A 110,278-nucleotide genomic window follows, 5' to 3' on the forward strand; every position below is an offset into this window, starting at 1 on the left:
TCGCGACGCCGCGCCCGGCCCGTCCGACGCCGGCCCCGGCGCAGCCGACGCCCGCTCCGGTCACGGCTCCGCCGCCGGTGATCGTGACCCAGCCCCTGCCGGAGCCCGCGCCCGCCACGCCGCCGCCGACCGCGGCCGAGCGCCCGGCGGCCGATCCCGACGCGCCGATCACGACGCGGCCTCAACGACTGGATTGATCCGTCAGGCGGGACCTAGCGCAGGGTGATGTAGCCCCGCTCGACCATCCGGCGCAGGCCTTCATAGACCTCGGCCAGCTCTTCATAGGCCGTGCGCGCGGCGGTCAGCCGGGCGACTTGGTCGACGGTGGAGGGCGCGCCGGACTCGGACTGACGCAGCCCTTCGGACACCCATTTGCCACGCGCCGTGGCGGTCAGCACCGCCAGCCGCTGGAAGGCCGGAGCGTCCAGCCCCGGAACCATCTGGCCGATGACCTCGCGGTTGGCGACGAAGGCCGAATAGTCGATCTGTTCCAGCAGGCCGCGCAGCCGGCGCTGTTCCTGGGGATCGGCGTCCTGCGGCTCGAAATGGTCCCGCTGGCGACGGTAGCTGCCGGTCTGCATGGTCGACATGGCGCCTCTCCCAACAACACACGAGGGACCCGAACCCTGCGCCGCGCCGATTAACGGGGCGTTGCGATGCCGACGCCGCGCGCTTGCAATTGCGGCCGCGCCATAATACTTAAGTGAATGCTTCAGTATCAGGAACCGCTCGATCTCGCCTTCCAGGCCCTGTCGGACCCGACCCGGCGGCGCATGGTCGAGCGCCTGTCCGCCGGACCGGTCTCGGTCAGCGACCTGGCCGAGCCGCTGCCCATGTCGATGTCGGCGGTGATGCAGCACCTGAAGGTTCTGGAGGCGGCGGGCCTGGTCCGCTCGGAGAAGGTGGGCCGCGTGCGCACCTGCCGGGTCGAGCCGACGGCCCTGAGCGCCGCCGAACGCTGGCTCAATGACCGGCGCCGGTCCGTCGAACGCAGTCTCGACCGGCTGGGCGCCTTCCTGGACGAAACCAAACCAGAGACGGAGACCTGACCATGACGACCTCGGACAAGCCGGTCCTCGCCCACGGGACCTTCACGATCAAGCGCCGGTATGACGCCTCGCCCGAAAGGGTGTTCCGCGCCTACGCCGACCCCGCCGCCTTCCGCCGCTGGTTCGTCGACGGCGAGGGCTGGACCATCCATGACTGGTCCCATGACTTCCGCGTGGGCGGCAGCGCCGGCGGCAGTTTCCGGTTCGGCGATGAGACCAACGACACCTGGTTCAACGACACCGAATACCTCGACATCGTCGAGAACAGCCGGATCATCACCAGCTATGTGATGGGACGCCTGGTGGGCGGGGAGAAGGAGCGCGCCTCCGCCTCCCTGGCCACGATCGAACTGGTCGCCGATGGCTCCGGCACCGGCCTGGTCTACACCGAGCAGGGCGCCTTCTTCGGCCCGGACGGCGCGGATCACATCCCGCTGCGCGAGCACGGCTGTGGCGAGATGCTGGATGCGCTCGGCCGCGAACTGAAGGCGCAAGGGTGATGGCCGGCAAGGTTCGCGTCAGCAGCTTCGCAATCTCCGCCGACGGGTTCGGCGCGGGTCCGGACCAGAGCCTGCAGGCGCCGCTGGGCGTCGGCGGCGAGCGGCTGCACGAGTGGTTCTTCCCGACCAGGACCTTCCAGGCGATGTACGGCGACGGCAAGGGCGCGGACGGGATCGACAACGGCTTCGCCGAGCGCGGCATGGCCGGCCTTGGGGCCTGGATCCTGGGCCGCAACATGTTCGCCCACTCGCGCGGCCCCTGGGTCGATGACGGGTGGGAGGGCTGGTGGGGCGAAGAGCCGCCGTACCGCTGTCCCGTCTACGTCCTGACCCACCATCCGCGGGCCTCGCTCGAGATGAAGGGCGGCACGGTCTTCCATTTCGAGACCGGCGGGATCGAGGCGGCGCTGGAGAAGGCGCGCGCCGCCGCCGGCGACAAGGACATCCGGATCGGCGGCGGGACCGAGACCGTACGCCAGTACCTACAGGCCGGGCTGATCGACGTGCTGCACATCGCCGTCTCGCCGGTGCTGCTGGGCCGAGGCGAGCCGTTCTGGGACGGACTGGACCTGCCCGCCCTCGGTTACGAGATCGGCGCCTCGACCGCGGGTGAGCGGGCGACGCATCTGGAGATCGTGCGCGCCGGCCGGGGAGGCGGGGTGTGACCGACGACCGTCTCGTCTTCGGCGCCTTCACGATTGAGCGCCGCTACGACGCCCGCCCGGAACGGGTCTTTCGCGCCTTCACCGACCGCGAGATCAAGCAGCGCTGGATGGGCTGTGAGCATGTCGCCTCGCCGGTGATCGAACAGCTCGACTTCCATATCGGCGGTAAGGAGGTCAGCCGGGGCGGCGGCGAGGACGGCGAGCACCTGTTCGAGGGGACCTATCTCGACATCGTCGAGGGCCGCCGCTTCATCTTCGCCTTCGTCATGACGGTGGGCGGCCGCAAGCTGTCGGCCTCCATCGCCTCGGTCGAGATCCTGGCCGACGGGAACGGGGCGAGGCTGATCTTCAACGAGCAGGGCGTCTATTTCGGCCAGGACGGCTGGGCCGAGCGCGAGGAAGGCACGGCCGTCGGTATGCAACAGATGGCCGACTGGCTGGCCGCGAACAAGGAGACTGTCTGATGACCCTGCTGCTGTGGTCCCACCCCTACGCCGGATACGGGCAGAAGACCGCGGTCGCCCTGTATGAGCTGGGCCTGCCGTTCGAGCTGAAGCTGGTCGACGGTTCGCCGGAGGCCATGGACGGCTTCATGGCCGTTTCGCCCTTCGCCAAGATGCCCGCGCTGGTGGACAAGGCGGCGGGCCGGACGGTGATCGAATCCAGCATCGTCATCGAATATCTGGACCGGCTGGCGGGCGGCGGGCGTCTGATCCCGGCCGATCCGGAGGCGGCGCTGGAGGCGCGCTTCATCGATCGCATCCTGGACACCTATGTCGGGGGCAACATGAACCGCATCGTGTTCAACCGGCTGGGCCGCGCGGGCACGCCGAACGAGACGGCCATGGCGCTGGACGCGAAGGAACTGGAAACCGCCTGGGACCTGCTCGAGGCGCGGCTGGGCGACGGCCGGACCTGGGGCGCGGGCGAGACCTTCACCCTGGCCGATTGCGGGGCCGCGCCGCTGATGACCTACGCCCGGCGGCTGGTTCCATTCGGCGACAGGCCCCGGCTGAGGGCCTGGCATGCGCGGCTGATGGCGCGGCCATCCTTCGTGCGCGCACTGGAAGACGCGGCGCCGTTCGGAAATCTGATGCCCGCCCCGCTACCTGAGGATTAGGTCCGCGGCTGAAGCACCATCAGGGTCGACAGACCGTGGGCCAGCAGACGGCCTGCCTCGTCCTTCACCGTCGCCTCGGCGGTGATGATCTGGCGTCCGGCGTTGATCACCCGGCCTTCGCAGCGAACCCGGCCGGCGTCGGCGGTGATCGGCCGGGTGAAATTGGCCTGGGTCGACAGGGTCGAATAGCTGACGCCCGCCGGCAGCAGGGAATGGGCCGCGCAGCCCGTGGCGCTGTCGATCAGCGTCAGGGCCCAGCCGCCGTGGACCGTGCCCTGCGGGTTGAGGATGTGCGGCCCGGTCCGCCCCTCGAACACGGCGAAGCCCTCGCCGACCTCGACCAGGTCAAAGTCCAGGGTGGTGCTGATGGTGGCGGGCGGCAATTTCCCGTCCAGGACGGCCTGCAAGACTTCGATGCCGGGCAGGCGTCCGACGGCTTCGGCGGTGGTCTTGGGCGTGTCGGTCATGGCGTCACAGTTAGGGGGTCGGCGCCCTGGCGCAAGCGCGCGGCGGATCGCCGCGCGGGGGTGGCCGTTCCACCGTCCCGCACGTAGCTGTGGGGAAACCACCGGAGGAAACCCCGATGCCGCTTCTGATGTGCCCGAACGACAACGCCGCGATGCAGACGCTGGAACGCGGCGGCGTCCAGTTCGACATGTGCCCGAATTGCCGGGGTGTCTGGCTGGACCGCGGCGAGCTGGAAAAGCTGATGGAGTCCGCGACCGCCGAAGGCCGCGCCTCGGCTCCGCAGGCCGCTCCGGCGCCCCAACCCCAGGCCCCCTATCCGCCGCAGCAGGCGCAGCAGCCGTGGGGCGGGCAGCCGCAGGGTTATCGCGACGACCATCGCCGGGACGACCGCTACCGTCACGACGACGACTACAAATACAAAAAGAAGAAGCGCGACAGCATCTTCGACATTTTCGACTGACCCCTAGGCGGCCAGACCGGCCGCCTTCATCAGGGTCTTCAGCGGGGCCAGAACCTCGGGCTGCGCGGCCAGCGCGGCCCGGGCCTCGGGTGCGCGGAACAGCTTGATCGCCTCGGCCTTGGCCCGGTCGGCCGCGGGCCCCAGCGGAGCCGTCTCGCCCGCCGCCAGCCGCAACAGCACCGCCAGCTTCTGCGGCGCCGGGGCCGGCGAGCGGGACAGCATGACCACGATCCGCGCCTCGGCCTCGACGACGCCGCCGACCTTGCCGATCGCTTCGATGATGTCGGCCTCGTCCTTGTCCGACAGGCCGCAGGAGCGCACCGCCCGCTGCAGAACGGCCAGAACGCCCAGCTTCTGCGCCGCCGTCTGCCCGCCCGCCTGCCGCATCTCGGTTTCAAAGCGCAGCGAACCGACGCAGGCCGACAGCCAGCGCGCGGCGGACCGTTTGTTGGCCACGCCGGTGACGTTCTCGCACAGCCGGGTCAGGGCCTCGGCCTCGCACAGGATCGTGCGGCAGGTCTTGACGTAGGTGGCGACGAAGTCGGCGGTGACCAGGGCCTTGGACCGCTCGTTGAAGGCGTTCTGGACCTCTTCCAGGGTCAGCAGCCGTCCGGCGGTGGCGGTCAGGCTGGTGGCTAGCGCCCGCAGGATGTCGATCTCGCCGGCGGCGTCGTTGGGCCGCAGGCGGCGCGGGCTCATCAGTTCGCGCAGCACCATGCGGGCCAGGGCGGCCGACAGCAGGGGAAACTCAGCGGTCTCGATGCGCGCGCCCAGCCGGGCGGCGGGGCCTTCGACGGCGGGAACCTGCAGGGCCATGCGCGGATCCTGCCGAACCAGGATGCCCACCTCGCGCGGGGCCACCATGCGGACCACGGCCGCCATGGCCGCGCCCTGGTCCAGAGACGGTCCCAGGATGTCGGCCAGGCCGGCGCGCGACCCCAGCATCTCGCACAGGATCTGTTCGATCGGAACCAGCACCATGGCGCGGGCCTGCCCGTCGATCGGCGCGCGGTCGGCCAGGTCCATCAGCCGGTCCAGACGCGTCCGGCCGTCCTTCAGTCCCGCCAGGGCTCCGGCGACGACGCCGCCCATGATGAAGGCGCGCTCGGCCTGGCCTTCCAGCCGGTGCGCCAGGTCGGCGAGCGAATGATGCTCAAGGCTGGGGAAGCGGTTCTTGCGGCCCGCCAGGACCAGCCGTTCGATCGTCGCGTCCGACAGCTTCTGATAGTGGCGCACCAGATCGTGGACCGGCTTTCCGTCCGCCTGACTTTCGGGAACGGCGACCTTCTGGATCGCATGCTGAAGTTCGACGCCTGACGCGTCCAGCCTCTCCGCCAGGTCGGGCCGGTGCAGAAGCTCGAAGGCGGTCACGCCCTGCCGCTGCAACCAGTCCTCCAGAACGCGACCGATCTGTTCGCGGGCCATGGGCGCGTAAAGATCATAGGGCGTGCTGCAGCGCGGGCCCGAGACCTCCTCCACCGTCACCCGCTTGGCCTTCATCTCCGGAACGCCGCGGGTCAGCACCGTCACGCTGTTGAATTCCATGGTGTCGGGGTCGAGGGTTTCCTTGGTCACCCGCACCGCCGCCGCATAGCCGTCGCGCAGCAGGTCCTCGGCCGTATCGATCGCGTGGGCGCGATGCTCGGTCGCGATCTGGAGGGTCCAGGACGACGGCGCGGTCTTGCGGATATAGACTTCGTAGTGGATCGGGCCGGCCATGAAACGCTCGTACAGTTCGCCCCGATCATGGGACTGAGACTTTAAGGGCGGGTTTCGTTGCGGATTTGGCCGACGCGGCCCATCTTTCGCGCCGTAAAGTAACCGCGATGACGTAGAACGGTTACGCTTGCCGTGCGTTCATTGCGCGGACGATGAGCCTGCAAGGAGAAGCCGACTTGGCCAATATCACCCTGGTGGACGACGACGAGAACATCGTGGCGTCGGTTTCGCTGGCGCTGGAAAGCCATGGCCACAAGATCACGGCCTACCATGACGGCGCCGCCGGACTGGAAGCCCTGGAGGCGTCGCCGCCGGATCTGGCCATTCTCGATGTGAAGATGCCCCGCATGGACGGCATGGAAGTGCTGCGCCGCCTGCGCCAGACCTCCCAGATTCCGGTCATCATGCTGACCTCGAAGGACGAGGAGATCGATGAGATCCTCGGCTTCAACCTCGGCGCCGACGACTATATCCACAAGCCGTTCAGCCAGCGCCTGCTGATCGAGCGGGTGAAGGCCCTGCTGCGCCGGACCGGCGCCGATGGCGGCGAGCCCGAGCCCAGCGCCGAGAACTCGAACAAGGCCATCAAGCGCGGCAAGCTGACGATGGACCCGGCGCGCCACGAAAGCACCTGGGACGGCCGTCCGGTGAAGCTGACGGTCACCGAATTCCTGCTGTTGCAGGCCCTGGCCCAGCGCCCCGGCTTCGTGAAGAGCCGCGACAACCTGATGGACGCCGCCTACGACGATCAGGTCTATGTCGATGACCGCACCATCGACAGCCACGTGAAGCGCATGCGCAAGAAGTTCAGGGTCGTCGATCCCGAGTTCGACGCGATCGAGACCCTGTATGGCGTCGGATACCGTTACCGCGAAAGCTGATCCGGCGCGGGCCGGAGACAGCCGGCCCCGCCGACCCAAGCGGTTCGGCGGGTCGCGTCTCGGCGGGCTGATTCTCGCGCTCAACCTGCTCAGCCTGCTGATCCTGTTCGTCGGGGCCCTGCTCCTGAATGAATGGCAGCGGGGGCTGATCGAGTCCCGGCAGGAGACGCTGGCGGCCCAGGCCGAACTTCTGGTGCGGGTGCTGGGCGAGCCCCAGATCGGGGTCACGCGCGGCGAGCCGATCCCGACGCTGGACCCGATCGAGGCCAGCCGCTGGCTGCGCGACAACTTCATTCCCGCCGGCCAGCGCGCGCGCCTGTTCGACGTGGACGGCATTCTGGTGGCCGACAGCTACTGGGTGACCGAGGCCATCCCCGGCGAACCCCTGCCCGACGCCCGGCCCGCGGGTTCGCCGGTGGCCCACGTCGAAGCCGGAGACGCGCGCAACATCGAACGGGCCCGCCTGGCCCTGGTGGCCGAGGTCGAGGGCGCCCTGGAAGGGCAGCCCCAGGCGGAACTGCGCATGTCCGAGAGCGGCGACCGCGTGGTGTCCGTCTCCATTCCCGTTCGTCACGTCCAGATGGTGCTCGGCGTCCTGACGCTGGAGGCTGGCGACGTCGACGAGACCATCGGCGCCCAGCGCCGCGCCCTCATGCCCTTCGCCCTCGTGGCCCTGTTTGTCTCCCTGCTGTCGTCCCTGCTACTGCACCTGTTCGTCGCCCGGCCGGTGATGCGCCTGTCCGCCGCCGCCGACGAGGTCCGCCTGCAGCGCGCTCGCGCCATCTCCCTGCCCGATCTGGAAGGCCGCAAGGACGAGATCGGCGACCTGGCCCGCTCGCTGGAATCGATGACCGAGACCCTGTCGGCCCGGATGGACGCCATCGAGGCCTTCGCCGCCGATGTCAGCCACGAGATCAAGAACCCCCTGACCTCCATCCGCTCGGCGCTGGAGACCCTGCCGCTGGTCAAGACCGAGGCCCAGCGCGAAAGGTTGACCGCCCTACTGCAGCAGGATGTGCGCCGTCTTGATCGGCTGATCACCGACATCTCCAACGCCTCGCGCCTGGACGCCGAGCTGAACCGTGACCGGCCCCGGACCATCGACCTGACCGCCCTGCTGGTCGATATCGTCAGCGTCTACGAGGCGGGGCGCAAACCCGGAGAGGCGCGCGTGACCTTCACCCCGCCTGCCGGCGAGCACACCCTGATCGTCGGCCGCGACGGCCCGCTGGGACAGGTGTTCCGCAACCTGATCGACAACGCCCGCTCGTTCAGCCCGCCCGACGGCGAGGTGCGCCTGACCCTGCTGCGCGACGACATCGACGAGCGCGCGGTCCACGTCCGGGTCGATGACGAGGGCCCCGGCATTCCGGTCGAAAACCTGGAGACGGTGTTCGAGCGCTTCTACACCTCGCGTCCGCGCGGCACGGCCTTCGGCGCCAACTCCGGGCTCGGCCTGTCGATCGTGCGCCAGATCGTCGAAGCCCACGGCGGGACGGTGCGGGCGGAGAACCGGCCCGGCGACGACGGCCCTGACGGAGCCCGCTTCGAGGTGGCCCTGCCCGCCGCCCCGATGGCCCGCCGCCCATGACCCAGCCGGTTCACGCCACCGTCGTCGCCCAATGGGCCCCGGGCCGGGGTTGGCGCGCCGCCGCCCTGTTCGGACCGCCGGGCGCGGGCAAGAGCGACCTGGCCCTGCGGCTGATCGGCGCCGGCTGGCGGCTGGCGGCCGACGACTACGCCCATCTGTTCGCGGCCTCGGGCAGCCTCTACGCCCGGGCCCCGCGCACCATCGCGGGCAAGATCGAGGTGCGGGGCATCGGCGTCGTGCCCGCCTGCGCCCTGGATCTGGCCCGCGTCGTGCTGGCGGTGGAATTGGGTCGGGAGCCCGTGGAACGCCTGCCGGAACCGGCGATCCGGCGCGTCGAGGGGGTGGATCTGCCCCTGTTGCGGCTGGATCCGCGGGAGGCCTCGGCGGGTGAAAAGGTCGCGGCGGCCATCGCCCGGCTTTAACCCGACGCGGAGTTGGGCTATTCCGCGCGGCTTGCGGTCAGCTCAGGGAGCGATCGGAACGCGGGGGCGCAAGTCTTGGTGAAGCCTTCATGATCGGGCTGGTGATCGTCACCCACGGGGGTCTGGCCTCCGAATTCCTTTCGGCCATGGAGCACGTCGTGGGCCCCCAGCGCGGGGTCGCGGCCATCTGCATCGGCCCGGAAGACGATATGGAGCGCCGCCGGCGCGACATCGTCGACGCCGCGCGCGCCGTCGATGACGGCGACGGCGTGATCCTGCTGACCGACATGTTCGGCGGCACCCCCTCCAATCTCGCCATCTCGGTGATGGAGGAGACCCATGCCGAGGTCATCGCCGGCCTGAACCTGCCCATGCTGATCAAGCTGGCCAGCGTGCGCGGGCGCGAGCCGCTGGAAGCCTGCGTCGCCCACGCCCAGGACGCGGGTCGCAAATACATCTCCGTGGCCAGCTGGGTGCTGCAGGGCGAGAAATGACCGATCCCGTCGCCGCGACCGTCGGCATTTGCAATCAGCGTGGCCTGCACGCCCGCGCCTCGGCCAAGTTCGTGAAGCTGGCCTCGACCTTCGACAGCGAAATCCGCGTCACCCGGGACGGCGTGACGGTCAACGCCCTGTCGATCATGGGCCTGTTGATGCTGGGCGCCGGCAACGGCTGCGACGTCCACATCGAAGCCGAGGGACCGGACGCCGCCGAGGCCGTCGAAGCCCTGTCCGATCTGGTCAACCGCAAGTTCGACGAGGACCAGTAGGTCTCAGGCCTTGGAGCGATCCGGCAGGACCGCGCCGACGTGGTCGATGCCCAATTGTTCGGCGATCTCCATCTGGCGCGCCCGTTCCGCATAGCGCTCGCGCTGTTCGGTCGTGCGGCTGTCGTGGCAGCGTTCGCAGCAGATCCCCTCGACGTATAGCGGCGAGGCCCGGCCCGCTTCGCTGACCGGCATGCGGCAGCCCCGGCACAGGGTGTGGCTGCCGTCGGACAGGCCGTGGCCGACGGCGACCCGCTCGTCGAAGACGAAGCACTCGCCCCGCCACAGGCTTTCCGGCTCCGGCACGGTCTCCAGATAGCGCAGGACCCCGCCCTCCAGGTGGAAGACCTCCGGCACGCCCTCGGCCTTCAGGAAGGCCGTCGCCTTCTCGCAGCGAATGCCGCCGGTGCAGTACATGGCCACCTTGGGCGGGTTCGGGCGGTCCAGCAACGCGCGGCCCTCGGTGCGGAACCACGCCGCAAAGTCGCGGAAGCTGCGGGTGTTGGGCTGCACCGCGCCCGCGAAGGCCCCGACCGCGGCCTCGTAGTCGTTGCGGGTGTCGATGACGACGGTGTTGGGGTCCGCGATCAGGGCGTTCCACTCGGCGGGCGAAACATAGGTTCCGGCGTCCGTCATCGGATCCAGATCGGGTTCGTCCATGGTGACGATCTCGGCCTTGATCCGCACTTTCATGCGCCGGAAGGGCGCGGTGGCGGCGTCGGCGAATTTCACGTCCAGCCCGGCGAAGCCGGGCAGGGCCCGGATGCCGTCCAGCACCCGGTCGACGGCGTCGGCCGGACCGGCGATGGTCCCGTTCAGCCCCTCATGCGCCACCAGCAGGATGCCCCGCACATCCGGCGCGCACAGCTGCTCCAGTCGGGCCCGCACGGCCTCGCGATCCCCGATCCGCGCGAAACGGTACAGGGCGGCGACGCGAAAGGCGGGAGGGGGCGAGGCGGGCGACATCATGGACATGCGGACCTGGGAGCCCTGCTCCGCCTGTTTGATCCACACTGCAAAGCCGGATGGTGGAGCCGAGGGGAAGCCCCACCAAGTGCACAAATCCTTGCGGGATATCAGGGCCTGACACCGGATTGAGCAGCGATTTGGAGGTTATGCGTAACAGGTGCACATAACAAGACTGCCATTTAGCCATGAACCCTTGGCCTGCTCGTTGGGGTTCAGAATGCCTATGGCGCTTTCGAGCGCGCCTGTTATCCCTCCCTGGTGGAGGTGGCATTTGCGGTACATCGATAGTGGCGGTCGTGATCCGGGACATGCAGTGGCGACATGGCTTCATGCCGTGCTTCAGCCCGACCTCGCAGAAGTCCGCATCCAGTCGGGGTTCTACAGCCGCGAGGTTCTCCCACCGTTTATCGGCCCCTTCACCGCGCTTGCCGCTCCGGATGCTCTGGTGCGGGTCGTGGTGGGCTCCAACGATGGGGGAACTCTTGCGTCCCATCTCGACGAACTAGTGGCTGCTCTGCATCTACCCCGGGCGAACGCCCACCTCGGAGTGGTTTATTTCGCAGGCGGGTTTTTCCACCCGAAGACGTACCACTTCCGCAGAACAGACGGCTCGCAGGCGGCCTACGTGGGGTCCGCGAACTTCACGTTGCCCGGCATCGCCAAGCATGTTGAGGCGGGAATAACCCTCGACACGCGCGATGGCGATCCGCCGCATATCCTTGACGAGATCGCGACTGCAACGGACGCCTGGTTCAACCCGGGCCGAGCTGGCCTCGAAGTCGTAAACGACCTTGCGGACGTTCAGAGGTTGTTGGCGGACGGCATCGTTCGAGCGAATCCAGCCCCTCGACCACCCCGACCCACTGGCCAAGGGGGACAAGCACCGCAACGTCCCGGCCTCGCGCCCTTGGTCGTCATCAATCCCCCTGCCAATGCACCAGTGGCACCGGCTGTCGCGGGAGCAGGCCCCGCATGGACCGCTCTACCGACAGAACAGCGCACGCCACCATATCCGCCTTACGTTTGGTTCGCCCAGGGTGCGACAGGGCCTACGAGGGGGCCGGATGCAATAACCGAAACAGGGCTTGGTGATGCTACGGGGCTGATTATTCGGCTCAGCCGCGACAACGACCGGCATTGGAGAGATGCGTCCGGGACCGCAAATATCAGCATCCCCGTATCTACCGCCCCGACCCTCCGATTCGGTGTGTACGGTGACCGAAACCGGCCACGAGCCGAGTTCGACTTCCTCGCCCGCTATGTGGACGACGGCTCCGATCTGCGTGCCCCCCCGGCTGAAACAAACATCATGTCTTTCGGGTTCACACCCGGAGACGTCGGTCATGCCGACCTCAGACTGGTTGTTCCCAAGCCACCGATCGCTGATTTGCGAGGTCAGCTGATTGCCCGAGGCGCCGCGCTGCCTCAAGCTCTCGACCTAGCAGTGCTCGAATGGCCGACGCCAGCCGTCCCTAGCTTCCGTTTGACATTTGCCGATCCGGCGTCCCGGCTGGGAGCATCGATCACAACCATCTGGCAGAATGCAGTCGCTACCAATCAGCTCGCCAGTCGTGGAGCATGTTGGTTGCCGGTCGGGATTTCACCGGCTTGGTGAGGCAGCGCGAACGATGAGCAGGGTTTCGGCTTTGACAGCATTCGAAGCGTGTAAGCCGTAGCGTTGATAGGCTTGGAGGGCGGTTACTTCGGACACTGACCAACCTGCACCTTCGGCCAAGGACGCCAGATGTTTTGGGGTGTCGATGTCGAATCGCCTGCCATCTAGGACCGTGTGGTTGTGACCAACGATCAGGGCGAAGGGTGCGTCTGGTTTGAGACGGGTCGAAACGGCCCGGAACGTCTGGGCCATCTGGTCAAAATACCGATAGAGCAAAAGCGGGACTGCTTGGCGACGAAACCCGTCGTTGGCAGACAGGGCGTTCTGGAGTTCCAAGCAGAAGGCGGCCTCCGCTTCAGGCAAACCCGCCTTGTTTGTTTGGAGGGCCTCGATCCCGTCGCGCTTGGCTTTAGTTCCCATTTCACGGCTTCCAGTCAGCTCGGCGTCGACCTTGGCGATCTGATCTGGCGCAATCAAGCTCAGCCAAACTAGGGACAGCCGCTGCGTGTCGATGTAGGGCAGCGCCGTCGCATAGGGCGGACTGGTGATCGCTGCGTCCGCCTTGTCGGGCATTTCGACATCAGTGAGAGAGCGGTTGTCCTGCAAATACGCGCGACCGGGGCGGAGGTCCGTCCCAACCACCGCTTGAGCAGACGCGAGCTTCCTGATCGCCTCGCGGGCGGACTGAGCGAACGACTCAGCAAATGGCTTGATCACATTCGCGCTGGTGCGCCGCCTGATCCGAAGGTCTGCTGGCTCTTGAAGCGAAAACTCACGCAGGAGATTGCTCGCGACGACGAGGAAGAAGGTTCCGACGTTCGACTCTTCCGTCTCGATGGCGACCCTCATCCTTTCGATTTGAGTGAGGATGGCTGGCTCGAACCAAGCCTCCAGGTAGGATCGACGTGGGCTCTCACTTTCGTCGACACTCATCCTGCCTTCCCGCCCCGTAATCCGGTCCACGGCTGCGCTGAGTTCAGCGGCTGGGGTGATGAGGGCCTGAAGCTTGGCGTTCGCGATGAACACCGCGAGGGGGTTGAGGTCTGTACCTATTCCCCGCACCCCGCGATGGGCCGCCTCCACCAGCGTGGTGCCGCTTCCGCAGAAGGGATCGAGCAGGACGCCCCCATCTGAAACACCCAAGATATTGACGAGAGCCCGACAGACCTGAGGATTGAACTTTCCACGATACTCGTGAAGTCCATGAACGGAATATCTGGTCGATTGGCGGCGTCTGGTCGTTGATGCCGACTGTTCTAGCTGGCTCTGGAGCGTAGCTGCCCGCGTTCCGCCAGCATCCACCGATGCGAAGTAGGTGAGCATTTTGGCTGCGGCCAAGTTGGCTTCTTCGGAACGGACATCCCCCGACGCAGACATATGGACGCCGGACCCGATCAAGGCTGAAGCTTCCCGAAGCGCCAGCTCGCGCTCATATGGGAAGTGTTTATAGGGACCCCAATCTAGCTTCACGAAACAGCCTTTCGGAGCACTACGATAGATTCCTGCTTGATGTTGGCGTGCGAGAGATTGAACGACTTTCTCGAGCCCAAAACGTTGCGGATACCTCGATAGACGGGCTCAAACCCCACCGCCCGCCCGGCATCTTCAACTATCATTGCATTGTCGATGACCTCGCCGTGGATGACAGATCGGCCAACTACAAAGCAGACCCATCCTCCGGGCATCAATACATTCTCGAAGCGTGAAAAAGCCTCGCGCATTTGATGGATAAATGTCTCCGACGTGTGGCGGTTTTTCTTGAAGAAATGAGCCCTCGCACCGATCTCTTTCTCTTTGACGTCAAGGGGATCGTGACCGAGCCACCACATCCTGTACTTGTGATACAGCCAGTACTCATAGGCGTTGGGGTAAGGCGGTGAGGTCACGATCATCCCCACTTTCCCCGCATATTGGTCGAGATTGAGTTTGAGCAGATCACCTTCCACTACGGACGCGGAAACCAACGGGTAGGATCGGGCTACCAGCGCGGCATGGAGCTTGTCGCAAGACTTCCGGAATGCGTCTCTTACGTCGTTCGCGTCCACGCTCTTTTGGATGGCTGCGTAACGCGTATCACTCTCTTGGTTGGACACGCGGACAATGATGCTCGACGCCGCCAAGCGAAGGAAATCGCGGTGCTCTTGAGGGGCCAAATCTATTGCTTGGGTCAACCGAGCGAGAGCGACTTGAATGGGTGCCTTGAACCAATGCGCGAGGTTCGGAATCAGAGGGATGTGAACCGCCCGGTCATCATTCATCTGCTGGACGACAAAATCCGCTGACTGAAGGACATTCGCCGGAAGGGCAGAGGTCTTCACGCGAGCCATTAGGCAGGCGATCGGATTCAGGTCTACCCCGAGCGTCTCCTGGCCTCTTCTTTGCGCCTCCGCCAAGGTTGTCCCACTTCCACAGAACGGGTCCATGACAAGGGCGCCCGCCGGAATGGGAAGCACATCCAAAAAGGCTCCCGGAAGATCGGCGATAAACTTGGCGGGATAGGGATGAACCCCCTCGATCTCATGCTGGACGACGCGAACCTTGAAATCCCAATCTACCGAAGCCAACCGCGCTGCAAGAGCGAGGTTCTGGGCTTTCGAGGAACCTGCTGGCTCGGCATATGGGATTGTTTCCGCTGCGCTAACAGGCATCTCGGTCTCCGTGTGGGATTACGTCCCGACGCCTCATTGAATCGTGCGCCGAAGGGCGACGCAATGGGCGTTTGGTCAATCCTCATCGTTGGGAAAAAACTTTCTTCTCACTGCACAGTCAAGTTAGCATGTTCTCATTTTGTTCGCATCGTGTTTGTTGGTCAGAAGCGTTGGCATTTGACCGGTTCGCAAAAGCGCTCCGGGCCTAGAGGGGCGCCATCCGGATGAAAATGGCCGACTTTGGGGGCCTAAAAGCTAGACGTGAGAGAGACGCTTCTCGGCGCGCTGAATAGCGGCCTTCGTCACGCCGAACTCCTTCGCGAGCGCCCCCAACGAAACGCCTTCAGCCCGTTTAGACCGGACCTCATGTTGCTGCGCAAGCGACAGAATAGCAGGCCGTCCCAGCGTTTTGCCCTCACTCTTGGCGCGCTTAAGACCAGGTTGGGTCCGCTCGATCAGCAAATCTCGCTCGAACTCGGTTACCGCTGCAATAACACCCATTGTCATCTTGCCTGCGGGGCTGGTGAGGTCGACGCCGCCGAGCGCGAGGCAATGAACCCGGACGCCCGCCTTCGCCAATCGCTCTACGGATGCCCTGACATCCATCGCGTTCCGCCCAAGTCGGTCGAGTTTGGTCACTAGCAGAACGTCGCCGTCCTCCAGGCGGTCCACCAGCCGAGCGAACTGTGGTCGATCCATTGCCGCCACCGAGCCAGAGATCGTCTCCTGAATGATGCGCCGGGAGGCAACTGCGAAGCCGGCGGCCTCGATCTCTTTCACCTGATTGTCCGTCGTCTGGTCAGCGGTGCTGACGCGACAGTACGCGAATGTCCGGCTCACTTGGGGTCCTCGTATCGAAAATCTACATCGATATAGGGGCCGTATCGGAAATGTGGCTAAAGTATTTTTCGATACGGCCTGCTAGGTCGGATCGAAATCGGTCGATTTCGATACGCCCGATCCTGTTGGACCGGGAAACGGGCTCCCAAAATGTCTGGTGAGGGTCACACCCTCGAACAGCACGTCCATCAAGGCCGAGCGCGCTCGTGAGTGCTCTTGGGAAATGTTCACCGTAAACGATGTCAAGCAATGTCCTATTATGGGCTGCAATAATAAACCATTTGACAGGCATCAATCGTCTATCTAAGTCCCATTTATCGCCGCATTTAGGGGCATCGAGGAGGGGAATGCAGATGGAGAATGTAGTTTCGGTGCTGACGTATAAGTCAGCCGGGCACATTGTCGGGAATGGTGGCTCTCAAGCATGGCGGGCGGATCGCTCCCGCCTCCGTAAGGCGAAGTATGTCGTTGCCGCACGTCACGCTCATAGTCCGTTCAAAGCCGAAGGCCCTGAACCCCACCGACACGCCTTTCTCGTCGGGGTGATTTCCGACGTGGTGGACGCGGACCGGGACTTCGAGGCGGAGCACCACCCGGAAACCAAGCCGCGAAACAAGATTGTGTTCTCACGGTACGCGCTGATCGATGGGCCGGAGCTTCCGCTCGCGGGGCAGAATCCGGTCCAGTATTGGGCCAACCTCGCGGCGTTGAAAATCGACGAAGAGGCTCTGGAATGGATCGACACCCCGGAGCCGGTGACGATTTCACCAATGGATCGCGCCAAGGCCATCATCGCCGAGGCTCACGGTGTGACCCCTGATCGCGTGGAGATCACGATCCGCTTTTGATCGTCAAATCGCTCAAGTTATAAAGCCTTTGCGGGACGCCGCGAGGGCTTTGCTTTGTCGGGAATGCTGCGGCGTCTCGGCCTTACGGTCGGTCATTTCGGGCGGTTTTGAACATGGTCCCACGGTGACGAGCTGTGCCATACTCTCGGCCCAACGTAGGAGCGCGCAGTGGTCGAAACGGTCCAGGACCTTATGGTGGCAGTCGCCGACACTCACGGGATGATCGCGAAAGCCGATATCCTCCTCAGGCGCATCCCCGCTGGAAGCGCCGGACCCTTGAGCCACCTCATCGAACCAACACTGAAGCTCAGGGACAATCTTGGGCGTGACCTTGAGGCGCTAGAGATGGAACTTGAGAAGCATGGTCTTTGACACGGCCCAGCCGTAGCGTGAGATGTGCCCGGGCGGAGTGAGGTGCTTCCGCCTTCGAGCTACGGCTCGCTTATGGATAGATCACCAAGCTATCGGCGCGGGCCGCTCGATATGCAGCCCGTGCGGCGACCCGGAAGGTTTGGGAAGCGGCAATCAGCACCTTCCGGCTCGTAAGCAGGTCAACGTCCACAACACCTTCGTTCTCGACGAGCCGGCGATGGGTGCCGAAGAGCCGCTTGGTGGAATAGGCTACCCATTTGATCTGGTTCTTCTTGGGAGAGAAGTGGACCTGTCGGACAGGTTCCGCCTGTCCAATCACCACCAGCGGCCAACAGTGCCTTCCGGATGCCCGGTTCCTGGCCTTCTTCGATGAGGATCGCGCCATGTAGGTGGGCCTGCTCGCCGAAGCCCTGTTCGATGGCAAACCAGAATGTCGGGGCGCTGTTTGGAAACCGAGTTCGCAGGTGCCTGGCTATTCGGTCTTGAAGGTAACGGCTTGGTCCAACGCGGCTTCGCCTAGCGGCGTCGATAACCTCCCCGGATACCCGCAAGGTGAAGGGAGTAGCCCCATGTTCCGCGCAGCCACCTCCGCGAGAACCGCATATCCTGACTCCGATGGCATTAACGCCGAGGCGGTTAGGATTTGTCAGCTAGCGTCCGGGCCATCCCTGATGACGATGTTGTCGCCTGTTCAAGCTACGCCAACATTCCCAGCACCGGCCCCAAGGGCATAAGGTTGGAGCTTTCCAGCAGGCGCGCCATCTGTACAGGATTCATACCACTCCCGTTAGGTGCTCGGCCAGATCGAGGTCCTCCTCGACCCAATCGACGAATGACCTGACGGCAATCTCGTAATCGCGCCTGCGTTTGGCGCTTACTCCTTCAGTGCGTGTAGCTTGCGGGATGAAGCTCCGCGCACCTTCGCTGAGCTACGCGCCAATCTTTCTGCGGGGACGTACGGTCGGGGCATGGGCCGTCGGAGCTGTGCTGCGCTGTGTTGGTCGCCAGTTGGTTTCGGCCCGCTCGCGCACTTCCCGCGCCAGCTCCGCGCGCGCTTTGAGCATCGCCATGCAGGCGTCGAAAAACGCGTCGCTCTCCGGGTGGAGCTGTAAACCTTTGCTCTCCAGAAGCGCGGAAACGTCGGCTTCCACCAGACCGATATCCCGGCGGCGTAGCGCCTCGTCGGACCCCAACAGTCTCATCCATTGCCGGTGATCGTGCGGATAGGCGCGACTGACATTGGTGACGAAAGCTTCGTCGGCGACGAGGGGCACGTTCGGGAGCGGCGCCAGCCCACCGGGATAGTCCTTGGGGTCTGGAATCTCGTGCGGCTCCAGCCCCCGAACGAACTCTCGCTCAAAGGGAGAGCCCCGGACGATAGCGTACCGGAACGGTCGGCGGCTGAGCCCCTCTCTCGCCTGAGTATCCTCTTCGAGGTTCTGCCTTAGCCATTCATCGATGAGGGCATTGATCACTTCAACGGACATTGCGCGGTCCCGAGCCGACCAAAGCTTTTCAGTCAATGCCATCAGCGAATCCGCTCGCAGTCGAGCGGTGGAAGGGTCGGATGTCGGAAGGCTTCGCCAAAGCTCGCGGGGTCGAACCTTCGTGAGAAGGCGCTTCGGAGCTCGGACCCGGAAGTAGTAGTAACCACCGCGACGAACGACGGTCGTAACCAGCGACATTCGACCTCTGCGTAACAGCTGTGCGTAACAGCGCTGCGCAATCCGGCGTAAGGCCTTGATTGAAAACGCCTGGTGGAGCCGAGGGGAGTCGAACCCCTGACCTCGTCATTGCGAACGACGCGCTCTACCAACTGAGCTACGGCCCCCCAAACCCCACTGAATAGTCGGGTGCAGGCGAGCGGGCGACATACGAGCGGGGGACCGGTGGTGTCAACCGGTCGCGGCGCGATCGTCGCGGATCGTCGCGAATCCTTGGACAGCGACCGGCGACGCGTTAAAGGCAGAACTTCAACGCGGGAGACGCCCCTTGGGTTACGCCATCGTCTGGCTGGTCAACACCATCCTGTCGCTCATGACCTGGGCGATCATCATTTCGGCCATCCTGAGCTGGCTGTTCGCCTTTGACGTCATCAACAACCGCAACCGGTTCGTGAACCAGTTCGCGATGTTCCTCGATGCCGTCACCGGGCCGATCCTGGCGCCGTTCCGCCGGTTCATTCCGCCGCTGGGCGGCATCGACATCTCGCCGGTGGTGGCGATCCTGACGCTGCAGTTCCTCGGCATCCTGTTCAACCGGATGAGCGCCCCGTTCCTGATCGCCCTGCTGGGCTGACCAGCGCGGCGCGGAGGTCACGCCGGGCCGCCTTCGGGCGGTTCAGCCCAGTTCCGCGCTTGCGCCGTCCGGTCACCGTCCTAAGGTGCCCGCCGACGGGGCCGCAGGGCCTGAAAGACATCCGGACTCCATGACCACGATCAAATCAGTCGCCATCATCGGCGCGGGCCAGATGGGCGCGGGTATCGCCCAGACGGTGGCGGCGGGCGGCTATGACGTGAAACTGTACGACGCCGCCGGCGATCGCGTGCCCCAGGCCATGGGCGCCATCGCGGCCAGCCTGGCGCGTCAGGTGGCCCGCGGACTGAGCACCCAGGCCGACGCCGACGCCGCCCTGTCGCGCATCACCGCCGCCGCCTCGCTGGCCGACGCCGGCAAGGCCGACCTGGTGATCGAAGCCGCCGTCGAGGACGAAGCGGTCAAGAAGGCCATCCTCGCCGACCTGGCGCCGCACCTGGCCGCCCACACCCTGCTGGCGTCCAACACCTCGTCCATCTCGATCACCCGGCTGGCCTCGACCACGGACCGGCCCGAGCGGTTCATCGGCCTGCACTTCATGAAGCCGGCGCCGGTGATGAAGCTGGTGGAGATCATCCGCGGCATCGCCACTTCGGCCGAGACCTATGAGATCGCGGTCGCCTTCGCCGAGTCGCTGGGCAAGACGACCACCAATTCCGAGGACTTCCCCGCCTTCATCGTCAACCGCATCCTGGTGCCGATGATCAATGAGGCGATCTACACCCTGTACGAGGGCGTCGGAAACGTCGCCTCGATCGACAAGGCGTTGAAGCTGGGCGCCAACCATCCGATGGGCCCGCTGGAACTGGCCGACTTCATGGGGCTGGACGTCGTCCTGGCCATCATGAACGTGCTGTACGACGGCCTGGCCGACAGCAAATACCGGCCCTGTCCGCTGCTGGTGAAATACGTCGAGGCCGGTTGGCTGGGCCGCAAGTCGGGCCGCGGCTTCTACGACTATTCCGGCGATACGCCGGCGCCGACGCGATGATCCCCCGTCTCGAGCGGCCCGAGGACTTCCCGGGCCAGCAGCGCGTCGCCTGGCGACGCGAGCCGCAGCGGACGGTGCTGGCCGTCGTGCTGGCCGTGCTGTGGCCGCCGCTGTGGGTGACGCTGGCGATCTGGCCGCCCCGCAACTGGGTGCCCGGGCTGGAGATGGACTGGCGCCTGAAGGCGATCGCCCTGGGTCTGCTCGCCGTTCCGGCCATCCTGTGGCTGCTGGCGCGCGAGATCGGGCGTTCGGGCCGTCCCGCGACCCGGCTGGGCGTGGTCTGGCGCTTCATGTTCTACGGCGGCCTGCTGGCGGTCATCCTGGCGGCGCTGTTCGCCCTGGGTCAGGTGATCCAGCAGTGGATGAACGCGGCCAATCTCGGCGAAGGCGTCGGCGGCAGCGAGACGACCCTGCTGATTTACGGTGTCGGCGGCCTGCCGTTCGCGGTCGTCATCGGGGTCGCCTACGCCCTGTGGGCCGGCCTGTGCGTGGCCTTCGTCGCCTTCTCGCCCCAACCCGAGGTGCGCGACCGCCTCGGCGTCATGGGCCGCGACGGCCAGGCCTGAGACCTTTCCGCGAATTGGTTTGACGCCGGGCGCCGGCGCGGCAATCTGCCTCCCCTGACCCGGGGGGAGATCACCATGGCCGCTACCGACGCCCTGACGGGCGAGACGCCGACGCCTGCCGCCCGGCTGGCGCCCGTCGCGCCCGGCGATCGCATCTTCACCCTGGACATGCTGCGGGGCTTCGCGATCCTCGGCATCCTGGCGGTCAACGCCTTGGCCTTCGCCTGGCCGATGGAACTGCAGACGGGCGCCGATGTCGCGCCGCCCTGGCCGCACGACCAGGCCAATATTCTCGGCCACTGGGTCACCGAGGTCTTCTTCCACAACAAGGCGCGGTCGCTGTTCTCCATGCTGTTCGGGGTGTCGATCTTCCTGATCGGCGGCGAACGGCGGGACGAGGCGAGGGGCGCCCTCCTGTGGCGGCGCCTGCTGTGGCTGGCCGTGTTCGGCCTGATCCACGGCGCCGCCTTCTGGTACGGCGATATCCTGCTGCACTACGCCTACACGGGTGTTCTGGTGATGCTGGCGCGGTCGTGGTCGGCCAAGCGGCTGATCTGGACCGGGGCCCTGCTGAACCTGCTGTTCGGCCTGCTGTCGGCGGCCGCCTTCGCCGCCCAGGCCTTCATGCCCGAGGGCGCCGCGGCCGGCGGCGGCGGACCCTTCGCGGTGACGCCCGAAAGCCTGGCGGCGACCATCCAGGCCTATCAGTCGGGCTGGCCCGCGGCGCTGATCGAAAACCTGAAGGCCGAGGCGATCCTGCAGGCCATGAGCATCACCCTGATCCCGATCACGGGGGCGCTGATGCTGCTGGGCATGGGCCTGTTCAAGGCCGGGTTCCTGAGCGGCCGGTCGCCGACCTGGGTCTATGTGCTGATGCTGCTGATCGGCGGCGCCAATCTGGCCGCGCTGGGCTGGTACGAATGGTTCAAGGCCGCGGCGCCGCACGGCGCTCCGGATCCGACCAAGGGGATGGCCGATATTGCGGCCAGCTTCGCGCCCCTGATCACCCTGGCCTACGTCAGCCTGCTGATCCTGATGACGCGGTTCGGACTGAAGATCGTGACGGGCGTGCTGGCGCCGGTCGGGCGGATGGCCTTCACCAACTACCTGACCCAGACCCTGATCATGACGACCCTGTTCTACATGCCGTGGGGCTTCCACTGGTTCGGCGATCCGGCCTGGGGTCCGGGACAGCTCTGGCTCGCGGTCGGCGGCATCTGGATCGCCCAGCTGATCTGGTCGCCGATCTGGCTGTCGGTGTTCAGCATGGGGCCGCTGGAGTGGCTGTGGCGCTGCCTGATCTACGGACGGCTGGTGCCCATTCGCAAACCGGCCGTCGCCTGATCGTTGCCCGCGCGCGGCCTTTGGCTTAAGCGCGCGGCATGACCGACGCTGCTCCCGCCCGCCCTGAAGCCCGCGCCCCCCGGGGGTTCGCCGACCGCCGCGGCCGTGACCTGGTGGCTGAGCGCCGCCTCGTCCAGCGCGTGTCCGAGGTCTATGAGCGCTGGGGCTTCGAGCCGCTGGACACGGGGGCGTTCGAGTACGCCGACGCCCTGGGCAAATTCCTGCCCGACGCCGATCGTCCGAACGAGGGCGTCTTCGCCCTGCAGGACGACGACGATCAATGGATGGCCCTGCGCTACGACCTGACCGCGCCGCTGGCCCGGTTCGCGGCCCAGTCGTGGGAGACCCTGCCCAAGCCGTTCCGCCGCTATGCCTTCGGGCCGGTGTGGCGCAACGAGAAGCCGGGCCCGGGCCGGTTCCGCGAATTCGTGCAGTGCGACGCCGACACGGTCGGCTCCGATCGCCCGGAGGCCGACGCCGAGATCATCGCCATGGCCTGCGAAGGCCTGCAGGCCGCCGGCCTGGCGCCGGGACAGGCGGTGATCCGCGTCTCGAACCGCAAGCTGTTCGACGGCCTGTTCGAGGCCGGCGGCGTGGTCGATCCGATCCAGAAGCTGACCGCCCTGCGCGCCATCGACAAGTTCGACCGGCTGGGCTGGGAGGGTGTGTCGGCCCTGCTGGGCGAAGGCCGTCTGGATGAGTCGGGCGACTACACCAAGGGCGCGCAGTTGCCGCTGGGCGTGGCCGCGACCATCGAGGCCTTCCTCGCCTCGGCGGGAGACGCGGCCCTGAGTCGGGCGGAGACGCTGGAGGCGGTGGCCCGCGCGGGCGGGCTGGGCGCCATCGGCGAGGCGGCTCTGGAAGAGCTGGCGGCCATCGACCGGGCGCTGAATGCGATGAAGGTCGGGCAGGACGCGGTCCGCTTCGATCCGACCATCGTGCGCGGGCTGGAATACTACACCGGCGCCGTGTTCGAGGCCGAGCTGCTGCTGGAAACCACCGACGAGAAGGGCCGCGCCGTGCGCTTCGGCTCCATCGGCGGCGGCGGGCGCTACGATGATCTGGTGGCCCGCTTCACAGGCGAGCGCCTGCCCGCGACCGGCTTCTCCTTCGGCGTCTCGCGGCTGGCCTCGGCCCTGCGCGCGGCGGGCCGCGGCGACGAGGACGCGGTGCGCGGCCCGGTGGTCGTGATCGTCTTCTCGGACGCCGACATGCAGCACTACCTCGACGCCGTGTCCGAGCTGCGCAACGCCGGGATCGCCGCCGAACTCTATCTCGGCCGGGCGGGCATGAAGGCGCAGATGAAGTACGCCGACCGGCGCGGCGCGCCCGCCGCCGTCATCCTGGGTGGAGACGAGATCGCGGCCGGTCAGGTGACCATCAAGGACCTCGACGCGGGCCGCGCCGCCGCCGCCGGCGTCACGGACAATGAGGCCTGGAAGGCCGAGCGTCCGGGGCAGCAGGTCGTGCCTCGCGCCCAGCTTGTGGCGACGATCCGGGGTATCATCGGTTCCTGACGCACAGCTCCGTGAGTTATCGTTGATAACAAAGGAAAAGCCCCTGTCTGCGTCAGGGTCTTGATTGACTTGAAGCGGGAATTGTCGTCTTTCTGACGTACTCGGGAAGCGCAGCGTTTCGACGCAGCAGCGGCCCGGAGGCGTTTCGGGGAGGAAACGTCCGCTCCATGAGAGCGAAAGAAAGCCCGCTGCGATGTATCCCCCGCAGCGGGCTTTTTTGCGCCTGGAGTCATGATGTTGGCGCTATCACTCGCCGCGCGGCGGCTCGCTGCTTGAGCGCAGGTCGTGCGCTGTCGCGTTCCGCGCGACGCCCCGCTCCCTGTTGAAGACGAGCCTGCGCGAAGCGCCGGGCCGCGTCGGGTCGAAAAGGCGGAGCCTTTTGACCGCGGCCCAACAAAAAAGGCCGGAGCATGAGCTCCGGCCTTCTTCGTTCGGTATGGCGATCCGCTTACCAGATGCGGACGCGGTCTTCCGGCGCGAGGTAGTATTTCGTGCCCGGCTGGACGTTGAAGGCTTCGTACCAGGCGTCGACGTTGCGCACCGGGCCGATGACCCGGAACTCGGCCGGGCTGTGCGAGTCGGTGTCGATCTGCTGCTTCAGCGCGGCTTCGCGATACTTGGACTGCCAGACCTGGGCCCAGCCGTAGAAGAAGCGCTGGTCGCCGGTCGTGCCGTCCAGGACCGGAGCCGGCTGGCCGTTCAGCGACAGGTGATAGGCCTCCAGGCCCACCGCCACGCCGGCGGCGTCGCCGATGTTCTCGCCCATCGTCAGCCCGGGGCGGACGTGGAAGCCGGCGATCGGCTCGAACTGGCCGTACTGGGCGCCGAGGCGAGCGGTCAGGGCTTCGAAATTGGCCTTGTCCTCGGGAGTCCACCAGTTGCGCAGCACGCCGTCGCCGTCGGACTTGGAGCCCTGGTCGTCGAAGCCGTGGCCGATCTCGTGGCCGATGACGCCGCCGATGCCGCCGTAGTTGACGGCCGGGTCCGCGTCCGGATCGAAGAAGGGAGCCTGCAGGATGGCCGCCGGGAAGACGATCTCGTTATTGGCCGAGTTGTAGTAGGCGTTCACGGTCTGCGGGGTCATGCCCCACTCGTCCTTGTCGACCGGCTGGTTCAGGCGGTTCAGCTGGTAGTTCCACTGGAACAGGCCGGCGCGCTCGCCATTGCCGAACAGGTCGTCCGGGCGGATCTCCAGGGCCGAATAGTCACGCCACTTGTTCGGATAGCCGATCTTGACGGTGAACTTGTTCAGCTTCTCCTCGGCCGCGGCGCGGGTGGCGGCGCTCATCCAGGTGTAGTTGCGGATGCGGTTGCCCAGCGCGGTGCGCAGGTTGGCGACCAGCTGCTCCATCTTGGCCTTGGACTCGGCCGGGAAGTAGTCGGCCACGTACTGGCGGCCGACGGCCTCGCCCAGCATGCCTTCGGCGAAGCTGATGCCGCGCTTGTCGCGGGGGCGCTGCATGGGCTGACCCTGCAGATCGCGCGACCGGAATTCCCACTGGGCGTCCGCGAAGCGGCGCGACAGCCGGCCGGCGGCGTCGTCGGTCGTGTGGAAGGCCTGCCAGGCCTGGATCGTCGCGATCGGGGTCTCGGCGTAGAGCGCCGCGATCTTCGGCATGGCCGTGTCCTGGCGGACGATCAGGCGCGGCACTTCACCCACGCCGACGGCGGTGTAATAGGCCTGCCACGGGAAGCCGGGAGCCTCCGAGGCCAGCTGCGAGATGGTGTACTCGTTGTAGGTCTCGTCGCGGTTGCGGTTCTGCTCCGGCGTCCAGTGCGCCTCGGCGATCTTGGTCTCGAAGGCGACGATGTCAGCCGCGGCCTGTTCCGGATTGGCCCAGCCGATCATGCCCAGCATGCGGGCGACATAGGCCTGGTACAGGACCTTCTTGTCGGCCCAGCGCTGCTCCAGATAGTAGTCGCGGTTCGGCAGGCCCAGGCCCGACTGGCCGGTCGAGACGACGTAGCGGGTCGGCGCCTTCTGGTCGATCGTGACGCCGGTGCCGAAGATCGAGCCGCCGATGCGGCCCTGGGTCTGGCCCATGTAGACCGCGGCCTTGTCATGGGTGTCGGCAGCGCGGATGGCGGCCAGGTAGGGGGCCAGCGGCTGGGCGTCCAGCGCCTCGATCCGGGCTTCGTCCATGTAGGAGCGGTAGGCGTCGGCGATCTTCTGCTCGTCCGAGCCGGCGGTCAGATCGGTACGGGCCACCAGGCCTTCGATCATCACCTTGACGCGGTTGTCCGACAGTTCGCGCAGCAGGTTGAACGAGCCGTAGGAGGTGCGGTCCGACGGGATCTGCAGGCGGTCCAGCGCCGCGCCGTTGGCGTAGCGCATGAAGCTGTCGCCCGGATTCACCGAGGTGTCGCGACCGTTCAGGTCGAAGCCCCACGTCCCGTATTTGGGTGCGTTGGTGCCTTGCCAGCCGGCGACGGCGGCACCCTGGGCGGGAGCCTGGAACAGTTCGACGACCGTGCAGGATTCGTCGACGCAGGCGTGTTCATCAGCATCGGTCCAGCTCTGCGCCTGGGCGGCGGCGGGCAGGAGCAAAGCGCCGAGGGCGGCGCCGATAAGCAGCTTCTTCATAGGAGTTTCCCCGACTTCTCTTCACCAACTTGGAAGGGTCGGCGCGGACCCTACGCCCGCCTCGGAGACTGTCGCCTGAATTTTTTGTCATGAATCGACGGAAAGCCAGACGCGGCGGCGTTTCAGCCTGTAGGCTGAACCGTACGGAGGGCGAATGACTCACGGCGGCGGCGGCGGCGAATATAAGGACCTTGTGGTCTTCCTGGCGGCGGCCGGGGTGGTGGTTCCCCTATTCAATCGGCTGAAGATCAGCCCGGTTCTCGGCTTTCTTGCGGCAGGCGTCCTTCTGGGGCCCGACGGTCTGGCCCGATTCGCCGACACCGTACCCTGGCTGGCGTGGCTGACCATTTCCGACGCCAACCAGTTGCGGGCCCTGTCCGAGCTGGGCGTGGCCTTCCTGCTGTTCATGATCGGACTTGAACTGTCGTGGGAGCGGCTCAAGGCGATGCGCCGGCTGGTCTTCGGCCTGGGGCTGACCCAGGTCCTGGTCTGCACGGTCGGACTGGCCGCCCTGTTCATGGTGATGGGCCAGACCCTGGTGTCGTCCGCCGTGCTGGGCCTGGGGCTGGCGCTGTCGTCGACCGCCGTGGTCATGCCGGTGATGGCCGAGCGCGGCCGTCTGGGCGGCGCGGCGGGGCGCACCATCTTCTCGGTGCTTCTGGCCCAAGACCTGGCCGTGGCGCCGATCCTGATCACCGTCACCGTGCTGGCGGCGCTGGCGCAGGGCGGGGTGACCGCCGGCGGAGACTTCGATCCCGCGGTGCTGGGCACGGCGCTGTTCACCCTTATCCCGGCCGCCATCGGCCTGGCCCTGCTGGTGGTGCTCGGCCGTCTGGTGCTGCGACCGCTGTTCCGGTCGGTGGCCAAGGCCCAGGCCAAGGGGCAGGGGCAGGAGATGTTCGTCGCCGCCTGCCTGCTGGTCGTCGTCGGCGCCGGGCTGGGGGCCCAGGCCGCCGGCCTGTCGATGAGCCTGGGCGCGCTGGTGGCGGGTCTGCTGCTGGCCGAGACCGAGTTCCGGCGGGCGGTCGAGGTGTCGATCGAGCCCTTCAAGGGCCTGCTGCTCGGCGTCTTCTTCGTCGGGGTCGGCATCGGGCTGGATGTGGATGCGGTGGCCGCCGATCCGGTGGCCGTGTTCGGGCTGGCGATCGGGCTGACCCTGTTCAAGGCTCTGCTGATCTACGGCGCGGCGCGGCTGTGGGGCGTGAAGAACAAGACCGCCATCGAGACGGCGCTGGTCCTGGGCCCCGCGGGAGAGTTCGCCTTCGTCATCCTGGGAGCAGGTTTGGTGGAAGGAATCGCATCGCCTGACTTCACCCGTACAGTCATGCTTGCGGCTACGATAAGTATTTTTACTGTACCGTTGATGGCGATGTTCGCCGATCGACTGACGCGACAGGACGCCGCAGTCTTGCCTGATCTTCCCGCCGAGGCGCTGGAACCTCCGTCGGTCGAGGGCCAGGTGCTGATCGTCGGCTTCGGTCGGGTGGGTCGGCTGGTCGGGGAAATGCTCACTGAGCATGGACAGAGTTTCGTGGCCGTCGACGCCAACGCCTCCACCGTCGCCAAGGGACGCGGCGAGGGCTCGAACGTCTTCTACGGCGACGCCGGCCAGGCTGATCTGCTGGCGCGCTGCGGCATCGAAAAAGCGCGGGCCATGGTCGTCACCATGGACGCCCCGGCCAAGGTCGACGAGGTGGTCATCGCGGCCCGCTCGTTGAGGCCTGACCTGATTTTGATCGCCCGGGCGCGGGATTCCCGGCACGCCGAACGCCTGTACCGGCTGGGCGTCACCGACGCCGTTCCGGAGACCACGGAGGCCAGCCTTCAACTGGCGGAAAACACCTTGGTCGACCTCGGCGTGCCGATGGGTCTGGTGCTCGCTTCGATCCACGAGCGGCGCGACCGTTTCCGCAAATTGTTCCAGGACGCCATGCCCGACGGAGAGGCGGCGCGGCGCCCCCGCGCGCTGAGATCGACCCTCAAAAGATAGGCCGCGACGGACTTCGGGAGCTGCGCCGTTAACCCAGCAACTAACGCTGCTGTTAATCTGTACACCCCAATTTGGTCATCGTTGCGTGATGAGTGCCGCTGTTCGCCGGGCCTTCAGGTCGGGCCTGAGGTGCTTTCCGGAGCGCCCGAAACCCTGCCGTTATGGCGCTGTTTTCCTGCCGGTGGTCCTCCCCGCCGCTTAGTCGAGTAGCCGTTTTACATGCGAGACATCGCCCTTAGCTCCGCCCAGACCGCCTCTGAATCCGAGGCTGACGCCCCCCGCCTGAACCGTCGTCAGGCCGCCAAGGTGCGGACCCGTCAGAAGGTTCTGGACGCCGCGCGCACCCTCTTCGCGGAGCGCGGGTATGAGCCCGCCACCATCCGCGACATCGCCAAGGGCGCGGGCATGTCGACCGGCGCGGTCTTCGCCAACTTCCAGGACAAGGCCGAACTGTTCGAGGCCGTCCTGGCCGAGGACCTGGCCCGTCTGGCGGAATCGCTGAAGGCCGCCGTCGCCGCCGAAAGCTCGCTGCGCGGACGCCTGGTGGCCGCCCTGACCGCCGCCTACCACGAATCCCTGGAGCATCTGCCGCTGGTGCAGGCCGTCGTCGCCCGCTCGTGGTTCCAGCCGGTCGCCGCCGAAATGCGCAGCCGCGCCGCCGCCCGTCCGGTCTCCGTCATCGTCTCGGACGCCCTGCAGGCCGGCGTGCGCGAAGGCGAATTGCGCCAGGACGCGGACATCCGCCTGCTGGGCGAGCTGATCTACGGCGCCTTCATCGCCAACTATCGCCACGCCGCCTACGACGGCTGGGGCATCGAGCAGCTGACGACCCAGATCTCCAAGCAGATCGACATCGTCCTGGCGGGCGCGCTGTCGCGGCAATAAGCGGGGCGCTCCGCGCATCCTGAACAGATCAAAGGCCGCAGCATCCGCTGCGGCCTTTCTCTTTGCGCTCAAGCAGCGAGCCGCCGCGCGGCGAGCGGTAGCGCAAAACATGCGCTCAAGCAGCGAGCGACCGCGTCGCGAGCGGTAGCGCCCTTCAGAAGACCCTCAGCTCTTCCAGCGCAGCGTCGCCGGCTTCACCGGGTTGGCGAACGGCCGACCCTCGGCGCGGGACTTGATCCATTCGCGCTTCAGCTGCTGGTACCACTTGGCCTGTTTGTCGGCGTCGTCGATCCAGATCAGGGCCGGGTCGTAGCGCAGGCCCTCGTTCTGCAGGTTCACCATGCCGCCGTCCTGCTTGAGGAAGGCGACCACGCCCATGCGCAGGAAGGGCTTGGCCAGGTCGAAGATCCAGTGATCCGACCAGAAGATCTGGGTGATCCGGGTCTTGGTGTCGGTGATCGGCGTCAGGCAGGTCAGGGCCAGCACCTGTTTGGGACCGACCTGGATGTGCTCCCAGCGGTAGCCGGGCAGGCGGAAGGTGATCTCGGTCGCCGGGGCGCCGCCCAGGATCTTGTAGGCCCGGCTGTTCGACGATGGCGCGTGGCGCACCATGGCGAAGCCCTGCTCGGTCGGCTCGAAGGCCTTGGCCTTCTCGTGCATCGAATGCTCGGAGCGCCACCACCACTGCTGATGGACATAGGGGCCGTGGGCGGGGTCCATCAGGCCGACGACGGCGTGGTCGATATGGCTGTCGAAATCCATCCACTCGACCAGTTTGGCCCCGCCGCCGACCACGCCAGGGAACTGGGGCGGCTCGTGGTCGGGCTCGCCAGCGCCGCGCGGGTCCGAACTCATCCAGACGAAGACCATCCCCTGGCTTTCGCGCACCGGATAGGACCGCACCTTGATGCGGTCGGCCTCGAAGGGCTGGGACTCGACCAGCGAGGGAATGGCCGCGCAGACGCCGTCGGTGCGGAACCGCCAGCCGTGATAGGGACACTCGACCGTCTCGCCCTCGCCCGGCTTGTTCACCATCCGCCCGGCCGACAGCGGCGCGGCGCGGTGGGGGCAGATGTCGCGCATGGCGAAGACCTGCCCGGCCTTGGTCCGCCCGATCAGGACCGGTTCGTTGAGCAGTTCGTAGCGCTTCAGCGACTCGGGCTTCACGTCGCGCGCCAGGGCGACGAAATACCAGGCGTCCAGGACGAAACCCTTGCCGAAGGCGGTCGGCGGAGCCTTGGCTTCTGGGGCGTTGGAGGAAACCGGAGCGGAATCTGCGGGCGTCATGACGGCACTTTAGCGTCGCTGGCGCGGGAAGTCTTGACCGCCCGCATCCAATCGCGCCCCCTGCGGCGACTACGGACTGATGCGGGCGAACGGTCCGCGCACGGGGAACCGCCATGAAGACCATGACCGCCGCCGCCGCCTTCGCCGCCTGCCTGTCGCTGGGGCTCGCCGCCCCGGCCCTGGCCCAGGAACACGGCTCGCACGCCCAAGCCGCAGATCACGGCCACCGCCACGCCGATTTCCAGTCGGGTCGGTTCCATGTCCGCATCGACGGACCGGAGCATCCGGTCGGCGACGTCATCCTGATCCCCGGCCTGACCTCGTCGCCCGAGGTCTGGGACGGCCTGACCGATCAGCTCAAGGGCCGCTACCGCGTCCACCGCGTCCACATCCAGGGTTTCGCGGGCGCGCCGGCCGAGGATAACGCCACCGGCCCCGTCTCCGCCCCGGTCGCCGAGGATTTGGCCCGCTACATCGCCGAACAGCACCTGAACAAGCCGGTCGTCATCGGGCATTCGATGGGCGGCACCATCGCCATGATGCTGGCCGCCCGCCATCCCGACAGCGTCGGCAAGCTGATGGTCGTGGACATGGTGCCCTTCATGGGCGCGATGTTCGGCGCCCCGGGCGCGACCGCCGAGAGCGTCACCCCGATCGCCAACCAGATCTACACCAGCATGTCGACCGGCACGCGCGAGGCCTACAACGCCCAGGCCACGGCCTCGATCACCTCGATGATCAAGACCGAGGCCCTGCGCGCCGGTCCGATCCACGACATGGAGACCAGCGACCAGCAGGTCGCCGCCTCGTCCTTCCGCGAGTTGATCGTCACCGACCTGCGGCCCGAGCTGTCGCGGATCACCGCCCCGACCGAGGTGCTGTACGTCCTCTTCGGGGGCCAGACCCCTGAGTTCACCGATATGGTCTATCGCATGTCGTACCAGGGCCTGCCGGGCGCCGAGCTGAAGCGGATCGACGACAGCGCCCACTTCATCATGCTGGATCAGCCGGCGGTCTTCGCCGCTGAGGTGAACGCGTTTTTAGAATAGGGCCCTCAAAGGTCATCCTTTCGGCGGAAAGCGCCTTCACGGTCCTGTGATGATCGTGGGGGCGTTTCCGTGCACCGTCCGATGGGCTAAGGCCGTCAGGCGGGTTGGGTGAGGTTTTAGATGGCCGGTGGCTTCAGCTTCGGACGTGGCGGCAACGGCGGCGACAAGCCCGCGCGGACGCCGTTGCAGCGCGTACTCTACTGGGGCGCGGTGCTGGGCGTGTGGGGCGTCATCTTCCTGGTCGTCTTCTTCGCGGTGTTCGCCCGCGACCTGCCCGACACCTCGACCCTGTACAATGTCGATCGCCAGCCCTCGATCACCTATCTGGACCGCAACGGCGCCCTGATCGCGGTGCGCGGCACCCAGCAGGCCCCGCCCGCCGATCTGGACGCCCTGCCCGACTACGTCCCGGCGGCCTTCATCGCCATCGAGGACCGGCGCTTCTATCACCACCCCGGCTTCGACCCGATCGGCATGAGCCGGGCGATGGTCTCCAACATGCGCGCCGGCCGCGTGGTGCAGGGCGGCTCGACCCTGACCCAGCAGCTGGCCAAGAACCTGTTCCTGTCTCCGGACCAGAACATGAAGCGCAAGGTCCAGGAGCTGATGCTGGCGGTCTGGCTGGAGATGAAATTCTCCAAGAAGGAGATCCTGGCCCTCTATCTGAACCGCGTCTATTTCGGCGCCGGCGCCTACGGCATCGAAGCGGCGTCGCAACGCTATTTCGACAAGAGCGCCAAGCAGTTGACGGTCGGCGAGGCGGCGCTGCTGGCCGGCCTGCTGAAGGCCCCGTCGCGCTATTCGCCGGTGTCGGAGAGCGAACGGGCCGCCACGCGCGCCACCGTCGTGCTCAATGAGATGGTCGACGCCGGCGTGATCACGCCCGAACAGCGCGCCCAGGCGGTGACCGAGCCGGTGCGCGTGTCGCGCACCCTGGCCACCCAGCACGCCCAGTACTTCATCGACTGGCTGGACAAGCAGATCCGCGAACTGGTCGGCGAGCCGACCGAGGACATGATCGTCGAGACGACGCTGGACCTGACCCTGCAGACCCAGGCCGAACGTTCGGTGCGCCGTATCCTGGACCGCGACAAGTCCAGGGGCGTGGAGCAGGCGGCCCTGGTCGCGCTGGACGGCGAGGGCCGGGTCCGCGCCATGATCGGCGGCAACTCCTACGCCGACAGCCAGTTCAACCGCGCCACGGACGCCCGGCGTCAGGCGGGTTCGGCCTTCAAGCCCTTCGTCTATCTGACGGCGCTGGAGAGCGGCTACACGCCCGAGACCCGGGTCAACGACGCCCCGATCCGGATCGGCAACTGGTCGCCGCGCAACTACTCCGGGACCTTCTCGGGCGAGATGACCCTGGCGAACGCCGTGGCCCAGTCGACCAACACCGTCGCCGCCGGCGTCGCGGACCAGGTCGGCCGGGACAATGTCGCCCGCACCGCCCGCCGCCTGGGCATCAGCAGCCGCATCGGGCTGGAGCCCGCCATGGCGCTGGGCGCCGTGGAGGTCTCGCCGCTGGAAATGGCTCAGGCCTTCGACGCCTTCTCCAACGGCGGCAAGCGCGTGCAGGCCTATGGCATCAGCCGCATCCGCACCCCGCAGGGCCGGGTCATCTATCAGCGCGCCGGCCGCGCCGAGGGGGCCGCGCAGGCGATCACCAACCCCTATCTCTATTATCTGAACTCGATGCTGCGGGGCGTGATGACCTCGGGCACCGGGCGGTCGGCGGCGATCAACGGCCGCGACCTGGCCGGCAAGACCGGCACCACCTCGGACTACAAGGACGCCTGGTTCGTCGGCTACACCGGCGGCTTCGTCACCGCGGTCTGGGTCGGCAAGGACGACAACACCCCGATGCGCGGCGTGACCGGCGGCTCGTCGCCCGCCGCCATCTGGCGCAGCTTCATGGAGGCGGCCCTGCCGCGCCTGAACGCCCCGGCCATTCCGAACGGTCCGGCCATGCCCGAGGGCTGGCAGCCGCCGAACCAGGTGGAGGGCCTGATCGGCCAGATCGGCGACCTGTTCGGCGACAATCCGCCAGCTGAGGAGGGCACGCCCTACGTCGAACCGGCCCAGCCCGAGCCCCGCCCGACGCCGCCCAGCCGCCAGGACTCGCAACCGGTCATCCGGCCGACCCAGCCGCAGCCCCAGCGCGAGGAGCCCCGGCCGGAGCCGGAGAAGAAGGCCGACCCGCTGTTCTTCTAGCGCCCCACGGCGTGTAGGCCCGCGCCGTGGTCCCGCAGCCATTTGCGGAACGGGCGGTGGTCGCCGACCAGCCGCTGCACCACCGACCAGTAGGCCGGGCTGTGGTCCGCATGGACCAGGTGCGCGACCTCGTGCGCGGCCAGATAGTCGGCCACGGCGGGCGGGGCCATGATCACCCGCCAGCTGTAGCGGATCGACCGGTTGTGCGGGCTGCACGAGCCCCAGCGCGACTTGGTGTCGGCGATGGACACCTTCACGGGGCGCTGGCCGAGGGTGCGCAGGTGATGCTCGGTGCGCTCGACCAGCACCTGCCGCGCCAGCCGCTTGAACAGGTTCTCCACCCGCCGGGCGAAGGCCTCGCCCTCGCCGCCGGACTGGACGAAGGGACCGTCGGGTCCGTCGATCAGGCGCGCCGCGCCCGCGCCGCCGACAGAGACCAGCCGGGTGGGGCGTCCGTAAAGGGGAACGACCGCGCCGGGCTCCAGCGGGGCGCCGTCCGGCCGCTCGGCCAGCCGTTCGCGCATCCATGACGCCTTGGTACGGGCGAAGGCGACGACCTCGGCCAGCTTGCGTTCGGAGGGGGCGACCAGCACGGCCTCGCCGGCGCGGCCGTCGATGCGGATCGACAGCCGGCGCGCGCGCGGATTCACCGACAGTCTGGCGGGGACCCCGACCGCCTCAGGCGGCAGCCGCTGGCCGTTGCGGTATTGCACAGAGGGCCTCGTTGGCCGCGATGAAGTCGCGGACGCGGGGATAGATCTCGTCGCGGAAGCGACGACCGTTGAAGACGCCGTAGTGGCCGACCTCGGGCTGGACGTACAGCACGCGGCGCTCGTCCGTCAGGCTGGTGCACAGCTCGTGCGCGGCCTGGGTCTGACCGACGCCGGAGATGTCGTCCTTCTCGCCCTCGACCGTCATCAGGCCGATGTCGGTGATCTTGGTCAGATCGACCTTGCGCCCGCGGTGCTCCAGCAGGCCGCGCGGCAGCAGGTGCTGCTGGAAGACGATGTCGATGGTCTGGAGATAGAACTCCTCCGACAGGTCCAGCACCGACAGGTACTCGTCGTAGAATTCCTCGTGTTTCTGCGCGCCGTCGCCGTCGCCCGACACCAGGTCCTGGAAATAGCGCCAGTGGGCGTCGGTGTGCTTCTCCTCGTTCATCGACATGAAGCTGTAGAGCTGCACGAAGCCCGGATAGACCCGGCGTCCGAAGCCCGGATAGGGCCAGGGCACGGTGTGGATCATGTTCGAGCGGAACCAGGTGAAGGGCTTTTCCTCGGCCAGCTGGTTGGTGACCGTCGGCGACAGGCGCGCGTCGATGGGCGAGCCCATGAAGGTCATGGAGGCGGGGCGGTTGGGATCCTCGTCCTCGGCCATCAGCGCGCAGGCGGCCAGCACCGGCGGCCCCGGCTGGCAGACGCCGACGACGTGGGCGCGCGGGCCGATCACGCCCAGCATGGTGCGGACGTGGTCGATGTAGTCGAAGAAGTCGAAGCGGCCTTCCAGCATCGGCACCTGGCGGGCGTTCGACCAGTCGGTGACGTAGACGTCGTGGTCCTGCAGGAAGCCCTCGACCGTGCCGCGCAGCAGGGTGGCGTAGTGGCCGGACAGCGGGGCCACGATCATCACCGCCGGGGCGACGGTCGGCTTGCCGGCGCGCTTCAGGTCGCCGATGTGGCGCGCGAAGCGGACCAGGCGGCACCAGGGCGAGGACCAGACCACCTGTTCGGTGACGCGCACCGGGCGGTTGTCGATGGTGACGACGTCCAGGCCCCACGACGGCTTGCCGTAGCGGCGCGTGACGCTCTCGAACAGCTCGGCCGAGGCGAAGGCCGTGCGCCCGATGGCGGTGTCGGCGGCCGGATTGAACGGCGATGTCCAGAAGTCCCGGGCCAGCTGGGCCCCGATCCGGTAGGGAGCGGCCGAGGCGTAGGCCAGCTCATGAAGCGTGTACAGCATGCGTGTCCTGAGACGGCCCCCGCCGTGAGTGCGGCAAGGCAACATAGAATGCTTCGCACTGCAAAAAGATTATCGGCGATCACCGAAATCGTGAACGCCGGCCGGGCAGGCGGGCGAAATGAACGACCGGAAATTTTTTTGAGTGCACTTTAGTGCACTTTCCGGCGGCGGAGGCGGGGTGGAGGGACGGCCATGGCGGCACCCTACAGCCCCGCTACGTCACTATCGGACGTATGCTGTCATCAGCCCCGCGCCATGTTCCGTTCAATCACCTGGGCGCCGCGCACCGGCCCGATATCGTGCGCCAGGGACCCGCGGAACCGTCCGTCCGGCCCCATCAGATAGATCGTGAGCGAGTGGTTCATGGTGTAGCCCTCGCCCTCGCCGACCTTGCTGTACATGGCGCGATAGGCGTCGGCGGCGGCGCGGACCTGCTGCGGCGTGCCGGTCAGGCCGATGACGCCTTCCGGGAAACCGTCCGCGGACAGGTAGTCCTTCAGGGCCTGGGGCGTGTCGCGTTCCGGATCGACCGAGATGAAGAGGATCTGCAGGTCCTTGGCCTTGTCGCCCAGCTGGGCCTTGGTCGCCTCCAGCATGGTCAGGGTCGTGGGGCAGTAGTCAGGGCAGTAGGTGAAGCCGAAGAAGACCAGGGTCCATTTGCCGTTCAGGATGGTCTGATCGACCGGCTGGCCGTCCTGGTTGACCAGCTGGAACGGACCGCCGACCTGGGCCTGGCCGGTCGAGCCGATTTCGACCGACTGAGGGGGGGGCGCCTGGCGGCCTACGACCACCATGGTGACGACCGCGAGCGCCGCGGCGATGGCGACGCAGGCGCCGGCGAAGACGAGGATGGAGCGGCGCGGCATCGCGACCCTTTCGAAAAGGCCCCGAATGAGCCGAACGCGTCTATAGAAGAGCCGTGAGCGCTACAGAAGATCATCCAACGCCGCAGTTCGCCGACGCGCCCGAGGGCGGCGGCCGTTTCGCCAACTGGCGCAACCTGCCGCGGCGCAGCCGGGGGCTGTCGCTGCGGACCCTGGTCATCCTGCGCTGGATGGCCATCGTCGGGCAGACCGCGACCATCTTCACCGCCACCGCCTGGTTCCATTTCGACCTGCCGCTCTGGGGGTGCCTGGCCGCCATCGCCGCCAGCGTGGCGATGAACCTGAACGCCACCGCCCGGTTGAAGCGCAGCGACGGTTCGACGCCGGACGGCGCCCTGACGGCGGCGCACCTGGGCTTCGACATCCTGCAGATCTCGACCCTGCTGGGGCTGACCGGCGGGCTGCAGAATCCCTTCTGCCTGCTGCTGGTCGCGCCGGTGACGGTGGCGGCGGCCTCCCTGCCGGGGCGGCAGGCGGTGCTGATGGGGCTGCTGGTGCTGCTGGCCACGGTCTGCCTGTTCTTCTTCTCCCTGCCCCTGCCGTGGCAGGCGGGGACTGAGCTGAACCTGCCGACCCTGTACAAGATCGGCATCGGCATGGCCCTGACGACGGGGGTGGTGTTCACCTCCGCCTACGCCTGGCGGGTCGCGGCGGACGCCGAGAAGCTGGAGCTGGCCCTGGCCACGACCCAGGACGTGTTGCAGCGGGAACAGCGGATGGCCGCGCTGGGCGGCCTGGCCGCCGCCGCCGCGCACGAGCTGGGCACGCCGCTGGCGACCATCCAGGTCGTGGCCAAGGAACTGCTGCGCGCCTCGGCCAAGGATGGCCCGGCGGCCGAGGACGCCGCCCTGATCCTGCAGCAGGCCGAGCGCTGCCGCGACATCCTGAAACGCCTGTCGCAGCAGCCGGAGGAGGGCGGCATCGCCTTCGCCGAGGTCGGGCTGAAGGCGCTGCTGGAAGAGGTGGTCGAGCCGCACCGGGGGTTCGACCTGACCTTCGAGGTGTCGGTGCGCACCGCCTCGGGCGAGAAGCCGCCGCGCGTGCGCCGCCTGCCCGAGGTCATCCATGGCCTGTCGACCCTGGTGGAGAACGCCGCCGACTTCGCCGCCGACAAGGTGCGGGTGCGGGCCCTGGTCGATGCGGGCTTCATCGAGATCGAGGTGGTCGACGACGGCCCGGGCTTCCCGGCCGACATCCTGCCCCGGCTGGGCGAGCCCTATGTGACCAGCCGGCCGCAGGGCAAGGCGCGCCGCGCCCTGGCCGCCCAGATCGCCGCCTCGGTCGCCGCCGCCGCGCCGGGCCGCAAGTCGAAGAAGACCGCCGCCGCGCCCGCGCCTGAAGAGATCGCTCCCAGCCAGGGCGGCATGGGTCTGGGCTTCTTCATCGCCCGCACCCTGCTGGAGCGGACCGGCGGAAAGGTCAGCGTCGGCGCCGGCGACGGCGGCAAGGGCCAGCCCAAGGGCGCCCGCGTGGTGGTGCGCTGGGCGCGTCCAGCGCTGGAGGTGGCCTCGTGAGCCGTGGTGTCGCACCCCCCGTCTGAACCTTGACCGCAGGCCAGCCGTTACCGACTTCAGCGGCAGGAGAAATACGAAGATGTCCGAGACCGAAGCCCGTATCGCCGCACTGGAGGACAAGACCCTCCTGCTGCTGGATGACGACAACGCCCTGCGCACCCGGTTGGGCCGCGCGCTGGAAAGCCGCGGCTTCGTGGTGACCACGGCCGGATCGGTGGCCGAGGCGACCGACGCCCTGCGCGCCTCGGTTCCCGCCTTCGCCGTGCTGGACATGCGGCTGGAGGACGGCAACGGCCTGAAGGTGGTGGAGATGATCCGCGACCGTCGCGAGGACGCCCGCATCGTCATGCTGACCGGCTACGGCGCCATCGCCACGGCGGTGGCGGCGGTGAAGGCCGGCGCGGTCGACTATCTGCAGAAGCCCGCCGACGCCGATGACGTGGTCAAGGCCCTGCTGATGACCGGCGAGGCGCCCGAGCCGCCGGACAATCCGATGAGCGCCGACCGGGTCCGCTGGGAGCATATCCAGCGCGTCTACGAGCTGTGCGATCACAATGTCTCCGAGACGGCCCGCCGCCTCGGCATGCACCGCCGCACCCTGCAGCGCATCCTGGCCAAGCGCGCGCCGCGCTGACACGCGCCGACCTTCGGCGCGACCTAGCGCCCAGGCCGCGTCGGGTCGGGAGGTCCGCGTAGCGGCCGACGGTCCGCGGCCAACGGGAAGTGTCCATTCGCGTTTCGCGAATGGACACCCGTGATCATTCGCGAAGTCGGGGCGTCCGCTCCTGCAAACGGCGTGGCGGCCCATGAAGGCGGTCGGCACGGTCGGGTCATCGGAGGCCCGGTGGTCGGGTCTCTTCCTGAGGACCCCGACATGATCCGCATCGCCACCCTGGCCGCCGCCGCGCTTCTGGCCCTGACCGCCGTCCCCGCCCAGGCCGAGGACGCCACCGTCACCCTGACCTTCGAGACCGGCGCGCGCACCGGCAAGGTGATGGTCGCCCTGTTCAACTCCGAGGCCTCGTACCAGGCGAACCAGCCGGTCGCGGCGAAACAGATCGACGCCTCCGGCGCGGTGGTGGCGGTCTTCGGCGACCTGCCCGCCGGCGAGTACGCGATGAAGGCGTTCCACGACGTCAACGGCGACGGCCAGATGAACACCAACCCCTTCGGCATCCCCAGCGAACCCTACGCCTTCTCGAACAACGCCCCGGCCAACATGGGTCCGGCCAGCTGGAGCCGCGCGCGCTTCACCGTCTCGGGCGACACCGCCCAGACGATCAGCATTCGCTAAGGGGAACAGCGGTCATGCTCGCCTCCCGCCGCCACTTCCTGATGGGCGCCGCCGCCCTGTCCGCCGCCGTCGCCACCCCGGAAACGGTCCGCGCCATGGCGGCGATGCAGGCCTCGGCCGACTGGGCCCTGGCCACCGCCGACCTCGAGGGCGACATCGCGCCCCGGGCGATGCGGCTGGTCCGGGGTCGGGCCCCCGCCGGGCTGGAGGGCGCCCTGTTCCGCAATGGACCGGGCAAGTTCCGGCGGCCTGGCGGGTCGGCGACCCATTGGTTCGACGGCGACGGCCTGATGCGGGCCTTCCGCGTTCGCGACGGGCAGGCCACGCTGGAGGCCCGCTTCGCGGACACGCCCAAGCGGCGCTGGGAGAGCGAGATCGACGCCGTGGTCACGCCGGGCTTCGGCACCCCCGGAGACGACCGCGCCCGCGTCGGCTCGCCCGACGAGGCCAACGCCGCCAACACCGCGATCATGATGGCGGGCGGCGATGTTTGGGCCCTGTGGGAAGCCGGCTCGCCCCTGGCGATGAACGCGTCGGACCTGTCGACCAAGGGGTTCGTCACCCTGCGCGACGACCTGAAGGGCATGCCCTTCCAGGCCCACCCCCGCTACGACCCCGACGGCACGATCTGGAACATCGGCCTGTGGGGCGACCGGATGGTCGTCTGGCGGCTGAACGCCGACCGCAGCCTGCACACCGCCCAGATCGTCGAGCTGCCGCGCGCCTGCTACATGCACGACTTCACCGCCACGGCCCGGCATCTGGTGATCGTGATGCAGCCCTGGGTCTTCGATCACGATACCATGCCCTTCGCGGCGCGGTTCGCCTGGAAGCCCGAACTGGGCACCAAGGTCATGGTCATCGACAAAGCCGACCTGACCCGCAGCCGGATCTTCGAACTGCCGGCCTTCAGCTATTTCCACCTGGGCGACGCCTGGGAGGACGGCTCCGGGACGATCCGGTTCGACGTGGCCGCGGGCAAGGACGTGCAGTTCGCCATGGAGGGCGCGCGGGTCCTGGTCGAGGGGCGGGGAACGGTGCCGGGCGAGCCCGCCCACCTCTCGCTGGTGGCGCTGCATACTGATGGACGCGCGGAGATGACGTCCTCCGGCGTCACCGCCGAGTTCCCGCGCAGCGATCCGCGCCGGGCCGGTCTGGCCCGCCGCTACACCGCCCACGTCGCGGGCGAGCGGGGCGGGCGGCCCCTGCCGACGGGGCTGGCGGTCCATGACTGGGAGACCGGGCGTTCGGACGGCTTCGATTTCGGCGACGGGGTGATCATGGAAGAGGCGGTCTGGGTGCCCAAACCCGGCCGCTCGGGCGAGATCGATGCCTGGCTGGTCGCACCGGCGATCAACCTGCGGCGGGGCGTGACCGAGCTGCACGCCTTCGACGCCGCGCGGGTGTCGGACGGGCCGGTCTCCAGCTGGCGGGCGGACATCGCCCTGCCCGCGGGCTTCCACGGGTTGTGGAACGGCTAGGCCAAAGCGGCCTCAAGCAGCGCGACGCGCGGTAGGCCAAGAGAAAGAAACTCAGTACCAGCCTGTCTCGCGCAGGGCCCTGGCGTAACGCCGGCTGACCGGGGCCTCCAGGCCGCCGTCCAGCGTCAGGGTGGCCCGGCCCTCGCCCCGGCTGACCTCGCGCACCGCGTCGCGCGCGACCCACCAGCTGCGATGCGTCTGGGCGCCTTCCAGCCCTTCCAGTTCGGCCAGGGCGTCGGACAGCCGCATCAGGATCAGATCCGAACCGCGGTCGGTATGGATGCGCAGATAGTGGTCCTCGGACTCCACCGCCCGGATCGCCGCGCCGCGCAGCTTGGGCGGCAGGCGGTCGAGGAAGCGGGCCGGGGCGCCGCCGACGGGCGTCGCGTGGGTCTGCACCGGCGTGCGTTGCAGGAAGATGTTCAGCACGCTCATCACGCCGGTCACGACCGTCACCGGAAGGAAGAAGTAGATCAGCCGTCCGACCGCCGGGTGCCGGCCGTGTTCGAACAGGAAGACCGTGTACCCCCACACGACGAAGGTCAGCGGCACGGACATGGCGGCGGTCAGGACCAGGGCGCCGAGCCAGGGCTTGCGGTCGAAGTCGATCCAGCGCTCGACGATCTGCGAACAGACGTGTCCCCAGGCGGCTCCGCCGATCATGAGCGGCAACCAGTAGATCAACCGGTGCAGGAAGGGCGCGCCAGTCATGCCGAAGGCGCCGGTGAAGGCCAACACGACCCCGGCGGCGGACGAGATGGCCAATCCCTTCACCAGACTGCGGTCCAGCGTCAGCGACAGACGAAACGGCGCGTCCGTCACTCGGGCCTCGGCGTACAGACGGCGCGGAAGCCGGCGGCGGCGAAACGCACCATATAGTCGGCGGCGCTCTCCAGATCGCCGGAGCGGCACAGGCCGCCGGACAGCCGGTCCAGGCGGCCGGTCTCGCCCAGCGTCAGGGTCAGGGCCCCCGACAGGTTGTGATAGGCCCAGTACAGATCGACGTCGCGCGCCTCGGGCAGGACCTGTTTGATCAGCTCGATCAGCCGGCGGATGGCGGGGTCGAAATAGCGGGCCATGGTCTCGCCCCCGAAGGTCGGGTTGGCGTTGGTCTGGGCCACCAGGGCCGAATAGTGCTTCCAGCCGGGCCCGCCCTTCAGCGACCACTGGAACGGCGGGCGCAGGAAGGCTTCCAGCAGCCCCTCCAGCGTCATCGTCTCCCCGACCTCGCGGGCGTAGCGATTGATGGCGTCGACCCGTTCGTTGTTCCAGACCTCGGCCCGGCGCAGGAAGACCGCGTCGAACAGGCCGCGCTTGGCCCCGAAATAATAGTGGACCAGGGCCGTATCGACCCCGGCCTCGCGCGCCACCTCGCGGATGGTGACGCCGTAGAAGCCGTGTTTCGAGAACAGGTCCTCGGCCGCGTCGAGAATGGATTCCCGGGTGTCGCTGCCGCCGGCGGCCCGCGTTTTCGGCGGCCGGCCCCGCCGCGCGGGGCGGACCTCGAGATCTGGAGCGGGCGCATCAAGCTTCGTCATGGATCCCACGCTAGGCCGTGGGACCCCGGCAGTGCAACGGCGCCACAGGTTTCCGCCACCCTTCCGTCGTGGAAGCGCCACGGTTTGACAGAGGAGGGAAAACGGTTACCTTCCCGGAAAATCATTGAACGCTGAATAAAAGCGTCCGTACCGGAAACATCAGGGATTGGGGCTGCAAATGAACAGACTCGTGAAAACCGCCTTGCTCGCGGGGGCCGCCTGGAGCGCGCTCTCCACCATGGCCATGGCGCAGGACGCCGCCTCGGCCGCGCCGGCCGCCGATGCGCAGGACGTGACGGAGATCGGCGACGTCGTGATTACGGCCCGCCGCCGCGCCGAGAGCCTGCAGGACGTGCCGATCGCCGTCACCGCCTTCACCTCCGAGGCCCTTGCGAACAAGGGTTCGGCCGACATCACCGAACTGGCGCGCTCGACCCCCAGCCTGACGCTGAACTCGGCGCGGGGCTCCAATTCGACGTTGATCTCCTTCATCCGCGGCGTCGGCCAGCAGGATCCGCTCTGGGGCTTCGACCCGGGTGTGGGCCTGTACATCGACGACGTTTACGTGGCCCGTCCGCAGGCGGCCGTGCTGGACATCTTCGACGTTGAGCGCATCGAGGTCCTGCGCGGTCCGCAAGGCACTCTGTACGGTCGCAACACCATCGGCGGCGCCATCAAATACGTGACGCGCCGCATCGGCGACGAGCAGAACATCTCGCTGCAGGGCGCCTACGGCAGCTATAACCAGTTCGACGCGATCGCCAGCGTTTCGGGCCCGGTCAGCGACAACGTCGGCATTTCGTTCGGGTTCGCCCGCTACCTGCGCGACGGCTTCGGCGAGAACCTCAACACCGGCACCGAACACTACAACAAGGACGTGACCGCCGGCCGCGCCAGCATCGAATGGACGCCCAGCGACTCGCTCTTCTTCCGCCTTTCGGCCGACTACGTGAAGGACAGCTCCAACGCCCGTCACGGCCACCGCGAATTCGCGCCGATCCCGGCCGATGAGTACGACACCTTCGCCGGAGCGGGAGACAAGAACGAGGTCGAGACGCGAGGCATCTCGCTGACCGGCGAATGGACCGTCAACGACTGGCTGACGCTGAAGTCGATCACCGCCTACCGTGACGGCTCGACGCGCGGCAACATCGATTTCGACAACCTCGCCGCACCGATCCTGGATATCCCGGCGCAGTACGACGACGAGCAGTTCAGCCAGGAATTCCAGGCGCTGTTCGAAGCCGACCGCTGGTCCGGCGTCGCCGGCGTCTTCTTCCTGGACGCCACGGCGTCGGGGGCGTTCGACACCGTCGTGGGCCTGGCCAATCTGACCACCCTCACCTCGGGCAGCGTCGACACCAAGAGCTGGTCCGTGTTCGGGGACCTGACCTATAAATTGACCGACCAGCTGTCGATCTCGGCGGGGGGGCGTTTCACCCACGATGAGAAGACCGGCACGGTCTTCCGCCAGCAATACCTCGGCATCCGCAGCCCGTTCTTCGGCAACGCCTCCGCCACGCCGCTCGGCGCGCCGCGGACCAACTACACCGACACGCGCGATTTCGAAGAGTTCACTCCCCGCGTCAGCGTCTCGTACGAAATCTCTCCGGACCTGACGACCTATGCGTCGTGGGGCCGCGGGTTCAAGTCGGGCGGCTTCGACATGCGCGGCGACGCCGTCCTGTATCCGAACACCGTCAAGGGCTACGATCCGGAGACGGTCGAGACCATCGAAATCGGCCTGAAGGGTCGCCTGTTCGACCGCTTCAGCTTCGCCACCGCGATCTTCGACTCCTCCTATGAGGACCAGCAGATCACGACCCAGTATCCGGCGGGCGCCACCGTGGCGTCGGTGGTCGACAATGTCGGCTCGTCCTCGATCCGGGGTTGGGAATTCGAGGGCTCGCTGCGCGCCAGCGAGAACCTCGTGATCAACGGCATGCTGAGCTACATCGACGCCCAGTTCGACGAGTTCCTCGCCTACATCCCGACCGGTCCGCTGAATGCGACCTGTCCGACCCTGGTGGGCTGCTTCGTCAACGTGTCGAACCAGCGGGACTTCCAGAACACGCCGGAATGGACGGGTTCGGTCAGCGCGACCTACACCCACTGGTTCAGCGACGGCAGCGAACTGGCCTTCACCCCGTCGGTCGCCTATCGCGGCGAGTACCAGCAGTTCGAGACCCCGGCGCCCCTGCTCGATCAGGAAGCCTACTGGATGTACGACGCCAGCGTGGTCTGGACCTCGGCCAGCGATCGCTGGACCGTCGGCCTGCACGGCAAGAACCTGTCGGACGAACGCTACAAGACGGGCGGCTACACCTTCCCGGGCGCCCTGACCGGCGACTCGATCATCGCCTTCTACGGCGCGCCGCGGACCGTCACGGCCCGGCTGGGCGTGAAGTTCTGATCTCCTGAAGTCTGATCGGTTCTGATCAAGGGGGCGGCGGTTCTGAGGAGCCGCCGCCCTTTTCTTCTGGCGCCCGCCAACGGCGCCGCTACGGTTCGTTCAAAGAAAAATACAAGTCGAGGGAAACGCCATGACCGCCACCGACGCCCCGGTCCCAGAGCAGCCGGCCGCCCAGCCGCCGGCCAAGGGGGGCTACCGCTACTATGTGCTGGCGGTCCTGATCCTCGTCTACATGCTGAACTTCCTGGACCGGCAGATCATCGGCATCCTGGCCGCGCCGCTGAAGGCGCATTTCGCGATGTCGGACACCCAGTTCGGCCTGCTGGGCGGCATCGCCTTCGCCTCGGTCTATTCGACCCTGGCCATTCCGCTGGCCTGGCTGGCCGACCGGTTCAGCCGCGTCTGGATCATGACCGGCGCCCTGGCGGTGTGGTCAGGCTTCACCGCCCTGTGCGGCGTCGCCGGCTCCTTCACCCAGCTGTTCCTGTTCCGCATGGGCGTGGGCGTGGGCGAGGCGGGCGGCGTGGCCCCGGCCTATTCCCTGATCGCCGACTACTTCCCGCCGCACCAGCGCGCCCGCGCGCTGGCGGCCTTCGCCTTCGGCATTCCGCTGGGCACCGCGGCCGGCACCCTGATCGGCGGCCTGGTGGCCGTGGCCTATGGCTGGCAGACCGCCTTCATCGCCGTGGGCCTGCTGGGCCTGATCGTGGCGCCGGTGCTGTTGCTGACCGTGCGCAATCCGAAGCGCGGCGCCACCGACGTCGCCAAGGCCGTGGATCCGCTGGCTGACGCCACGCCCGCCGCGCCGGGCTCCGCTCGCGCCGGGATGCGCGCCGCGCAGATCATGCTGGCCCTCGGCGTGGCCGCCCTGGTCGCGGCCGCGATCTCGCACTTCACCGGCGGAGCCTCGACCCTGCTGTTCGCCTTCGGCGGCCTGCTGGCGATCGCCATCGGCGCCTCGCTGTACGTCGCCCGCTCGACCGCCTCGGTCCTGATCCGCAAGCGCAGCTTCTGGCTGCTGGCGCTGGGCGCGGCCTCGTCCTCGGTCTGCGGCTACGGCGTCGCCGGCTGGCTGCCGCTGTTCATGATGCGCAGCTTCGGCCTGACCCTGGGCCAGACCAGCTGGTACTACTCCGGCGTCGCCCTCATCGGCGGCCTGCTGGGCATCTGGGGCGGCGGCATGATCGCCGACAAGCTGGGCAAGCGCGGCAAGGGCGCCTATCCGCTGGTTCCCGCGATCGCCTTCCTGATCTCCGCGCCCTGTTTCGTGCTGGCCATGAATTCGCCGTGGCTGATCAGCCAGTTCATTCCCAACGGCGGCACCCAGGTCCAGCAGCTGACCCTGGCCTTCTTCATCTTCCTGATCCCGACCGGCCTGAATCTGGCCTGGCTGGGTCCGATCACGGCGGCGGTCCAGCATCTGGCCCCGGCCCCGATGCGGTCGACCGCCTCGGCCCTGTTCCTGCTGATCAACAACCTGCTCGGCCTGGCCGTCGGCTTCTTCTACTTCGGCTGGATGAGCGACCTGCTGCGCCCGCAGTTCGGCGACGAGAGCCTGCGCTGGGCGATCTACACCGGCATGGGCTTCTACATCCTGGCGGCCTTCCTGCTGATCGGCGCGTCCCGGACCCTGAAGAAGGACTGGGTGGACTAGGACTCCGCCCGGTTTCTGGCCCGTTTGACGGCTGACGCGGCGTGACGGTTGCACCTGCGAACGCGGGGGCCCTATAAGCGCCCCACGTTTTCCAGGCAGCGGTCCTCCCCATGAACATTCACGAGTATCAGGCCAAACAGGTCCTGAAGGGCTTCGGCGCACCGGTCGCGGCCGGCGTCGCCATCACCAGCGCCGATGAGGCCGAGGCCGCGGCGCGGCAGTTGCCGGGTCCGCTCTATGTCGTGAAGAGCCAGATCCACGCCGGTGGGCGCGGCAAGGGCAAGTTCAAGGAACTGGGCCCCGACGCCAAGGGCGGCGTCCGCCTGGCCCGCTCGATCGAAGAGGTCGTGGCCAACGCCAAGGAAATGCTCGGCAACACCCTGGTGACCGCCCAGACGGGCGACGCGGGCAAGCAGGTCAACCGCCTCTACATCGAGGACGGCGCCGACATCGATCGCGAGCTGTATCTGTCGATCCTGGTCGATCGCGACCACGGCCGCATCGCCTTCGTCGTCTCGACCGAGGGCGGCATGGACATCGAGGCCGTCGCCCACGACACGCCGGAAAAGATCGTCACCCTGGTCATCGATCCGAACACCGGCGTCATCGACGCCGATGTGACCAAGATCAACGCCGCCTACGGCCTGACCGGCGCCGCTGCTGAGGACGGCAAGTCGCTGTTCCCGATCCTCTACAAGGCCTTCGTCGAGACCGACATGGCCATGCTGGAGGTCAACCCGCTGATCGTCATGACCGACGGCCACCTGCGGGTGCTGGACGCCAAGGTCAGCTTCGACGGCAACGCCCTGTTCCGCCACGAGGACATCAAGGCGCTGCGCGACGAGACCGAGGAAGACGCCAAGGAGATCGAGGCGTCCAAGTATGACCTCGCCTACGTCGCCCTGGACGGCGACATCGGCTGCATGGTCAACGGCGCCGGTCTGGCCATGGCGACGATGGACATCATCAAGCTGTACGGCAAGGAGCCGGCCAACTTCCTGGACGTCGGCGGCGGCGCCTCGAAGGAGAAGGTCACCGCGGCCTTCAAGATCATCACGGCCGACCCGAACGTGAAGGGCATCCTGGTCAACATCTTCGGCGGCATCATGCGCTGCGACGTCATCGCCGAGGGCGTTGTCGCGGCGGTGAAGGAAGTGGGCCTGAAGGTGCCGCTGGTCGTTCGCCTGGAAGGCACCAACGTCAACGAGGGCAAGAAAATCCTCAATGAATCGGGCCTGGCCATCACCGCGGCCGACGACCTGGACGACGCCGCCCAGAAGATCGTCGCGGCGGTCGGCTGAGTTCATTCGCTTACCGCCCCTGAGCCACGGGGACCGGTTGGAGAGAGGCCTTGGCCAAGTTCGAAGTGGTCGCGATGGCGCTGGCGCCGGAGCGGCACATCACCACCTTCATCGCCCACTACCGCCGTAGAGGCGCGGATCGCATCCGCGTCTTCTTCGACGGGGAAACGGCGCTGGCGGGGGACTTTGACGGCGCCGAGGTCATCGCCTGCGATGAGGGTTTCTGGCGCGATCTGGGCGTTTCACGCCCCGAAAGCGTCGAGGAACGGCAGAGGGCCGTCTACGACCTCGCCTACCGCCAGACGGCTTCCGACTGGCTTCTGGTGGTCGATGTGGACGAGTTCATCCTGGGCGAAGGGTCGATCGGCGACCTGCTGGCTTCGACGGCCCCGGATCGGGAATCCGTCATCTTCCGCACCGTCGAGGCGGTCTACAGTGATCGGCACGACCTGTCCCAGGAGTATGGGGCGGCCTTTTTCAGACGATCCTATGGACGGCCCTTCAGCTCGATCCTGCCTTATCTGGTCTATCCGGGATGCGGCGGCTTCTTCACCCAGGGTTTGCTCGGGCACGACATGGGCAAGCACGCGGTCCGGGCCGGCCTTTCCGATGTCGAGGTCTGCATCCACGAATCCAAGCGCGGCGGCGCGCCCTTGTCGGCCGCCGTGGCCAAGTCGCTGCTTCTGGCCCATTACGACGCCATCAGCCTGGAGCAATGGCGCGGCAAATGGGACCGGCGGCTGGCGGTTCAGGACACCTGGGAGATGGGCCGCAAGCGACGCCTGCAATCGACGCTCTATGACCGGGCGCGCCGCGTGGGCGCCGAGGCCGAGCTGTTCAAACGGATCTACGTCGTCAGCGACTTCCAGACCTTCGTCCTTCGCTGCTTCAACCTGATCATTCCAAACACCCAAACGATTTGACCGTCCAGAGAGAGCCTTCAGATGTCCATCCTCGTCAACAAAGACACCAAGGTCCTCGTCCAGGGCCTGACCGGCAAGACCGGCACCTTCCACACCGAGCAGGCGCTTCGCTACTACGGGACCAAGATGGTCGGCGGCATCCACCCCAAGAAGGGCGGCGAGCTGTGGCACGGGTCGGAGGGCGAGACCCTGCCGATCTTCGCCACGGTCGCTGAAGCCAAGGACGCCACGGGCGCCGACGCCTCGGTCATCTATGTGCCGCCCGCGGGCGCCGCGGACGCCATCATCGAGGCCATCGACGCCGAGATCCCGTTCATCACCTGCATCACCGAGGGCATTCCGGTGCTGGACATGGTGCGCGTGAAGGCCCGTCTCGAAAAGTCGAAGTCGCGCCTGCTGGGCCCGAACTGCCCGGGCATCCTGACCCCGGAAGAGTGCAAGATCGGCATCATGCCGGGCTCGATCTTCAAGAAGGGCAACGTCGGCATCGTGTCGCGTTCTGGCACCCTGACCTATGAGGCGGTGTTCCAGACCTCGAACGAAGGCCTGGGCCAGACGACCGCCGTCGGCATCGGCGGCGACCCGGTCAAGGGCACCGAGTTCATCGACGTGCTGGAACTGTTCCTGGCCGACCCCGAGACCACCTCGATCATCATGATCGGCGAGATCGGCGGCGGCGCGGAAGAAGAAGCCGCCCAGTTCCTGATCGACGAGGCCAAGAAGGGCCGCAAGAAGCCGATGGCCGGCTTCATCGCGGGCCGCACCGCGCCCAAGGGCCGCACCATGGGCCACGCCGGCGCCATCGTCTCGGGCGGCAAGGGCGACGCGGAATCCAAGATCGCCGCCATGGAGGCCGCGGGCATCCGCGTGTCGCCGTCGCCGGCGCGCCTGGGCACGACCCTGGTCGAAGTCCTGAAGGGCTGATCCTTCCGGCGAGCATCCGGCATGCGCCGGATGCTCGCACCGGTTGACTCCCGCTCGCGCGACGGGCGAACTTCCGACGCCCTCATCCGGAGGGTGAGTTCGGAGGTTTCCATGACGATTCGTCTCAAGCTTCTGTCGGCCGTCGCCGCGTCGGCCGCCGTCTTCGTCGGCGCCGCGGCCGGTCCCGCGGTCGCCCTTTCCGAGCCGCTGTACAGCTATCTGTACTACAGCGACGCCACCCTCACCGAGCAGGTCGGCTCGTGGCAGGGCGTCTGCTACAACGGCTGGGCGGGTGTGACGCAGTACCCCGACGGCCAGGTGACCCAGTACGAGGTGCGCGTGCGCATCGGCACGTGCACCGACGGCGGCACCATCTTCGAATAATGCATTAGACGTCAGTCCATGCCGGTCCGGTTCGGTGGATTTCGTATCGAGGTTCCACGGACCGAGCCGGCGTGGCGGACGCGGGCCGATGTCCCGCTTGTGGGGCATGACGTGGGCGAATTTCACCCGATTTCAGCGAAATTCGACCCCAGCGCCGCTATTCGGTCATGACCCATAAGGAAACAGCGCCTATATGAGCGCCGTCGCCTCCGCGCAGACGTGCGCGCGCGCTTCAAGGGACTGACGAGAACGATGGCGGACGATGCCGGTCGGCTGAACCAGGTCTTTGCCGAGACCAGCTTCCTGTATGGCTCCAATGCCTCGTTTATCGAGGATCTTCATGAGAAGTGGGCCGACAATCCCGCCTCCGTGTCGGCCGAATGGCGCGCCTTCTTCGACCAGCTGCGCGACAACGCCGAGCAGGTGAAGGCCGCGGGCGCCGCGGGCGGCTGGGGCCGTCCGGTCACCAGCGAACCGACCGAGGCCGAGGCCGTGTTCGACGGCCGCTGGCCGGCGCCCAAGCCCGATCCGAAGAAGCCCGGCGCGCCCGTCGCGGCCGCGGCTCCGGCTGCCGTCGCGCCCGCCGCCTCGGCGGACGAAATCCGCGCCGCCGCCCACGATTCGATCCGCGCCCTGATGCTGATCCGCAGCTACCGCGTGCGCGGCCACCTGCAGGCGACGCTGGATCCGCTGGGCATCGAGCAGCCGGTGAACAATCCCGAGCTGACCCCCGAATTCTACGGCTTCACCGCCGCCGACCTGGATCGTCCGATCTTCCTGGACGGCGTGCTGGGTCTGCAGACCGGCAGCATCCGCGAGGTGCTGGCCATCCTGCGCCGCACCTACTGCGGGAACATCGGCATCCAGTTCATGCACATCGCCGAGCCGGAGGAGAAATCCTGGCTCCAGCAGCGCTTCGAGGGGCCGGACAAGTTCGAGCAGAACGCCTTCTCCAAGGAAGGCAAGCTGGCGATCCTGAACAAGCTGATCGAGGCCGAGGGTTTCGAGCGCTTCCTGCACAAGCGGTTCCCGGGCACCAAGCGCTTCGGTCTGGACGGCGGCGAGGCCATGGTCCCGGCGCTGGAGCAGGTCATCAAGCGCGGCGGGTCGCTGGGCGTCGACGAGATCGTGCTGGGCATGGCCCACCGCGGCCGCCTGAACACGCTCGCCGCCGTGATGGGCAAGCCCTACCGCGCCATCTTCCACGAGTTCCAGGGCGGCTCGACCGTGCCTTCGGACATCGAGGGTTCGGGCGACGTCAAATATCACATGGGCGCTTCGTCGGACCGCGAGTTCGACGGCAACACCGTCCACCTGTCGCTGACCGCCAACCCCTCGCACCTGGAGATCGTCAACCCGGTCGTCCTGGGCAAGGCGCGCGCCAAACAGGCCTTCGACATCCGCGAGGCCAATGTCGGCAAGCCCGAGGAGGAGTGGGCGCTGGACCGCTCCAAGGTCGTGCCGCTGTTGATCCACGGCGACGCCGCCTTCGCCGGCCAGGGCGTGGTCGCGGAATGCTTCGCCCTGATGGGACTGAAGGGCTACCGCACCGGCGGCACCCTGCATTTCGTCATCAACAACCAGATCGGCTTCACCACCAGCCCGCGCAACTCGCGCTCGTCGCCCTATCCGTCGGATGTGGCGCTGATGGTCCAGGCGCCCATCTTCCACGTGAACGGGGATGACCCGGAAGCGGTCGTGTTCGCCTCCAAGGTGGCCACCGAATACCGCCAGAAATTCCACAAGGACGCGGTGGTGGACATGTTCTGCTACCGCCGCTTCGGCCACAACGAAGGCGACGACCCCACCTTCACCCAGCCGCTGATGTATTCGAAAATCCGCGCCCTGCCTTCGACGCGCGAGATCTATGCCGCGCGTCTGGTCAAGGAAGGCGTGGTCACCCAGGCCGAGATCGACACCGAGGTCGCGCGCTTCGAGGCCTTCCTCGACGCCGAGTTCGACGCCGGCAAGGCCTTCGAGGCCAAGAAGGCCGACTGGCTGGACGGCCAGTGGACCGGCATCGGCCTGGCCGAGGGCGATGAACGCCGCGGCGAAACCGCCGTGCCGATGGCCAAGCTGTCCGACATCGGCCACCGCCTGACGACCATCCCGAACGCCGTCGACATCCACAAGACGCTGAAGCGCGTCATCGACGGCCGCCGCGAGATGATCACCTCCGGCCAGAACATCGACTGGGCCACGGCCGAGAGCCTGGCCTTCGGGTCGCTGCTGGAAGAGGGCTTCCCGGTCCGCCTGTCGGGTCAGGACTCGGTGCGCGGCACCTTCTCGCAGCGCCACTCGGGCATCGTCGATCAGACGACCGAGAAGCGCTACGTCCCGCTGAACAACCTGTCGGACAAGCAGTCCCATTTCGAGGTCATCGACTCGGCCCTGTCGGAAGAGGCGGTGCTGGGCTTCGAGTACGGCTACGCCCTGTCTGACCCGAACACCCTCGTCATGTGGGAAGCCCAGTTCGGCGACTTCGTGAACGGCGCCCAGGTGGTGATCGACCAGTTCATCTCGTCGGGTGAACGCAAATGGCTGCGCATGTGCGGCCTGACCATGCTGCTGCCGCACGGCTACGAAGGGCAGGGCCCCGAGCACTCGTCGGCCCGTCTGGAGCGCTTCCTGCAGGCCTGCGCCGAAGACAACATGCAGGTCGCCAACTGCACCACTCCGGCCAACTATTTCCACATCCTGCGTCGCCAGATGCACCGGCCGTTCCGCAAGCCGCTGATCATGATGACGCCCAAGTCGCTGCTGCGTCACAAGAAGGCGGTCTCGACCCTGGCCGACATGGCCGAGGGCAGCTCCTTCCACCGCGTGCTGCACGACGACGCCCAGACGCGTCCGGACGTGGCGGGGATCAAGATCAAGGCCGACAAGGACATCCGCCGCGTCGTCCTGTGTTCGGGCAAGGTCTATTACGACCTGCTGGACCGCCGCGAGCGCGACCAGGTGGACGATGTCTATCTGATGCGTCTGGAGCAGTTCTATCCGTGGCCGATGAAGTCGCTGCTGACCGAACTGGCCCGCTTCCCGAACGCCGAGCTGGTCTGGTGCCAGGAAGAGCCCAAGAACATGGGCGGCTGGACTTTTGTCGATCCGTGGATCGAACTGACGCTCGAAAAACTGGACGTGAAGGCCAAGCGGGCCCGCTACGTCGGTCGTCCGGCCTCGGCCTCGACCGCTGCGGGCCTGATGAGCCGGCACTTGAAAGAACTCGACGCCTTCCTGACCGACGCCTTCGCCTGATAGCGTAGCCGCACATCTGATCTGAACGAGACCTGGACCCGACCATGGCCGATATCCTCACCCCCGCCCTCGGCGAATCCGTCACCGAAGCCACCATCGGCAAGTGGACGAAGAAGGCCGGAGATCCGGTGAAGAAGGACGAAGTCCTGGTCGAGCTGGAGACCGACAAGGTCTCGCTGGAAGTCGTCTCGCCGTCCGACGGCGTGCTGGCCGAGATCAAGTTCGCCGAGGGCGACACGGTCACCCCGAACGCCGTGCTGGGCGTGGTGTCGGAGGGCGCGAGCGCCGCTCCGGCCGCCCCGGCCGCTGAAGCGCCCAAGGCCGAAGCCGCCCCGGCCGCTGAGGCGCCCGCCGCTCCGGCTCCCGCCGCCTCGGGCGGCGTCGTGCCGATCTCCACCCCGACCATGGGCGAAAGCGTCGCCGAAGGCTCGATGGGAACCTGGCTGAAGAAGTCCGGCGACACGGTCGCCAAGGACGAACTGCTGGTCGAGATCGAGACCGACAAGGTCGCCGTCGAGGTGTCGGCCCCGGCTGCCGGCGTGCTGACCATCCTCGCCGACTCGGGCGCCACCGTCACGCCGGGCCAGCAGATCGGCTCGATCGCCGCCTCGGGTGACGTCCCCGCCGCCGCCGCTCCGGCCGCCGTGGCCCCGGCCAACAGCGGCTCGGCCCAGGTCCCGGCTGACGCCCCGCACCTGTCGCCCGCCGTCCAGCGCGTGGTGACCGAGAACAACCTCGATCCGAAGGCCATCGAGGCCACCGGTCCGAAGGGCAACATCACCAAGGGCGACGCCCTGGCCGCCATCGGGGCCGCCGCTCCGGCTCCGGCCGCCGCCGCTCCGGCTCCCGCCGCTGCTCCGGCCGCGCCGCGCGCCGACCAGCCGCGCGAGGAGCGGGTGAAGATGACGCGCCTGCGTCAGACCATCGCCCGCCGCCTGAAGGAATCGCAGAACACCGCCGCCCAGCTGACCACCTTCAACGAGGTGGACATGACCAACATCATGGCGCTGCGGGCCCAGTACAAGGATGTGTTCGAGAAGCGCCACGGCGTGAAGCTGGGCTTCATGTCCTTCTTCACCAAGGCCGTCGTCGCGGCTCTGAAGGAGATCCCGTCGGTCAACGCCGAGATCGACGGCACGGACATCATCTACAAGAACCACTACGACATCGGCGTCGCGGTCGGCACCGACAAGGGCCTGGTCGTGCCGGTCCTGCGGGACGCGGATGCGCTGACGCTGGCCGGCATCGAGAAGGGCATCGGCGAACTGGGCAAGGCGGCCCGCGACGGCCATCTGACCCTGGACCAGCTGCAGGGCGGCACCTTCACCATCACCAACGGCGGCACCTACGGCTCGCTGATGTCGACGCCGATCCTGAACGCGCCGCAGTCGGGCATCCTGGGCATGCACAACATCGTGCAGCGCCCGATGGCCATCAACGGCGAGGTGAAGATCCGGCCGATGATGTACGTGGCCCTCAGCTACGACCACCGCATCGTCGACGGCAAGGAGGCCGTGACCTTCCTGGTTCGCGTCAAGGACCTGCTGGAAGACCCGGCGCGGGCGCTGCTGGACCTGTAAGGGGCAGGCCGTGGAGCGGGTTCCGATCGCACGATATTCGGACCCCGCCGTGGCCCTTCTGGCCGCTGATCTTCTCGCCGCCAAGGGATTCGACTCCGAGTTTCTGGATCAGAGCGGCAAGGGCGGTCTGCTCGGAACCGTACTTGTAGCGCGGCAGGACGCCGCGCGGGCGCACGCCATTCTGCGGCGTCTGGAGCGGGGGAACTCGGCTGACTTCGATACAGAGGCGCCCGGTTTGGGCGCGGAGTTCGCCGCCGATTTCGTGAAGGCGTTTCATGGCTCCGGGGCCGCCCGCGCCGGCTCTCCATGGGTGAAGCTGCTTCCGGTGATCGTCATCGCCGGAGCCCTGATCTTGGTGCTCGTGGGACGCATCGTCGCCAGCCTGATCGCGTGGTTCATGTCCAGCTCTGTCGGCTAACCGGTCGATCTCTGGCGTATGAGCGCCCGCATGCTTAGCTTTGTCCCATGAGCCTGGTCGAGATCGCCCGTTTCAGCGACGTCTACGAAGCCGACCTGGCGGCGGCCTTTCTTGAATCCCACGGCATTCCGGTCTCGGTGACCGAGCGGCACCAGACCACCATCGATCCGCTGATGCAGCGGGCGCTGGGCATCCGGATCCTGGGCGCGGCGTCCAATCTCGAAGCGGCGCGCGACCTGCTGGCCCGGGCGCGATCCGGCGAGTTCGCACAGGATGACGGGGGCGACCCCGAGGACCAGCGGGATCTGGGAACCCGTGTGGCGGGCACGGCGCTGGCCGTCGCCCTGCTGTCCGGAGGCGGCTTCTGGGGCAGCAGTCTGCCGCGTCGCCTTCGCCCGGTCGCATGGCAAGGCGTGCTGTTGTCATGCGCCCTGGTGCTGGTCATCGTGGGCGGAGGCTGGCTGATCAGCGAGTTCTTGTTCAATCCGCCGAGGGGATAGCGGCGATGAAGATGCGGACGCCGATTCTGATCTTCTGGGGCGCCGTCCTGATCTCGAGCGCGTTCTGGGTGCGTTTCGGCATCGGGCACGAGAGCTGGGTCAACTGGATGATGGGCGGAGTCGGCCTATTGTTTCTGGTCAGCGGTCTGACGCTGAAACTGCGTTAGAGCTTCAACCCACCCAGCACGTCATCCGTGTCGGCCCCGAGCGCGGGCGGGGCGCGGTCATAGGCCACGGGCGTTCTGGACATGCGGATCGGCGAGGCGACGGTGCGGACCGGCCCGGCCAGATCGGCGCGGGTCTGTTCGATCTCCAGCCCGCGATGCCGCGCCTGCGGCTCGTCGAAGACCTGATCGATGGTGTTCACCGGCCCGCAAGGCACGCCCGCGGCTTCCAGCATGGCCATCAGGGCCTTCATGCTGTGCGGCGCGGTCAGGGCGGCCAGCTCGGCGGTCAGGTCCGTGCGGTGTTCGATACGAGCGGCGTTGGTCGCGAAGCGCGGCTGCGTCCCCATGCCCTCGACCCCCAGCGCCAGACACAGGGCGCGGAACTGGCCGTCATTGCCGACCGCGATGACCACCATACCGTCCTTGCACGGGAAGGGCTGGTACGGGGCCAGGTTCGGGTGGGCGTTGCCCATCCGCGTCGGCGCCTTGCCTGAGACGAAGTAGTTGGCCGCCTGGTTGGCCAGCATGGCCGCCTGGACGTCGAACAGGGCGATGTCGATATGCTGGCCCTCGCCGCTGGCGCGGGCATGCAGCAGGGCGGCCAGGATGGCGTTCGACGCGTACAGGCCCGTGAACAGGTCCACGACCGCCACCCCGACCTTCATCGGCTCGGCGCCGGGCGCGCCGTCCGGCTGGCCGGTGATCGACATCAGCCCGCCCATGGCCTGGATCATATAGTCGTAGCCGGCCCGGTGGGCGTCCGGCCCGTCCTGGCCGAAGCCGGTGATGGAGCAATAGACCAGCCTGGGATTGACCGCCGACAGCCCGGCCCAATCGAGCCCGTATTTGCGCAGGCCGCCGGTCTTGAAATTCTCGACCACGACGTCGCAGGTCCTGGCCAGTTCGCGCACGGCGGCGGCGCCTTCAGGGCTGGCGATATCCAGCTCGACCGACTTCTTGCCCCGGTTGGCGCACAGGAAATAGGCGGCGTCGCCCTTGGATCCGTCGGTTTTCGTGGTGAAGGGCGGACCCCACTGGCGGGTATCGTCGCCGACGCCGGGCCGCTCGATCTTGATCACTTCGGCGCCGAGGTCCGCCAGGGTCTGGGTCGCCCATGGACCGGCCAGCACGCGGCTGAGATCGAGAACGCGAACGCCGGAGAGGGGGCCTTGGGTCATGGCCCCTGCTTAGCCGTTGGCCGGCGAGCCTACAAACCCACGTCCCAGACGCCCGCGTCCTTCATGCGGCATTCGCGGGCCTCTTCGGCGCGGCCGCCCATGTCGCGGGCCATGCATTTGATCTCGTCCGAGACGGTCGTCTTGTGAACGCCGGGCACCATCGCGTGCACGAAGGCGGTCGCCGACAGCCGCGCCAGCTTGAAGCCGAAGCTGGCCGAATGCGCCATATGCTCAAAATAGCCCTCGCCCACCTCTCGCGGGTGATCGGCGAACAGTTGTTTCAGCGTTCGGGTCATGTCCCTGCATAGCCTGCGACGGGCGCTCCCTCTACCCGCCGCCGCCATTCTGGCCTAAACCGCAGCCCAGAACAGGGGGTGGATCGTCACGGATGCTCACGATCACCTGAACCCCGCACCGCGACAGGAAGAACAGAATGGCCGACGGCGTCAGCGCTCATCAAAAGACCTTCCGCTGGGACGATCCGCTGGATCTGGACGGACGGCTGACCGACGACGAGCGGATGATCCAGGAGGCGGCGCGCGCCTACGCCCGCGAGAAGCTGCTGCCGCGCGTGGTCGCCGCCTTCCGGGACGAGACCTTCGACCGCTCGATCATGACCGAGATGGGCGAGATGGGCTTCCTCGGCGCCACCCTGCCGGAACAATACGGCGGCGCGGGCGCCAGCCACGTGGCCTACGGCCTGATCGCGCGCGAGATCGAGGCGGTCGACAGCGGCTACCGCTCGGCCATGTCGGTCCAGTCGTCGCTGGCCATGTACCCGATCTACGCCTTCGGTTCGGAAGAGCAGAAACTTCGTTTCCTCCCAAGGATGGCCGCCGGTGAGTTGATCGGCTGTTTCGGCCTCACCGAGGCCGATGGCGGGTCGGACCCCGCCTCGATGAAGACCAAGGCCGTCGCGGTTGAGGGCGGCTACCGCCTGAACGGCGCCAAATACTGGATCACCAATTCGCCGATCAGCGACCTGGCCATCGTCTGGGCCAAGCTGGACGACGTGATCCGCGGCTTCATCGTCGAGCGCGGCTTCGACGGCTTCACCACCGACAAGATCGGCGACAAGCTGAGCCTGCGCGCCTCGGTCACGGGCGACATCGGCCTGAACGACGTCTTCGTGCCGGAAGAGAACCTGCTGCCGGGCGTGAAGGGCCTGCGCGGACCGTTCTCCTGCCTGAACAAGGCCCGCTACGGCATCTCGTGGGGCGCCATGGGCGCGGCCGAGGCCTGTTTCCACCTGACCCGCGGCTATGTGGCGGAGCGCATGCTGTTCGGCCGCCCGCTGGCCGCCCGCCAGCTGGTGCAGAAGAAGCTGGCCGACATGCAGACCGAGATCTTCCTCGGTTTCGAGGGCGCGCTGGCCCTGGGCCGCCGTCTGGACGCCGGCGACTGGGTCCCGGAAGCCATCTCGATGATGAAGCGCAACAACTGCGGCAAGGCCCTGGCCATCGCCCGCGAGGCCCGCGACATGCACGGCGGCGCCGGCATCACCGGCGAGATGCACGTCATGCGCCACGCCATGAACCTGGAGACGGTCAACACCTACGAGGGCGCCCACGACGTCCACGCGCTGATCCTGGGCCGGGCCATCACGGGCGAGAGCGCTTTCTAGGGCGCTATCGCTCGCCGCGCGGCGGCTCGCTGCCTGAGCGCGGTGAGCGCAGTCCCCGCCGGGTCTAGGCCCCGTCGCAACCGGTGGTGCGCTGACTCCAGCTGATGCCGGCGATGATCCAGGCGCCGTCCTTGCGGATCATGTCGAAATGGTTGGCGCCGCAGTGCACCGTCGTCCCGTCAACCTTGAAGAGGTAACGGCCGAAGATCGAGGCGACATCGCCATCGATGACAATGACCGGGTCGGGCATGACTTCTTCGAAGCGCTCCGCGCCCGGTCGCAGGCCGGCGGCGAATTCCTGCCCTGTCAGGCGACGGATGACGCGGGTCCCGTCCGGCCGCTCGATCGCGACAATCATTTTCGCCTCGGAATCGAAGTGAGGCGCCAGAAGCGTTCCATCACGGGCGGCCAGGGCGGCGAACGTGGCGTTGACAGGCGCCATGACGGCGACGGCTTCGGGCGACGCCGGATCGGCGGGCGCGGTGGCCTGGAGCGCGAGGGCGAGAGCGACGGCGAGCATGGCGAGACCCCTTTCGTGAAGTCGCGACGGTAGCATGGGGCGCCCGGCCCGCAATCGCCGTTCGATCAGGAAGAATCAGCCCCGCGCCCGCTCGCGCGCGTGCACGGTGGCGGTCGGGACCGCCGGGCTTTGTCATTCGGCTTCAACGTCCTATCGTTCGGCGACGGGAGGCGGCTGATGGACGGAGAACCAGTGATCGCGGGCGAGGATCCTTTCGCCCGGCTGCGCGAGGTCTTCGCGGGCCGCGCCGCCCTGTTGCTCGAGGACGATCCTGACCTGTCAGAACACGTCGCCGGACGGCTGCTGCGCGCCGGTTTCGAGCGTGTGGACCGGGTCGACCGGGGCGAGACCGCGCTCGAGGCGGCGGCGGCCCGACCCTATGATGTGTTGATCCTGGACCGGCTGACCGCCGGCATGGACGGTCTGGAGACGCTGAAGCGCCTGCGCGCCTCCAACGGCCCCTCGTCCGATGCGCCCGCCCTGATGCTGACGGCGCTGGGCGGCGAACGGCAGAAGGTCGAAGGGTTGCTGGAGGGCGCCGACGACTATGTGGCCAAGCCGGTGGGGGACGAGGAGCTGCTGGCGCGTATCGCCGCCCAGCTGCGCCGCACCGCCCGCCGGGCCAAACCGGCGAGTTCTGATCTGGTCAACGGCCCCATCCGTCTGTCGTTCGGCGCACGCACGGTGAAGCTGGAACTGGGGGCGACGTCGCGGACCATCGACCTGTCGCCGCTGGAGTTCGCCATCGTCTGCGAGCTGATGACCGCGCGCGGCCAGCCGGTGACCAAGACCATGCTGTGGGACCGGTGCTGGGTGGAGTGGAACTTCCTGCCCGACAATTTCGTCAACATCATCGACGCCCGCATCAGCGCCCTGCGCCGCCGGTTGAAGGAGCAGGCGCACGAGCTGGGCGACGACCTGCATCCGCTGATCGTCTCCGCGCGCAGCCAGAGCCTGGTGTTCCGCGACCTGTCCGCCTGGACGGGCTGAGATCGCCGTGACCGGCCCGTTCCGGCGCATCAAGGCCTGGCTGGGGCGGCGCACGACCACCCAGCTGGCGGCGGGGATCGCCGTGCTGTCGGCCCTGGCCCTGACTGGATCGCTGGCGGTGACCAGCGCCGCGGTGCGCATGGATCAACGCCAGAAGGCCGCCCTGGCCGCCCTCGACGACTACGGCGCCATGGCTTCCAAGCTGGGGGTCGAGGGCATGACCGGCGACACACTGACGCCGGCTGACGCCGTCTACCTGTCCAACTGGTTGACCGCCTTCCAGAACGGCCCGGCCCGCGAGCGCGAGGCGCGGACGCTGGAGGAAACCTGCCGCACGGGTCGCGGCGGGGCGGGGGTGCGCTTCATCCGCGCGCCGGTCGGCAAGCCGGCGGGCCTGTCGGAACTGGAAACCCTGCGCGGCGAGCGCACGCCCCGGCTGGGCGACGACGTCTATGTGATGCGGCTGGGACGCGGCGTCCTGTGTCCCGCCCGCGCGGTCGAGGTGGTGGTGGTCAAGCGCTCGGTCGGGGCGCTGGACATCGCCGTGGGCCGGGTCGTGGACGCCTCGGGCGACGCCTGGGGCTGGGCGGTGGCGGCGGTGATCGGGGCGGGCGTCCTGCTGCTGGCCATCGGCCTGACCGCCGCGACCTTCGCCCGACGTCGCCTGACCAGCGCCGTCGCCCAGGTCAGCAAGGCGCTGGATCGCGCGGCGGTCGGCGACTTCTCCGAACGAGCCCCCGAGACCGAGGTCGCACCAGAGTTGACCGAGCTGTCCGGCCACGTGAACAGCACCCTGGATCGGCTTGAGGAACTGCTGGCCTGGCTGCGCGATTCCGCCGACCAGCTGGCGCACGATTTCCGCACGCCGCTGGCCCGCGCCTCGGCCCGGCTGGAGCGGCTGGCCGAGACGGCGGAGACCCCCGAGACCCTTCGCCTGGTCAATGAGGCGCGCGCCGACCTCAACGAGCTGACGCGCGCGATGAACGAGGCCATGGCGCTGCGCGACGGCGAAGCCTGGTCCTTCGAGCCGGTGCGACTGGACATCCTCGCCCGCCAGGCGGTCGAACTCTACGAGCCGCTGGCCGAGCCGCGCGGCGTGTCGATCCGGGTCGAGGTCGAACCGGTCGAGGTGCTGGGCGTCCGCAGCCTGCTGCAGCGGGCCGTGGCCAATCTGGTGGACAATGCGGTCAAGTATTCGCCGGACGACGGCATCGTCACCCTGACCGTCGCCGGGGGCGAGGGGCGGCCCCGCTTCTCGGTCGCCGACCAGGGGCCCGGCTTCCGGGGCGCCGGCGCGGGCGACGCCGCGAACGTCGCCGCCGCCTCGGCCGAGGGTCGCGAGAGCCACGGCATGGGACTGGCCTTCGTGCGCGCCATCCTGAAGCGGCACGGCGCGTCCATGACGATTGATGACGCCGCGCCGGGGGCTGTCGTCACGGCGCATTTCTCGCGCTAGACCGAAATCGGCAGAGTTGGACGCGGTCCAACTCTGCTCAGATTTCGGTCCAGTTCAATGCTCGACCACTTTTTGGATTCAGGTCGATTCGACCTGAAGCAAAAGTGGTCTAGGGTCAGTATCTAGAACAAGGGATACAGCATGCGGCGCATCATCTTCCGGACCGGCGGTGTCTCCGTGCTGGCCCTCGCGCTTGCCGCGCCCCTGCTGATCGCCGCGCCCGCCATGGCCCAGACGGCCCAACCGCAGTCGCTCCCCTACGACGCCGAGCGCGGAGTCTTCACCTTCGCCACCGACCTGGAGCGCGCCCTGCCCGCCGTGGTGCAGGTGACCACCCTGGGCCAGTCCGAAGGCCCCAGCTCGGGCGACAATGAGCCCAAGCCGATGGCCAGCGGCTCGGGCGCCGTGCTCGACGCGGCCGAGGGCATCGTCGTCACCAACAACCACGTGGTCGAGGGCGGGCGGAAATACACCGTCGATCTGACCGACGGCCGCATCTTCGACGCCGTCCTGATCGGCGCCGACAAGGCCACCGACATCGCCGTGCTGAAGATCATCGCTCCGGGTCTGTCGCAGATCGAGGTGGCCAGTTCCGACACCCTGCGCACCGGCGACCTGGCCTTCGCGGTCGGTTATCCGCTGGGACTCGACCAGACCCTGACCATGGGCGTCATCTCGGGCCTGGGCCGTTCGGGCATGGGTGACCGGATCGAGGACTACATCCAGACCGACGCGGCCGTGAACTCGGGCAACTCCGGCGGACCGCTGCTGGACAGCCGTGGACGGCTGATCGGCATCAACACCTCCATCCTGTCGGGCGGCGGCGGCGGCAACGACGGCATCGCCTTCGCCGTGCCCAGCCGGATCATGATGTATGTCGTGGAGCAGCTGCGCACGACGGGCGAGGTCAAGCGCGGCACGACCGGCGCCATCCTCGGCTCGCTGAACGCCGCCCGCTCGCGGGACTTCGGCCTGGGCATCGTGCGCGGCGCGGTGGTCGAGGATGTGACGCCTGGCTCGTCGGCCGAGACCGCGGGCCTGCGCCGCGGCGACGTCATCACCCGCATCCAGAACCGTCCGGTCTCCAACGCCGGCACCGTTCAGGCCACCATCGGCATCGCCGAGCCGGGAACCCAGGTCGAGGTCGTCTATCTGCGCGCCGGCCACGAGGGCCGCGCCACCCTGACGGTCACGCCGCGGGTCGAGCGTCAGGTCATCATCGGCGCCGAGGTCGTGCTGGCGCGCGGCGCCAGCGTGCGCGAGGGCTCCACCGGGCTGCAGGTCTTCGCGGTCGAGGGCGGTTCGCCCGCCGCCGCCGCCGGCCTTCAGGCGGGCGACGTCATTCAGTCGGTCAACGGCCGGTCGGTGTCGGATCTGTCGGGTCTGGCGCGGGCGCTGGATGGGACCGGCGAGCGCCGCCTGTCGGTCCAGCGTGGCGGCGGGACGGAGCGGGTCACCCTGCCCTGAGGCCTGTCGACGCCTGAACCCTGCTCCAGACGCCAAAACGCCCGCTCGGCCGGAGGGGGGGAGGTGGCGGAGCGGGCGTCTCGCTTTGGAGGAAGCATCGGCCCGCCGGAGCCCTTGAATGGAACGATCCAGGGGGGCTGGGGGGGCTGTTCAGGATCCGGAACCGCTCCGAACTCCAACGAGCCGATGGGTCCGGTGTCGCCTCCCAAGGGGGCGGGCGATGGGCGGAACGGAGGCGTTTTCGTGTTCGGTCCGATTTCTTCGCATTGCGGCGTTCCGGACACGGCGTTCGACCGGAAGCGGGGGACTGGCGCCCGGCGCCCGCCGGCCTAGATTAAGAGGATGAGCGACGCCGCCGACGCCCAGCAGGCCGGACCGATCTTCTTCGACCGGCGCGAGCTGGACCAGATCCTGAGAGTCTACGGTCGTATGGTCGCCGCCGGCGAATGGCGGGACTACGCCATGATCGGGCACAAGGACGTGGCCGAGTTCGCCGTCTTTCGCCGCTCGGGCGACGCGCCCCTCTATCGCATCGAGAAGCGCCCGGCGCTGCGCCTCAAACAGGGGCAGTGGGCGGTGATCGGCGAGGGCGGGGTGGTCCTGCGCCGGGGCCGGGAGCTGCCCCAGGTCCTGCGTGTGTTCGACAGCCGCAAGTTCACCGTCGTGGAATAGAAAAAGGGCTCCGGCGTCACCGCCGGAGCCCTCCTTCTTTTGTGGCCTAACACTCGCCGCGCGGCGGCTCGTTGCTTGAGGCCGGGTTGCGCCATCGCGGGTGACGGCGGGTCGCTGCGCTCAAGCAGCGAGCGACCGCGTCGCGAGCGTTAGCGCTCTTCAATCAACGCCGGCCGCCGAAGAGGGCCAGCAGGAATTGGAACATGTTGATGAAGTTGATGTACAGGCTCAGCGCGCCGAAGCTGGTGGCCACGCCCATCGCGTTCTGGTCCCCGCCGAGCGCATAGTAGGTCATCTTCAGGCGCTGGGTGTCGTAGGCCGTCAGGCCCGCGAAGATCAGCACGCCGGCGCCGCTGATGATCATCTGCATCATGCCGCTTTGCAGGAACATGTTGACGATCGAGGCGATGACCAGGCCGATCACGCCCATGATCAGGAAGCTGCCAATGCCGGTCAGGTCCTTCTTGGTCGTGTAGCCGAACAGGCTCAGCGCGCCGAAGGCGGCGGAGGTGATGAGGAAAGTCTGCACGACCGAGGCGCCGGTGTAGAGCAGGACCACGGTGCCCATCGAGGCGCCGATCAGGGCCACGATCACCCAGTACAGCGCGCTGGCGGCGCCCGAGGTCGGGTTCTTCATCACGAAGTTCGAGCCCAGCAGGATGACCAGCGGCGAGAAGGCCACGATCATGCCCAGCAGGGTGTAGCCGGTCAGGCGGGTCACGCCGTCCGGGAAGACCGCCGTCGAGAACAGCAGCTCGCGGACCGCCGGAACCGAACCGGTCACATAGGCCAGCACGGCCGAGACCAGCAGGCCGATCGCCACCTTGTTGTAGACGCCCAGCATGAAGCTGCGCAGGCCCGCGTCCACCGACATGTCGGCGGTCTGCGGGATGGAATATCCGTTTCTGAAATCGCTCATCGCGGTTTCGATCCTCCTCAGAGCCGGGCGATCCCGGCCTTTGGAGCAAATATCGGTCTCGCCCGCGCCTTCCGCAAGGAAAACCGGACTTGGGATCAGGGTTCGGACCCGCTACCAACAGTCGCATGATCCGGCTGTTCACCGCCCTGTCCGTCCCCTGGGACGTGGCCGAGACGCTGAAGCGTCGGCAGTCCGGCCTGCCCGGCGCCCAATGGCGCACCGACGAACAGCTGCATGTGACCCTGGCCTTCTACGGCGAGGTCGATGAGCGTCGCGCCGACGATCTGGCGGTCGAGCTGGAGCGCGCGGCGACCGGCGGGGCGTTCGAGATCGAGCTGAAGGGCGTGGGCGCCTTCGGCGACGCGCATCGCAGCCATACGCTCTGGGCCGGCCTGGCCCCCAACGAGCGGCTGGGCGTGCTGGCGGGCCGGTGCCGGTCGGCGGCCGAGCGGGCGGGCATCACGGTCGAGCGGCGCGAGTATCGGCCCCACATGACGCTGGCCTATCTGAAGCCCCAGACCAATCCGGACCGGATCGGCGCCTGGATCACCGGCCACAACCTGCTGCATTCGCCGCCGATCCGCATCGACCGGTTCGGTCTCTATTCCAGCGTGCTGACGCCCGACGGCAGTCAGTACCAACTCGAACGGGAGTATCTGCTTTGACTGGACCGGTGCTTCAGACCGAACGCCTGACCCTGCGCCCCCTCGCCCTGGAGGACTTCCCGCGCTGGGCCGAGATGATGGCCGATCCCGAGGCGTCGAAATTCCTCGGCGGGCCCCAGCCGGCCTCGACCGCCTGGCGCGGCTTCATGAGCATGGCCGGGGCGTGGAGCCTGACGGGCGTGTCCATGTTCTCGCTCATCGAGCGCGACACCGGCCTGTGGCTGGGCCGGATCGGGCCGTGGAAGCCGCACGGCTGGCCCGGCAATGAGGTCGGCTGGGGCCTGCATCCGGACGCCCAGGGCAAGGGTTATGGCGTCGAGGCGGCGACGGCGACGCTGGACTACGCCTTCGACGTGCTGGGCTGGGACGACGTTATCCACTGCATCGACCCGGACAACACCCCCTCCCAGCGGCTGGCCGAGCGGGTCGGCTCGCGCAATCTGGGTCCGACCCGGATGCCGCCGCCCTTCGCCGATCTGCCGGTCGACGCCTGGGGTCAGAGCCGCGCCGACTGGAAGGCGCGCGTCCGCCGTTGAAGCTGCGGTAAGGCGACGCTTTGACCGCCGTCCCGCTTCGGCTAGGCAAGACGGCAAGAAGAACACGAGGGTGGAAATGCGCGTACTGGTTCTGGGCGGGGACGGCTTCTGTGGGTGGCCGACGGCCCTGCATCTGTCGGCCCGCGGCTGGGACGTGCTGGTCGTCGACAATCTCAGCCGGCGCAACATCGACAACGAGCTGGAGGTCCAGTCCCTGACCCCCATCCGGACCATGGGCGAGCGCATCGCCGCGTGGACGGAGGTCTCGGGCAGGACCATCGAATTCGAGAACATGACGGTCGGCAAGGAGTTCGACCGCCTCGTCGCCCTGATCCGCGATTGGCAGCCGGATTCGGTCGTGCATTTCGCCGAACAGCGGGCCGCGCCCTATTCGATGAAGTCGGCCCGGCACAAGCTGTACACGGTCGACAACAACCTCAACGCCACCAATCACCTGCTGGCGGCCATCGTCGAGAGCGGCCGGGACGTGCACCTGGCCCATCTCGGCACCATGGGGGTCTATGGCTACACGACCGCCGGCCTGCGCATCCCCGAGGGCTATCTGAAGGTCACCGTGGACACCGACTTCGGCCCGGCCGAGCAGGAGATCCTGTTCCCGCCGAACCCGGGCTCGATCTACCATATGACCAAGACGCAGGACGCCCTGCTGTTCCAGTTCTACGCCAAGAACGACGGCGTCCGGATCACCGACCTGCACCAGGGCATCGTCTGGGGGACCCAGACCGAGGAAACCCGCAAGGACGAGCGGCTGATCAACCGTTTCGACTATGACGGCGACTACGGCACGGTGCTGAACCGCTTCCTGATGCAGGCGGCGGTCGGCTATCCGCTGACGGTGCACGGCACCGGCGGCCAGACACGGGCCTTCATCCATATCCAGGACACGGTGCGCTGCGTCGAACTGGCCCTGAAGAACCCGCCCAGGGCCGGGGATCGGGTCAAGATTCTGAACCAGATGACCGAGAGCCGCCGGGTGCGCGATCTGGCGGCCATGATCGCCGGCATGACCGGCGCCGAGGTCCACAACGTTCCCAACCCGCGTCAGGAAGCCGACGAGAACGAACTGGTCGTGGCCAATGACCAGTTCCGCGATCTGGGTCTGAAGCCGATCACCCTGCGGCAGGGTCTGCTGGACGAGGTCACCGACATCGCCCGCCACTATGCCGACCGGGCCGATCTGACCAAGGTGCCCTGCGTGTCGAGCTGGAACACCCGGCGCGCCGAAGCGCTGAAGAGTGAAACCGCCACGGTTGCGACCGTCGGCGTCAAAAACCACGCCCGTTCCGCCTGAGGTCTGATGCCCGACGCCGCTTCGCCCGTTTCGCTGCTGGTCTTCGGCGGTGGCTGGCTGGGCCGCGCCGCGGCGCTTGAGGCCATCCGCCGGGGCGGCAGGGCCGTCGCCACCTCGCGCGATCCGGCCACCCGCGCCGCGCTTGAGGCCGAAGGCGTCGCCGCCGTCGATTCAACGGATGAGACGGCGCTGTCCGCCGCCGTGGCGAAGGCTTCGGCCCTGCTCGTCACGGCCCCGCCCGACGCCCACGGCTGTCCCGGACTGAAGGCCCTGATTCCGGCCATCACCGCCTCGGACGCCTGGCCCGACTGGATCGGCTATGTCTCCTCGACGGCCGTGTTCGGCGACCGCGCGGGCGGCTGGGCCTTCGAGGACGATGAACTGAACGCCGCCAGTCTCGAGGGCGCCCGCCGCGTTCGGGCCGAGCGCGACTGGCTGGACGCCGGGCGCGGCATGGGCCTGACCGTCCAGCTGTTCCGTCTGCCCGCCCTGTACGGCCCGGGCCGCTCGCCGCTGGACAAGTTGCGCGACGGCACCGCCCGGATCGTCCGCAAGCCCGGGCAGGTCTTCAACCGGGTGCATGTCGAGGACGCCGTGGCCGGCCTGTTCGCCTCCATGGCCCGCCCGCACCCGGGCGCCGCCTACACCCTGTGCGACGACGAGCCTTCGCCCGCCGACGTGGTCATCGCGGGCGCGGCGGCCAGGCTGGGCCTGCCCCTGCCGCCCGAGGTCGATCTGGACGATCCCTCGGTGTCGGACGCCATGCGGCGGTTCTACCTGGACTCCAAGCGGCTCTCGAACGCCAGGGCCAAGGCCGAACTGGGCTGGCGGCCGAACTACCCGAGCTGGCGCGACGGGCTGGAGGCGCTCATCCGCGAATGCGGATGAGCGGTCTTTCGTAGGGCCGCGGACCGTCGGCCCTACGGGACCTACCGACCCGACGCGGCCTGGCGCTTCGCGTATTCTGAACAGATCAAAGGCCGCAGCATCCGCTGCGGCCTTTCTCTTTGCGCTCAAGCAGCGAGCGACCGCGTCGCGAGCGGTAGCGCCCTTCCTTAGAAGGGAAGCAGGTTCCGCTGGCGGCTGTAGGCCATGGTGCCGACGTTGGCGCCCAGGCGCAGGCCGACGCCGGTGCGGATGGGGGCCAGCACGATGCCGTCGGCGCGCTGGTAGTTCACGCCCAGGCCGCCGACGAGGTAGGCCGTGCCCTCTACGCCGGGGTAGCGGCGATACAGCATGTCGGGGTGGTACAGGCCGTAGACCAGGGTGAAGACCCGGCTGCCGTTGCCGCCCATGTCCCAGCCGATCGAGATCCCCTGCCAGAACACTTCCTGCGAGGCCGACAGGTCCTTCATGTGCAGGGCGCCGCGGCCGTAGCGCAGGCCCACGCCGACGGCGCCGGCGGCTTCCTCGCCCGCGATATAGGCGGTCGGGCGATCGCCCTGGTCGGCGAAGATGCGCTCGATGGCGCCGCCGATGGCTTCCGCCGCGATGCCCAGCTCGCGCGAGCCGGCGGCGATCAGTTCGTCGGAGGTGTAGGCGGGCGCCGTCTGGTCCGAACGGATCGGATAGTTGGGATCGGTCGGCCCGTTGCTGGCGCAGGCGCCGAGAGCGGAGGTCGCGCCGAGCGCGAGGCCGGACTGGATCAGGTGGCGGCGATGCATGGTCGTGGCTCCGAAGGCGGTCCGCCCGACTCGCGCGGGCGCTCGTGCCACCGTCGCCGGGCTTTGCGTCAGCCTTGCGGCGGCAAGGTTAACGAAAGGTTGTTGATGCGTCTCGCGTCGTAGTCGATGGTTTGTGCTTTATGAATCTATATTAACTTGACCGTGTGTAATCGTTCAAAGATTCTCCGAACCAATAGTAGAATCGGAGAAACAAATGATGGTGCGATCGTTTATTTTGGCCGCATCATTATTTTTTATTCCAGTATCTAATGTTTCTGCTCAAGACAGAGTGTCCCTGGAAGATTATATCGCGCGTATCTCGGTGGGATTCGAGAGCGATCAAAACAGCTTTGTTCAAGTCTATGGACCGTCGTCGTCCGCCGAAAGGCTGTTCCGAGCCGACCGTCCGCGAACCTCGGGGTCCCCAAGGATCGTCCGTCTGGATGAAACGGCGGGCGTGGCGACGGTCCTGTTGTCCGGGCGGATCGCGCAGGGGAACAGCGGCGACCAGACCAGTTCATCCATGCTCTACAGTGGCCTGCATACCGCCCGATGGGCCTCAAACGGCTGGCGGATCGAGGGCCGCGTTCCGTTTCAGGTCAATCGGATCATCGCCCATGATCTGACGGTCGATCTGGATCCGGCCAAGGGATTCGCGGCCGTTGATGACATGACGGTGAGCGTCGATGGCCGCCTGGGCTTCTTCTTCGGGCTGAATGCCAAGGCCGCCGTTCGCACTGTCACCGTGGACGGGCGCCCGACGCCGTTCGTGTTCCAGGACGGATTTCTGTGGTTGGAGGCCGATCCCGGCCGTCGCCGCGTGCGGGTCGAGTATTCCGTTGATGTCGAGCGCGAGGCCGGCGGCAACTCCGCCATGTTCGCCGATGGGTTCGGCCATGTCCGAAACCAGTACTGGTGGCATCCCTTCTTCGGTTTCGGGGTCGACAGCGGCCTGGCCGATTTTTCGATCACGATCCGCGCGCCCGAACGACTGAAGGTGGCGGTCGATCTGCCGCAGACCGAGACGACGCGCGATGGTGTCCGGACCGTGATCGCCCGCTCCGAGGAGCCCACGACGGCCGTTACCTGGGCCTATGACGAGGCTTGGGAGCCGCGACGCCGACAGCTCGGCAAGGTCACCATCGAATTGTTCGCGACCCCTGACTACTCGCCTTCCCTCGAGGATCTGGCCGTGGCCGGCGAGCGGACCTGGACCCTGCTGTCGGACCGGTTCGGGGCGCCGGCGCTGGATCGCATGGCGGTCGTCCAGGCGCGCGGCAGGGACGGTAACGGTTGGCATTTCCTGTCCAACCAGGGGATCTTCACGGGGACCAGGGGCGGTCCGCCCTCGCGCGGCGACGGGTTTCCGGTCCGCGCCTTCTTTGACCACGAGGTCGCCCATCTCTGGACGCGCCCGTCCGGGGCCACGCGCAACTTCCTGGCCGAAGGCTGGGCGACCTATGCGGAAAGCCTGGTGATCGACGATCGCTACGGCGCTGAAGCCGCGCGCTGGTTCTGGCGGGATCAGGCCCGGTTGTTCCTGATCAACGCCCAGGCCCAGGCGACGGCGCTCAACGATGATCCGACCAACTCGGGCGTCGCCTACGCCAAGGGAGCCTGGACGCTGGCCATGCTTGAAAGAGTGTTGGGTCGAGAGGCCTTTGACCGGGGCATGCGGGCTTTCGTCGCCTCCTCTCCCGGTCGGACCGGCTATGCCGACTTCCTCGCGGGTTTCGGCCCTGACGCCGCCAAAGCTGAGCGCTTCCTGAAGCCGTGGGTCGAGGGCAAGGGCGCGCCCGCCTTCCATGTCGAGCGCGACGGCGACGGGCTGATCCTGGTGCGATCGGGTGGCGACTACTGGCTGCCGCGCCTTTCCCTGGCGGTGGAGGCGGCTGATGGCTCCGTGCAGTGGCTGCGCTTGGACATCGCCGGCGACCGGACGCCGATCCCGGCGGGAACCGATGTCGTCCGGATCCGTCTCGATCCGGCCGAGTACTATCTCATGAGCGGCAGTCGCGTCGTGGACGTCGCGAACATCCAACCGGCTGCGTGATCGTCTCGGGACATGACAGGCGGCGTGAGCCGCCTGTCATTCGTCCGGGGTCCTATGCGCGCAGCACGGCGCCCAGCTTCGTCGCCGCCGCCACGACCTTGGCCGACAGGGCCTCGATCTCGGCGTCGGTCAAGGTGGCCTCGACCGGCTGGATGACGACTTCCAGCGCCACCGACTTGAAGCCCTCGTCCACGCCCTTGCCGCGATAGATGTCGAAGACCCGGACCTCGTTGATCAGGGCCTTGTCGGCGCCGGTCACGGCGCGGACCAGATCGCCGACCGCCTTGCCGTCCTCGACCACGAAGGCGAAGTCGCGGGTCAGGGGCATCAGATTGGCCAGGCTGGCCGGTCCCCGCGTCTTGGACTTGGCGCCGCGCGGTTCGGGCACGGCGTCCAGCACGATCTCGAAGGCCAGCATCGGAGCGTCGGCGTCCAGCGCCTTGAGCACCCGGGGGTGCAGGGCGCCGAACTCGACCATGACGTTCTTCGGACCCAGCTGCAGTCGCGCGGAGCGGCCCGGATGCCACCAGTCGCGGTTCTGGCCCTGAACCAGCTGCAGCGACGCCGTCGGCGCGCCCAGCTGGTCCAGCAGGGCGATGAGGTCGCCCTTCAGGGCGAACAGGGCGTCTTCCGCGCCGCCGCCCCAATGGCGGGCCGAGCGCGGCGCGATCAGGCCCGCGATGACGGTGCGCTGGCCGTTCGGCTGGTCGTCCAGATAGATCGGGCCGATTTCGAACAGGGCGGCGTCGGCGTGGCCCCGCGCGGCGTTGCGGGCGGCGGCCTGGATCAGGTTCGGCAGGGCCGAGGGCCGCATGCAGTCCAGATCCGCGGCGATGGGGTTCTCGACCACCAGCTTTTCGTCGCCGCCGCCGAACAGGGCCGCGATCGACTGTTTGTTGAAGGACCAGGTGACGGCCTCGGCGTAGCCCATGGCCGCCAGCGCCCGGCGGGCCAGGCGAACGCGCGCCTGACGCGGGTTCAGCACGCCTCGCGACGGCGCGCCCTGATCGGGCAGGGGCGTGGACGGCAGTTCGCCGAAGCCCTCGATGCGGGCGACCTCTTCCACCAGATCGGCGGGGCCTTCGGCGTCCCGGCGCCAGGTCGGCGGCGTCACCGACCACGACGCGCCACGCTCCACGGCGAAGCCCAGCGCGGTCAGGATGTCGGCGATACGGTCATCCGTCAGCGACAGGCCGGTCAGCGAACCGACGCGGGCAGGATTGAAGGCGAAGGCGGTCGGGGCGGCGGGAGCCTGTCCGGCCACCGTGATCTCGGACGGTTCACCGCCGCACAGGTCGAGGATCAGCTTTGTCGCCAGTTCCACGCCCGGCACGACCGAGGCCGTGTCCACGCCGCGCGCGAACCGGTACTGGGCGTCCGAAGAGATGCCGAGGCTGCGTCCCGTCTGGGCCGTCACGATGGGGTCGAACCAGGCGGATTCAACGAAGACGTCGACCGTCTGGTCCGAACAGCCGGTATTGTCGCCGCCCATGACGCCGCCGATGCCGATGGCGCGCAGGCCCCCCGCATCCGCGATGACGCAGTCATTGGACGAGACCTCATAGAGTTTGCCGTCCAGAGCGAAGACGGGCTCCGTCGTCGCCGTGGGGTCCGAGGACTGGCCACGGCGCACCACGATCTCGCTGCCCTCCAGCTTGGCGATGTCATAGACGTGCAGCGGGCGCGCCCGGTCGTAGGTGATCAGATTGGTCACATCGACCAGCCGGTTGATCGAGCGCAGGCCGATGGCCTCCAGACGGCGCTTCAGCCACTCGGGCGACGGGCCGTTCCGCACGCCGCGGATCGTGCGGCCGGCGAAGACCGGGCACATTTCGGGCGCGTCGAGGCGCACCGTGATCGGCGAGGCGAAGGTCCCGGCGATCGGTTCGATGGCGGGGGTCTTCAGCGTGCCCAGGCCGGCGGCGGCCAGGTCGCGGGCGATGCCGGCGACGCCCAGCCAGTCGGGCCGGTTCGGGGTCACCTCGAAATCAATGACCGGTTCGGCGCCGAAGACGCCGGCGGCGGGTTCACCCACCTTCAGGGCGTCGTCCAGCTCCAGGATGCCGTCGCTCTCATCGGCCAGCTCAAGCTCCGAGGCCGAGCACAGCATGCCGTTCGAGACCACGCCGCGCACCGGCTTCTCGACCAAGGTCACGCCCAGTCCGGGCACATAGGCGCCGATGGGGGCGTAGATGGTGGTCAGGCCCGCGCGCGCGTTCGGCGCGCCGCAGACGATCTCCTTCATCCCGTCGACGGTCTCGACCTGGCAGACCTGCAGGCGGTCGGCGTTGGGATGGCGTTCAGCCGAGACGATCTTCGCCACCGTGAAGGGGGCCAGCGAGGCGATCGGATCGTGGACATCCTCGACCTCGAGGCCGGCCATGGTCATGGCCTCGGCCACGGCGGCGGCGTCCGCCTCCGTGTCCAGATGGTCCTTCAGCCAGGAGAGGGTGAATTTCACGCCTGGGGCTCCGAGGGCGCGTCCGCGCCGGACGCGCGGATGCCGGCGTGCAGCTGCTCCACCAGTTCGTCGCTGCCGGTGAAACCGATCTGGACGAAACGGCAGCGCACGAAGCGGCTGTTGGACACCCCGATGACGCCCGCCATCTTGGTCTTGCCGACCGGCTTGTAGAGCAGGGCGCCGACGTCGGTCGTCGTGCCCATGGCGCAGTTGTCGAACACCGTGCCGTTCATCACCGCCATCACGCCCGGGCCTTCGATCAGGCAGTCGGTGAAGGTCTTGCCGTCGATGAACATCTCGCCGGCGTTCCAGTGCTGGACCGCCAGCATCGGAAGCCACACGGCTTCCTTCTCGAAACTGGTGCGAGCGACAAGCGCGCGCCCGGCCGTTTCTTCAGCGGACATCTTGGGGGTTTCGTCGGTCATGCGGGGAATCTCTCGAATTGCGGTTCTGGCTGTCAGCGGGTCGTGACGACCTGATCGATCAGCAGCTGCAGCAGCGTCTCGTTGCCCGTGATGCCGATCGCCTGGAACTGGCACCGCTCGAAGGTGCAGTTCCGCACGGGAATGGCGCCGATGGCCCCACCGCCCATCGGCTGGAACAGCATGTTGCGCATGTCGTCCCCCGTCGGGCCGAAATTGGTGCCGCTGAATTGGGTGCCCTCGAGAACCAGCATCAGCGCCGGACCCTCGATCACGCACTCGGTGAAGGTCCGGTTGTCCAGCACGGCGCCGCCGCCGGCCTGCACGCTGGCGCGATACAGGTCGAACAGCGAGAAGCGCCCGCCGTTGAGCTCTTTCGCGAGGGGATCGATCGTCCGCGGGGCGGCGGGAGAAGACAGGGGCTGGTCGGTCATCAGGACAGTCCGCTTGCGGAGTTGGGGGCGGCGAAGGCCGAGAAGCCGTAGTGGGCCAGCCATCGGGTGTCGGCGTCGAACATCGGGCGCAGGTCCGGGATGCCGTACTTCAGCATGGCCAGGCGATCCACGCCCATGCCGAAGGCGAAGCCCTGATACTCGTCCGGATCAATGCCGCAGTTCCGCAGCACGTTCGGATGCACCATCCCGCAGCCCAGGATCTCCATCCAGCTGTCGCCGGTGTTCAACTTCAGTTCGCCGCCCGAGCGGTCGCAGCGGATGTCCATCTCGGCCGACGGCTCGGTGAAGGGGAAGTGGTGCGGCCGGAAGCGGGCGTCGACGCCGTCCAGCTCGAAGAAGCGCGCGACGAAGGTTTCCAGCGTCCACTTCAGGTGGCCCATGTGGATGGCCTTGTCGATCACCAGGCCCTCGACCTGGTGGAACATCGGCGTGTGGGTGGCGTCGCTGTCCTTCCGGAAGGTGCGGCCGGGCGCGATGATCCGGATCGGCGGCTTCTGGGTCATCATGGTGCGCACCTGCACCGGGCTGGTGTGGGTGCGCAGCACCTTGCGCTCGCCCGTGTCCGGGTCGGGCTTCAGGAAGAAGGTGTCGTGCATCTCCCGCGCCGGATGCTTGGGCGGGAAGTTCAGGGCGGTGAAGTTGTGGAAGTCGTCCTCGACGTCCGGGCCCTCGGCGACCGCGAAGCCCATGTCCGCGAAGATGGCGATCATCTCGTCCATCACCTGCATGGTCGGGTGCACGCTGCCCTGGCGGCGCGGGCGCGGCGGCAGGGTCAGGTCGACGTGCTCGGCCTTCAGGCGGGCGTCCAGCTCGGCGCCTTCCAGCTCGGCCTTGCGGGCGGCCAGGGCCGACGACACCCGGTCGCGCAGGCCGTTGATCATCGGGCCCTGCTCGCGGCGTTCGTCGGGGCTCATGGCCCCCATGCCCTTGAGCAGGCCGGAGATCGAGCCGGACTTGCCCAGCGCCGCGACGCGCAGGTCCTCCACGGCGGCGGCGGTTTCCGCCGAGCCGATGGCGTTGATCAGGTCGAGTTCGAGTTGGGCGAGATCGGTCATGTCCGGCAGCATCTAGCGGCTGATGGGCCGCGCGTCACCTGTCCGGCTCAAGGCGCGGTGCGAGCGCCGGACTGGGCCGCCGCCAGATCCTCCGCCGTGCCGCGATTGGCCGCCACGATCCAGTCCGGCGGCTCGGGCTCCCAGCGGATCGCCCGCCCGTCCGTCCGCGTCCAGCGATGCAGCCACGAGACGCCGTTGGCCCGGACATAGGTGTCGGCGTGGCTGTAGATCGGATCGGCCAGCGCCTCGCCCAGCGGCACGAAGCGATAGCCTCGCGCCAGATAGAGGGCGTGGATCCGGGGGTAGTAGTCCCGGTTCAGGCTGTTGGCGTGCAGCAGCAGGATCTGCGCCGGCTCGCGGCCGCCGGTGATCTCGGCGCTGTACGGCTCGAAGAAGTCCAGCACGGTGGTCATGTAGGCGACATAGGCCTCGCCCACCCGCGCCTTCAGGGCCGGATCATCCAGCCGCTCGGCCTTGCGGTAGACGTCGGCGAACATCCAGTCGACGTTGTCGATGGTCACCGGCGCGACCTCATAGCCGCGTTCGGCCAGGCCCGCGGCGATGGCGTCGTGCTTCTCCGGCGTCTCTCCGGTGAACAGATAGGGATGGCGGAACCATCGCAGCCGCTGGCCGCGCGCCTCCAGCAGCGGCCGGGTGATCTCCGCGCCCGGTCCAGGTCGGCGAGGTAGGCCTCGGCCGTGTTCTGGTGGATGTTGATGTGGCTGAAGGTGTGGTTGCCGACCTCGAACCCGGCGTCCAGCCACAGCGTCAGCAGTTCGGGCAGCAGGACGCCGCGCTGGGCGTCGCAGACCTTGCCCTCGTTGACGAAGATCGTGCCGTGGGTGTCCAGCGGGGCCACGACCGCGATCAGGTCACGGGTGAGGGCGCGCGCCGCGTCCGGATCGCACAGGGCCGCCTCCGGCGCCTGATAGGGCAGATCGTCGAAGGTGACGGCCACGGCGCGCTGCTGGGCGACGGCGGGCGTGGCGAGGCCGAACAGCAGGGCGGCGACGAGAAGCGGGCGCGAGATCATGGCCGCAGCCTAGCTGTGCGACGCCCGATACGGCAACGCCCGGCCTCGTCTGAGCGGGTCGTCCTCAGTCGTTGAGAACGAAGGTGACCTTCATGTTCACCCGGTACTCGGTGACCTTGCCGCCCTTCACGATGACCTTCTGCTCCTGGATCCAGGCGCCTTCCACGTTCTTCAGGGTCTTGTCGGCGCGGGCGATGCCCTGTTTCAGCGCGTCCTCGAAGCTGACGGTGGACGAGGCGGTGATTTCGGTGACCTTGGCGACGGACATGGGCAGGCTCCTGGATCAGGGTGAGCGCCGGTTTATGGCGACGCTTCCCTGAACGACCGGACCCGCCCCTCGGTTGCGCGGCGCATACGAAAACGCCCGCCCCGGACGAACCGGAGCGGGCGTGTTTCAGACGTTCAGCTTAAAAGGCTTAGGCGGCCTTGAGAGCGTCACGGACCTTGTCGGCGATCGCCTTGAAGGCGGTTTCGTCGGCGGCCATCGCGGCCAGGACCTTGCGGTCCAGCTCGATGCCGGCTTCGCCGAGACCGTGGATGAACTGCGAGTAGGTGAAGCCTTCGATCCGGGCCGCGGCGTTGATGCGCTGGATCCACAGGGCGCGGAAGTTGCGCTTCTTGGTGCGGCGGTCGCGGTAGGCGTACTGGCCGGCGCGATCAACGGCGGCCTTGGCGGTGCGGATGGTGTTCTTGCGGCGGCCGTAGAAGCCCTTGGCCTGCTTCAGAACCTTCTTGTGCTTGGCGTGGGACGTGACGCCCCGAGTGACGCGAGCCATGTCGCTATCCTTTCAAATTCAGGTGGAGATCAATCGAAACAGCGCGCGCCGATCAGGCGTACGGCATGTAGGATTTGATCTTCTTGGCGTCGGCGTCGGCCATGACCGAGGTGCCGCGGTTCTGGCGGATGTATTTGCTGTTGTGGCTGATCAAGCGGTGACGCTTGCCAGCAACGCCGGCCTTAACCTTGCCAGTGGCCGTGAATTTGAAGCGCTTCTTGGCGCCCGACTTCGTCTTCAGTTTCGGCATTTTCATCTCACTTTTTGAGTGGGTTGCCGCTCTTCGAGCCACTTGGGCCCGAGGGGAGGTTTCCCTGATTAAGAACCGCCCAGGCATGCCTGTTCGCCCGGCGGTTCGGTACGCGAAGGCGCGGCTTCTAGTCGAAGCGGCGGCCAGAGTCCAGCGTTGAGCGGGATTTCAGGTCGCCGCGGCCTCCGCCTGATGCTTGCGGAAGGCGCGGCCGGCGTTGATCGCCATCACCGCCGCCGGAACCGTCAGCGCCGCCCCGACCAGGAAGGGCCAGTCGTGACCCAGGGCCGAGAACAGGGCGCCGGCGACCATCGGTCCGAAGATGCGCGCGATCGAGCCTGACGCCATGTTCAGCCCCAACATCGCCCCCTGCCGGTCCGGCGGCGTCGAGCGGCTGATCAGGGCCGAGATGTTGGGCATGGCCAGCGACATGCCGCAGGCGCCGACGGCCATCACGATCGGAATGATCCAGCCCTGCGCGACCGGCAGCGTCCAGGCCCCGATGTCCAGGGACAGGGCGGGGAACCAGGCGACGGGCGCGGCCACCTGCGCGACCAGGGAGGCGCCGAACAGCAGCATCCCGAACGCCAGCACCCGCGCCTCGCCGAACCGCTTGGCCAGCCGCCCGGCGAAGAAGCCCTGGTTCAAGGTCGAGACGATGCCGACGATCATGAAGCTCAGCCCGACCTCCAGCGCGTTCCACGCGTAGCGATCCTCGGCCCACAGCCCGAACACGCTCTCCATCGCCGAGAAGCCGGCCATGTAGACTAGGGTCACCAGCAGCACCCGCGACACGACCGGATTGGCCCGGGCGTCGTGCAGGCCGGCCAGGAAGCGCGGCCGCGGCGCGGCCGGGTCGGCCTTGGCGCGGCTTTCCTTGAGGAAGACGACCACGCCGGCCGCCGCCAGGGCGGCCAGGGCCGCGGCGGTGAAGATCGGCAGCTGATAGCCGATATGTCCCAGTTGCGGCTGGGTCAGCAGTCCGCCCAGACCCGGACCGACGATGAAGCCCAGTCCGAACGCGGCGCCGATCAGGCCCATGCGCCCGGCCCTCTGTTCCGGCGGGGTGATGTCGGCGACATAGCCCTGGACGGTCGAGATGTTGCCCGCCCCCAGGCCGGTGAACAACCGCACCGCGATGGCCAGCCAGATGTTGGGCACGAAGGCCAGCGCCAGATAGCCGACGGCGTTCGCGACCAGGGTGATCAGCAGGACCGGCTTGCGCCCGATCCGGTCCGACAGCCGGCCCCAGAAGGGTTCTGCGAAGAACTGGCCCAGCGAATAGGCCGAGAACATCAGGGTGATCTGCCAGGCCTCCGCCTTCAGGCTCTGGGCGAAGAACGGCAGCAGGGGCACCACCAGGCCGAAGCCGACCAGATTGATGAAGACGACGGAAAACAGCACGGCCAACGCCGGAGCCTGAACCTTGGGCGCGGGAGGCGAAGCGTCGGTCTGTGTCATGCGGGCAGGCTTAGCCTGTTTGCGGCGCATACGAAAACGCCCCGGTCGATGGACCGGGGCGTTTCTGTTTCAGCGGCGGATCCGATCAGCGCGGGGCCAGGATCATGATCATCTGCCGGCCTTCCATACGCGGGGCGTACTCGACCTTGGCGATCTCGTCGAAATCGGCCTGCACCTTGTTGAGCAGCTTCATGCCCAGTTCCGGGTGGGCCATTTCACGACCGCGGAAGCGCAGGGTGACCTTCACCTTGTCGCCCTCGTCGAAGAAGCGGTGCATGGCTTTCGCCTTCACTTCATAGTCGTGGGTGTCGATGTTCGGGCGGAGCTTGATCTCCTTGAGCTCGACGACCTTCTGGCGCTTGCGGGCCTCGGCCTTCTTCTTCTGCTCCTGGAAACGGTGCTTCCCGTAGTCGAGAATCTTGCACACGGGCGGATCCGACGTGGCGACGATCTGAACCAGATCCAGGCCCGCCTCTTCGGCGGCCTCCAGCGCGGCCGAGGTCGGCATGACCCCCTGCTTCTCGCCATGCTGGTCGATCAGCAGGACGCGAGGCGCGCGGATATCGTGGTTCATGGGCGGCCCATCCTTGACGGGCGGCGTTTGCATCGGACGGCGAATGGGCGTCGTTTCCTTATGTGGTCGAAGAGGGTCGCTATTCTGACGAGAAGGAGCGCGCGATAAATCGCGGCGTTCCCCTCCGGCGGCCTATATGAGCCTCAAACCCCGTATTTTCAAGGCGTGACGGGCGCTCAGGACGCGATGAAGTCCGCGTGTAGCGCCAGCACCGCATCATAGACGTGGTCGACCGTCAGGTCCTCGATGGGGGCGAACTGGCCGCGCGTCTCGTTGGAGGCCGCGGTGCGGGTCTTGGGACCCCACGGGCCGTACAGCCACCACTCGGTCGGCCCGAACAGGCCCAGCGTCGGCCCGCCCAGCGCCGCCGAGACGTGCATCAGGCCGGAATCGTTGCCCACGAACAGGGTCGCCCGGTCGATGGCGGCGGCTGACGCCAGGATGTCGCCCTTGCCCACGAAATCGATGCCGCGGTCTCCGGCGGCCTCCAGGGCGGGGGTCGCGGGCGGGCGGTCGCCCGGGCCGCCCACGGGCATGAAGCGCCAGCCGTCGAAGCGGGGATCGGCCTTCAGCTTCTCGACCAGCGCGCCCCAGCGGTCGGCGGGCCAGCTCTTGCCCGGCTGGTGTGCGATGGGGGCCAGGGCGAGGATCGGGCCCGGCCCGGCGCCGCCGGCCAGCTGCGGGTCGATGACGGCGGCGGCCTCGGCGCGGGCCTGATCGTCCAGCCAGATTTCCGGGTTCAGCGGCGTCTCCGAGCCCATCAGGCGCGACACCATCTCGACCTTGCGCAGGCCGGTCTCCCACGAGCGGTTGTAGATCACCCGCCGTTTGGTCGGGACGATGTAGGCCAGCCCCGAGCCGCGGATGTCGATGACCATGTCCCAGCGGGTCCCGACCACCTGCTTCCACAGGTCGATCCAGTGGCCGGACAGCTTCTTCTTATCGAGGATGATGGTCCGCTCGACGCCGGGCGCATTGCGGAAGAAGGGCGCCGGCGGACGGCCGCAGGCGACGGTGATCCGCGCGCCCGGAATCTGGCGGCCGATCTCGCGGATCACGCCCGAGGAGATGACGCAGTCGCCGATCCGATTGGAGGTGACGAACAGGACCTTGGGTTCAGACACGCGTTTCGGCCTTCGCTTCGATGATGGTCGTTCGCTATCAGTCCCCGAACGATTTCGCGAGAGGAACGGCCATGGATGATCTGGAACGCCTGAACCGCCCGGACGGCGAGACCCTGGCGCTCAAGCGTGTCCGCGGGGCCGGACCGACGGTGATCTGGATCGGCGGCTTCCGGTCCGACATGGAGGGAACCAAGGCGCTGGCGCTGGTGGCGGCGGCGCGCGAACGGGGCTGGAACTACGTCCGGTACGACCATTTCGCCCACGGCCAGTCTTCCGGAGACTGGAAACAGGCCACCATCGGCCGCTGGCGCGAGGACGCCGTCGCCCTGATCGACAGCCTCGAAGGCCCGGTGATCCCGGTCGGTTCGTCCATGGGCGGCTGGGTCGCCCTGCTGGCCGCCGTGGCGCGGCCGGAGCGGGTCAAGGCGCTGGTGCTGGTCAATCCGGCGCAGGATTTCACCGAACGGCTGATGTGGCCCGGTCTTCCGGACCACCTCCGCCAGTCCATCCTTCGGGACGGCGAAGCCCTGATCGTCGAGGAAGGGCTGGGAGAGTACGTCCTGACCCGCCGTATGTTCGAGGAGGGGCGCGACTGGCTGCTGCTGGACGGCGTCATCCCGATCACCGCCCCCGTCCATATTCTGCAGGGGCGTAAGGACGATGTCGTGCCGTGGCGTCATCAGATCGAGCTCGCCGAACGGTTGCAGAGCGGCGATATCACGCTGGACCTCGTGGCCGATGGAGACCATCGTCTGTCCACGCCCGCCGATCTCGACCGCCTGGTCGAGGCGGTCGAGCGGAACCGTGGGCAGGCCGCGACATTGCCCTGACCGAAGGAGAGACGCATGCGCACCCTGATGATCATCACGCCCGTCGTGCTGGGGCTGGCCCTGTCGGCCTGTTCCTCCACCGGCGGAACCGACCGCTACGGCACGGAACTGCAGAGGCTGACCGCCGACTGCCAGGCCCGTGGCGGCATCCTGACCCCCGTGGGCAGCGGTCAGACCGGCCGTCCGCAGACGGACAACGTCTGCGAAATTCGCGGCGGACCCGCTCGCGCGCCCAACAACCCGGGCTGAGCCTGCCGGTCAGAGCGGGCCGCTGATCGCCGCCCCCGGCGCGTTTACGCGCCGGATGTCCTGGAGAAGCGCGGCGATCGCCGCCTCCGGCGCGTTTACGCGCCGGATGTCCTAGAGAAGCGCGGCGATCGCCGCGCGCGCCGCTTCGCCGAGGTCGGCGCGCTTGAGCGCCAGCGCGACGTTGGCGCGCAGCAGGCCGATCTTGTCGCCGCAGTCGTGGGTCACGCCCGCGTACTGGACCGCCGTGAACAGCTGGTCGGACATCAGCCGGGCCATGCCGTCGGTCAGTTGGATCTCGCCCCCGGCTCCGCGCGGCTGGTTCTCCAGGATGCCGAAGATTTCCGGCTGCAGGATATAGCGGCCCGAGATCGACAGGTTCGACGGCGCCTCGCCGCGGGCCGGCTTCTCGACCATTCCCTTCATGCGGATGCGGTTGCCCTCGCGGCCTTCGATGGGATCGACGATGCCGTACTTGTGGGTCTCGCTCTCGGGCACCTGTTCGACGCCGATGACGTTGCCGCCGACCTCGGCATAGACCTCAGCCAACTGCTTCAGCGCGCCGGGCTGGCCGTCCACGATCACGTCCGGCAGGATCACCGCGAACGGTTCGTCGCCGATGATGTCGCGGGCGCACCAGACCGCGTGCCCCAGCCCCTTGGGCTGCATCTGGCGGGTGAAGCTCATCTCGCCGGCGCTGGCCAGTTCGGCGTTCATCATCTCGAGGATGTCGGTCTTGCCCTTGGCCAGCAGTTGGGCCTCGAGTTCGATCTGGTGGTCGAAATAGTCCTCGATGGCGCCCTTGGAGCGGCCGGTGACGAAGACGATGTGCTCGATCCCGGCCTCGCGGGCTTCCTCGACGATATAGCTCAGGATCGGCCGGTCGACGACGTTCAGCAGTTCCTTGGGCGTGGTCTTGGTGCCGGGCAAAACCCGGGTGCCGAGGCCGGCGACGGGCAGAACGGCCTTGCGGAGACGGCGGGAATGGGCGGGCATGGAATGTCCTGATCAGAAGGGTCGGGCAGCCTAACGTATTTGCGTCAGGAAGCGATCATTCCACCGTCACCGACTTGGCCAGGTTGCGCGGCTGGTCCACGTCGGTGCCCTTCTGCACCGCCGTGTAATAGGCCAGCATCTGGACGGGCACGGCGTAGACCAAGGGCGCGATCAGGCTGTGGCACTCCGGGGCGTCGACGCGCCGGATGCCGGCGCCGTGCGGATCGGGCGCGGACCTGGGCGCGATCATGATGACCGGACCGCCGCGCGCGGCGATCTCCTGCAGGTTGGAGGCGGTCTTCTCGAACACATCGTCCAGCGGGGCGAGGGCGATGGTCGGCGTCTCCTCGTCGATCAGGGCGATCGGGCCGTGCTTGAGCTCGCCGGCGGCATAGCCCTCGGCGTGGATATAGCTGATCTCCTTCAGCTTCAGCGCGCCCTCCATGGCGAGGGGGAACATGGCGCCCCGGCCCAGGAACAGGACGTCGGTCGCCTTGGCGATGTCGTGGGCGACGGCCTTGAGGTCGGCCTCCATCTTCATGGCCTCGGCGATCAGACGCGGGGCCTCGAACAGCGCCTTGACCAGCTCGGCCTCTTCGGCCGGACCGATCTTGCCGCGCGCCACGCCGGCGGACACGGCGAGCGCCAGCAGGGCCGCGACCTGGGCGGTGAAGGCCTTGGTCGAGGCGACGCCGATCTCGGGCCCGGCGTGGGTCGGCCACAGGACGCCGGCCTCACGCGCCATGGATGACGAGTGCACGTTCACCAGGGCGGCCGTCTTGAGGCCCTGGGCCTTGCACCAGCTCAGGCTGGCGAGGGTGTCGGCGGTCTCGCCGGACTGGCTGACGGCGACCGCCAGCGTCCCCGGCGTCAGGGCCGGATTGCGATAGCGGAACTCCGACGCGATCTCGACGTCGCACGGCAGCCCCGCCAGTTTCTCGAAGGCGTAGCGGCCGATCTGACCGGCGTAGAAGGCGGTGCCGCAAGCGACGATCTGGACGCGGCTGACGTCGGCGAAGTCGACCTCATTGGCGTTCACCCGACCGTTCACGAAGTCGAGGTAGTGGCTCAGGGTATGCTGGACGCTGTCGGGCTGTTCATGGATTTCCTTCTCCATGAAGTGCCGGTACTCGCCCTTCTCGACCAGGGCCGAGGAGGCCGAGACCTGCACGATCGGCCGGTCGACGGCGGCGCCCGAGGCGTCGAACATGCGCGCGCCGTCGCGGTCCAGGGCGACGAAATCGCCCTCTTCCAGATAGCTGATGCGGGTGGTGAAGGGGCCGACCGCCAGGGCGTCGGAACCCAGGTACATCTCTCCATCGCCCCAGCCCACGACCAGCGGGCTGCCGCGGCGCGCGCCCAGGATCAGGCCTTCCTCGCCCTCAAGCAGAACCGCCAGGGCATAGGCCCCCGTCAGCCGGTCCAGCACCGACTTGAAGGCGACCAGCGGGTCGTTGGTCTTGGCCAGTTCGCTGTCCAGAAGGTGGGCGACCACCTCGGTGTCGGTCTGGCTCTCGAAGGCGTGGCCTTCGGCGACCAGTTCGGCCTTCAGCTCGGCGAAATTCTCGATGATGCCGTTGTGCACCAGCGTGACGCGGCCCGCCTTGTGCGGGTGGGCGTTGGCGGTGGTCGGCGCGCCGTGGGTGGCCCAGCGGGTGTGGCCGATGCCGATGGTGGCGTCCAGCGGCTCGGCGGCCAGCACGGCCTCCAGCTCGCGGATCTTGCCCTTGGCCCGACGCCGTTCGATCTTGCCATCGACCAGGGCGGCCACGCCCGCGGAGTCGTAGCCGCGGTATTCCAGCCGTTTCAGGCTGTCGATCAGACGGGGAACCGCAGGGCCGATTCCCGTCACGCCAATGATGCCGCACATAAGAGAAGTCCCCGAAAAATAGTGATATCCGCGCTTGGCGCCGCTGCGCGGGAGGGTCTAAGCCGACCCTGACTGTCGGCGCCGGTGTAGGCGACGATGACGTGGATTTGCACCTGAAAAGCGGTTTCGCAAGGTTACGGCGGGCCGTCGAGCAAGGAAGACTGGATTTGGCTGAGCGACGCTATTTCGGCACCGACGGCATTCGCGGGCGCGCCAATACCCATCCCATGACGCCTGAAGTGGCGCTGCGTGTGGGTCTGGCGGCGGGTCGGATGTTCATGTCGTCGGACGACCGGCGGCACCTGGTGGTCATCGGCAAGGACACCCGCCTGTCCGGCTATATGATCGAGCCGGCCCTGGTCGCCGGCTTCGCCTCGGCCGGCATGGACGTCCTGACCTTCGGCCCCCTGCCGACGCCGGGCGTGGCGATGATGACCCGTTCCATGCGCGCCGATATCGGCGTGATGATCTCGGCGTCTCACAACGCCTATCTCGACAACGGCATCAAGCTGTTCGGCCCCGACGGCTACAAGCTGTCGGACGCGGTCGAGCTGAAGATCGAATCGATGATGGACGAGGACCTCGGCGCCGGTCTCGCCCCCGCCGACGGCCTCGGCCGGGTCAAGCGCATCGACGACGCCCAGGCCCGCTACGTCGAGATCGCCAAGGCCAGCTTCCCCAAGGGGCTCAGCCTTCAAGGCCTGCGTATCGCTGTCGATTGCGCCAACGGCGCCGGCTACAAGGTCGCCCCGACCGCCCTTTACGAACTGGGCGCCCAGGTCTTTCCGGTCGGAGTCGAGCCGAACGGCCTGAACATCAACGAGAACTGCGGCTCCACCCATCCCGCGACCCTGTCCGAGGCCGTCCGCCGTCACGGAGCCGATATCGGGATCGCGCTGGATGGCGACGCCGACCGGGTGATCATCTGCGATGAAAAGGGCCAGGTGATCGACGGGGACCAGATCATGGCGATGGTCGCCCTGGACTGGGCGCGGCGCGGGCTGCTGACGGGCGGCGGCCTGGTCGCCACGGTCATGTCCAACCTCGGCCTGGAGCGGGCGCTGCTGGCCGAGGGCCTGACGCTGGAGCGCACCAAGGTCGGCGATCGCTACGTCATGGAGCGGATGCGCGAAGGCGGCTTCAATGTCGGCGGCGAACAGTCGGGCCACATCATCCTGCATGACTACGCCACCACGGGCGACGGCCTGATGTCGGCCCTGCAGGTGCTGGCTGTCCTGGTGCAGAGCGGCCGTCCCATGAGCGAGCTGGCCCGCCAGTTCGACAAGGTGCCCCAGCTTCTGGAGAACGTCCGCTACACCTCCGGCAGACCGCTGCAGGACGCCGGGGTGAAGGCCGCCATCGCCGACGCCGAGGCCCGCCTTTTGGGCGTCGGCCGCCTGCTGGTCCGCCCCTCGGGCACCGAAAAGCTGATCCGCGTCATGGCCGAGGGCGACGACGAGGCGCTGGTGAAGGCGGTGGTCGCCGATGTCAGCGCGGCGGTGCGGGCGGCGGGGTAGGCGTCGCCTAACCCGGCGCGCCCCAGTCGCTGTCCTGTTCGGGCGTCGTACGATCGGCGCCAAAGCGGTTCGATCCCGGTGCGCTCCGTTGCGCCAGCATGACGATCAGCGTCACCAGCGCGACCATGTAGAGCGCGTTGTTGAGGAACAGCAGGCCGAACAGGCCGAAGTTCGGCGTCTCGCTGGCCATCATGTCGGTCATCATGATCGGAAAACCGATCGCCGCGACGCCGAGGAAGGGCAAGGGCATCAGGCCCCAAAGCGCCGTCATGTTGCGATCATGCAGGCGTCGCGACACCGCCGCCGCCAACAGGCTCATCGCCAGGACGACCGTCACCCCCATGACCCCGCCCAGGATGCGGAAATCCGGCATCGGCGGCGGCGGAAGCGGGGGCGGCGACCGCTCGATCCGTATGGGCGTGTCGGGCGGCAGGTCGGAGTCGATCACCAGGACCGGTTGCGCGTCGGTATAGGCCTGCGCCTTCCCGATCAGATCGGTCATCACCCAGCTCATGCCGATGGCCTGAACGAGGAAGACCAGGGCGACCACCACGCCGACGTAGGGCCAGAACTCGCCACGGGTGTCGCGCCCTGCGAACTGCGTCAGCTTGCTGAAGCCCCGAACGATCGGATTGGCCATGCCGTCCCCCTTGATGACGGTCCAGCCTATCGCCGGTCGTCGGGCGGGGCCAGTCAGTCCCGGATCGGCTCCACCGTCAGCACGGTCGCGTCGCGCGCGCCCACCTCGCCGCCGGGGCAGGGACGCGGGTTGAACGACAGGTCGTTGCAGATGCGGACCTCGCGCAGCCGGTCGCCCTCGGCGGTGGCGATATAGACCGCGCTGCGCGGCAGGCCCGGGTTGGCGCGGGCGAAGGCGTCGCGCAGCGCTCCCGCCGTCCGCAGCCCGCGCGGATCGGGCCGGACCAGCTTGTCATACATGGCGGCCGACTGTTGGAAATAGGCCTCGGGCGTGTCCCAACCGCAGGTGCCGTGCGCGGCCCACTCATGCTGCACCAGATCCACCGAAGGCGTCCGGCACAGCTCCGCGCGGATCGTCTGGGTCGCCACCCGCGTCGCCGCCCGGCAATAGCGCGGATAGGGTCGCCCATCCGAGTTGGGCCACAGCCCGTGCAGGGTCCAGCCGAAGCGATTGGTCTCGCACGCCAGGTCGCCCTGGCCGTCCCCGCCCGTGCGGCAGGTCTCGGGCATCCAGGTCACCGCCAGCATGTGGAACAGGATCGGCCGGTCGGCCACGACCTCGTCGGGTCGGACATGCTCCATCTCCGGCGCGGGCAGAACGGCGGGCAGGTTGCAGGATTGCGCCGTCGACGCGACGACGGCGGGCGCCGCCGGTTGCGTCCCGCAGGCGGCCAGCGCCAGCAGGCCGGTCAATAGCACCGTGGATCGGATGCGCATCACGCCGGCTCCCGGTTCAGCGCGCCCAGGGCCTGGGCCACGTCGTCGACCCGTTTGCGGATGTCCGGCACGGCGATGGTCTCCCAGAACGTAGCGCGGGCCGGCGGCCCCAGCACGAACAGGCGCGGGTCGGCCGATCCATCGGCGTGCAGAACGCGTCCCTGAAGGTCCAGATCCAGGCCCAGTCGGAGCGGATCCATCCGCGCGCGTCCCTCCGCCAGCAAGGGTCCGGTCAGCGGATCCTTGGCCGGGTCGTGGCCCGGTCCCGTGCAGTCGATCAGCCAGCGTCCGGTGATCGGCGGCTGCTCCGGTCCACTGCGCGGGCGGAAGGTCAGGGTGACGGCCTCCTCGCCCTCATCGATCCGCTTCACGCGGCCGGCGGTGATTGTCAGGCGGCCCTCATCCTCAAGGGCGGCGATCGCGGCGGCGATGGTGTCGGCGATCCGGTGCCGGTGGACATCCCACCACGGCCGCAGGTGGCGCACCAGGCGGGCTCGGGTCGGAATGTCCGCCGCCTGCCACAGGTCGGCGGTGATCGGCCTCAGCCCGTCCATGACCCCGCGCCAGTCGCCGTCCGCGGACAGGCGCCGGGCCTCATGCAGTCGTCGGGACGGGGCCGCGTTCAACAGCGCGTCCGTGGGTTCGACATAGGCGTCGGGCCGGTTGTCGTGTCCGCGGGGCTTCAGCCCCCTTCGCGACAGCGCCCGCGCCCGGCCGCGCCAGCCGCGCGCCTGAAGCCACAGCACCATGTCCACCATCGTCAGCCCGGTGCCGACGACGATCACATCGTCTTCCGGTCCGATGCGGTCCAGCGCGCCGGCGGCCCACGGGTCGCCGATCACCCGGCCGGCCGGCCCGTCGTGGTCGGCGGCCGCCGTCTTCGGCGCCGGATTGCCGGTGGTCAGGACGATGGCGTCGGCTTTCAGCACCTGCCCGTCGGCCAGACGCACCGCGTCGTTGTCGATGGCGACGACCTCGCCCTTCACGGTCTCGATCAGCCCGGGGCGGGCGGCCCGCACCTCGGCCAGCCTGTCCTGCACGTACTGGCCGTACAGGCGGCGCGGCGCGAAGCCGTTCGGGTCGGCGCGGTCGGGATGGTTCGTTTCGAGCCAGCGCACGAAATCGCCGGGCCGGTCGCTGATCGCGCTCATCCGATTGGAGCGCACGTTCAGCAGGTGCCCGTCGAAGGGCGTCGAATAGGCGACGCCCAGGCCGAAATTCCCGGTGCGGTCGATGATCGTCGAGGCGATCCGCCGTTCGGCCAGCCGCGCGGCCAGCATGGCGCCGGAGAAGCCTCCGCCGATGATCGCCACGCGCTCGATGGTCCGGGTCACGACGCCTCCTCCGTTGGCGGGGTTCTGGACCGCGCCGCCCGAGGGGTCAAACCCGGGTCAGATTTCCTGATTGTAGGCGCCGACCTCAGCATACTTGGCCAGACGCGGCTTCACTTCCTCGCGGAACAGGGCGCGCATGTCGTCTTCCGACCGCATGCTTTCGACCACCACCACCAGCTCCGGCTTGTTGGAGGAAGCGCGAACCAGAACCCAGCTGCCGTCCTCCAGGTGCACGCGCACGCCATTGACGGTGATGGCTTCCACGATCTTGCGGCCCAGGATCGATCCGCCGGCGTCGGCCAGGGCCTGATACTCGGCCACGATCCGCTCCAGCACCTCGTACTTCAGCTCGTCGTCGCAGTGGGGCGACATGGTCAGGCTGGTCCAGGCGTCCGGCAGGGCCGCCTTCAGCTCGCTGAGCTTCTTGCCCGGATTGCGGTCCAGCATGGCCAGAACCGCACCGGCGGCGACGATGCCGTCGTCATAGCCGTGGCCCAGCGGGGCGTTGAAGAAGAAGTGGCCCGACTTCTCAAAGCCCGCCAGCGCGCCCAGCTCGGCCGTCTTGCGCTTGATGTAGGAGTGACCCGTCTTCCAGTAGACGGTGTTCGCCCCGTTGGCCTTCAGCACCTCGTCGGTCTTGTACAGGCCGGTCGATTTCACATCGACGACGAAGGTCGCGTTGGGGTGCAGGGCCGACAGGTCGCGGCCCAGCATCAGGCCGATCTTGTCGGCGAAGATTTCCTCGCCCGTGTCGTCCACCACCCCGCAGCGGTCGCCGTCGCCGTCGAAGCCCAGGGCCAGGTCGGCGCCCGTTTCGCGCACCTTGGCCGCCATCTGCACCAGCATGGCGTGGTCTTCCGGGTTCGGATTGTATTTGGGGAAGGTGTAGTCCAGCTCGGTGTCCATCTCGATCACCTCGCAGCCCATCCGGCGCAGGGCCTCGGGGGCGAAGGCGCCGGCCGTGCCGTTGCCGCAGGCCGCGACCACCTTGATCGGCCGCGTCAGCTGAACCTTGGACACGATGTCGGCGATGTATTTCTCGCGGAAGCCGTCGATGCGCTTCAGCGTCCCGCCGGCGCGAGAGACGCCCTGGTTCTCCAGCACGATCTCCTTCAGGCGGCCGATCTCGTCGGGGCCGAAGGTCAGGGGCGGGTTGGCGCCCATCTTCACGCCGGTCCAGCCGTTCTCGTTGTGGCTGGCGGTGACCATGGCCACGCACGGCGCGCCCAGTTCGAACTGGGCGAAATAGGCGGTCGGCGACAGGGCCAGGCCGATGTCCAGCACCTCCATGCCGCCTTCCAGCAGGCCCAGGGTCAGCGCCTGCTTCACCGACAGGGAGTAGGAGCGGTAGTCGTGGCCGACCACGATCTTGGGCCGCTGGCCGATCTCGTGGATGTAGGTCGCCAGCCCCAGGCCCAGCGCCTGGATGCCCAGCAGGTTGATCTCCTTCTCCAGGACCCAGCGCGCGTCGTATTCGCGAAAGCCCGTCGCTTTCACCAGCGGCGTGGTCTCGTACTCGGCGGTGTTCGGGCGAAGGTCGGCGCGAGGCTTCAGCATGGGGCGTCCTGGATGGCCGGACCGAAGCGGTCGCGGCGGAAGGTGCGCCTTGATAGCCCCGGGCGCTCGGGCGCCGCAACAAGGCCGAACGCTGTCATGGGCGCCGGGAACCGGACGTCGGCCCAAAGCTTGACCCTTCCGGACCCCGGGCCTACCCCCGACAGATCACAACCGGAGACCCGCATGCCTCGCCTGATCCTGCTGCGCCATGGCCAGAGCCAGTGGAACCTCGAAAATCGCTTCACCGGCTGGGTCGACGTGGACCTGACCGCCGAGGGTGAGGCGCAGGCGCGCAAAGGCGGCGAGCTGATCGCCGGAGCGGACTTCCACCCCGCCGTCATGTTCACCTCCGTGCTCAAGCGCGCCAAGCGGACCGGCGCCCTCGCGCTGGATTCGGCGGGCCTGAAGGATGTCCCGGTGGTCGAGGACTGGCGGCTGAACGAGCGCCACTACGGCGGCCTGACCGGGCTGGACAAGGCCGAGACGGCCGCCAAGCACGGCGAGGACCAGGTGAAGATCTGGCGCCGCAGCTACGACATCCCGCCCCCGCCGCTGGCCCCGGGCGGCGAGTGGGACTTCACCGCCGACCCCCGCTACGCCGGCAAGGCCATTCCGGACACCGAAAGCCTGAAGACCACGCTGGACCGCGTCCTGCCCTATTGGGACGACGCCATCGCGCCGCGCCTGCGGGCCGGCGAGGACGTGCTGATCGCCGCCCACGGCAACTCCCTGCGCGCCATCGTCAAACACCTGTTCAACGTGCCCGATGATCAGATCGTCGGGGTCGAGATCCCCACCGGCAATCCGCTGGAGATCGACCTGGACGGCGCGCTCACGCCGACGGCGGCGCGCTATCTGGACGACAGCCGCGCCACGCCGTTGCCGCCGATCCCGGGAGCCTGATCATGACCAGCGCGCAACAGGCGTCGGACGACATCCGCTTCATGGGCCGGGCCATCGCCCTGGCCAAGGCGCGGATGGGCCAGACTTGGCCGAACCCGGCGGTCGGTTGCGTGATCGTCAAGGACGGCGAAGTGGTCTCCGAGGCCGCCACCGCGCCCGGCGGACGCCCTCATGCCGAGGAACAGGCCGTTCCGGCGGCGGGCGACAAGGCCAGGGGCGCCACCGCCTACGTCACCATGGAGCCGTGCGGCGCGCGGTCCTCCGGCCGCACCTCCTGCTCGCATTTCCTGATGGATGCAGGCGTGGCCCGGGTGGTCGTGGCCGCGGTCGACCCGTCGCCCTTCGCCTCGGGCCGTGGCGTCGAACGGTTGAAGAAGGCGGGGCTGGAGGTCGAGACGGGCCTGCTCTCGCAGGAGGCCGCCGTCCTCTACGAAGGCTATCTGCATCGCGTCGAGACGGGCCGCCCGATGGTCCGTATCGACGACACCGGCGAGGGCTTCGACGCCCGCTTCGCCGCCTCGTCCCGCGCCGATCTGTCGACCGAGCTGAAGCGGTTGGGCGAGGCCGGCTACACCCGTCTGTGGGTCGGGCCGGGCGAGCTGGCCGAGGCGCTGGACGAGCAGGGCCTGCTGACCCGATAGACCCGGCCCCAAAGTCGTCCGCGCTCAAGCAGGTCACGACCGCGTCGTGACCGAGAGCGCACTAAAAAACGCCCTCACGCTTCCTTAAGCGCGGGCGTGCCATTCTGGCGCAATGTCGGGAAACACGGCCCAAACCCCTGCCGCCAGAAGGCGCATCACTCAACAGGAACTGGACGTCATCTGCGCCCGGCACGACCGCCTGTGGCAGGCCAAGCCGGGCGGCGCCCGCGCGGTGTTCGCCTGGATGGACCTGTCGGGACTGTCGCTGGCGGGCCGCAACCTGGCCGACGCCGACTTCGCCGCCGCCTGCCTGATCGGGTGTGATCTCTCCGGCTGCCGGCTCGACAACGCCACCTTCTTCGGCGCCGACATGCAGGACGCGATCTTCCGCGACGCCAGCATGCGCCGTTCCGACCTGCGCGGCGCCTGCCTGCGCGGCGCCGACCTGACGGGCGCCGATCTGTTCGAGGCCGACCTGCGCGAGGGGGCCATCGCCGCCGCCGACGCTCGCCTGGGCTTCCGCGTGATCGAAGCCCGCTCCGTCCGCGACACCACGGCCCAGGGCGCCTGTCTGGCCGGCGCCAATCTGGAGCGCTCCAAGCTGACCGGCGTGGTCGCCGTCGCCGCCGACTTCTCCGACGCCATCATGAAGGACTGCAAGCTGGTCCGGGCGAATCTGAAGCAGGCCAGCTTCAAGGGCGCCAATCTGGCCGGGGCCGACCTGTCGGGCGCCGACCTGACCGGGGCCGACCTGCGCGACGCCGTGCTGGTGGGCGTCAAGTCCGCCATGTGGCGAACCGACGGGGCGGACATGGCCGGCGCCCTGACCGACGACAAGTCCTGCGGCGAACCGGTCGGCAAGATGCCCGCCGCCGAAATGCTGTCCGAGCACGCCCAGTGGTGCGAGACCGGCGGCGCGCTGGGCCAACCCTCCGTATTCGACGGCGTCGACCTGCGGGCGCTGGGCTCGATCCGCGGCTACAATCTGACCGCCCTGTCCGCCAAGGGCGCCGTCTTCTACGGCCTCGACATGGGCGGGGTGCAGCTGCAGGGCGCGCACCTGGAAGGCGCCGATCTTCGCTCGGTCAACCTGCGCGGCGCCGACCTGCGCGGCGCGCGGCTGGCCCGGGCCCGGCTCGACGGTTCCGATCTGCGCGAGGCCCAGATGGGGCCGCTGATGATCGCCGCCGACCGGCTGCTGCCCGCCGACCTGACCGGGGCCAGCCTCAAGGGCGCGGACCTGTCGGGCGCCGACCTGAAGCGCGCCACCCTGATCGACGCCGAACTGAACCGCGCCGTCCTGCACGGCGCCTGCCTGAGGCAGGCCGAGATGCGCGGTGCGGTGACCCACGGCGCCAAGGGCCTGGAAGCCGCGCTCCAGGCCTGAAAAAAGGGGCGACGCATCGCGCCGCCCCCAGGTCTTTTCTTGCCCTATCGCCTATCGGCTGCTTGAGGGCGGTCTTGGCTATGTCGGCGATTACGCCGCCTTGCCCTTCTTGCCTTCGATCAGCTTGGAGCCTTGGCCGATCTCGATACGGCGCGGCTTCAGGGCTTCCGGCAGCTCGCGAGCCAGGTCGATCGACAGCAGGCCGTTGCTCAGGTCGGCGGTCTTCACCACGACATAGTCGGCCAGCTGGAAGCGGCGCTCGAAATCACGCTCGGCCAGGCCGCGGTGCAGGAAGTTGCGCTCGGGCGGCGTGACGCCGTCGCCCGGCAGGTCATTGGCGGCCTTGCGGCCGGTCACGGTGAGCAGGTTTTCCTTCACTTCGATGTTCAGCTCGTCGGGCTTGAAGCCGGCGACGGCCACTTCGATGCGATAGGCGTTCTCGCCCGTGGTCTCGATGTTGTAGGGCGGCCAGCCGTTCTCCTGGCTGGTGCGCGCGGCGCTTTCCAGCAGGTTGGCCAGACGGTCGAAGCCGACGGCCGAACGGTACAGCGGCGAGAAATCATAGGTACGCATGGGGCATCCTCCTGAGGATCAGCAAGGTGGCCGGTCCCGCGGTTTGTGCCCGGACCGGCGATGGGAGTTCGGCTCGTGCGGCCCGTGATCGGCCCCGCGCGCTCCGGAGGCCCCGACATCGGCGGCCTCGACGGATCAGATGGGAAGCCGCGTTTCATCGTCAAGACCGCGTGATCGTGTCACGTCGCGTCTGATGCGGCTTGCCCCATTGGACCTGCGCCGTCAGGGTCGCCGCCTCTTCTGAAGCTTCCGGGAAACCCAATGCGCCTGACCGTCCTGGCCGTGACCGCCGTCCTCGCCCTTCCCGCCACAGCGTTCGCGCAGGCCCTGCCGGCCCTGCCCAATCTCGACGAATCCCCGGCCCAGCGTTCGGCCCGCCGCGCGGCCATGGCCCCGCCGGAGCTCCAGGAAGACGCCGCGCTGCAGGCCGCCGTCGGCGCGGCGACCCGTCCCGAAGCCGACCGCGCCCGCGACGCCGCCCGTCACCCGTTCGAGACCCTGACCTTCTGGGGCCTGCGGCCCGGGCTGACCGTCGTCGAGATCGAGCCGGGCCGCGCCGGCTGGTGGCGCAACATTCTGGAGCCCTACGCCGCCGCCACCGGCGGTCGCTACGTGCCCGTCAACCGTCCGCTGGAAGGCATGGGTGTCGAAGACGGAAGCGCCGACATGGTCGTGGTCGCCCGCGCCCTGCACAACTGGCATCGCAACGGCCGCACCGCCCCCTATATGGCCGCCTTCTTCAAGGCCCTGAAGCCGGGCGGGGTGCTGGCCGTCGAGCAGCATCGCAGCGCCGAGGGGCTGAACGCCGACCAGACCGCCCCGACCGGCTATGTCTCGGAAAGCTATGTCATCCACGCCGCCCAGGCCGCCGGCTTCGTGCTGGAGGGCCGCAGCGAATTGAACGCCAATTCCAAGGACAATCACGACCATCCGTACGGCGTGTGGACCCTGCCGCCGACCCGCGTCAGCGCGCCGCGCGAGGGCGTCGCCACGGACCGTCCGACACCGCTTACCGAGCAGGAGCGCGCCCAGTTCGACGCTGTCGGCGAGAGCGACCGCATGACCCTGCGATTCCGCAAGCCGGACTGAGCGATGTGCGTTTTGACCGCGCGGATGAACAAGGTTAAGCCCTCCGTTCCGGGGCGGGACCAAGGGCGTCCGGACCGTCCTGCGGGGGCCGTGCATGAATGATCTGAACGAGGCTTGGCGACGGCGTCCTTCACGCCGGAGCGTCCTGACCGGCGTTGCGGCCTCGGCCCTCGTCGGTCTGGCCGCGTGCGGCAAAAGGGAAGAAACGGCCGAGCCGCCGCCGACGCCCGACGGTCCGCCCAAGGGATCGCTGGAGTGGGCCGTCGCCGGCCCCTGGCGCGCCCAGGACCGAAGCCGCGACGCCGCCCGTCACCCGATGGAGACCCTGCGTTTCTTCGGCCTGCAGCCGCGCATGACCGTGGTCGATTTCTGGCCCGGCAGCGGCTGGTACACCGAGATTCTGGCGCCCTATCTCGCCGAGGGCGCGGGCCACTATATCGCCGCCGGCTTCCAGACCGGACCGGGCGCCAATCCGGCGCAGGTGCAGCTGATGTCGGCCTTCCAGCAGCGCTTCACCAATGACCGCAAGCTTTATGGCGAGATCGAGCTGACCGCCTTCGGTCCGACCTCGGGGCCGGTCGCTCCCGCCGGCACGGCGGACCTGGTCCTGTTCATGCGCAACATCCACGCCTGGATGGCCGCGGGCATCGCCGAAAAGGCCTTCGCCGACGCCTGGGCCGCTCTGCGTCCCGGCGGCGTCCTCGGCGTCGAACAGCATCGCCTCGGCCCCGATGAAGATCAGGACCCGGCGGCGGCGAACGGATACGTCCAGGAAGCGTTCGTCAGGCAGCTGGCGGCGGAAGCGGGCTTCGCCTTCGTCGCCGCGTCGGAAATCAACGCGAATGAAAGGGATACCAAGGATCATCCCTTCGGAGTGGACACCCTGCCGCCGCTGCGCCTGACCGCGCCGCGCGGTTCTGCGCCGGATCCGGCCTTCAATCGTACGAAGTACGATGAGATCGGGGAAAGCGATCGCATGACCTTGAAGTTCAGGAAGCCTGAGTGAACCGAGCCGTCGCCTATGCCGCCAACGCGCCCCTGATGGGCGTTCCGGGCGCCTCCTCGCCTCCCGGCGGAGAGGGGGAGTGGTTCCGCGGCGCCGGCGGCCTGCGCCTGCGCGCGGCCTTCTGGACGCCCTCGACCCTGGTGGCCCGCAAGCCGCGCGGCACCGTCGTGCTCAGCCCCGGCCGGACAGAGCCGATCGAGAAATATTTCGAGGTCATCGGCAATTTCCTCGCGCGCGGCTGGTGCGTGCTGGCCCATGACTGGCGCGGCCAGGGCCTGTCGGCCCGCCTGCTGCCTGATCGCCTGAAGGGCCATGCCCGGGCGGTGGAAGAGTTCCTCGACGACTACGCCCGCCTGCTCGACGCCTTCGAAGGCCGGGCCCCCAAGCCCTGGGTCATGGTCGGCCATTCCATGGGCGGCTGCCTGAATCTGATGACGCTGGAGAACGGCGAGGACCGTTTCTCGGGCGCCCTGCTGTCCAGTCCGATGCTGCGCATCAAGACCGGCAAGCGGTCGATGTGGTCGGTCAAGCTGGCGGTGCGCTGGAACCTGCGTCACGGCAAGGCCGGAGACTATGTGCTCGACGACGCCGACGATCCCTTTGACCACACCTTCGAGAAGGACGCCCTGACGACCGACGAGAGCCGGTACGAGCAGTGGCGGCAACAGCTCTTCGCCTGCCCGCATCTGGCCGTCGGCGGTCCGACCTGGGGCTGGCTGGCCTTCGGCCTGGACGCCGGCGAACGCGCCCTGAAGCCCAAGGCGCTGAAGGCCGTCCGCATCCCCGTCGCCATCGTCCAGTCGGGCGAGGACGACCGGGTCTGGAAACAGACCAACAAATGGGCCGCCAAACGGCTGGGCCGCGGCCGCTACATCGAGGTCGCGGGCGCCAAGCACGAAGTCATCATGGAGACCGACGACAAGCGCGCGGTCTTCCTGGAAGAGTTCGACGCCCTGGCCGCCTATGTCTCGCCGATCGAGGACCTGAGCCCGGTCGCCGTGACGCCCGCGCCCGCGTCGGTCGAGGAACCCGCCGCCGACCTTGGCTTCCCGCCGAGCACGGAACCTTCGGCGGCCTGAGCCGGCCCTCCGCCTAGAGCGCCGCCCGCTTAAGCGTCACCAGCGCCTGGTCGATCAGGCGTTCGTCGCCGACGGCCAGCACCTGCCCGCCGTCGTCCGGCTTGCCGCCACGCCAGTTGACCACCTTGCCGCCCGCCGCCTCGATGACCGGGACCAGCGCCGACCAGTCCCACGGCTTCAGGCTGGTCTCGGCCACGAGGTCCATCTTCCCCGCCGCGACCATGGCGTAGGCGTAGGCGTCGCAACCCAGTCGGGCCAGCCGCGCCGTGGCCCGCACCTGGGTCCAGGCGCCCAGTTCGGCGCCGTTGAAGATGTCGGGATCGGTGGTGGAGATAACCGCGTCGGTCAGCTTCTCGCAGGACCGAACCCTCAGCGAAGTCTCCGCACCGCCGCGCAGCAGGCGCGCGCCCGACGGGCCGCCGATGAAGATCTCATCCAGATAGGGTTGGGCGATGCAGCCCACCGTCGGCGCCCCGCGCACGCGCAGGGCGATCAGCGTGGTCCACAGCGGCAGGCCCGAGATGAAGGCCCGTGTTCCATCGATGGGATCCAGCACCCAGACGAACTCGGCGTCCGGCCGGTCCTCGCCATACTCTTCGCCGATCACGCCGTGGTCGGGATAGCGTTCGGCGATCAGCTTGCGGATCGCGGCTTCCGCGTCCTTGTCGGCCTGGGTCACCGGGTCGAAGGCGCCCGGTCCGCCCTTGTCGGCTTCTTCGTAGACCCCGCGAAAGAAGGGCAACGTCACCTCGCCGGAGGCCCGAGCCAGGTCGACGAGAAAGGCTTCGAACTCGGTCATGGGCAGGCTTAGGCCGCGCCGTCGGCGCCAAGTCAAGTCGGCGCGGCCTATGCCAGTCGGCGGGCCGCGGACGCCGAGCCCAGCCAGGTGTGAATGTTTCTGTCCCAGCACCATCCGAGACGCGGCGCGCCCTTGCTGAACCAGATGGAGGGCACGCGCTGATCGCCCTGCCTTCGGGAGCCGGGCATCTGGATGCAGTTGTACCGCGTCTTGTCGGTCAGCAGCGCGGGGCATTGCACCGTCAGGGCCACGCCTTCCTCCAGGGTGAGGGGCGTCCTGCCGCGCGCCCGGATGCGCGCCAGCGACTCTTCGGGGCTGACGTTCAGGAAGTCCCGTCCGGTATCCACGTCGAGGAGAAGATAGAGGTCGCCTTCGGGGATCTGGATGTCGTCCCTGACCTCGAAATCATCGGGCGACAGGGGCGTCATGTCCACGACGCCCGTTGCGCCCTTCGCTTCGACCGAGGCCATGATGTCGGCCACCGGTGCGAGACCGCGACGAAAGCCGATGCACAGGGGGATGTTGCCCGTCACGGGCGCGTCCATGGGGTCATCGAGACGGGCCCGGAGCGCCTCGATCCTTGAACTGAAATGCTTGTCCGTCATGCCGCAGAGGCGAGGGAAGTCCGCACGGATCAGCGCCTCCGCCTGGCTGCGCAGACGGTCGCTCGGCTGGCTCTGGATCATGATGGTTTCGCCCCGCAACGTCGTTCCGCCCGAACGCGTGTTCGCGCCCCGGGGCGACATCTAGGGACTGGCGGCCGCGCTTTCACGTTGCCATTCTGTTCCCGCGCTTGCCCGCGGACGGAAAGGGCGTCGGGTTACGGGCGGACTCGCGGACCGGCTATTGGACATGACGGGCGGGCTACTCACGCCCCGCCGTCATGTCGCCCGATGATCGCCGTGCAAGGCGTCAGGGAGCGGTGTCGCCGCCTTCCGCGTGCAGCGACTTGGCTAGGTCCAGCAGGCGGCGGCGCGGACGCTCGCCCAGCTGGTAGTAGGCCTGGATCAGGTCGAGCGTTTCTTTGCGGGAAAACATCTCGCCGCCCTGGGTGGCCGCCTCCCGGCGTTCCATGGCTTCTTCCAGACCGTCGTAGAAATAGCTGACCGGAGACTCCAGGGCCTCGGCCAGTTGCCACAGGCGGGCCGCCGAGATGCGGTTCGCGCCGCACTCGTATTTCTGGATCTGCTGGAAGCGGATGCCGACCTGCATGGCCAGCTGCTGCTGGGTCAGGCCCAGCAGGCGGCGGCGGCGGCGAAGACGGCGTCCGAGGTGAAGATCGATGTCCGAAGCCATGGCCCGGGTCCCCTGATGCGATGTCCCGATGCGGGACGGCTCGCCCTCCACGGGGCAAGGGGCGTGCCGGGCTCGCGTCCCGGGGGATTACGGAAAAACAGGGTTCGCCACGGCCAAGGCAACCCAAGCGGAACGGGAGCGTTCGGTGATCGAGCGTTGCTTTGTGGAGAAAGCTGAAATGAACATTATCTTCTGGATTATCGTCGGCATCGTCGCCGGTTGGCTGGCCGAACAGATCATGGGCCGCAATCACGGCCTGCTGACCAATCTGATCGTCGGCATCGCGGGCGCCCTGATCGGCGGCTTCATCGCCAACGCCCTCGGCTTCGCCTGGGGCGGCTGGATCGGTTCGACCATCGTCGCCACCCTCGGCGCGATCATCCTGCTGTTCCTGCTGGGACTGGTGAAGCGCAAGGCCTGATCACCCGGCGAGAATGAAAAAGGGCGGCTCCTGCGGGAGCCGCCCTTTCTTTTTGCTTCAGCCGATCAGTTGCTCGGCGGAGTGGCCGGCTCGGCGGGCGCCGGCGGAGCGGCCGGCGTCGCCGGTTCGGTGATGGCCGGGGCCGCGGAGAACTGCGAAGCGGACCAACCGACGGCGACGCCGGGGCCGTCCTGACGCACGCCGCCGGACACGGGCACGCCGCGCAGGACGCCGTCCGGACCGCGTACGGTCAGTTCCTGGCCCGACGGAGTGTTGCGGGCGCCTTCGAGCTTGCCCAGCACCGTGCCGTCGGATCCCTTCACGTCCGAGCCGGGTTGAAGCTCGAGAGCCTGAGATTGTTCAGCCGCCGGCGGGGAGGCCGGGGCGGGGGTTTGCGGGGTGGCCGTGCTGTCCTGGGCGAACGCGGGAGCGGTCATGAGGAGCAGGCCGGCGACGCCAGTGAGGAGCGCGGTCTTTCGCATGATGTCAGCCTCGATCAACGCGGGCGGAAGCGCCCACCCGAGGCAAACACCCTCTGTTTCGGTTTGTTTCAGGCGCCCAGAAATGACCTTGGGCTTGCCGTGATTGGCCGATTCCGGCTCTACGAAAGGCATGGGGAAGGGAAAGACCATCCGACGCGGACTGGCGGCCCGGGCGGCCGGGCTGGCGCTCGAGGTCTCGCCGCAGGTTTTCGCCATGCTGGCCGTGGCCGCCGGGGCGGTCATCCTGGTCTCGGGCGCGACCCCTGCTTTCGCCGATCGTCTGGCCACCGTGCGGGCCTTCCTGCCGCCGGTGCTGATCGACCTGTCCCACTTCGCGGCCAGTATCGCGGGCTTCCTGCTGCTGCTGCTCTCCGCCGGCCTGTGGCGGCGCCGGCGCGGGGCCTGGCTGGCGGCGCTGGTGGTGCTTCTGGGCGGCGCCGCCTTCTCCCTGCTCAAGGGGCTGGACTGGGAGGAGGCGATCGAGCTCACCCTCCTGGCCCTGATCCTGGTTCCCTGCCGCCCGGCGTTCGACCGCAAGTCCCGCGTTTTCGAGGCCCTGTCGCCGACCTGGGTCGCGCTGGTGCTGGCCGTCGTGGCGGGAACGCTGTGGCTGGGCTTCTTCGCCTATCGGGATGTGGCCTACACCGATGACCTGTGGTGGAGCCTGCTGATCGATCGGGAGGTCTCGGGCTTCCTGCGCGCGGGCGCCGTCCTGGCCCTGCTCGCCGTCGTCATCGCCGGGCGCTCGCTGGTCTCGGCCCCGGGGGCGCGCAGCCACGGCCCCGCCGCCCCGGATCAGGTCGAGCGGGCCCTGTCGGTGTTGCGTGAGGGCGAGGGGATCGCACCCGACGCCTGGCTGGCGGCGCTCGGCGACAAGGCCCTGATGTTCAGCCCCTCGGGCCAGTCCTTCATCACCTATCGCGTGCGCGGCCGACGCTGGATCGCCATGGGCGAGCCCGCGGGGCCGACGGCGGAACGCCTGCCCCTGCTCTGGGCCTTCGCCGAGATGGCCGACAGCTACGGCGCCGCTCCGGTCTTCTATGCGGTCGGCGAGGCGGTGCTGGCCGATCTGGCCACCCTCGGCATGGCCATGCGCAAGGTGGGCGAGGCCGCCGTGGTCGACACCGGGGCTTTCTCGCTGGAAGGCAAGTCGCGCCAGAACCTGCGCACCGCCGTCAATCGCTGCGAGCGCGACGGCGCCGCCTTCGACCTGCTGCCGTCCGGCGCGGCCCTGATCTTCGCCGATCAGCTCAAGGCCGTCTCCGACGCCTGGCTGGCGCATCACAACGGGTCGGAGAAAGGTTTCTCGCTCGGTCGTTTCGACCCGGCCTATCTGGCGCTCAACCCCATCGCCGTCGTGCGGCAGGGCGGGCGGATCGTGGCCTTCGCCAACCTGCTGCCCGGCACGGACCGGGTGGCCGTGGACCTGATGCGCTTCACGCCCGACGCCCCGCCCGGCGTCATGGACTATCTGTTCGTCCGCGCGATCCATTGGGCGGGCGCTCAGGGCTATGCGGCCCTCGATCTGGGCATGGCGCCCCTGTCCGGTCTGGAGGATCGCCGCCTCGCCCCGGTCTTCGCCCGCGTCGGGGCGCTGGTCTTCGAGGAGGGCGGGGCCCTGTACGGCTTCGCGGGCCTGCGGGCGTGGAAGTCGAAATTCGGCCCGGACTGGCGGCCGCGCTTCATCGCCGCCCCCGCCTCGACCCCGCTCGCCTTCGCCCTGCTGGACGTGGCCCTGCTGACCAGCGGCGGTTGGCGCGGCATGCTGGGCCTGAATGCGAAAAGGGCGGGCCCTGCGGCCCGCCCTTCCCAAACTCAGGTCGTATCGGAAGACTAGTCTTCCTTCACGCGGCGCTTGCGGAAGCTGGGGTTCAGCACGGCCTTGCGCAGGCGGATCGACTTCGGCGTCACCTCGACCAGCTCGTCGCTCTCGATATAGGCGATGGCCTGTTCCAGGCTGGGGCGGCGCGGCGGGGTCAGGCGCACGGCCTCGTCCTTGCCCGAGGCGCGGACGTTGGTCAGCTGCTTGCCCTTGATCGGGTTGACGTCCAGGTCGTCGCCGCGCGAGTTCTCGCCGATGATCATGCCCTGGTAGGTCTTCTCGCCGGCGCCGACGAACATCACGCCGCGATCCTCGAGGTTCCACAGGGCGAAGGCCGCCGTGTCGCCGTCCGAGTTCGAGACCAGCACGCCCTTCAGACGGCCTTCGATGGCGCCCTTGTGCGGCTCATAGTGGCTGAACACGCGGTTCAGCACGCCCGAACCGCGCGTGTCGGTCAGGAACTCGCCCTGATAGCCGATCAGCGAACGCGACGGGCACATCAGCTGGATGCGGGTCTTGCCCGCGCCCGACGGGCCCATGTCCTTCAGCTCGGCCTTGCGGGTCGACAGCTTCTCGATGACCACGCCGGTGTATTCGTCGTCGACGTCGATCATGACGTCCTCGATCGGCTCCAGCCGCTCGCCGTTCTCGCCGGTCTGATAGACCACGCGCGGACGGCTGATCGACACCTCGAAGCCTTCGCGGCGCATGTTCTCGATCAGAACGCCCAGCTGCAGTTCGCCGCGGCCGGCGACTTCATAGGCGTCGGCGCCGGCGGTCTGCGTCACGCGGATGGCGACGTTGGCCTCGGCTTCCTTCAGCAGGCGGTCGCGGATGACGCGCGACTGGACCTTGTCGCCTTCGCGGCCGGCCAGCGGGCTGTCGTTGACCGAGACGGTCATCGAGATGGTGGGCGGATCGATCGGCTGGGCCGGCAGGGCGTCCATGACTTCCAGGGCGCACAGGGTGTCGGCCACGGTCGCCTTGGACATGCCGGCGATGGCGACGATGTCGCCCGCTTCCGAACCCTCGTCCAGGGCGGTGCGCTTCAGGCCGCGGAAGGCCAGGACCTTGGTGATGCGGCCCTGTTCGATCTGCTTGCCGTCGCGGTCCAGCGCCTTGATGGCCATGCCGGGAACAGCTTTGCCGCTTTCGATACGGCCGGTCAGGATGCGGCCCAGGAACGGGTCGGACTCGATCAGCACGTTCAGGATCTGGAACGGCTTGTCCTTGTTCTCCTGCACCTTGGGCGACGGCACGTGCTCGACGATCAGGTCGAACAGCGGCGCCAGGGTGTCGGACGGCTCGTTCATGTCCAGCGTGGCCCAGCCGTTACGGCCCGAGGCGTAGATGTGCGGGAAGTCCAGCTGCTCGGGCGTGGCGCCGATGGCTTCGAACAGTTCGATGGTTTCCAGGTGCACCCGGTCCGGATCGGCGTGGGCGCGGTCGACCTTGTTGATGCAGAGGATGGGACGCAGGCCCATCTTCAGCGCCTTGGTCAGCACGAATTTGGTCTGGGGCATGACGCCCTCTTCGGCGTCCACCAGGATGACGCAGCCGTCCACCATGCCCAGGATGCGCTCGACCTCGCCGCCGAAGTCGGCGTGGCCGGGGGTGTCGATGATGTTGATGCGGGTCTCGCCCGCCTTGCCGTTCCACAGCACCGAGGTGGCCTTGGCCAGGATGGTGATCCCGCGCTCTTTTTCCTGGTCGTTGGAATCCATCGCGCGCTCGGTCTGCGCTTCGTTGGCTCGGAACACGCCCGACTGGGCCAGGAGTTGGTCGACCAGGGTCGTCTTGCCGTGGTCAACGTGGGCGATGATGGCGACGTTGCGCAGATTCATTTGAGTATCGCGAAAGGGCGGCCGGAACGGTTCGGGCCGCTGGGTCAGGGCGTAAGTGCGGGGAAGGCGCCGCCTCATACAGGCATGTGCGCCGAAACGCCAGCGGGGCGCCCGAACGGCCTGTTTTCGCGGTCCCGCTCCTTGTCCTGATCAAGCGTCGCCGCGGTGTCGGAAAACCGCTGCCGGACCGCCTTTGAACCGTGTCCACGCCGACGCACGAGTCGGGCACTCCGGCCATGGGGATGGGCGGGGGCTTCATGACCGAGCAGAGTCTTGACCGTTGGGGAACGGTCGGTCCGGATTGGGCCGGCAGCCTGCGTCGCTGGACGCGGCGTCGCGACCGCGCGATCGCTCGGCTTCGGCTGTTGGCCACGGCGGCGCCCCGGATGCTGGATCCGCTGACGCTCAGCCTGTCCTGTGTCGGCCTCTTCACAGTGCTGTTCCTGCTGGTCCCCCAGCTGGATCTGGCGGCCTCCGACTTCTTTTACCGGGCGGGCGAGGGTTTTCCGCTCAGTCGCGATCCGCTGCTGCGCGGTTTCCGCGAGAGTTCAGATCTCGTCCTGACGACCCTACTTCTGGGTCTGGTCGTGCGTCTGACGGGGTTGCTGATCCGGAGGGGCGGGGCGGCCCTGGCGTCGGCCCGGCGCAGCGTCTTCCTGCTGGCGGCGCTGGCGACGGGGCCCGGCCTGGTGGTCAACGGCGTGCTCAAGGCGTGGTGGGGCCGCCCGCGTCCGGTGGGGGTCGACCTGTTCGGCGGCGACGCGCCCTATCAGGCGGTCTGGCGCATCAGCGACTGGTGCGCGTCGAACTGTTCCTTCGTCAGCGGCGAGTCGGCGCTGGCCGCCTGGTTCGTCGCCGCCCTGGTGATGGTCCCGGCCCGCTTCCGGGCGGCGGCCGCGGTGCCGACGGTCGTCTACGCCGTGCTTCTGTCCCTCAACCGCCTGGCCTTCGGCGGACATTTCCTGTCGGACATCGTCCTGTCGTGGGCGATCAGCGCCGCGGTCTTCGCCCTGCTGTACCGGGTGATGGTCAGCGCGCCGGGCGTCGCGCGGCGTCGGACGCGGGCCTGGAAAGCCCTGGTCCCGGCGACCGCCTGAGGGCCGTCGGCGGCGGTCCGAAGACCGCCGCCTTCTGGTATCAGCCCTCGACCTTGGCCGACTGGCGGGTGATCCAGCTGTACAGGCCGAAAGTCAGCACCGCGAAGGCCACGATCCCCGCCAGCATCGCCGGCCAGGCCGAGCCCTCCGGCAGCATGGCGAACGGCGCGTCATTGCCGGTGAAGACGATCACGCCGGCGGTCATGACCAGGAACAGGCTCTCGCCGACGATCAGGCCGGACGCCAGCAGCACGCCCATGCGGCGGCCGACATCGGCGAAGCGGGTGGTCTTGATCGCCTTGTCGTAGACCCAGCCCACCACGGCGCCGACGACCAGCATCGTGGTCACGGCGGCGGGCAGGTAGAAGCCGATGCCGACGGCCAGCGGCGGCAGCTTGACCTTACCCTTGGTCGCCTTGTTCAGCACCGCGTCCAGCACGATGATGACCACGCCGATCACCGCGCCCAGGCCGATCAGGTCCCAGCGCAAGCCGCCTTCGATCACGCCCTTGGCCAGGGCCGAGATCAGCGTGGCCTGCGGCGCCGCCAGCGGGGCGTCGGCGATGCCGGCCGGTCCGCCCGCGAAGCCGAAGGCCTTGTTCAGCAGGTTCAGGATCACCGGGATCACGATCGCGCCCGCGCCGACGCCGATGATCAGGGCCACCTGCTGACGCCACGGCGTCGCGCCGACCAGCTGGCCGGTCTTCAGGTCCTGAAGGTTGTCGTTGGCGATGACGGCCACGGCGAAGACCACGGCGGTCACGATCAGGGCGAAGGCCACCACGGACGGATCGGCGGGCACGCCGGCCAGGGCCAGCACGCCCAGCAGCAGGACCGAGGCGATGACGATGGCGAGGATGCCCACGCCCGACACCGGGCTGTTCGACGAGCCGATCAGGCCGGCCATGTAGCCGCAGATGGCGGCCACGGCGAAGCCGATGACGATGACATAGACCAGGCCGCCGCCGACCAGCAGGGCGGTCGATCCCGCCAGGGTCGGATTGCCTTGCGCGAACAGGGCCAGGATGGCCGCGATGCCGACCAGGCAGATGACCGACAGACCGGCGACGATGTTGATCGGGATGTCCTGCTCGGTGCGGTCCAGCACCTCGCCGCCCTGACGACGGCGGTTGGCGGCCAGGGCCGAGGTCAGGCCGCCGATCAGCGGTCCGGCCAGTTTGATCAGGGTCCAGATGGCGGCCACGCCGATGACGCCGGCGCCCATGAAGCGGACTTCCTTGGCCCAGACGGTGCTGGCCAGTTTCTCGGCCTCCACGCCCACGGGCAGGGTCGTGGCGATGGACGGGATGTGGTGCGCGGTCAGCCAGGCGATGGTGTCCGGGCTGGTCAGCAGCGGCACCGCGATGCACCAGGCCAGGATCAGGCCGAACAGCTGGGCCAGGCCCACGGTCAAGCCGATCAGGTGACCGGCGCCCAGAAGGGCGAACTGCATGCCGAAGCCGATGCCGGTCGCGCCGCCGCCCAACGCCGCGGGCAGCTTGATGAATTTGGCCGCCTCGCCGGCGAAGACCCGGCCCGCGACCAGCAGGGCGTAGCCCGCCGAAGCCACGGCGCCGGCGATCACGACCCACAGGCCCGCCGCGTTCTCGCGCACAGCGCTTTCGGTCTGCTCGGCGCCGCGCGACCCGACGGTCAGCACTTCCGCCGCCGCCACGCCCTCGGGGTAGGGCAGGCCGGCTTCGACCACCAGGGCCCGACGCAGCGGGATCGAGAAGGTCACGCCCAACACGCCGCCGAAAATACAGATCGCCACCGACTCCCAGAACGGGAACTCCAGCCACCAGCCGACCATGACCAGGCCGGGCAGGACGAAGATGATCGAGCTCATGGCCCCGCCGACCGAAGCCACGGTCTGGACGGTCATGTTCTCCCAGATGGTCGAGGTGCGGAACGCCCGCAGGATCGCCATGGAAATCACCGCCGCCGGAATGGCGGAGGCGAAGGTCAGTCCGACCTTCAGGCCCAGGTAGGTGTTGGCCGCGGTGAAGACCACGGCCAGCAGACAGCCCAGGATCACGGCCCGAATGGTCAATTCTATGCGCTTGCCGCCGGTTGCGGCAGGCGTGTTGGTGGCGTCCGTCATTGCGGCCCTCTTCTCGTGTTGCGCGGAACTAAGCCGGAAACGTCACGGTCGTCGAGAGGGCGTGCGCGATTGACAGTCGCCGGTCGCGGGCTGACCGTCCGCGAAACGGGAAAAGGACCCCATGCGAAAGACACTGACAGCCGCCGTGATCGGCCTGCTCTGCATTGGCGGCGCCGCCAACGCCCAGGGCTCCCCCGAGGTGCTGGTCAAGGCGCGGCAGGCGGGCATGGCCCTGTCCGGCTCGGTGGTCGGCGGCATGAAGGCGGCCATCGACGCGGGCCAGGCGCCCTCGACCCAGCGCAACGCCGCCCGCTCGCTCGCGCGCTGGGCCCATACCCTGCCGCAGCTTTTCCCCGAAGGCACCGACCCGGCCTCGCTGGAGACCGGGGCGCAGCCGGCGGTCTGGACCGATCGCCCCGGCTTCGACGCCAAGGCGGCTGAGTTCGCCGCCGCCGCCGACCGCCTCGCCGAACTGAGCCAGGGCGAGGACGCCGCCGCCTTCTCCGCCCAGTGGACCGCCGTCCGGAGCGGCTGCCAGAGCTGTCATTCGGTCTACAAGCAGTAGGCGGCGAGCCCGGCCCTCCCCATGCCCGAACTTCCCGAGGTCGAAACCGTCCGCCGAGGCCTTCAGCCGGTGCTGGAAGGCGCGCGCCTGTCCCGCGTCCGCCAGAATCGTCCCGATCTGCGTTTTCCCTTCCCCGAACGCTTCCCTGATCGGCTGGACGGCGCGACCGTCGAGCGCATCGACCGCCGGGCCAAATATCTGCTGATGCGGCTGTCGACCGGCGAGACCTGGGTCACCCACCTGGGCATGACCGGCCGCTTCACCCTCGACGGCCGCCAACTGGGCGAGTTCGAGGAGCCGGCCCCCATCGCCGGCAAGCACGAACACATGAGCTTCTGCGCCACCAAGGGCGCCGCGACCCATCGCATCGGTTTCGCCGATTCCCGCCGCTTCGGCTTCATGGGACTGATCCCCACCGACCAGGTCGAGGCCCATCCCTGGTTCGCGGGCATGGGCCCCGAGCCGCTCGGCAACGCCTTCTCCGGCGCCCATCTCGCCGAGGCCTTCGAGGGCAAGAAGCAGAACATCAAGGTCAGCCTGCTCGACCAGAAGATCGTCGCCGGCCTGGGCAACATCTACGTCTGCGAGGCCCTGTACCGCGCCCGCATCTCGCCCCTGGTCGCCGCCGGAACGGTCTCCAAGCCCCGCCTCGAAACCCTCGCCGCCGTCATCCGCGACGTCCTCAACGACGCCATCGAAGCCGGCGGTTCGACCCTGCGCGACTTCGCCAACGCCGAGGGCGGGCAGGGCTATTTCCAGCACCGCTTCGACGTCTATGGCCGCGAGGGCGAGCCCTGCCGCGGAGACGGCTGCACGGGCGTCGTCAAGCGCATCGTCCAGGCCGGGCGGTCCACCTTCTACTGCCCGAGCTGCCAGAAGCGCTGACCATGCCGATCCGTATCGCCCTGATGCGCAGCATCCTGATCAACGGCCGACGCGTGAAGGGCGAGGAGGCCAGGGGGCTGGCCGAGACCGTGGGCGGCGCGGATGTCCGCTCGGTCGGCGCCACCGGCAATCTCCTGTTCCGCTCGCGCAAGGCGCCGGCGACCCTGCAGCGCGAGCTCGAGGCCGCGTGCGCCGGGGTCTATGGCCGCCCGACCGAGATGGTGGTCAAGACCGTCGAGGAATGGCGCGCCTTGCTGGCGGCCAATCCCTTTCCGGAGAAGACGACCGCCGCGCCCGCCCGCGTTCTGGTCTGGGCCATGCGCGAGCCGCTTCCCGATGCGGGCCTCGACCAGCTGCGCCGCCGCGCTTCGGCCGATGAACAGGTGGAACGCACCCGGTCCGGCGACATCTACATGTGGTTCGGCGGCGAGGATCCGAACGCGTCCAGACTGCCGGCCGGCTTCGGCCTGAAGGCCCTCGGCGCGGTCGGCACCAATCGCAACTGGAACACCGTGATGAAGATCACCGCCGTGCTCGACCAGATGGAGGCCGCGACATGACCCACCGCATCATCCTGTTCCGGGGCATGAACACCGGCGGCGTCCGCGCGCCCGTAGGCGAGCAGCGCGCGATGGCGCTGGCCATGGGGTTGAAGAACCCTCGCACCCTCCAGGCCAGCGGCAACCTCGTGGTCGAGAGCGGCAAGGCGGCCGCCGCCCTGGAGGCCGATATCGAGACCGCCATGGAAAAGACCTTCGGCCTGAAGGTCGCCGCCATGGCCCGCACGCCCGAACAGTGGTCGGCCCTGATCGCCGCCAACCCCTTCCCCAAGGAAGCCGCCGCCCATCCCGCCAAGGTCGTCGCCATGGTCATGAAGGACGGGATCAAGCCCGGCGCCGTGGAGGCCTGCCGCGACCTGGCCGCGGGCGGCGAGGCGGTCGAGGCCGTGGAGGATGTCCTCTATTTCTGGTTCCCCAACGGCCAGGGCGAGTCCGCCATCTTCAAGAAGGCGACGCCCCGCATGCTCGGCATGGGCACGGGTCGCAACTGGAACACGGTGCTGAAGCTGGGCGAGATGGTCGGGCTGTGACCCTTCGCCCCTAGTCGTCGCGCTGGAAGATGATGCCCATTTCCTCGACGTCGAGGTCGCGTTCGAGATTGTGCAGCACCTCATCCTCGATCTGCCCCGTGCGATGCAGCCGGATCAACTCGGCGCGTCCGGCCGCGTGGGCCTCCAGCATCATGTCGAACGAGGACTGCAGATCCTCCATCACCGTCTCGGCGTCGGCGGCGTAGCGCTCCATGAACTCCAGCCGTCTGCGCGAGACCTCGAGCATCACCGGATGCAGGACCTCGCCGTCGGGACCATGGGCCATCTGCTCGACGACGGCCGCCCTGGCGCGCGTGATCGCGACCTCGGCGCCCGCCATGGGCACGGCCGCCGGCGGCTCCACATCGACCGACCGGATCCGGCGGATCAGCCAGCCGAGGCTGGAGCCCTGGACGATGACGGTGGCGAAGATGACCGCGAATGCGGTGACCAGCATCAGGTCCCGACCCGGCATGTCGAGCGGCAGGGTCAGGGCGATCGCCAGGGTCACGACGCCGCGCATCCCGGCCCAGCCCAGGGTCACGCTCTGGCGCCATCCCAGCGGGGCCACGCGGTCGAACCCCGCCCGGCGCGCCACGGCCGCCAGGCTGTCGGACCCGATGATCCAGACGAACCGCGCCGCCGTCACCGTGACCACGACGGCCAGGACCACCAGCGCCATCGGCCCCAGCGCCTCGACCCCGCCGGCCCGATCGATGACGCCGCGCAGCGAGAAGCCGATCAGGATGAAGACCAGGGCCTCGAGCACGAAGTTGATGGTCTCGTTCGTGCTGCGGGCCTGCAGGCGCACGGGGGCGGGGACCACGGTGTGCTGGTGCCAGCTCTGGACCAGTCCGGCGACGACCACGGCGATGACGCCCGACACGTGAACGGCTTCGG

Annotated in this window: 109 protein-coding genes, 1 tRNA gene and 1 pseudogene (1 of these 111 cut by a window edge); 64 read left to right on the forward strand and 47 right to left on the reverse strand. The window is 68.1% G+C overall.

Annotation, left to right across the window (positions count from 1 at the left end; translation table 11 throughout):
- Window positions 1-197: pseudogene (locus tag AC1RRF_RS13620) on the forward strand (adhesin); the annotation flags it as partial.
- A gap of 15 nt (window positions 198-212) precedes the next feature.
- Here the strand turns inward: AC1RRF_RS13620 and AC1RRF_RS13625 are convergent.
- Window positions 213-590 carry a hypothetical protein gene (locus tag AC1RRF_RS13625; RefSeq protein WP_492835421.1) on the reverse strand — a complete coding sequence of 126 codons (378 nt, stop codon included), beginning with the start codon at window positions 588-590 and terminating at the stop codon, window positions 213-215.
- Window positions 591-707: 117 nt separating this feature from the next.
- Between AC1RRF_RS13625 and AC1RRF_RS13630 the strand changes: the two genes are divergently transcribed.
- From AC1RRF_RS13630 to AC1RRF_RS13650, 5 genes are read left to right on the forward strand one after another with little or no spacing between them, the layout of a single operon-like run.
- Window positions 708-1,049, forward strand: a complete 342-nt coding sequence (locus AC1RRF_RS13630) for an ArsR/SmtB family transcription factor (RefSeq protein WP_492835423.1) — start codon at window positions 708-710, stop codon at window positions 1,047-1,049.
- A gap of 2 nt (window positions 1,050-1,051) precedes the next feature.
- Window positions 1,052-1,549 carry an SRPBCC family protein gene (locus tag AC1RRF_RS13635; RefSeq protein ID WP_492835425.1) on the forward strand — a complete coding sequence of 166 codons (498 nt, stop codon included), beginning with the start codon at window positions 1,052-1,054 and terminating at the stop codon, window positions 1,547-1,549.
- Window positions 1,549-2,214, forward strand: coding sequence for a dihydrofolate reductase family protein (locus tag AC1RRF_RS13640; RefSeq protein WP_492835427.1), 666 nt, complete (start codon window positions 1,549-1,551; stop codon window positions 2,212-2,214). Before AC1RRF_RS13635 ends, AC1RRF_RS13640 begins: the two co-directional genes overlap by 1 nt.
- On the forward strand, window positions 2,211-2,678 hold the full coding sequence (locus AC1RRF_RS13645) for an SRPBCC domain-containing protein (protein ID WP_492835429.1): 468 nt from the start codon (window positions 2,211-2,213) through the stop codon (window positions 2,676-2,678). The genes AC1RRF_RS13640 and AC1RRF_RS13645 overlap by 4 nt, the downstream gene beginning before the upstream one ends.
- Window positions 2,678-3,334 (forward strand): glutathione S-transferase family protein, encoded by a 657-nt coding sequence (locus tag AC1RRF_RS13650; protein WP_492835431.1) that lies wholly within the window; start codon window positions 2,678-2,680, stop codon window positions 3,332-3,334. Before AC1RRF_RS13645 ends, AC1RRF_RS13650 begins: the two co-directional genes overlap by 1 nt.
- Here AC1RRF_RS13650 and AC1RRF_RS13655 read toward each other — a convergent pair.
- Window positions 3,331-3,801 carry a PaaI family thioesterase gene (locus tag AC1RRF_RS13655; protein WP_492835433.1) on the reverse strand — a complete coding sequence of 157 codons (471 nt, stop codon included), beginning with the start codon at window positions 3,799-3,801 and terminating at the stop codon, window positions 3,331-3,333. The genes AC1RRF_RS13650 and AC1RRF_RS13655 overlap by 4 nt on opposite strands.
- Before the next feature lie 116 nt (window positions 3,802-3,917).
- Between AC1RRF_RS13655 and AC1RRF_RS13660 the strand changes: the two genes are divergently transcribed.
- A complete protein-coding gene (locus AC1RRF_RS13660; RefSeq protein ID WP_492312115.1) occupies window positions 3,918-4,262 on the forward strand; it encodes a TFIIB-type zinc ribbon-containing protein in 345 nt (114 codons plus the stop codon).
- Between the two features lie 3 nt (window positions 4,263-4,265).
- Here AC1RRF_RS13660 and AC1RRF_RS13665 read toward each other — a convergent pair whose 3' ends face one another.
- A complete protein-coding gene (locus AC1RRF_RS13665; protein WP_492835435.1) occupies window positions 4,266-5,981 on the reverse strand; it encodes a hypothetical protein in 1,716 nt (571 codons plus the stop codon).
- Between the two features lie 176 nt (window positions 5,982-6,157).
- Here AC1RRF_RS13665 and chvI point away from each other — a divergent pair, with 176 nt between their 5' ends.
- The 5 genes from chvI (at window position 6,158) to AC1RRF_RS13690 (ending at window position 9,644) form a co-directional block, all read left to right on the forward strand.
- Window positions 6,158-6,862, forward strand: coding sequence for a two-component response regulator ChvI (chvI, locus tag AC1RRF_RS13670; protein ID WP_291839067.1), 705 nt, complete (start codon window positions 6,158-6,160; stop codon window positions 6,860-6,862).
- A complete protein-coding gene (gene chvG / locus AC1RRF_RS13675; RefSeq protein ID WP_492835437.1) occupies window positions 6,831-8,453 on the forward strand; it encodes a two-component sensor histidine kinase ChvG in 1,623 nt (540 codons plus the stop codon). The genes chvI and chvG overlap by 32 nt, the downstream gene beginning before the upstream one ends.
- Window positions 8,450-8,875: an HPr kinase/phosphorylase gene (locus AC1RRF_RS13680; RefSeq protein WP_492835439.1), complete on the forward strand. Its 426-nt coding sequence runs from the start codon at window positions 8,450-8,452 to the stop codon at window positions 8,873-8,875. Before chvG ends, AC1RRF_RS13680 begins: the two co-directional genes overlap by 4 nt.
- A gap of 89 nt (window positions 8,876-8,964) precedes the next feature.
- Entirely contained in the window at window positions 8,965-9,369 is a 405-nt protein-coding gene (locus AC1RRF_RS13685; RefSeq protein ID WP_291837378.1) for a PTS sugar transporter subunit IIA, read from the forward strand.
- The gene (locus AC1RRF_RS13690; protein ID WP_492835441.1) at window positions 9,366-9,644 is read left to right on the forward strand and encodes an HPr family phosphocarrier protein; all 279 of its coding nucleotides are present in this window, start codon (window positions 9,366-9,368) and stop codon (window positions 9,642-9,644) included. The genes AC1RRF_RS13685 and AC1RRF_RS13690 overlap by 4 nt, the downstream gene beginning before the upstream one ends.
- 3 nt (window positions 9,645-9,647) lie before the next feature.
- Here the strand turns inward: AC1RRF_RS13690 and trhO are convergent, their stop codons facing one another.
- Window positions 9,648-10,607, reverse strand: a complete 960-nt coding sequence (gene trhO / locus AC1RRF_RS13695) for an oxygen-dependent tRNA uridine(34) hydroxylase TrhO (protein WP_492835909.1) — start codon at window positions 10,605-10,607, stop codon at window positions 9,648-9,650.
- 226 nt (window positions 10,608-10,833) lie between these two features.
- Here trhO and AC1RRF_RS13700 point away from each other — a divergent pair, with 226 nt between their 5' ends.
- Window positions 10,834-12,225 carry a phospholipase D family protein gene (locus AC1RRF_RS13700; protein ID WP_492835911.1) on the forward strand — a complete coding sequence of 464 codons (1,392 nt, stop codon included), beginning with the start codon at window positions 10,834-10,836 and terminating at the stop codon, window positions 12,223-12,225.
- Here the strand turns inward: AC1RRF_RS13700 and AC1RRF_RS13705 are convergent.
- The 3 genes from AC1RRF_RS13705 to AC1RRF_RS13715 all read right to left on the reverse strand — a co-directional run bounded on the left by AC1RRF_RS13705 (window position 12,211) and on the right by AC1RRF_RS13715 (window position 15,713).
- Entirely contained in the window at window positions 12,211-13,563 is a 1,353-nt protein-coding gene (locus tag AC1RRF_RS13705; RefSeq protein WP_492835443.1) for a TRM11 family SAM-dependent methyltransferase, read from the reverse strand. The genes AC1RRF_RS13700 and AC1RRF_RS13705 overlap by 15 nt on opposite strands.
- Before the next feature lie 128 nt (window positions 13,564-13,691).
- Window positions 13,692-14,873 (reverse strand): DNA methyltransferase, encoded by a 1,182-nt coding sequence (locus AC1RRF_RS13710; protein WP_492835444.1) that lies wholly within the window; start codon window positions 14,871-14,873, stop codon window positions 13,692-13,694.
- Between the two features lie 255 nt (window positions 14,874-15,128).
- On the reverse strand, window positions 15,129-15,713 hold the full coding sequence (locus AC1RRF_RS13715) for a recombinase family protein (RefSeq protein ID WP_492835446.1): 585 nt from the start codon (window positions 15,711-15,713) through the stop codon (window positions 15,129-15,131).
- 347 nt (window positions 15,714-16,060) lie between these two features.
- Between AC1RRF_RS13715 and AC1RRF_RS13720 the strand changes: the two genes are divergently transcribed.
- Complete coding sequence (locus AC1RRF_RS13720; protein ID WP_492835448.1) at window positions 16,061-16,561, forward strand: hypothetical protein; 501 nt, start codon at window positions 16,061-16,063, stop codon at window positions 16,559-16,561.
- Window positions 16,562-17,862: 1,301 nt separating this feature from the next.
- Here AC1RRF_RS13720 and AC1RRF_RS13725 read toward each other — a convergent pair.
- Together AC1RRF_RS13725 and AC1RRF_RS13730 are read right to left on the reverse strand one after the other, a co-directional pair.
- Window positions 17,863-18,618: a DUF6538 domain-containing protein gene (locus AC1RRF_RS13725; protein ID WP_492835450.1), complete on the reverse strand. Its 756-nt coding sequence runs from the start codon at window positions 18,616-18,618 to the stop codon at window positions 17,863-17,865.
- A gap of 70 nt (window positions 18,619-18,688) precedes the next feature.
- Window positions 18,689-18,764: transfer RNA gene (locus AC1RRF_RS13730), tRNA-Ala, on the reverse strand.
- A 161-nt stretch (window positions 18,765-18,925) separates the two neighbouring features.
- Between AC1RRF_RS13730 and AC1RRF_RS13735 the strand changes: the two genes are divergently transcribed.
- The 5 genes from AC1RRF_RS13735 to hisS all read left to right on the forward strand — a co-directional run bounded on the left by AC1RRF_RS13735 (window position 18,926) and on the right by hisS (window position 23,667).
- Window positions 18,926-19,231 carry a YggT family protein gene (locus AC1RRF_RS13735; RefSeq protein WP_492835452.1) on the forward strand — a complete coding sequence of 102 codons (306 nt, stop codon included), beginning with the start codon at window positions 18,926-18,928 and terminating at the stop codon, window positions 19,229-19,231.
- Between the two features lie 130 nt (window positions 19,232-19,361).
- Window positions 19,362-20,240 (forward strand): 3-hydroxybutyryl-CoA dehydrogenase, encoded by an 879-nt coding sequence (locus AC1RRF_RS13740; protein WP_492835454.1) that lies wholly within the window; start codon window positions 19,362-19,364, stop codon window positions 20,238-20,240.
- Window positions 20,237-20,806, forward strand: a complete 570-nt coding sequence (locus AC1RRF_RS13745) for a phthalate transporter (protein WP_492835456.1) — start codon at window positions 20,237-20,239, stop codon at window positions 20,804-20,806. The genes AC1RRF_RS13740 and AC1RRF_RS13745 overlap by 4 nt, the downstream gene beginning before the upstream one ends.
- A gap of 75 nt (window positions 20,807-20,881) precedes the next feature.
- Complete coding sequence (locus tag AC1RRF_RS13750) at window positions 20,882-22,150, forward strand: DUF418 domain-containing protein (protein ID WP_492835458.1); 1,269 nt, start codon at window positions 20,882-20,884, stop codon at window positions 22,148-22,150.
- A 38-nt stretch (window positions 22,151-22,188) separates the two neighbouring features.
- Window positions 22,189-23,667 carry a histidine--tRNA ligase gene (gene hisS / locus AC1RRF_RS13755; RefSeq protein ID WP_492835460.1) on the forward strand — a complete coding sequence of 493 codons (1,479 nt, stop codon included), beginning with the start codon at window positions 22,189-22,191 and terminating at the stop codon, window positions 23,665-23,667.
- 448 nt (window positions 23,668-24,115) lie between these two features.
- Here the strand turns inward: hisS and AC1RRF_RS13760 are convergent, their stop codons facing one another.
- Window positions 24,116-26,251: a M13 family metallopeptidase gene (locus AC1RRF_RS13760; protein WP_492835462.1), complete on the reverse strand. Its 2,136-nt coding sequence runs from the start codon at window positions 26,249-26,251 to the stop codon at window positions 24,116-24,118.
- A 154-nt stretch (window positions 26,252-26,405) separates the two neighbouring features.
- Here AC1RRF_RS13760 and AC1RRF_RS13765 point away from each other — a divergent pair, with 154 nt between their 5' ends.
- Both AC1RRF_RS13765 and AC1RRF_RS13770 read left to right on the forward strand, forming a co-directional pair.
- Window positions 26,406-28,241, forward strand: coding sequence for a cation:proton antiporter domain-containing protein (locus AC1RRF_RS13765; protein ID WP_492835464.1), 1,836 nt, complete (start codon window positions 26,406-26,408; stop codon window positions 28,239-28,241).
- 219 nt (window positions 28,242-28,460) lie between these two features.
- Window positions 28,461-29,126, forward strand: coding sequence for a TetR family transcriptional regulator (locus tag AC1RRF_RS13770; protein WP_492835466.1), 666 nt, complete (start codon window positions 28,461-28,463; stop codon window positions 29,124-29,126).
- 165 nt (window positions 29,127-29,291) lie between these two features.
- Here AC1RRF_RS13770 and AC1RRF_RS13775 read toward each other — a convergent pair whose 3' ends face one another.
- Complete coding sequence (locus AC1RRF_RS13775; protein WP_492835468.1) at window positions 29,292-30,413, reverse strand: Rieske 2Fe-2S domain-containing protein; 1,122 nt, start codon at window positions 30,411-30,413, stop codon at window positions 29,292-29,294.
- Between the two features lie 113 nt (window positions 30,414-30,526).
- On the opposite strand from AC1RRF_RS13775, the gene AC1RRF_RS13780 reads away from it, so the two are divergent.
- Window positions 30,527-31,462 (forward strand): alpha/beta fold hydrolase, encoded by a 936-nt coding sequence (locus AC1RRF_RS13780; protein ID WP_492835470.1) that lies wholly within the window; start codon window positions 30,527-30,529, stop codon window positions 31,460-31,462.
- 120 nt (window positions 31,463-31,582) lie between these two features.
- On the forward strand, window positions 31,583-33,673 hold the full coding sequence (locus AC1RRF_RS13785) for a PBP1A family penicillin-binding protein (protein ID WP_492835472.1): 2,091 nt from the start codon (window positions 31,583-31,585) through the stop codon (window positions 33,671-33,673).
- Here the strand turns inward: AC1RRF_RS13785 and AC1RRF_RS13790 are convergent.
- The 3 genes from AC1RRF_RS13790 to AC1RRF_RS13800 all read right to left on the reverse strand — a co-directional run bounded on the left by AC1RRF_RS13790 (window position 33,670) and on the right by AC1RRF_RS13800 (window position 36,498).
- The gene (locus AC1RRF_RS13790; RefSeq protein WP_492835474.1) at window positions 33,670-34,386 is read right to left on the reverse strand and encodes a M48 family metallopeptidase; all 717 of its coding nucleotides are present in this window, start codon (window positions 34,384-34,386) and stop codon (window positions 33,670-33,672) included. The genes AC1RRF_RS13785 and AC1RRF_RS13790 overlap by 4 nt on opposite strands.
- Window positions 34,352-35,632 carry a polyhydroxyalkanoate depolymerase gene (locus AC1RRF_RS13795; RefSeq protein ID WP_492835476.1) on the reverse strand — a complete coding sequence of 427 codons (1,281 nt, stop codon included), beginning with the start codon at window positions 35,630-35,632 and terminating at the stop codon, window positions 34,352-34,354. Before AC1RRF_RS13795 ends, AC1RRF_RS13790 begins: the two co-directional genes overlap by 35 nt.
- Before the next feature lie 242 nt (window positions 35,633-35,874).
- Window positions 35,875-36,498, reverse strand: coding sequence for an SCO family protein (locus tag AC1RRF_RS13800; protein ID WP_492835478.1), 624 nt, complete (start codon window positions 36,496-36,498; stop codon window positions 35,875-35,877).
- Window positions 36,499-36,551: 53 nt separating this feature from the next.
- Here AC1RRF_RS13800 and AC1RRF_RS13805 point away from each other — a divergent pair, with 53 nt between their 5' ends.
- The 4 genes from AC1RRF_RS13805 to AC1RRF_RS13820 all read left to right on the forward strand — a co-directional run bounded on the left by AC1RRF_RS13805 (window position 36,552) and on the right by AC1RRF_RS13820 (window position 40,805).
- Window positions 36,552-38,030: an ActS/PrrB/RegB family redox-sensitive histidine kinase gene (locus tag AC1RRF_RS13805; protein ID WP_492835480.1), complete on the forward strand. Its 1,479-nt coding sequence runs from the start codon at window positions 36,552-36,554 to the stop codon at window positions 38,028-38,030.
- 79 nt (window positions 38,031-38,109) lie between these two features.
- Entirely contained in the window at window positions 38,110-38,664 is a 555-nt protein-coding gene (locus tag AC1RRF_RS13810) for an ActR/PrrA/RegA family redox response regulator transcription factor (protein WP_492835482.1), read from the forward strand.
- A gap of 240 nt (window positions 38,665-38,904) precedes the next feature.
- A complete protein-coding gene (locus tag AC1RRF_RS13815) occupies window positions 38,905-39,324 on the forward strand; it encodes a DUF2141 domain-containing protein (protein WP_492835484.1) in 420 nt (139 codons plus the stop codon).
- A 14-nt stretch (window positions 39,325-39,338) separates the two neighbouring features.
- On the forward strand, window positions 39,339-40,805 hold the full coding sequence (locus AC1RRF_RS13820) for a carotenoid oxygenase family protein (RefSeq protein ID WP_492835486.1): 1,467 nt from the start codon (window positions 39,339-39,341) through the stop codon (window positions 40,803-40,805).
- Between the two features lie 51 nt (window positions 40,806-40,856).
- Here AC1RRF_RS13820 and AC1RRF_RS13825 read toward each other — a convergent pair whose 3' ends face one another.
- Window positions 40,857-41,627, reverse strand: a complete 771-nt coding sequence (locus AC1RRF_RS13825; protein ID WP_492835488.1) for a LytTR family DNA-binding domain-containing protein — start codon at window positions 41,625-41,627, stop codon at window positions 40,857-40,859.
- Complete coding sequence (locus AC1RRF_RS13830; RefSeq protein WP_492835490.1) at window positions 41,624-42,343, reverse strand: TetR/AcrR family transcriptional regulator; 720 nt, start codon at window positions 42,341-42,343, stop codon at window positions 41,624-41,626. The genes AC1RRF_RS13825 and AC1RRF_RS13830 overlap by 4 nt, the downstream gene beginning before the upstream one ends.
- Before the next feature lie 178 nt (window positions 42,344-42,521).
- On the opposite strand from AC1RRF_RS13830, the gene AC1RRF_RS13835 reads away from it, so the two are divergent.
- From AC1RRF_RS13835 to AC1RRF_RS13885, 11 genes are all read left to right on the forward strand, one after another.
- The gene (locus AC1RRF_RS13835) at window positions 42,522-44,756 is read left to right on the forward strand and encodes a TonB-dependent receptor (protein ID WP_492835492.1); all 2,235 of its coding nucleotides are present in this window, start codon (window positions 42,522-42,524) and stop codon (window positions 44,754-44,756) included.
- A gap of 130 nt (window positions 44,757-44,886) precedes the next feature.
- The gene (locus AC1RRF_RS13840; RefSeq protein WP_492835494.1) at window positions 44,887-46,410 is read left to right on the forward strand and encodes a spinster family MFS transporter; all 1,524 of its coding nucleotides are present in this window, start codon (window positions 44,887-44,889) and stop codon (window positions 46,408-46,410) included.
- 110 nt (window positions 46,411-46,520) lie between these two features.
- Window positions 46,521-47,711, forward strand: coding sequence for an ADP-forming succinate--CoA ligase subunit beta (sucC, locus tag AC1RRF_RS13845; RefSeq protein ID WP_492835496.1), 1,191 nt, complete (start codon window positions 46,521-46,523; stop codon window positions 47,709-47,711).
- Window positions 47,712-47,761: 50 nt separating this feature from the next.
- Window positions 47,762-48,634, forward strand: a complete 873-nt coding sequence (locus AC1RRF_RS13850; protein WP_492835498.1) for a glycosyltransferase family protein — start codon at window positions 47,762-47,764, stop codon at window positions 48,632-48,634.
- 21 nt (window positions 48,635-48,655) lie between these two features.
- A complete protein-coding gene (sucD, locus tag AC1RRF_RS13855; RefSeq protein ID WP_492835500.1) occupies window positions 48,656-49,558 on the forward strand; it encodes a succinate--CoA ligase subunit alpha in 903 nt (300 codons plus the stop codon).
- A 111-nt stretch (window positions 49,559-49,669) separates the two neighbouring features.
- On the forward strand, window positions 49,670-49,942 hold the full coding sequence (locus tag AC1RRF_RS13860) for a hypothetical protein (protein ID WP_492835502.1): 273 nt from the start codon (window positions 49,670-49,672) through the stop codon (window positions 49,940-49,942).
- 252 nt (window positions 49,943-50,194) lie between these two features.
- On the forward strand, window positions 50,195-53,197 hold the full coding sequence (locus AC1RRF_RS13865) for a 2-oxoglutarate dehydrogenase E1 component (RefSeq protein WP_492835504.1): 3,003 nt from the start codon (window positions 50,195-50,197) through the stop codon (window positions 53,195-53,197).
- Between the two features lie 44 nt (window positions 53,198-53,241).
- Window positions 53,242-54,777, forward strand: a complete 1,536-nt coding sequence (gene odhB / locus AC1RRF_RS13870; protein ID WP_492835506.1) for a 2-oxoglutarate dehydrogenase complex dihydrolipoyllysine-residue succinyltransferase — start codon at window positions 53,242-53,244, stop codon at window positions 54,775-54,777.
- A gap of 49 nt (window positions 54,778-54,826) precedes the next feature.
- The gene (locus AC1RRF_RS13875; protein WP_492835508.1) at window positions 54,827-55,195 is read left to right on the forward strand and encodes a hypothetical protein; all 369 of its coding nucleotides are present in this window, start codon (window positions 54,827-54,829) and stop codon (window positions 55,193-55,195) included.
- Between the two features lie 47 nt (window positions 55,196-55,242).
- Window positions 55,243-55,695 carry a putative signal transducing protein gene (locus AC1RRF_RS13880; protein WP_492835510.1) on the forward strand — a complete coding sequence of 151 codons (453 nt, stop codon included), beginning with the start codon at window positions 55,243-55,245 and terminating at the stop codon, window positions 55,693-55,695.
- An 11-nt stretch (window positions 55,696-55,706) separates the two neighbouring features.
- On the forward strand, window positions 55,707-55,862 hold the full coding sequence (locus tag AC1RRF_RS13885; protein WP_492835512.1) for a hypothetical protein: 156 nt from the start codon (window positions 55,707-55,709) through the stop codon (window positions 55,860-55,862).
- Here the strand turns inward: AC1RRF_RS13885 and AC1RRF_RS13890 are convergent.
- Both AC1RRF_RS13890 and AC1RRF_RS13895 read right to left on the reverse strand, forming a co-directional pair.
- Entirely contained in the window at window positions 55,859-57,040 is a 1,182-nt protein-coding gene (locus AC1RRF_RS13890; protein WP_492835514.1) for a CaiB/BaiF CoA transferase family protein, read from the reverse strand. The genes AC1RRF_RS13885 and AC1RRF_RS13890 overlap by 4 nt on opposite strands.
- Before the next feature lie 29 nt (window positions 57,041-57,069).
- Window positions 57,070-57,336: a DUF6356 family protein gene (locus tag AC1RRF_RS13895; RefSeq protein WP_291834588.1), complete on the reverse strand. Its 267-nt coding sequence runs from the start codon at window positions 57,334-57,336 to the stop codon at window positions 57,070-57,072.
- 137 nt (window positions 57,337-57,473) lie between these two features.
- On the opposite strand from AC1RRF_RS13895, the gene AC1RRF_RS13900 reads away from it, so the two are divergent.
- Window positions 57,474-58,664, forward strand: a complete 1,191-nt coding sequence (locus tag AC1RRF_RS13900; protein WP_492835516.1) for an acyl-CoA dehydrogenase — start codon at window positions 57,474-57,476, stop codon at window positions 58,662-58,664.
- Window positions 58,665-58,728: 64 nt separating this feature from the next.
- Here AC1RRF_RS13900 and AC1RRF_RS13905 read toward each other — a convergent pair whose 3' ends face one another.
- Entirely contained in the window at window positions 58,729-59,184 is a 456-nt protein-coding gene (locus tag AC1RRF_RS13905) for a nuclear transport factor 2 family protein (protein WP_492835518.1), read from the reverse strand.
- A gap of 177 nt (window positions 59,185-59,361) precedes the next feature.
- On the opposite strand from AC1RRF_RS13905, the gene AC1RRF_RS13910 reads away from it, so the two are divergent.
- The 4 genes from AC1RRF_RS13910 (at window position 59,362) to AC1RRF_RS13925 (ending at window position 63,769) form a co-directional block, all read left to right on the forward strand.
- The gene (locus AC1RRF_RS13910; protein WP_492835520.1) at window positions 59,362-60,174 is read left to right on the forward strand and encodes a response regulator transcription factor; all 813 of its coding nucleotides are present in this window, start codon (window positions 59,362-59,364) and stop codon (window positions 60,172-60,174) included.
- Between the two features lie 7 nt (window positions 60,175-60,181).
- The gene (locus AC1RRF_RS13915) at window positions 60,182-61,630 is read left to right on the forward strand and encodes a HAMP domain-containing sensor histidine kinase (protein ID WP_492835522.1); all 1,449 of its coding nucleotides are present in this window, start codon (window positions 60,182-60,184) and stop codon (window positions 61,628-61,630) included.
- Window positions 61,631-61,771: 141 nt separating this feature from the next.
- Window positions 61,772-63,097 (forward strand): trypsin-like peptidase domain-containing protein, encoded by a 1,326-nt coding sequence (locus tag AC1RRF_RS13920; protein WP_492835523.1) that lies wholly within the window; start codon window positions 61,772-61,774, stop codon window positions 63,095-63,097.
- Window positions 63,098-63,439: 342 nt separating this feature from the next.
- Window positions 63,440-63,769, forward strand: a complete 330-nt coding sequence (locus AC1RRF_RS13925) for a DUF2794 domain-containing protein (protein WP_492835525.1) — start codon at window positions 63,440-63,442, stop codon at window positions 63,767-63,769.
- Between the two features lie 163 nt (window positions 63,770-63,932).
- On the opposite strand, the gene AC1RRF_RS13930 is transcribed toward AC1RRF_RS13925, so the two are convergent.
- On the reverse strand, window positions 63,933-64,688 hold the full coding sequence (locus tag AC1RRF_RS13930) for a Bax inhibitor-1/YccA family protein (protein ID WP_492835527.1): 756 nt from the start codon (window positions 64,686-64,688) through the stop codon (window positions 63,933-63,935).
- Window positions 64,689-64,813: 125 nt separating this feature from the next.
- Between AC1RRF_RS13930 and thpR the strand changes: the two genes are divergently transcribed.
- The 4 genes from thpR (at window position 64,814) to AC1RRF_RS13950 (ending at window position 68,089) form a co-directional block, all read left to right on the forward strand.
- On the forward strand, window positions 64,814-65,353 hold the full coding sequence (thpR, locus tag AC1RRF_RS13935) for an RNA 2',3'-cyclic phosphodiesterase (protein WP_492835529.1): 540 nt from the start codon (window positions 64,814-64,816) through the stop codon (window positions 65,351-65,353).
- Between the two features lie 8 nt (window positions 65,354-65,361).
- Window positions 65,362-65,889, forward strand: a complete 528-nt coding sequence (locus AC1RRF_RS13940; RefSeq protein WP_492835531.1) for a GNAT family N-acetyltransferase — start codon at window positions 65,362-65,364, stop codon at window positions 65,887-65,889.
- Window positions 65,890-65,965: 76 nt separating this feature from the next.
- On the forward strand, window positions 65,966-67,201 hold the full coding sequence (locus tag AC1RRF_RS13945) for an NAD-dependent epimerase/dehydratase family protein (protein ID WP_492835533.1): 1,236 nt from the start codon (window positions 65,966-65,968) through the stop codon (window positions 67,199-67,201).
- Between the two features lie 6 nt (window positions 67,202-67,207).
- Entirely contained in the window at window positions 67,208-68,089 is an 882-nt protein-coding gene (locus tag AC1RRF_RS13950; protein ID WP_492835535.1) for a Rossmann-fold NAD(P)-binding domain-containing protein, read from the forward strand.
- A gap of 167 nt (window positions 68,090-68,256) precedes the next feature.
- On the opposite strand, the gene AC1RRF_RS13955 is transcribed toward AC1RRF_RS13950, so the two are convergent.
- Window positions 68,257-68,865, reverse strand: coding sequence for a DUF1134 domain-containing protein (locus AC1RRF_RS13955; RefSeq protein WP_492835537.1), 609 nt, complete (start codon window positions 68,863-68,865; stop codon window positions 68,257-68,259).
- 457 nt (window positions 68,866-69,322) lie between these two features.
- Between AC1RRF_RS13955 and AC1RRF_RS13960 the strand changes: the two genes are divergently transcribed.
- Window positions 69,323-70,918 (forward strand): M1 family aminopeptidase, encoded by a 1,596-nt coding sequence (locus tag AC1RRF_RS13960; protein ID WP_492835539.1) that lies wholly within the window; start codon window positions 69,323-69,325, stop codon window positions 70,916-70,918.
- A 52-nt stretch (window positions 70,919-70,970) separates the two neighbouring features.
- Here the strand turns inward: AC1RRF_RS13960 and pheT are convergent, their stop codons facing one another.
- The 12 genes from pheT to AC1RRF_RS14020 all read right to left on the reverse strand — a co-directional run bounded on the left by pheT (window position 70,971) and on the right by AC1RRF_RS14020 (window position 80,529).
- Window positions 70,971-73,379: a phenylalanine--tRNA ligase subunit beta gene (gene pheT / locus AC1RRF_RS13965; RefSeq protein ID WP_492835541.1), complete on the reverse strand. Its 2,409-nt coding sequence runs from the start codon at window positions 73,377-73,379 to the stop codon at window positions 70,971-70,973.
- Entirely contained in the window at window positions 73,376-73,804 is a 429-nt protein-coding gene (locus AC1RRF_RS13970) for a hypothetical protein (RefSeq protein ID WP_492835543.1), read from the reverse strand. The genes pheT and AC1RRF_RS13970 overlap by 4 nt, the downstream gene beginning before the upstream one ends.
- A 32-nt stretch (window positions 73,805-73,836) precedes the next feature.
- A complete protein-coding gene (locus AC1RRF_RS13975; RefSeq protein WP_492835545.1) occupies window positions 73,837-74,235 on the reverse strand; it encodes a hypothetical protein in 399 nt (132 codons plus the stop codon).
- Window positions 74,235-75,311 (reverse strand): phenylalanine--tRNA ligase subunit alpha, encoded by a 1,077-nt coding sequence (pheS, locus tag AC1RRF_RS13980; RefSeq protein WP_492835547.1) that lies wholly within the window; start codon window positions 75,309-75,311, stop codon window positions 74,235-74,237. Before pheS ends, AC1RRF_RS13975 begins: the two co-directional genes overlap by 1 nt.
- Before the next feature lie 47 nt (window positions 75,312-75,358).
- Window positions 75,359-75,832 (reverse strand): polysaccharide deacetylase family protein, encoded by a 474-nt coding sequence (locus tag AC1RRF_RS13985; RefSeq protein WP_492835549.1) that lies wholly within the window; start codon window positions 75,830-75,832, stop codon window positions 75,359-75,361.
- Window positions 75,829-76,344: a polysaccharide deacetylase family protein gene (locus tag AC1RRF_RS13990; protein ID WP_492835551.1), complete on the reverse strand. Its 516-nt coding sequence runs from the start codon at window positions 76,342-76,344 to the stop codon at window positions 75,829-75,831. Before AC1RRF_RS13990 ends, AC1RRF_RS13985 begins: the two co-directional genes overlap by 4 nt.
- A 64-nt stretch (window positions 76,345-76,408) precedes the next feature.
- Window positions 76,409-76,612, reverse strand: coding sequence for a dodecin family protein (locus AC1RRF_RS13995; RefSeq protein WP_492835553.1), 204 nt, complete (start codon window positions 76,610-76,612; stop codon window positions 76,409-76,411).
- Between the two features lie 148 nt (window positions 76,613-76,760).
- Window positions 76,761-77,120: a 50S ribosomal protein L20 gene (gene rplT / locus AC1RRF_RS14000; RefSeq protein WP_439470667.1), complete on the reverse strand. Its 360-nt coding sequence runs from the start codon at window positions 77,118-77,120 to the stop codon at window positions 76,761-76,763.
- A 52-nt stretch (window positions 77,121-77,172) separates the two neighbouring features.
- The gene (rpmI, locus tag AC1RRF_RS14005) at window positions 77,173-77,370 is read right to left on the reverse strand and encodes a 50S ribosomal protein L35 (RefSeq protein ID WP_003166435.1); all 198 of its coding nucleotides are present in this window, start codon (window positions 77,368-77,370) and stop codon (window positions 77,173-77,175) included.
- 168 nt (window positions 77,371-77,538) lie between these two features.
- On the reverse strand, window positions 77,539-78,831 hold the full coding sequence (locus AC1RRF_RS14010; RefSeq protein WP_492835555.1) for an MFS transporter: 1,293 nt from the start codon (window positions 78,829-78,831) through the stop codon (window positions 77,539-77,541).
- Between the two features lie 85 nt (window positions 78,832-78,916).
- A complete protein-coding gene (gene infC, locus AC1RRF_RS14015; protein ID WP_291832151.1) occupies window positions 78,917-79,438 on the reverse strand; it encodes a translation initiation factor IF-3 in 522 nt (173 codons plus the stop codon).
- Between the two features lie 143 nt (window positions 79,439-79,581).
- On the reverse strand, window positions 79,582-80,529 hold the full coding sequence (locus AC1RRF_RS14020; RefSeq protein ID WP_492835557.1) for a glycosyltransferase family 9 protein: 948 nt from the start codon (window positions 80,527-80,529) through the stop codon (window positions 79,582-79,584).
- Between the two features lie 71 nt (window positions 80,530-80,600).
- Between AC1RRF_RS14020 and AC1RRF_RS14025 the strand changes: the two genes are divergently transcribed.
- Window positions 80,601-81,359: an alpha/beta fold hydrolase gene (locus tag AC1RRF_RS14025; RefSeq protein ID WP_492835559.1), complete on the forward strand. Its 759-nt coding sequence runs from the start codon at window positions 80,601-80,603 to the stop codon at window positions 81,357-81,359.
- Window positions 81,360-81,374: 15 nt separating this feature from the next.
- A complete protein-coding gene (locus AC1RRF_RS14030; RefSeq protein ID WP_492835561.1) occupies window positions 81,375-81,608 on the forward strand; it encodes a hypothetical protein in 234 nt (77 codons plus the stop codon).
- A 111-nt stretch (window positions 81,609-81,719) separates the two neighbouring features.
- Here AC1RRF_RS14030 and galU read toward each other — a convergent pair whose 3' ends face one another.
- Window positions 81,720-82,601 (reverse strand): UTP--glucose-1-phosphate uridylyltransferase GalU, encoded by an 882-nt coding sequence (gene galU, locus AC1RRF_RS14035; protein WP_492835563.1) that lies wholly within the window; start codon window positions 82,599-82,601, stop codon window positions 81,720-81,722.
- Window positions 82,602-82,656: 55 nt separating this feature from the next.
- Window positions 82,657-84,471 carry a glutamine--fructose-6-phosphate transaminase (isomerizing) gene (glmS, locus tag AC1RRF_RS14040; protein ID WP_492835565.1) on the reverse strand — a complete coding sequence of 605 codons (1,815 nt, stop codon included), beginning with the start codon at window positions 84,469-84,471 and terminating at the stop codon, window positions 82,657-82,659.
- Window positions 84,472-84,638: 167 nt separating this feature from the next.
- Here glmS and glmM point away from each other — a divergent pair, with 167 nt between their 5' ends.
- Window positions 84,639-85,988, forward strand: coding sequence for a phosphoglucosamine mutase (glmM, locus tag AC1RRF_RS14045; RefSeq protein ID WP_492835567.1), 1,350 nt, complete (start codon window positions 84,639-84,641; stop codon window positions 85,986-85,988).
- Window positions 85,989-85,995: 7 nt separating this feature from the next.
- Here glmM and AC1RRF_RS14050 read toward each other — a convergent pair whose 3' ends face one another.
- The 4 genes from AC1RRF_RS14050 to AC1RRF_RS14065 are packed head-to-tail and all read right to left on the reverse strand — an operon-like array spanning window position 85,996 to window position 90,295.
- The gene (locus AC1RRF_RS14050) at window positions 85,996-86,628 is read right to left on the reverse strand and encodes a DUF805 domain-containing protein (protein WP_492835569.1); all 633 of its coding nucleotides are present in this window, start codon (window positions 86,626-86,628) and stop codon (window positions 85,996-85,998) included.
- Between the two features lie 53 nt (window positions 86,629-86,681).
- Complete coding sequence (locus AC1RRF_RS14055; protein ID WP_492835571.1) at window positions 86,682-87,404, reverse strand: ribonuclease T2 family protein; 723 nt, start codon at window positions 87,402-87,404, stop codon at window positions 86,682-86,684.
- Window positions 87,404-88,738 (reverse strand): FAD/NAD(P)-binding protein, encoded by a 1,335-nt coding sequence (locus AC1RRF_RS14060; protein WP_492835573.1) that lies wholly within the window; start codon window positions 88,736-88,738, stop codon window positions 87,404-87,406. Before AC1RRF_RS14060 ends, AC1RRF_RS14055 begins: the two co-directional genes overlap by 1 nt.
- Window positions 88,739-88,795: 57 nt before the next feature.
- Window positions 88,796-90,295 carry a phosphomannomutase/phosphoglucomutase gene (locus AC1RRF_RS14065; protein WP_492835575.1) on the reverse strand — a complete coding sequence of 500 codons (1,500 nt, stop codon included), beginning with the start codon at window positions 90,293-90,295 and terminating at the stop codon, window positions 88,796-88,798.
- 183 nt (window positions 90,296-90,478) lie between these two features.
- Between AC1RRF_RS14065 and gpmA the strand changes: the two genes are divergently transcribed.
- The 3 genes from gpmA to AC1RRF_RS14080 all read left to right on the forward strand — a co-directional run bounded on the left by gpmA (window position 90,479) and on the right by AC1RRF_RS14080 (window position 93,226).
- Window positions 90,479-91,198, forward strand: a complete 720-nt coding sequence (gene gpmA, locus AC1RRF_RS14070) for a 2,3-diphosphoglycerate-dependent phosphoglycerate mutase (RefSeq protein WP_492835577.1) — start codon at window positions 90,479-90,481, stop codon at window positions 91,196-91,198.
- 2 nt (window positions 91,199-91,200) lie between these two features.
- Complete coding sequence (ribD, locus tag AC1RRF_RS14075; protein WP_492835579.1) at window positions 91,201-91,839, forward strand: bifunctional diaminohydroxyphosphoribosylaminopyrimidine deaminase/5-amino-6-(5-phosphoribosylamino)uracil reductase RibD; 639 nt, start codon at window positions 91,201-91,203, stop codon at window positions 91,837-91,839.
- A gap of 112 nt (window positions 91,840-91,951) precedes the next feature.
- Complete coding sequence (locus AC1RRF_RS14080; RefSeq protein WP_492835581.1) at window positions 91,952-93,226, forward strand: pentapeptide repeat-containing protein; 1,275 nt, start codon at window positions 91,952-91,954, stop codon at window positions 93,224-93,226.
- 90 nt (window positions 93,227-93,316) lie between these two features.
- Here the strand turns inward: AC1RRF_RS14080 and AC1RRF_RS14085 are convergent, their stop codons facing one another.
- Complete coding sequence (locus AC1RRF_RS14085; protein ID WP_492835583.1) at window positions 93,317-93,799, reverse strand: Hsp20 family protein; 483 nt, start codon at window positions 93,797-93,799, stop codon at window positions 93,317-93,319.
- Between the two features lie 261 nt (window positions 93,800-94,060).
- On the opposite strand from AC1RRF_RS14085, the gene AC1RRF_RS14090 reads away from it, so the two are divergent.
- The 3 genes from AC1RRF_RS14090 (at window position 94,061) to AC1RRF_RS14100 (ending at window position 96,973) form a co-directional block, all read left to right on the forward strand.
- Window positions 94,061-94,888, forward strand: coding sequence for a class I SAM-dependent methyltransferase (locus AC1RRF_RS14090; protein WP_492835585.1), 828 nt, complete (start codon window positions 94,061-94,063; stop codon window positions 94,886-94,888).
- A gap of 94 nt (window positions 94,889-94,982) precedes the next feature.
- Entirely contained in the window at window positions 94,983-95,894 is a 912-nt protein-coding gene (locus AC1RRF_RS14095; RefSeq protein WP_492835587.1) for a class I SAM-dependent methyltransferase, read from the forward strand.
- Window positions 95,891-96,973 carry an alpha/beta hydrolase gene (locus AC1RRF_RS14100; RefSeq protein ID WP_492835589.1) on the forward strand — a complete coding sequence of 361 codons (1,083 nt, stop codon included), beginning with the start codon at window positions 95,891-95,893 and terminating at the stop codon, window positions 96,971-96,973. Before AC1RRF_RS14095 ends, AC1RRF_RS14100 begins: the two co-directional genes overlap by 4 nt.
- A gap of 13 nt (window positions 96,974-96,986) precedes the next feature.
- On the opposite strand, the gene hisN is transcribed toward AC1RRF_RS14100, so the two are convergent.
- The 3 genes from hisN to AC1RRF_RS14115 all read right to left on the reverse strand — a co-directional run bounded on the left by hisN (window position 96,987) and on the right by AC1RRF_RS14115 (window position 99,068).
- Window positions 96,987-97,772: a histidinol-phosphatase gene (gene hisN / locus AC1RRF_RS14105; RefSeq protein WP_492835591.1), complete on the reverse strand. Its 786-nt coding sequence runs from the start codon at window positions 97,770-97,772 to the stop codon at window positions 96,987-96,989.
- Window positions 97,773-97,819: 47 nt separating this feature from the next.
- Window positions 97,820-98,458, reverse strand: coding sequence for a DUF5701 family protein (locus tag AC1RRF_RS14110; RefSeq protein ID WP_492835593.1), 639 nt, complete (start codon window positions 98,456-98,458; stop codon window positions 97,820-97,822).
- A 226-nt stretch (window positions 98,459-98,684) separates the two neighbouring features.
- A complete protein-coding gene (locus AC1RRF_RS14115; RefSeq protein ID WP_492835595.1) occupies window positions 98,685-99,068 on the reverse strand; it encodes a helix-turn-helix domain-containing protein in 384 nt (127 codons plus the stop codon).
- A gap of 178 nt (window positions 99,069-99,246) precedes the next feature.
- Here AC1RRF_RS14115 and AC1RRF_RS14120 point away from each other — a divergent pair, with 178 nt between their 5' ends.
- Window positions 99,247-99,489: a GlsB/YeaQ/YmgE family stress response membrane protein gene (locus AC1RRF_RS14120; protein ID WP_492835597.1), complete on the forward strand. Its 243-nt coding sequence runs from the start codon at window positions 99,247-99,249 to the stop codon at window positions 99,487-99,489.
- A gap of 65 nt (window positions 99,490-99,554) precedes the next feature.
- Here the strand turns inward: AC1RRF_RS14120 and AC1RRF_RS14125 are convergent, their stop codons facing one another.
- Window positions 99,555-99,971, reverse strand: a complete 417-nt coding sequence (locus AC1RRF_RS14125; protein ID WP_492835599.1) for a superoxide dismutase — start codon at window positions 99,969-99,971, stop codon at window positions 99,555-99,557.
- Window positions 99,972-100,101: 130 nt separating this feature from the next.
- On the opposite strand from AC1RRF_RS14125, the gene AC1RRF_RS14130 reads away from it, so the two are divergent.
- Window positions 100,102-101,808, forward strand: a complete 1,707-nt coding sequence (locus tag AC1RRF_RS14130) for a phosphatidylglycerol lysyltransferase domain-containing protein (RefSeq protein WP_492835601.1) — start codon at window positions 100,102-100,104, stop codon at window positions 101,806-101,808.
- Here the strand turns inward: AC1RRF_RS14130 and typA are convergent.
- The gene (gene typA / locus AC1RRF_RS14135) at window positions 101,805-103,637 is read right to left on the reverse strand and encodes a translational GTPase TypA (protein ID WP_492835603.1); all 1,833 of its coding nucleotides are present in this window, start codon (window positions 103,635-103,637) and stop codon (window positions 101,805-101,807) included. The two genes, AC1RRF_RS14130 and typA, sit on opposite strands and share 4 nt — an antisense overlap.
- Before the next feature lie 200 nt (window positions 103,638-103,837).
- On the opposite strand from typA, the gene AC1RRF_RS14140 reads away from it, so the two are divergent.
- On the forward strand, window positions 103,838-104,734 hold the full coding sequence (locus AC1RRF_RS14140; protein ID WP_492835605.1) for a phosphatase PAP2 family protein: 897 nt from the start codon (window positions 103,838-103,840) through the stop codon (window positions 104,732-104,734).
- Window positions 104,735-104,774: 40 nt separating this feature from the next.
- On the opposite strand, the gene AC1RRF_RS14145 is transcribed toward AC1RRF_RS14140, so the two are convergent.
- Complete coding sequence (locus AC1RRF_RS14145) at window positions 104,775-106,838, reverse strand: OPT family oligopeptide transporter (protein ID WP_492835607.1); 2,064 nt, start codon at window positions 106,836-106,838, stop codon at window positions 104,775-104,777.
- Between the two features lie 121 nt (window positions 106,839-106,959).
- Between AC1RRF_RS14145 and AC1RRF_RS14150 the strand changes: the two genes are divergently transcribed.
- Genes AC1RRF_RS14150 through AC1RRF_RS14165 form a run of 4 tightly spaced genes read left to right on the forward strand, consistent with a single transcriptional unit; the run spans window position 106,960 to window position 109,378 of the window.
- A complete protein-coding gene (locus AC1RRF_RS14150; RefSeq protein WP_492835609.1) occupies window positions 106,960-107,403 on the forward strand; it encodes a c-type cytochrome in 444 nt (147 codons plus the stop codon).
- A gap of 21 nt (window positions 107,404-107,424) precedes the next feature.
- A complete protein-coding gene (mutM, locus tag AC1RRF_RS14155; RefSeq protein WP_492835611.1) occupies window positions 107,425-108,288 on the forward strand; it encodes a bifunctional DNA-formamidopyrimidine glycosylase/DNA-(apurinic or apyrimidinic site) lyase in 864 nt (287 codons plus the stop codon).
- A gap of 2 nt (window positions 108,289-108,290) precedes the next feature.
- A complete protein-coding gene (locus AC1RRF_RS14160; protein ID WP_492835613.1) occupies window positions 108,291-108,848 on the forward strand; it encodes a DUF1697 domain-containing protein in 558 nt (185 codons plus the stop codon).
- Window positions 108,845-109,378 (forward strand): DUF1697 domain-containing protein, encoded by a 534-nt coding sequence (locus tag AC1RRF_RS14165; protein WP_492835615.1) that lies wholly within the window; start codon window positions 108,845-108,847, stop codon window positions 109,376-109,378. Before AC1RRF_RS14160 ends, AC1RRF_RS14165 begins: the two co-directional genes overlap by 4 nt.
- 10 nt (window positions 109,379-109,388) lie before the next feature.
- Here the strand turns inward: AC1RRF_RS14165 and AC1RRF_RS14170 are convergent, their stop codons facing one another.
- Window positions 109,389-110,278, reverse strand: partial view of a Na+/H+ antiporter gene (locus tag AC1RRF_RS14170; protein WP_492835617.1) — the 3' portion only. It continues 691 nt past the right edge of the window; only the last 890 of its 1,581 coding nucleotides appear in the window; its start codon lies beyond the right edge, outside the window; it ends in the stop codon at window positions 109,389-109,391.

The organism is Brevundimonas sp. GW821-FHT12C05, assembly GCF_058807475.1.

Excerpts from the sequence above, each read along its gene's own strand:
- AC1RRF_RS13835 (WP_492835492.1), top strand. The coding sequence starts at position 42,522 with ATGAACAGACTCGTGAAAACCGCCTTGCTCGCGGGGGCCGCCTGGAGC.
- AC1RRF_RS13795 (WP_492835476.1), bottom strand. The coding sequence starts at position 35,632 with ATGCTGTACACGCTTCATGAGCTGGCCTACGCCTCGGCCGCTCCCTAC.
- odhB (WP_492835506.1), top strand. The coding sequence starts at position 53,242 with ATGGCCGATATCCTCACCCCCGCCCTCGGCGAATCCGTCACCGAAGCC.
- infC (WP_291832151.1), bottom strand. The coding sequence starts at position 79,438 with ATGCAAACGCCGCCCGTCAAGGATGGGCCGCCCATGAACCACGATATC.
- AC1RRF_RS13625 (WP_492835421.1), bottom strand. The coding sequence starts at position 590 with ATGTCGACCATGCAGACCGGCAGCTACCGTCGCCAGCGGGACCATTTC.
- AC1RRF_RS13665 (WP_492835435.1), bottom strand. The coding sequence starts at position 5,981 with ATGGCCGGCCCGATCCACTACGAAGTCTATATCCGCAAGACCGCGCCG.
- AC1RRF_RS13900 (WP_492835516.1), top strand. The coding sequence starts at position 57,474 with ATGGCCGACGGCGTCAGCGCTCATCAAAAGACCTTCCGCTGGGACGAT.
- AC1RRF_RS13920 (WP_492835523.1), top strand. The coding sequence starts at position 61,772 with ATGCGGCGCATCATCTTCCGGACCGGCGGTGTCTCCGTGCTGGCCCTC.
- AC1RRF_RS14150 (WP_492835609.1), top strand. The coding sequence starts at position 106,960 with ATGCGAAAGACACTGACAGCCGCCGTGATCGGCCTGCTCTGCATTGGC.
- AC1RRF_RS13890 (WP_492835514.1), bottom strand. The coding sequence starts at position 57,040 with ATGACCCAAGGCCCCCTCTCCGGCGTTCGCGTTCTCGATCTCAGCCGC.
- AC1RRF_RS13995 (WP_492835553.1), bottom strand. The coding sequence starts at position 76,612 with ATGTCCGTCGCCAAGGTCACCGAAATCACCGCCTCGTCCACCGTCAGC.
- typA (WP_492835603.1), bottom strand. The coding sequence starts at position 103,637 with ATGAATCTGCGCAACGTCGCCATCATCGCCCACGTTGACCACGGCAAG.
- sucC (WP_492835496.1), top strand. The coding sequence starts at position 46,521 with ATGAACATTCACGAGTATCAGGCCAAACAGGTCCTGAAGGGCTTCGGC.
- AC1RRF_RS14030 (WP_492835561.1), top strand. The coding sequence starts at position 81,375 with ATGCGCACCCTGATGATCATCACGCCCGTCGTGCTGGGGCTGGCCCTG.
- AC1RRF_RS13800 (WP_492835478.1), bottom strand. The coding sequence starts at position 36,498 with ATGCCGCGCCGCTCCATCCTCGTCTTCGCCGGCGCCTGCGTCGCCATC.
- AC1RRF_RS13840 (WP_492835494.1), top strand. The coding sequence starts at position 44,887 with ATGACCGCCACCGACGCCCCGGTCCCAGAGCAGCCGGCCGCCCAGCCG.
- AC1RRF_RS13640 (WP_492835427.1), top strand. The coding sequence starts at position 1,549 with ATGGCCGGCAAGGTTCGCGTCAGCAGCTTCGCAATCTCCGCCGACGGG.
- AC1RRF_RS13680 (WP_492835439.1), top strand. The coding sequence starts at position 8,450 with ATGACCCAGCCGGTTCACGCCACCGTCGTCGCCCAATGGGCCCCGGGC.
- AC1RRF_RS13830 (WP_492835490.1), bottom strand. The coding sequence starts at position 42,343 with ATGACGAAGCTTGATGCGCCCGCTCCAGATCTCGAGGTCCGCCCCGCG.
- AC1RRF_RS13745 (WP_492835456.1), top strand. The coding sequence starts at position 20,237 with ATGATCCCCCGTCTCGAGCGGCCCGAGGACTTCCCGGGCCAGCAGCGC.
- AC1RRF_RS13710 (WP_492835444.1), bottom strand. The coding sequence starts at position 14,873 with ATGCCTGTTAGCGCAGCGGAAACAATCCCATATGCCGAGCCAGCAGGT.
- AC1RRF_RS13810 (WP_492835482.1), top strand. The coding sequence starts at position 38,110 with ATGTCCGAGACCGAAGCCCGTATCGCCGCACTGGAGGACAAGACCCTC.
- AC1RRF_RS13660 (WP_492312115.1), top strand. The coding sequence starts at position 3,918 with ATGCCGCTTCTGATGTGCCCGAACGACAACGCCGCGATGCAGACGCTG.
- AC1RRF_RS14085 (WP_492835583.1), bottom strand. The coding sequence starts at position 93,799 with ATGCGTACCTATGATTTCTCGCCGCTGTACCGTTCGGCCGTCGGCTTC.
- AC1RRF_RS13950 (WP_492835535.1), top strand. The coding sequence starts at position 67,208 with ATGCCCGACGCCGCTTCGCCCGTTTCGCTGCTGGTCTTCGGCGGTGGC.
- AC1RRF_RS13885 (WP_492835512.1), top strand. The coding sequence starts at position 55,707 with ATGCGGACGCCGATTCTGATCTTCTGGGGCGCCGTCCTGATCTCGAGC.
- AC1RRF_RS13880 (WP_492835510.1), top strand. The coding sequence starts at position 55,243 with ATGAGCCTGGTCGAGATCGCCCGTTTCAGCGACGTCTACGAAGCCGAC.
- AC1RRF_RS14125 (WP_492835599.1), bottom strand. The coding sequence starts at position 99,971 with ATGCGAAAGACCGCGCTCCTCACTGGCGTCGCCGGCCTGCTCCTCATG.
- thpR (WP_492835529.1), top strand. The coding sequence starts at position 64,814 with ATGATCCGGCTGTTCACCGCCCTGTCCGTCCCCTGGGACGTGGCCGAG.
- sucD (WP_492835500.1), top strand. The coding sequence starts at position 48,656 with ATGTCCATCCTCGTCAACAAAGACACCAAGGTCCTCGTCCAGGGCCTG.
- rplT (WP_439470667.1), bottom strand. The coding sequence starts at position 77,120 with ATGGCTCGCGTCACTCGGGGCGTCACGTCCCACGCCAAGCACAAGAAG.
- AC1RRF_RS13635 (WP_492835425.1), top strand. The coding sequence starts at position 1,052 with ATGACGACCTCGGACAAGCCGGTCCTCGCCCACGGGACCTTCACGATC.
- rpmI (WP_003166435.1), bottom strand. The coding sequence starts at position 77,370 with ATGCCGAAACTGAAGACGAAGTCGGGCGCCAAGAAGCGCTTCAAATTC.
- AC1RRF_RS13955 (WP_492835537.1), bottom strand. The coding sequence starts at position 68,865 with ATGCATCGCCGCCACCTGATCCAGTCCGGCCTCGCGCTCGGCGCGACC.
- AC1RRF_RS14090 (WP_492835585.1), top strand. The coding sequence starts at position 94,061 with ATGCGCCTGACCGTCCTGGCCGTGACCGCCGTCCTCGCCCTTCCCGCC.
- AC1RRF_RS13975 (WP_492835545.1), bottom strand. The coding sequence starts at position 74,235 with ATGACCGACCAGCCCCTGTCTTCTCCCGCCGCCCCGCGGACGATCGAT.
- AC1RRF_RS13860 (WP_492835502.1), top strand. The coding sequence starts at position 49,670 with ATGACGATTCGTCTCAAGCTTCTGTCGGCCGTCGCCGCGTCGGCCGCC.
- glmS (WP_492835565.1), bottom strand. The coding sequence starts at position 84,471 with ATGTGCGGCATCATTGGCGTGACGGGAATCGGCCCTGCGGTTCCCCGT.
- AC1RRF_RS13945 (WP_492835533.1), top strand. The coding sequence starts at position 65,966 with ATGCGCGTACTGGTTCTGGGCGGGGACGGCTTCTGTGGGTGGCCGACG.
- AC1RRF_RS14010 (WP_492835555.1), bottom strand. The coding sequence starts at position 78,831 with ATGACACAGACCGACGCTTCGCCTCCCGCGCCCAAGGTTCAGGCTCCG.
- AC1RRF_RS13725 (WP_492835450.1), bottom strand. The coding sequence starts at position 18,618 with ATGTCGCTGGTTACGACCGTCGTTCGTCGCGGTGGTTACTACTACTTC.
- AC1RRF_RS13815 (WP_492835484.1), top strand. The coding sequence starts at position 38,905 with ATGATCCGCATCGCCACCCTGGCCGCCGCCGCGCTTCTGGCCCTGACC.
- AC1RRF_RS14050 (WP_492835569.1), bottom strand. The coding sequence starts at position 86,628 with ATGGCCAATCCGATCGTTCGGGGCTTCAGCAAGCTGACGCAGTTCGCA.
- AC1RRF_RS14080 (WP_492835581.1), top strand. The coding sequence starts at position 91,952 with ATGTCGGGAAACACGGCCCAAACCCCTGCCGCCAGAAGGCGCATCACT.
- AC1RRF_RS13650 (WP_492835431.1), top strand. The coding sequence starts at position 2,678 with ATGACCCTGCTGCTGTGGTCCCACCCCTACGCCGGATACGGGCAGAAG.
- AC1RRF_RS13760 (WP_492835462.1), bottom strand. The coding sequence starts at position 26,251 with ATGAAGAAGCTGCTTATCGGCGCCGCCCTCGGCGCTTTGCTCCTGCCC.
- AC1RRF_RS13685 (WP_291837378.1), top strand. The coding sequence starts at position 8,965 with ATGATCGGGCTGGTGATCGTCACCCACGGGGGTCTGGCCTCCGAATTC.
- ribD (WP_492835579.1), top strand. The coding sequence starts at position 91,201 with ATGACCAGCGCGCAACAGGCGTCGGACGACATCCGCTTCATGGGCCGG.
- AC1RRF_RS14065 (WP_492835575.1), bottom strand. The coding sequence starts at position 90,295 with ATGCTGAAGCCTCGCGCCGACCTTCGCCCGAACACCGCCGAGTACGAG.
- AC1RRF_RS14120 (WP_492835597.1), top strand. The coding sequence starts at position 99,247 with ATGAACATTATCTTCTGGATTATCGTCGGCATCGTCGCCGGTTGGCTG.
- AC1RRF_RS14055 (WP_492835571.1), bottom strand. The coding sequence starts at position 87,404 with ATGCGCATCCGATCCACGGTGCTATTGACCGGCCTGCTGGCGCTGGCC.
- pheS (WP_492835547.1), bottom strand. The coding sequence starts at position 75,311 with ATGACCGATCTCGCCCAACTCGAACTCGACCTGATCAACGCCATCGGC.
- AC1RRF_RS13895 (WP_291834588.1), bottom strand. The coding sequence starts at position 57,336 with ATGACCCGAACGCTGAAACAACTGTTCGCCGATCACCCGCGAGAGGTG.
- AC1RRF_RS14145 (WP_492835607.1), bottom strand. The coding sequence starts at position 106,838 with ATGACGGACGCCACCAACACGCCTGCCGCAACCGGCGGCAAGCGCATA.
- hisN (WP_492835591.1), bottom strand. The coding sequence starts at position 97,772 with ATGACCGAGTTCGAAGCCTTTCTCGTCGACCTGGCTCGGGCCTCCGGC.
- AC1RRF_RS13925 (WP_492835525.1), top strand. The coding sequence starts at position 63,440 with ATGAGCGACGCCGCCGACGCCCAGCAGGCCGGACCGATCTTCTTCGAC.
- AC1RRF_RS13630 (WP_492835423.1), top strand. The coding sequence starts at position 708 with ATGCTTCAGTATCAGGAACCGCTCGATCTCGCCTTCCAGGCCCTGTCG.
- AC1RRF_RS13910 (WP_492835520.1), top strand. The coding sequence starts at position 59,362 with ATGGACGGAGAACCAGTGATCGCGGGCGAGGATCCTTTCGCCCGGCTG.
- AC1RRF_RS14160 (WP_492835613.1), top strand. The coding sequence starts at position 108,291 with ATGCCGATCCGTATCGCCCTGATGCGCAGCATCCTGATCAACGGCCGA.
- AC1RRF_RS13740 (WP_492835454.1), top strand. The coding sequence starts at position 19,362 with ATGACCACGATCAAATCAGTCGCCATCATCGGCGCGGGCCAGATGGGC.
- AC1RRF_RS13930 (WP_492835527.1), bottom strand. The coding sequence starts at position 64,688 with ATGAGCGATTTCAGAAACGGATATTCCATCCCGCAGACCGCCGACATG.
- AC1RRF_RS14115 (WP_492835595.1), bottom strand. The coding sequence starts at position 99,068 with ATGGCTTCGGACATCGATCTTCACCTCGGACGCCGTCTTCGCCGCCGC.
- AC1RRF_RS13970 (WP_492835543.1), bottom strand. The coding sequence starts at position 73,804 with ATGACCGACGAAACCCCCAAGATGTCCGCTGAAGAAACGGCCGGGCGC.
- gpmA (WP_492835577.1), top strand. The coding sequence starts at position 90,479 with ATGCCTCGCCTGATCCTGCTGCGCCATGGCCAGAGCCAGTGGAACCTC.
- trhO (WP_492835909.1), bottom strand. The coding sequence starts at position 10,607 with ATGTCGCCCGCCTCGCCCCCTCCCGCCTTTCGCGTCGCCGCCCTGTAC.
- AC1RRF_RS13785 (WP_492835472.1), top strand. The coding sequence starts at position 31,583 with ATGGCCGGTGGCTTCAGCTTCGGACGTGGCGGCAACGGCGGCGACAAG.
- AC1RRF_RS13905 (WP_492835518.1), bottom strand. The coding sequence starts at position 59,184 with ATGCTCGCCGTCGCTCTCGCCCTCGCGCTCCAGGCCACCGCGCCCGCC.
- AC1RRF_RS13750 (WP_492835458.1), top strand. The coding sequence starts at position 20,882 with ATGGCCGCTACCGACGCCCTGACGGGCGAGACGCCGACGCCTGCCGCC.
- galU (WP_492835563.1), bottom strand. The coding sequence starts at position 82,601 with ATGCCCGCCCATTCCCGCCGTCTCCGCAAGGCCGTTCTGCCCGTCGCC.
- AC1RRF_RS14110 (WP_492835593.1), bottom strand. The coding sequence starts at position 98,458 with ATGATCCAGAGCCAGCCGAGCGACCGTCTGCGCAGCCAGGCGGAGGCG.
- AC1RRF_RS13865 (WP_492835504.1), top strand. The coding sequence starts at position 50,195 with ATGGCGGACGATGCCGGTCGGCTGAACCAGGTCTTTGCCGAGACCAGC.
- AC1RRF_RS13990 (WP_492835551.1), bottom strand. The coding sequence starts at position 76,344 with ATGATCTCGCGCCCGCTTCTCGTCGCCGCCCTGCTGTTCGGCCTCGCC.
- AC1RRF_RS14025 (WP_492835559.1), top strand. The coding sequence starts at position 80,601 with ATGGATGATCTGGAACGCCTGAACCGCCCGGACGGCGAGACCCTGGCG.
- AC1RRF_RS13770 (WP_492835466.1), top strand. The coding sequence starts at position 28,461 with ATGCGAGACATCGCCCTTAGCTCCGCCCAGACCGCCTCTGAATCCGAG.
- mutM (WP_492835611.1), top strand. The coding sequence starts at position 107,425 with ATGCCCGAACTTCCCGAGGTCGAAACCGTCCGCCGAGGCCTTCAGCCG.
- AC1RRF_RS13655 (WP_492835433.1), bottom strand. The coding sequence starts at position 3,801 with ATGACCGACACGCCCAAGACCACCGCCGAAGCCGTCGGACGCCTGCCC.
- AC1RRF_RS13690 (WP_492835441.1), top strand. The coding sequence starts at position 9,366 with ATGACCGATCCCGTCGCCGCGACCGTCGGCATTTGCAATCAGCGTGGC.
- AC1RRF_RS13775 (WP_492835468.1), bottom strand. The coding sequence starts at position 30,413 with ATGACGCCCGCAGATTCCGCTCCGGTTTCCTCCAACGCCCCAGAAGCC.
- AC1RRF_RS13720 (WP_492835448.1), top strand. The coding sequence starts at position 16,061 with ATGCAGATGGAGAATGTAGTTTCGGTGCTGACGTATAAGTCAGCCGGG.
- AC1RRF_RS14130 (WP_492835601.1), top strand. The coding sequence starts at position 100,102 with ATGGGGAAGGGAAAGACCATCCGACGCGGACTGGCGGCCCGGGCGGCC.
- AC1RRF_RS13765 (WP_492835464.1), top strand. The coding sequence starts at position 26,406 with ATGACTCACGGCGGCGGCGGCGGCGAATATAAGGACCTTGTGGTCTTC.
- hisS (WP_492835460.1), top strand. The coding sequence starts at position 22,189 with ATGACCGACGCTGCTCCCGCCCGCCCTGAAGCCCGCGCCCCCCGGGGG.
- AC1RRF_RS13780 (WP_492835470.1), top strand. The coding sequence starts at position 30,527 with ATGAAGACCATGACCGCCGCCGCCGCCTTCGCCGCCTGCCTGTCGCTG.
- AC1RRF_RS13820 (WP_492835486.1), top strand. The coding sequence starts at position 39,339 with ATGCTCGCCTCCCGCCGCCACTTCCTGATGGGCGCCGCCGCCCTGTCC.
- AC1RRF_RS13700 (WP_492835911.1), top strand. The coding sequence starts at position 10,834 with ATGGCGCTTTCGAGCGCGCCTGTTATCCCTCCCTGGTGGAGGTGGCAT.
- AC1RRF_RS14165 (WP_492835615.1), top strand. The coding sequence starts at position 108,845 with ATGACCCACCGCATCATCCTGTTCCGGGGCATGAACACCGGCGGCGTC.
- AC1RRF_RS14095 (WP_492835587.1), top strand. The coding sequence starts at position 94,983 with ATGAATGATCTGAACGAGGCTTGGCGACGGCGTCCTTCACGCCGGAGC.
- chvG (WP_492835437.1), top strand. The coding sequence starts at position 6,831 with ATGGCGTCGGATACCGTTACCGCGAAAGCTGATCCGGCGCGGGCCGGA.